The following is a 115,343-nucleotide window of genomic DNA, read 5'->3' on the forward strand; positions in this document are numbered from 1 at the left end:
GGGCCTGTCGATCATGGCGGTCGACCCGTCGTGGCAGATGGTCATCAAGGGCCTCGTGCTCCTGCTCGCGGTGGCGTTCGACCTGCTCAACAAGCGGCGCGCGGGCACGCAGTAGCGCGTCGGCCGAGCGGGGGGACGGGTAGGTTGCCCGCGTGAGCAGGCGAGCGGCGGCAGCGGGCTCGCAGTCGTCCCTGCGGGAGGCCAACAAGGCGCTCGTGGTCTCGACGGTCCAGCGTTACGGCGGCCTCACCCAGGTCGAGCTCGCCGCCGCGACCGGCCTGTCGGCGGCGACGGTGTCGACGATCGTCCGCGACCTCCTGGCCGCGGGGGTCGTCGACACCGCCGTCACGACCCGCAGCGGGCGACGGGCGCAGATGGTCACCCTGGCCCGCCGCGTGGGCCTGGCCGTCGGCATCCAGATCGGGCACCGCCACCTGCGCGTCGTCCTGGGCGACTTCGCGCACGAGGTGGTCGCCGAGCAGACGCTGCCCCTGCCGCACGAGCACCGCTCGGACACGAGCCTCGACCGTGCGGCGCTGCTCGTGGTGGACCTCCTCGAGCGCATCGGCAGCGAGCTCGACGAGGTGGTCGGCATCGGGATCGGCGTGCCCGCGCCCGTCGACGCCAGCACCGGCATGGTGTCCGTGCCGGGCGTCCTGCGCGGGTGGGAGGGCGAGCACCTCGCGCAGGTCGTCGGCAAGCGGCTCGGCCGGCCCGTGCACGTCGACAACGACGCCAACCTCGGCGCGCTCGCGGAGTACACGCTCGGCGCGGCGCGCGGGTACCGCGACGCGGTGTACGTCCGGGCCTCCTACGGCACGGGCGCCGGCCTGGTCATCAACGGCCGCGTGCACCGCGGCTTCGCCGGCACGGCCGGCGAGATCGGCCACGTGCAGGTGGACCCGCAGGGGCTCATCTGCCGGTGCGGGTCGCGCGGGTGCCTCGACACGGTGGTCGGCGCCGCCGCGCTCGTGGAGCCCCTGCGCGCGAGCCAGGGGCCGCTGACGCTGCGCGACGTCATCGCGCGCGCCCGCGCCGGCGACCCGGGCACCGCGCAGGTCGTCGCCGACGCGGGCGCCACCATCGGCGCCGTCGTCGCCGGCCTCGGCATGGCCGTGAACCCGCAGTGCGTCGTCGTCGGCGGGGAGCTCGCCGAGACGGGGGAGGTGCTCCTGCAGCCCATGCGGGAGGCGATCCGCCGCCGCGTGCTGCTCAACCAGATCGCCCCGCTCGAGGTCGTGCCGGCCGAGCTCGGGGCGCGCGCCGAGGTGGTCGGCGCGCTCGTGCTGGCGCTGCAGTCGGCCGACGTGCCGGCGCGCGTCGACGACACCGCGGACCTGTCGGTGGCGGCACCGCCGGGCGACGCCGGGGCCGGGGGGACGCCGGACGGCGAGCGCGACGAGGACCGGGACCAGGGCCAGGACGAGGACGAGAGACGGGCGGCCGTCGGTTGACGACGCCGGAGCGGGGGGATTCACTGCACGTGTCACGTGCCCGACGGGGAGCAGGTGGACCGGAGATGGTCGAGAGGACGCGCACGCCGCTGCTGTCGATGCGCGGCATCACCAAGCGGTACGGCGCCGTGGAGTCGCTGGTCGACGTGGACCTCGAGGTGCACGCCCACGAGGTCGTCGCGCTCGTCGGCGACAACGGCGCGGGCAAGTCGACGCTCGCCAAGGTCGTCGCGGGCGTGGTGGTGCCCGACTCCGGGCTCGTGGAGGTCGACGGGGCGCCGGTGACGATCCCGAACCCCAAGGCCGCGCAGCGCCTCGGCGTCGCGACCGTCTTCCAGGACCTCGCGCTGTGCGACAACCTGGACGTCACGGCCAACCTGTTCCTCGGGCGTGAGATGCGCAGCGCCGGCGTGATGCAGGACAGCCGCATGGAGGCGATGGCCCGGTCGGTGCTGCGGGACCTCACCAGCCGGGTGCCGTCGGTGCGCACGCCGCTGTCGCACCTGTCGGCGGGCCAGCGCCAGTCCGTCGCCATCGCGCGCACGCTGCTCGGCTCGCCCCGGATCGTGGTGCTCGACGAGCCCACGGCGGCACTGTCCGTCGCGCACACCGCGGAGGTGCTCACGTACATCGAGCGGCTGCGCGACCTCGGCCTCGGCGTCATCCTGATCAGCCACAACATGAACGACGTGCGCGCGGTCTCCGACCGCATCGAGGTGCTGCGGCACGGCCGCAACAACGGGTCGTTCGACGCCCAGACCGCGAGCTACGGGGAGATCATCGGAGCGATCACGGGTGCCTCGCGCGTCGGCCGCCCGCTGCGCCCCGTGACCGCCGCGAGCTGAGACCGGCCGCCGTCCCGGCCGCCCGTGCCGTGGACGCGCGACCGCCCGCCGCGGCACCGGGACGACCGGTGCCGCGACGGGCGGGCGCGCGAGCGGAGCGTCGTCAGGCGGCGCGCCCGGCGACCGAGCGGAGGCCCAGCCCGCCGAGCAGGAACCCGACGCCGATCCCGACGAGGGCGGTCGCGACGCCGAACGCCACGACCGACGTGAGCAGCGACGCGCGCAGGAACGTGCCGGTCGTCGCCATGTCGCGCAGCGGGTCCTCCCGGTCGATCTCGGCGTAGGTGCGCCCGTCGGTCGCGGCGAGGACGTCGCTGCGGATGGCCTCGGTCTGCGCCCACGCCTCCCAGGGCGTGTCGAGCGACGCACCGACGAACGCGGGAGCGCTCTCGGCGACGGTCACGCCCTCGCTCGACAGCCCCGCGGCCGTCACGGCCCAGGTGCCGGCGCCGCCGAGCACGAACAGCGTGCCGAGGACGAGGAGCAGGGTGGCGACGAGCCGGGCGCGGCCCGACGCGGGTGCTGCGGGACGGTCGGCGAACGGTGCGCCGCCGGTGCCGGCGGACGTGGACGTGCTGGCGGGTGTGGACATCGGTGTACCCCCTGCGGTCGGCGGCGGTGGGGCCCCTCGGCGTGCGCCGGGCGGACCCGCACCATCGCGAAGCGGATGGCGAATCGGACGGACGTGCACGGATCGGACGTCCATCCGTCAGACGAGAGAACAGGCCGATCCGTTCAACGCGAACCCGGTCGGTGCTGCGTTGGTCCCGCCGTGGGTCCCGTTGAAGCCGATCTGGACGGAGCCGCCGGCCGGGATCGTGCCGTTCCACGCGGCGTTGCGGGCGGTGACCTGCGCCCCGGACTGCGTGACGACCGAGCTCCACGCCTGCGTCACCTGCTGCCCGGACGGGAACGTCCACGTGAGCGTCCAGCCGCTCACGGGCGCGGTGGACGTGTTGCGGACCGTGACGTTGGCCGTGAAGCCGGTGTTCCACTGGTTGACGCTCCACCCGACGCTGCACGCTCCCGCCGGGGTCGTCGGGGTGGGGGACGTCGTCGGCGACACGGTCGGCGTGGGGGAGACCGTGGGTGTGGGCGACGCCGTGGGCGTGGGGGAGACGGTGGGCGTGGGCGACACGGTGGGCGTGGGGGAGGTGGTCGGCGCGGGTCCGTCGAGGCCGAAGAACCGGATCGCCGCGGCCGCGTCGACCGGGAGGTTGTGCGACGTGCCGGCCAGGCTGTTGGCCTCGAGCGGTGCCTGGTCGCCCGTCCCACCGAAGCGCTGGCGCGTCCGGTTGCCGAGGGTCTCGGTGGAGCTCGGCGTGCTCGGCAGGCCCAGCACGTTCGTCCACTGCTCGATCGCCTCGCCGTGGTTCACGTAGCTGAGGGTCTCGTCGTTCACGCCGTGCCACAGCTGCACGCGGGGCCGGGCTCCGGTGTAGCCCGGGTACGTCGCACGTGCGGCGTCGCCCCACTGCTCTGCGGACTGCACGCGCCGGCCCTGCGCGCACTCGCTGTTCCAGCCCGCCTGCGCCGTCGTCCCGGGCTTCGCGCCGTTGGTCGCGAAGCACGTCGCCGGCACGCCGGCGAACGCGGAGCCGGCCGCGAAGACGTCGGGGTACTCCGCGAGCAGCAGCTGGGTGGTCATGGCGCCGGACGACACCCCGGTCACGAACACGCGGCGCGTGTCCGTCGCGTACCGCTGCTGCACGTGCCGCACCATCTGCACGATGCTCTGCGGGTCGCTGCCGCCGTCGCGCACGAGCGCGTTCGCCGACGACACGTCGAAGCAGCTGCCCGGCCGGTTCGTGCTCGGGTAGATCGCGATGAACCCGTGCTGCGACGCCAGCTCGTCGAACTGCGCCCCGCTGTACATCGCCTGCGCGCTGCCGGTGCAGTAGTGCACGACGACGAGGACGCCGGGGTTGGCGGCGAGCCGGTCGGGCACGAACAGGTGCATCCGCAGCCCGCCCGGGTTGGTGCCGAAGCCGCTGACCTCGACCAGCGAGGCCGCCTGGGCCGGTGGCGCGGTCGCGGTGAGGGCGACGCCGCCGGCGGCGGCCACCGTGAGGGCGGCGACCACGGCCGTGATCCGGCGCCGCACGGTGCGCAGGGCGCGCAACGGGTGCATCGGTGTTCCTCCTCGACGCCGGGTGGCGTCGCGGCGGGCCGCGACGCGGGCCCCGATATCGATATCGGGGCCCGCGGTCAGCATGCCGACGCCGCGCCCGTGGCGCAGGAGGCCGAAACGCTTCGTCCGCCCGGGAGGCGGCCGGTCAGCGGAAGACGATGGTGCGGTGCCCGTCGAGCAGGACGCGGTGCTCCGTGTGCCAGCGCACCGCGCGGGCGAGGGCCCGCCGCTCGACGTCCTGGCCCAGGCGCACCATGTCGTCGGCGGTACGCGTGTGGTCGACGCGCTCGACGTCCTGCTCGATGATCGGGCCCTCGTCGAGGTCGCCGGTCACGTAGTGGGCGGTCGCGCCGATGAGCTTCACGCCGCGGTCGTGCGCCTGGGCGTAGGGCCGGGCGCCCTTGAACGACGGCAGGAACGAGTGGTGGATGTTGATGACCCGGCCGGCGAGCGCCCGGCACAGGTCGTCCGAGAGGATCTGCATGTACCGCGCGAGGACGACGAGCTCGACGTCGAGCTCCTCGACCAGCTCGAGCAGGCGCGCCTCGGCCTGCGCCTTCGTCGCCGCGGTGACGGGCACGTGGTGGAACGGGATGTCGTAGAACCCCGCCATCGGCGCGAGCACCTCGTGGTTGGACACGACGGCGACGAGGTCGACCGGCAGGTCCTCGGAGCGCTGGCGGAACGCGAGGTCGTTGAGGCAGTGCGCCGCCGTCGACACCATGACCAGCGTGCGGACCTTGCGGCCGGCGACGTCGAGGTGCCACTGCATCGCGAATCGGCCGGCCAGCTCGCTCAGCGCGGCGGTCAGCTCGTCGTGCGTGGCGGCCGACGTCACCTGCACGCGCATGAAGAACAGCCCGGACAGCGCGTCGCCGAACTGCTGGGACTCCGTGATGTTGCCGCCGTGCTCGGCGAGGACCCCCGCGACGGCGGCGACGATGCCGGGTCGGTCGGGGCAGGAGAGCGTCAGCACCCAGTGCGTGGTCGGGTCATCCGAGGTGTGGGACACGGGGTCCGAGAGTAGTGCGCCTCGCCGCGCGGCTGACACGATGAGCCGCATGACGCAGGACGACCTCGACATCCGCCCGGTCACCGCCGACGACGCGGGTGAGCTGCTCACGCTGCGCCGTGCGGCGTTCGTGACGGAGGCGCAGCAGTACGGCGACCCGCACATCCCGCCGCTGACGCAGACCCTCGACGAGCTGCTCGCCGACCTGCACGCGGACGGCGTCATGACGCTCGGCGCGTGGCACGGGCACCGCCTCATCGGGTCCATCCGGGTGCTGGTCGAGGGCACCCGGGCGACGCTCGGCCGGTTCGCCGTCGCGCCCGACCTGCAGGGGCGTGGCGTCGGCACCGAGCTGCTCACGGCGATCCTCCCGTACCTGCCCGACGGCATCGAGGAGGTCTGGGTGTTCACCGGCCGCGACTCGGTGCAGAACATCGCCCTCTACGCCAAGGCCGGCTACGAGCACCAGCACGACCAGACGGCGGGCGACCTGACGTACGCGTACCTGCGCAAGCTGCTCGGCGAGGGCGAGCCGGCGCAGGCCTGACGCCGGGCGCGGCGTCCACCGCCGTCGCGGTCAGGAGGTGCGCGTCGTCGACGGTCGGCCGGCTGGCGGCGCGGGGACTCCGGCCGCCGGGGCCGGGGGCGCGCCGGGTGTGCGCCGGCGCCCGCGGAACAGCCTCCCCGCAGCGGGCTGACCGAGGACGACCCCGACGAGCACCGCCACGACGCCGAGCCCTTGCAGCGGCGTCAGGTGCTCGCCGCCGATCGCGAGGCCCACGGCCACGCCGGTGAGCGGGTTCAGCAGGCCCACGAGGCCGACGGCCCCCGCGGGCAGCCGGCGCAGCGCGGAGAACCAGGCGACGTACGCGAGCGCCGTCGCGACGAGCGAGACGTACGCGATGCCGAGCCACCCGCGCGCGTCGAGCGCCGGGGGAGCGCCCTCGGCGACGGCGGCGACCGGGACGAGCAGCAGGCCGCCCGCGACGAGCTGCCACGCCGTCGACGCGAGCACGTCGACGTCGTCCTTCCACCGGGTCGCGAGCACGAACCCGACGGACGACATGACCATCGCCGTGCCGCCGGCGAGCACGCCGACGGGGTTCACGGCGACCGCGCCGGTGACGAGCATCGCGACGACGCCCGCGAGCCCGACCATCGCGCCCACCACGGCGGCGGCGCGGGGTCGCTGCCCGAGCAGCGGCCACGCGACGAGCATGAGGACGAACGGCGCGACGGCCATGACGGTCGACGCGACCGACGTCGGCAGCAGCTGCGCCGCGACGTAGACGAGCACGAAGAACCCGCTCATGTTGAGCGCGCCGAGCACGAGCGACCGCCACCACCAGCGACCGCGGGGCGCCTGCCGGGCGAGGGCGAGCAGGACGAGGCCCGCGGGCAGCGCCCGCAGCACCGAGCCCCACAGCGGGGCGTCGGCGGGGAGGGTGTGCCGGGTGACGTAGTACGCGGCTCCCCAGGAGACCGGGGCGAGCGCCGCGACCAGGGACCAGCGCACGGAGCCGGCCGCGGCCGCGTTGTCTTCCACGGAAGGGAATCTATCTGACGTGGAAGATATGATCCACCCGTGAGCGACACGGACCTCCCGCCGGACTTCGTCGACGACGTCCGCGCCGCGTGGACGCGCGAGCGGCCCGACCTCGACGTGACCACGCAGGGCGTCTTCGGCCGGCTGAGCCGCGTCGCGCTCCGGGTCACGGACGAGCTCGTCGCGGTGTACCGGCAGCACGGCCTCGCCGAGGGCGACTTCGACGTCCTCGCGACGCTGCGGCGCGCGGGGGAGCCGTACGCGTACTCCGCGGGCGAGCTCGCCGAGCACACGCTGGTCACCAGCGGCGGCATGACCAAGCGCGTCGACCGGCTCGAGGCGGCCGGGCTGGTGCGGCGGCGGGTCAGCGAGACGGACGGCCGCGGACGCGTCGTCGAGCTCACCGACCGGGGGCGCGAGGTGATCGACGCCGCGTTCACCGACCACATCGCCAACCAGCACCGGCTCCTGGCGCTGCTGGACCCGGGCGACGCGGACCTGCTCGAGGACGTCCTGCGGCGCTGGCTCGCCCGCCTGGAGGACCTGCCGTCCCCCCGCTGACCGCCGCGCACCCACCGCCGAGACCGTGCATCCCGGGAGCTGTGGGCCCCGGGGGGACGGTCTCGACGGCGGCCGCGGTGCCGTGGGACGCGCCCGGCGGCCGCGTGCGCGGTTGGTAGGCTGTGCGGGTCGTGACTGGCGCAACAGGTGGGTCACCACCGGGGAGCGACGCAGCAGCTGGACCAACGGGTCGGACGCCTGGGCCCCTCGGTCGCCCCACACCGGCACTCCGTGTGTGCGGGTGCCCGGTGCGCCCGCACGGTTGACTGCGACAGGAGCCCAGCATGAGCGACAGCCTGCTCGACCAGAACATCTCCGAGCTCGACCCCGAGATCGCCGCCGTCCTCGACGGGGAGCTCGCCCGCCAGCAGGACACGCTCGAGATGATCGCGAGCGAGAACTTCGTCCCCCGCGCCGTCCTGCAGGCGCAGGGATCCGTGCTCACCAACAAGTACGCCGAGGGCTACCCCGGCCGCCGGTACTACGGCGGCTGCGAGCAGGTCGACATCGCCGAGACCATCGCGATCGACCGTGCCAAGGCCCTCTTCGGCGCCGAGCACGCCAACGTCCAGCCGCACTCGGGCGCGACCGCCAACGCTGCCGTGCTGCACGCGCTCATCAACGCCGGCGACCGGATCCTCGGCCTCGACCTCGCGCACGGCGGCCACCTGACGCACGGCATGCGCATCAACTTCTCGGGCAAGCTCTACGACGTCGCCGCGTACGGCGTCGACCCGCAGACGTTCCGCGTCGAGCCGGAGGCCGTGCGCAAGGCCGCGCTCGAGCACCGCCCCGACGTCATCATCGGCGGCTGGTCGGCCTACCCGCGCCACCTCGACTTCGCCGCCTTCCGCGAGATCGCCGACGAGGTCGGCGCGAAGCTCTGGGTCGACATGGCGCACTTCGCCGGCCTCGTCGCCGCGGACCTGCACCCGTCGCCCGTCCCGCACGCCGACGTCGTCTCCTCGACCGTGCACAAGACCATCGGCGGCCCGCGCTCCGGCTTCATCCTCTCGCGCGGCGAGTACGCCAAGAAGATCGACTCCGCCGTGTTCCCGGGCCAGCAGGGCGGCCCGCTCATGCACGTGATCGCCGCGAAGGCCGTCGCGTTCAAGGTGGCCGGCACCGAGGAGTTCCGCGACCGCCAGCAGCGGACGATCGACGGCGCGCGCATCATCGCCGAGCGCCTGACCGCGCCGGACGTCGCCGCAGCGGGCGTCTCCGTCCTCACGGGCGGCACCGACGTGCACCTCGTGCTCGTCGACCTGCGCCACTCGACCCTCGACGGCCAGCAGGCCGAGGACCTCCTGCACTCGGTCGGCGTCACGGTCAACCGCAACGCCGTGCCGTTCGACCCGCGCCCGCCGCGCGTCACGTCCGGTCTGCGCATCGGCACGCCCGCGCTCGCGACCCGGGGCCTCGGCGACGCCGAGTTCACCGAGGTCGCCGACATCATCGCCACCGCGCTCGTCGAGGGCACCGGTGCGGACGTCGACGCGCTGCGGGCGCGCGTGCGCAAGCTGACCGAGGCGTTCCCGCTGTACGCCGACCTGCAGCAGTACTGAGCGGAGGAGCGACCATGACCGCCCAGAAGCTCGACGGCACCGCCGCCGCCGCGGAGATCAAGGGGGAGCTGACGCAGCGCGTGGCCGCGCTCGCCGAGCGGGGCGTCGTGCCCGGGCTCGGCACGCTCCTCGTCGGCGAGGACCCCGGCTCGCGCTGGTACGTCGCCGGCAAGCACAAGGACTGCGCCGAGGTCGGCATCGCGTCGATCCGCGAGGACCTGCCCGCCGACGCCTCGCAGGAGGAGATCGAGGCGGCGGTCCGGCGTCTCAACGACGACCCGGCGTGCACCGGGTTCATCGTGCAGCTGCCGCTCCCCGACGGCGTCGACACCCACCGGGTGCTCGAGCTGATCGACCCGGCCAAGGACGCCGACGGGCTGCACCCGACGAACCTCGGGCGGCTCGTGCTGCGGGTGAACGGGCCGGTCGAGTCGCCGCTGCCGTGCACGCCCGCGGGCATCGTGGAGCTGCTGCGGCGGCACGGCGTCGAGCTCAAGGGTGCGGACGTGGTGGTGGTCGGCCGCGGGGTCACCGTCGGCCGCTCGATCGGCCTGCTGCTGACGCGCAAGGAGATCAACGCGACCGTCACGCTCACGCACACGGGCACGGTCGACCTGGCCGAGCACACGCGGCACGCGGACGTCGTCATCGCCGCGGCCGGCGTGCCCGGCATCATCACCGCCGACATCGTGAAGCCCGGCGCGGTCGTCGTCGACGTCGGCGTCTCCCGCGCCGTCGACCAGACGACGGGCAAGAGCCGCGTGGTCGGCGACGTGGACCCCGGCGTGTGGGACGTGGCGTCGTGGGTGTCGCCGAACCCCGGCGGTGTCGGCCCGATGACGCGGGCGATGCTGCTGCAGAACGTGGTCGGCACGGCGGAGCGGCTCGCCGGCTGACGTCGTCGCGACACGCAGGGCCCGGGTGCGTCCGCGCCCGGGCCCTGCGTCGTCCCGTGCGGGTCGTGCCCGGGCGGGCCGCGGGCCGATGAGTCGGGCACCCGGTGCCGGTCTGCCCCCGTGTCCCCCTCCGCGCAGGTGAAGGAGCACGACGATGGGCGCCGTCCGCACGCACCTCTGGTTCCCCGAGCACGGGTACCAGGCCGCCGAGTTCTACGTCTCGGTCGTCCCGAGCTCGCGCATCACGGCGGTCGTGGCGGCACCGCCCGGGGTTCCCGACGTGCACGAGGGCGATCCGTTCGTGGTCGAGCTGGAGCTCGACGGGCACGCGGTGACGATCCTCACCGCCGGGCCGGCGTTCCGGCTGGACGAGGCGTTCTCGCTCTACCTCGTCGCGGAGACGCAGGAGGAGGTCGACCACTACTGGGAGACGCTCACCGCCGACGGCGGCGAGCCCGGCCGGTGCGGCTGGCTGAAGGACCGGTTCGGCGTCTCCTGGCAGGTGGTGCCGCGCATGCTGGACGAGCTGTGGGGTCGCCCCGACGCTGCCGGGGTCCAGCGCGCCATGCAGCTGATGCTCGGGATGACGAAGATCGAGATCGCCCCGCTCGAGGCGGCGTACGCCAACGCCTGAACCGGGCGCCGGGGGAGCTCGCACGGCGCCGGGGTGTCGGTGGCGTGGGGGAGAATGTCCCGGTGCTGACCGTCGCCTCCGTCAACGTCAACGGGATCCGGGCCGCCTTCCGCCGCGGCATGCAGGAGTGGCTCGACGTCCGCAAGCCCGACGTCCTGCTGCTGCAGGAGGTCCGCGGCTCGGACGAGATCCTCGCCGACCACCTGTCCTCGGGCGGGTGGGACCTCGCGCACGAGGCCGCCGAGGCCAAGGGCCGCGCCGGGGTCGCCATCGCCTCGCGCGTGCCCATGAGCGCGGTGCGGATCGGCCTGGGCACGGGCGTGACGGGCGACTCCGGGCGCTGGGTCGAGGCCGACCTGGAGCTGCCCGCCGAGGACGGCCGCCCCGCGCGGTCGCTCACGGTCGTCTCGGCGTACATCCACTCCGCCACGGTCGGCACGCCGTCGATCGACGAGAAGTACGCCTTCCTCGAGCGTGTCACGGCCCGCATGCGCGAGCTGCAGGCGGACGGGCGGCTCGCCGTCGTCGCCGGCGACGTCAACATCGCGCACCGCGAGGTCGACATCAAGAACTGGAAGGGCAACCGGGGGAAGGCCGGGTTCCTGCCGGAGGAGCGCGCCTACCTCGACCGCTGGTTCGGCGAGCTCGGGTGGCGCGACCTCGGCCGCGACCTGGGCGGCCCGGGCCCCGGCCCGTACACCTGGTGGTCGTGGCGCGGGAAGGCGTTCGACAACGACGCCGGCTGGCGGATCGACTACCAGATCGCCACGCCCGCCCTCGCCGAGCTCGCGCGGACCGCCACGGTGGACCGTGCCGCCACCTACGACACGCGCTTCTCCGACCACGCGCCGCTGGTGGTCGAGTACGACCTCTGACGACGGCGCGGGTGCGGCGGGCGCACCGCCCCCCGCGTCAGTATCGGATCGCGTCGATGACCTTGACGCGCACGGCCACCGTGGCGGGCAGGATGCCGGCCAGCGCGCCGACACCCGTCGCGCACGCCATGCCGACGAGCGCGGCGGAGACCGGGAAAGGCGGCCGGTCCTGCAGACCGCCGAACAGCACGTCGGCGGGGATGTTCTTCACGACGGCCACGGCGATCACGACGCCGACGAGCCCGGCCACCACCGTCGCGACGACCGACTCCAGCAGCACGCCGACGAAGATCCGCCCCGACGTGGCACCGAACGACCGGCGGATGCCGATCTCCCGGATCCGGTGGCGCACCGTCACCAGCGCGATGTTCACCAGGCCCAGCCCGCCCAGCAGCAGCGCGAACGCGCCGACGCCGAAGGCGACCCACCGCGCGGCGCCCTGCAGCACCGCCCCTCCCAGGTCTCGGTTGTCGCCCACCGCCACGTCCCAGCCGGGCACGGCCGCCGCCACGTCCCGCTCCAGGCGCGGCACGAGCTCGTCCGCGATCCCGGTCGGCACCCACAGCACCAGCGTCGGCGCGGGCTGCCAGTAGTCCGCGGTCGGCCCCGCCTCGGGTGCGTACCAGCGCATGAGCTGGTCGTACAGCACCACGGCCTCGGGCTCCGCGCCCTCCCAGGCGTTCGGCACGACCCCGACGACCGTGGTCCGCACCGGCGCGTCGTCCCCGAGCAGCACGGTCGGGTGGGACGACAGGTCGGTGACACCGAGCCGCGCGAGGAAGGCCTCGTTGACGACGGCGACCGGCGCGAAAGCGTCCCGGTCCGCCTCCGTGAACCACCTGCCGGTGTCGACCTGGATCCGCTGGATCGTCGCCATGGCGGGGTCCACCGCACGGGTGGAGACCTGCGCCGTCCCGTCGGGGAACCGGAACGGCACCGTGCTCGACCAGTCACGGCTGGCCCACGTGATGCCGTACCGGTCGAGGGTGCGTGCGTACTCCGCGTCGAGCGCCGTGGGGGCGGCGGCCTGCCCGTCCCGGGGCCAGGCGTCCACGCGCACGGTGACCTGCCGGCCGGACCCACGGTCGCCCTGCTCCTCGAAGGCCTGCGAGAGCATATGCACCGCGGCCGTCACGCCCGTGATCGCCGCGACGGCCGCCGCGACGCCGATCAGGGCGAGCAGCACGCGCAGCCGGTGGATCCGCAGCTCGTCCCAGGCCTCGACGAGCGCGCCGACGACCCCGGTCACGGCTGCACCTGCGCGGGCACCGACGGGCCGAGCTCGGGCAGGTGCGTGCGCCCGACCGGCAGGTGCGTCGGGACGTCGCCGACCCAGTCGGCGACGCGGCCGGCACCCCCGACGTCGACCGGCACGAGCACGCCGTCCACGAGGCGGTAGTGCCGCCGCGCGCGCGCCGCGACGGCCAGGTCGTGCGTGATCGTCACGAGCGCGGCGCCCGTCTCGGACGCGACGTCGTCCAGCAGGTCCATGATCTGCTGTCCCGTCTCGACGTCGAGCGCGCCGGTCGGCTCGTCCGCGAGGATCACGCGCGGGCCCCGTACCAGGGCGCGGGCCACCGCGACGCGCTGCTGCTCACCGCCCGAGAGCTTCTCGGGCATGGTGTCCAGCCGGTCGCCGAGGCCGACCCGGTCGAGCATCGACGCCGCGAGGTCGCGGCGGTGCCAGAACTGGCGCCCGGCGGCGTACAGCAGCGGCGCGGCGACGTTCTCCAGCGCCGTGCGGCCCGGCAGCAGGTGGAACTGCTGGAACACGAACCCGAAGTCCTGCCCCCGCCGGCGGGTGCGCCGGCGGTTCGACAACGCCGTCACGGGCGTGCCCTCGAGCAGGTACTCGCCGGCGGTCGGCGCGTCGAGCAGGCCCAGGATGTTGAGCAGCGTGGACTTGCCCGTGCCGGACCGGCCGACGACGGCCACGTGCTCGCCCGCGGCCACGCTGAGCGTCACGCCGCGCAGGATGTGCAGCACGCGGTCGTCCGGGAGCAGGACGTCGCGCGTGACGTCGCGCAGGTCGAGCATGCTCATCCGCCGCACACCGCCGGGTCGTACTGCGCCGGGTCGGTGCAGTCCACGTCGCCCGCGCCGCCCGGCACGGGGATGAACTCGAGAACGCGGTCGCCCACGGCCAGCCCCTCCGTCACCTGGACGACCTCGCCGTCGGTGAGGCCGAGGCCGATCGCGCGCTCCTCCGGCTCCGCGCCCTCGTCCGCGACGACCCACACGTTGCCGCGCTGGACGGTGCCCTGCACGGCGGTGACGGGCACCACGACGGCGTCCGCCGCCGTGCCGTTGACGATCTCCAGGTCGGCGCCCAGTCCCGGGAACGCCGTGACGTCCGCGGGCACGGCGCACGTGACCGTGCCGGACGGCGTCGCGGCGGGGTCGGCGGGCTCGGCGGCCGGGTCGGCGCCGGCGCCGGCGGGGGTCGCCGTGCCGATCCGCACGCCCGTGCACGTGAACGGTGCCGGGCCGCCCTTCAGCGTCACCTGCGCCTCCGCGGGCGCGCCGACGAGCCGGTACTGCTGGTCCGGCGTCAGCGTGCCGGTCACCGAGAGGGTGCCCGGCGCGACCTGGCCGACCGTGTCGCCGACCGCGACGACCTGGTCCTTGAGCGTCGGCAGGCTCAGCGTGCCGGCGACGGGCGCGGTGACCTGCTGGACGACGACCTTCGGCTTGCGCTCGGTGACGGTCGTCGCGCCCGTCGTCGGGTCGGTCCGCGTCAGCGGCTCCTGCGGCGTCTCCTGCCGCACCTCCAGCAACGGCGTCCCGGCGTCGACGCGCTGCCCGTCGGCGGCGAGCACCTTCGACACGGTGCCGGCGAGCGTCGCGCGTGCCGGCACGGACGGGTCCGCGACGACCGAGCCGCGCACGGTGACGGCGTTCGTCACGGTGCCCGTGGTCGCCTCCACAATCCGGTCGACGACGGCGCCCGTGGGACTGGCGCCGGTGGCCTGCGTGCTGACGTCGGCGCCCGTGAAGGCGATCTTCACCAGCGCCACGGCGATCACCGCCCAGACGAGCAGCCGGAGGGCGGGGAAGACGTGACGGCGGACCACGGAGGCCTCCTCGGGACGGTGCGGCCGCGCGGGACGGTCACGGCGGACGAGCCGGACGCTACCGCTGCCGCCATGCAGCCGGGGGCGATTCGGTGGCCCGACCCGGGCGGCGGGGCGCGGACGGTTCAGACGCCGCCGCGCAGCGCGGCGATCGGCTCCACGGTGGCCGCCTTGAGCGCCGGGTACAGGCCCGCGAGCAGCCCGATGACCCCGCCGGCCAGCACCGAGAGCCCGACCACGGGCAGGGCGAGGATGGGCGTCCAGGACTGCACGGCGGACACGACCACGACGGCCGCGACGCCGAGCGCCGCCCCGACGAGCCCGCCGAGCAGGCCGATGACCACCGACTCGACGACGAACTGGCCGGCGATCTGGCGGCGCGTCGCCCCGAGCGCCCGACGCAGGCCGATCTCGCCGACCCGCTCGAGCACCGACAGCAGCGTCACGTTCGCGATGCCGACCCCGCCGACGAGCAGGGCGACCCCGCCGAGCGCGAGGAAGATCGTGCTGACGTCCGCCTGCACGCTCTGCTGCACGCGGGAGGCAGACGGCGGCACCAGCACCTCCATCGACTCCGGCGCGTCGGGGTCGAGCGCCACGGGCAGCTGCTGCCCGACGACCGGCCCCGCCCCGACGGCGATGTGCAGGTGCAGCTCCTCCGCGGCGGTCAGCCCCAGGTCCGCGCGGGCCGTGCCCGTCGGCAGGACGACGGCGCCGACGACGTCCGTCCGCCGAGCGACGTCGTCGACCACGCCGATCACCTGGTAGGCGCGGTCGCCGATGAAGATGGACGGCTGCCGGTCGACGCGCTGCACGCCGAGCCGGCGGGCGGCGTCCGCGCCGAGGACCACGACGCGGTCGCCGCGCACGTCGTGCCCCGCGTCGAACCAGCGGCCCTGCACGAGCCGGCCCTGCAGCGCGTCGAGCGTGTGCGGACCGGCGGCGAGCACCGTCGGGCGCGTCGTGCGCGCCGCCGACGGGTCCTGCACGGGCACGGCCGTGACGTCCGCGTCGCCGACGTCGACCTCCGACACGAGCGCGGCCGCCTCCACCCCGGCGAGACGTTCGGCGCGCTCGGCGGCGTCCCACGGGAGCTGCCCGAGCGCGCGCTCCTGCCCGCCGAAGCCCTCGCTCGTCGCGGGGCCGGCGACGGCCTGGGTCGCCGCGACGGCGTCGAACTGCTGGTTGATCTGCACCGCCGCGGTCTGCGCGAGGCCGACCGTGACCACGACCGACGCGATGCCGAGGACGGTGCCGAGGATCGTCAGGACGAGCCGGCCGGGCCGCGCGCCGACGCCCTGCGCCGCCTCGGCGAGCAGGTCCCGCAGGCCGTACCGGTCGGGGCGCGCGACCTGGTCCGCGACGGCGGTCACGCGATCTCCCGCAGCCGGCCGTCGGAGATCCGCACCCGGCGCTGCGCACGCGCGGACACGTCGTCGTCGTGCGTGATGACCAGGAGCGTGAGGCCCTCGGCGTGCAGCTCGTCGAACAGCTCGAGCACGCTCGCCGAGCTGTCCGAGTCGAGGTTGCCGGTCGGCTCGTCCGCCAGCAGCACGCGCGGGCGCGACACGACGGCGCGCGCGACGGCGGTCCGCTGCCGCTCGCCGCCGGACAGCACGGTGGGCAGGAAGTCGAGCCGGTGCCCGAGGCCGACCCGCTCGAGCGCCGCGACGGCGCGGTCGCGACGCTCCGCCCGCGGGACGCCGCTGTAGACGGTCGCCAGCAGCACGTTCTCCAGCACGGTGCGGTGGGGGAGCAGGTGGAACGCCTGGAACACGAAGCCGATCCGCGTGGCGCGCAGCGAGGCGCGCTCCCGCTCGCCCGCGTCGGCCGTGGGCCGGCCGTCGAGCAGGTACTCGCCGCTCGTGGGGCTGTCGAGCAGCCCGAGCAGGTGCAGCAGCGTCGACTTGCCCGAGCCGGAGGGGCCGACGACGGAGAAGTACTCGCCGGCGTCGACCCGCAGGTCGGTCGGGTGCAGGGCGTGCACGGGCGGCTCGCCGGGGAACTCGCGGGCCACGCCCCGCAGCTCGACGACCGCGGCGCGCTCCTCGGCCCGCCCGTCCGTCCCGAGCAGGTCGAGGACGGTCACGCGTCCTCCGTCGCGTCGGCGCTGGGCTCGTCCTCGTCCTCGTCCTGGGTGCCGCTCGCGCCGACGACCACGAGGTCGCCCTCCTCGAGCGGCTCCTTCGCACCCGTGATCTCGACGTACCCCTCGGCGGCCAGGCCGGTCGTGACGACCACGAGACGCGTCCCGCCCGCCCCGTCGGAGACCTCGACGCGGCTCTCGCCGCCCGGTCCGGCGGTGAGCGCCGCGAGCGGGACGGCGAGGACCTCGCCGTCGGTCGAGCTCACCGGCACGCGCACGCGCACGTTGGTGCCCTGCAGCGCGGTCAGCTGCTCGGGGGTCAGGGCGCCCACGGTGAAGACGACCGTCCGCCGGTCGCCGGTCGGCGCGGACGACTCCCCGCCGCCGCCCTCCGCGCCCTCGTCGCCCTGCCCGTCGTCGGCCGCGTCCCCCGCCTTCGCCGCGGTCACCTCGGCCACGGTGACCGCGACCTCGGTGTCGTCGAGGGGGATGGTGCCGGCGGCACCGGGGGCGAGCAGCTCCGCGTCGGCCCGGCTGACCGACGCCGTGACCTGCACCGTCGCCCCCGACACGGTCATGAACGGGCCGGAGATCGTGCTGCCGCGGCGCACCTCCACCGCGTCGACCCGTCGGGGCAGCGACGGCAGGTAGACGACCTCCGCCGACGGCAGCGGCGTCAGCGTGTCGGCCTCTGCCTGCTGCAGCGCGGTCCGGGCGGCGTTGAGCTGGTCCTGCGCGGCACGGACGGCGGCGCGCTCGGCGCTCGTGTCCGGCGCCACGCCGGCCGCCGCCCGTCCGGCCCGCGCGGTCTGGAGGTCCGCGTCGGCCTGCACGAGGGCCGGCGGCGAGCAGTCCGCCGCGGACTGGTCGCGCTGCTCGGCGGGCAGGGCGCACTGCGCGCCGAGGAACTGCATGCGCGCCTCGGCGACGCGGACGGCGCCGTCGAGCTCCGTGACCGACGCGCCCGCGGCCGGCGAGGCCGCGCCCGCGAGGAGGGCCTGCGCGCTGCGCACGCCCTCCTGCGCGGCGGTCACCGCCTCGCGGGCGGCCTTCGCGGCCTCGGTCGCCTCCTCGCCCGCGGACGGCGGCTCGTACCCCACGCGCTGGTAGAGCGCCCGCACGCCGGCGGCGGCCGAGGCGTCGTACGTCGCGTCGGCGGGGTCGCCGCCGTCGATGCCGAGGACCTGCAGCGCCCAGCGCAGCTGCTGGACGTCGGGGCCGGACACACCGGCCCGCAGCGTGCGGTACGTCGGCAGCTCGCCCGGCAGCACGACGACCGGACGGCCCACCACCTCGAGCGCGACGGCGCCGGGGTCGAGGGTCGCGCCGACCTCCTTGACCTGCCCCGTGACGACGGCCGGAGCGCCGTCCGCGCCGGCCTCGACCCGCAGGTCGATCGGGTCGTCGTAGCCGACGTCGCCCCGCAGGACGACCTCGTTGCCGATGACCCGGCGCTCGACCGGCACGGTGATGGGACCGGCGGTCGGGGGTGCGGCGTCCGCCGCGGCGGCGCCGGGCGAGTCGATCAGGCGCGAGAGGAGCACGCCCGCGACCAGGCACAGGACGGCCACGACCGCCATGGCCACGATGGTGCGGCGACCGCCGCTCACGTGCGCGGTCATCGCCCGGCTCACTTGCCGTCGGCGCCGGCGGTGCGGTCGTCCGCGTAGGCCTGCAGCTGCTCGCCGTACTTGTCCCAGAGCCGCGTCTCCATGGCCAGCTGGGCGTCCTTCTGGGCCTTCGCGTAGCCGGTCTCCTCCTGGCAGCGGCGGTCCGCCGTCGCGAGCGCGATCTCCTTCTCACGGAGCTCGGCCAGCTTCGCCTCGTCGGGCTCCGGCGGCGCCGCGGTGGCCGGGTCGGCCTCGGGGTCGACCTCCTGGTCGTAGCCCATGAGCGCGCTGTGCTCGTCGTAGATGCTCTGCGACGCCTCGTCGGGCGTCGCGAAGTCGTAGCCCGCGTCGGCGACGCACTCGGCCCACGCCGACTGGGCCTCGCGCACGGCGTCGTCCTCGGCGAGGCGCTCGTACTCGGTGTTCATCTCGTCGAGGAGCTCCTGCATCGCCGGGTCGTCCCAGACCTGGCCCTCCTCGTACACCTCGTGCGACGCGGCGCCCTGGCAGCCGGCCGTCGTCCAGTCGTACTCGACCTCGGCCTGCGCCTCGGGGTCCTCCACCTCCTCCACGACGCCGTACAGGGCGGCGTAGTACGCCTCCTGCTCGGTCTGGGACATCGCCGAGACGTACTCCTGGTTGGGGTCGACGTACTCCTCCGACGTCCCGCCGAAGAGCTCCTCGCCCGTCGTGGCGCCGTACCCGTACTGCTCGGCGAACTCGAGGGTGTCCCACTCGGGGGCGTCGTCCGAGCCCATCGCGCCCGCGGACATCGGCTCCACGGGCGTGTACTCGAAGCCCTCCTCGGCCATGCACGCGGCCACGAGCTCCTCGACGCGGCGCTGCTGCGCCTCCCCGTCCTCGGAGTCCATGCTGCCGCCGACCTGCTCGAAGAACGCGCTGATCGGCCCGGTCTCGTCGTCCGACGGGGCCGCGCCGTCGCCGCCCCCGCCGGTGCAGCCGGTGAGGAGCAGGGCGACGGCGCCGGCGAGGGCTCCGACGGACGCGGGGAGGTGGGAGCGCATGGCGGAGCCCTTTCGGCGGCACGGCGGCGGGACGAATCGTCACGAAGCCGGACGACTCGGGTCAAGTCGACCCTAGTGCCGCGCCCGGCACGCATGGGTCCGCCTGCGGGATGAGTTGCCGGGACGCAGATGGTCCCCGCGACGCACAACGCCCGGCTCCCGCATTCCTCCCGGGCTCCCCCCGTGTTCCTGCGGGGTCGCGTCAGCCGGCCGGCGGGGCCGCGACCGCGACCGCGAAGGCGGGTGCCCGCAGGTCCGCCGCGGCGAAGGCCGCCGCCACGGCGCTCGCGACGTCCTCGACGGCGCCGGCCGGGACGAGCGCGATCGCGGACCCGCCGAAGCCGCCGCCCGTCATCCGGGCGCCCAGCGCACCGGCCGCCCGAGCCGCGTCGACCGCGACGTCGAGCTCGCGGCACGACACCTCGTAGTCGTCCCGCAGGGAGGCGTGGGACGCGTCCATGACGGGGCCGACGCCCGTGACGTCGCCGGCGTCCAGGCGCTCCACGAACGCGGAGACGCGGGCGATCTCGTCGACGACGTGGCGCACGCGGCGCACGAGCACCGCGCCGTCGTCCGCCGCGGCGAGCCGCTCGAGCGCGTCCGCGCTGCCCCGCGGGTCGTCCGCGACCTCGCGCAGCGTGCCGACCCCGAGCAGCCCGGCCGCACGCTCGCAGGCCGCACGGCGCTGCGCGTACTCGCCGTCGACGTGCGAGTGCGGGGCGCGCGTGTCGACGACGAGCAGGGCGAGGCCGTGCGCCGCGAGGTCGAACGGCACGTGCCGCACGCGGCCGTCGCGGCAGTCGAGGAGCAGCGCGTGGTCCGCGCGGGCACGCAACGAGGCGGCCTGGTCCATGCCGCCCGTGGGGGCGCCGGCCATCTCGTTCTCGGCCCGCACGCACAGCCCGGCGAGGGTGCTGCGTCCCGCGTCGTCGGTGGCCGCGCCGTCGACGACGTCCCCCGCGAGGCCCGCGGCGAACAGGGCGTCGAGCGCGACGGCGACCGACGCCTCGAGCGCGGCGGACGACGACAGCCCCGCGCCGAAGGGCACGCACGAGTCGATCGCGACGTCGAAGCCGCCGACGTCGTGCCCCGCCTCGCGCAGGGCCCACGCGACGCCGACCACGTACGCCGCCCAGCCCTCGACGGCGCCGGGCACCGCGTCGGCCAGGCGGACCTCGCGCACGCCCGACGGCTCCTGGGCCGAGACGAGCCGCACGACGTCGTCGCCGCGCCGGCGCACGGCCGCGTACGTGCGGTGCGGCAGCGCGATCGGCAGCGCCAGCCCGCCGTTGTAGTCCGTGTGCTCACCGATGAGGTTGACGCGGCCGGGCGCCGACCACACGCCGTCCGGCGCGTCGCCGAACGTCGCGGCGAACAGCGTCCGGGCGCGCTCGTCGCCGTCGGCGCGGTCCCACGCCGGGGTCCACGCGAGCTCGGCGGTCGGCTGGTCGTGCGTCATGGGGCGCTCCGGTGCGGGGGTCGGGTCGGTGCTCACGCGAGCTCCTGGAGGCGGCGCGCGATGCGCTCGGGGGTGGTGTCGGAGATCCAGGCGCCCATGCCGGACTCGACGCCGGCGAGGTACTTGAGCTTGCCGGGCGCGCGCAGGACCGAGAACAGCTGCAGGTGCAGGCGCGAGACCGCACGGCCCTCGCGCACGGGTGCCTGGTGCCACCCCGCGATGTACGGCAGCGGGATCGCGGCGCCGTCGCCGTCGACGAAGAACTGGTCGAGGCGCCGCAGCAGCGCCAGGTAGGTGACGGCGAGGTCCGCGCGCTCGGCGTCCGTGAGCGCCGGGAGGTCCGGCACGTCGCGGCGCGGCGCGAGGTGCACCTCGACGGGCCAGCGCGCCGCGAACGGCACGTACGCGACCCAGTGCTCCGACTCCAGGACGACGCGCGTGCCGTGGCGCAGCTCCGCGTCGAGGACGTCCCGCCCGAGCAGGCGGCCGGTCGCGTCGGCGTGCTCCTGCGCCTGCGTCAGAATGGCCCGGGTCCGCGGGGTCACGTACGGGAACGCGTAGATCTGGCCGTGCGGGTGGTGCAGGGTGACCCCGATCTCCTTGCCGCGGTTCTCGAAGCAGAAGACCTGCTCGATGCCCGGCAGCGCGGACAGTGCGCGCGTGCGGTCGACCCACGCCTCGACGATCGTGCGCATGCGGCGCGGCGTGACGGACGCCAGCGATGCCGTCGGGTCGGACGAGAAGCAGATGACCTCGCAGCGGCCCGCCGCGGGGCGGCGGCGCCACAGCGGCTCGCCGTCGACGTCCTCCGTGGCGTCGTCGAGGCCGGGCACGGCCATGAGCGAGGGGAAGCGGTTCTCGAACACCACGACGTCGTAGTCGGTGTCGGGGATCTCGCCGTCCTGGTACGCGGCGCCCGGCTTCGCCGGCGCGAGGGGGTTCGCGTCTGCCGGCGGCAGGAACGTGCGGTTCATGCGGTGCGCGGCCATCGGGATCCACTCGCCCGTCAGGGGGTCGAGGCGCAGCTCGGGCGCCGTGACCGGCAGCGGCGTGCCGTCCGGGCCGGGCACGGGGGCGTAGCGGTCGGGGAGCGGGCGCGGGTCGTCGAGGCGCCGGGTCGCGGCACCGGAGACGTACGGCTCGGAGTCGTCGAAGTAGATGAGCTCGCGCCCGTCGGCGAGACGGGTGGACGTGCGGCGCACGTGCGCCGCGACGTCGGCGTCGGGGGTCGGCTGGGCCGGGGTGGTGCTGGTCACGGGGTGCTCCGGTGGTCGGTGCCGGCGGGGGAGGGTGCGGCGGGCGGTGCCGTGGGCGACGCGGGGGACGCCGTCGGGTCGGTGGGCGCGGGGGCCGGCTCGCCCGCGGGCGCGAGCACCAGGCGGTCGACCGCGGCGGCCAGGTGCGCGCGGGCCTGCGGCGGCAGGCCCGCGTCGACGACGAGCGTGTCGACCTCGTCGTAGCCGCAGATGCGCGCGAGGCCGACGGTGCCCCACTTGGTGTGGTCGGCGACGACGGTGGTGGCGGCCGCGCAGCGCAGCAGCGCGCGGTCGGTGGCCGCCTCGGCCAGGTTCGGGGTGGTCGCGCCGTCGGCGTCCAGACCGTGCACGCCGAGGAACGTGCGGTCGACGCGCAGCCGGGCGAGCGTCGCGTCCGCGACCGGGCCGACGAGCGCGTCGGACGGCGTCCGGGTGCCGCCGGTGAGCACGACCTCGAGCGCGTCGTCGCCCGCGGCGTGCAGGACGTCGGCGACGCGCAGCCCGTTCGTGACGACCGTCAGCGGGCGCAGCGCCGGGTCGGCCGCGACGAGCTCGGCGAGCAGCCACGTCGTGCTGCCGGCGGACAGGGCGATGGCCTGGCCGGGCTCGACGTCCGCGAGCGCCGCCCGGGCGACGGCGGCCTTCTCGGCACCCGCCCACGTGCGCTTGGCCTCGAAGCCGGGCTCGTCGGTCGAGCGCGCGGGGGTGTCCGGGGCGACGGCACCGCCGTGGACGCGGCGGACGAGGCCCGCGCGTGCGAGCTCGGCGATGTCGCGGCGGACGGTCATGTCGGAGACGTCGAGGGCGACGACCAGGTCGGCGACGCGGACGGCGCCGTGCGCGCGGACCTGGGCGAGGATCCGTTCCTGACGCTGCGACGCGAGCATGCTCAACAGTATCCATCACGAACGAACAGAAACCAACAGGCCGGAGGGCCGGCCGGGCGCAGCCGCGCCCGGCCGTGCCCGGCGTCCTCAGGCGCCGCCGCGCCGACGCAGCCCCGGGAGCAGCCGCCCCAGCAGGCCCACGGGTGCGCCCGGCGGCACGTCCTCGCGGACGCCGGCGTGCGGCGCCCCGCCGGCGCCGGGGTCGGTCGCGATGTGCGCGATGCGCCCGAGCTCGTCGATCTGCACCTCCACCCGGTCCGTCGTCGTCCCGAGCAGGAGCCGGTGCGCCTCCTGCTCGAGCAGCTCGACGCCGTCGCGGCGCGCGGCGTAGCCCGCGACGGCCGTGACGCCGTCCTCGACCAGCCCCGTCGCGGCGGCCGCCGTGAGCGCCGTCGCCGTGCTCAGCGCCGTCGCCGGCGGCAGGGCGAACTCCTGCGGAGCGTCCAGCAGGAACCACACGTGGGTGCCGGCGCCGTACGGCGCGCGGTAGTGGGTGTAGATGCCGCTCACGGCCTCGGCGAGCAGGACGTGCCGCGTCGCGACGGGCGTGCCGTCCGCACCGTGGGTCGGGACCTCGGGCACGAGGAGCTCGGGGACGTCGTGCTGCTGCGCCCACCCGCGCACGGCACCCGCCGTCGCGACGAGGTCCGCGGGGAAGCCGTTGACGTTCTGCCAGGCCCACAGCCACGTGCCGAGCCGCTCGGAGGTCGAGCCCACGACGTGGGGGCGGAACTCCGCCGGGGGTTCGCGCTCGAACCAGAAGCACGGGTCGTCGCCGAGGTCGGCGCGCCAGTCGAAGTCCTCGTAAGTGGCGGCGAAGGCCTTCTGGGCCTCGGTGGCGATCGCGAGGACCGAGTCGACGAGGCCCTGCGGGGTGGTGGCCTGCGGGGTGGTGGGGAGTGCGGTCATGCCGCGCACCGTAACCGCGCGGGCGCACGGACCCGGGGGGCCGTCCGGCGCGTGGCCGCGCCGGACGGTCAGCGCCCGACGGGGGAGAGCCCCAGCGGACGCCCCGCGAGGTTCCGCGGCCGTGCCGAGAGGGCCCGGGCCACCGTGCGCAGCGCCTGCGCACCCGGCGACTCCGGGTCGGTCAGGACCACGGGCGTGCCCGTGTCGCCCGCCTCGCGCAGCCGCACGTCCAGCGGCACCTGCCCGAGCAGCGGGACGTCCGTGCCCGTGACACGGCTGAGGTTGGCCGCGACGCGCGCGCCGCCGCCCGACCCGAACAGCTCGAGCCGCGAGCCGTCCGGCTGCGTCAGCCACGCCATGTTCTCCACGACGCCGACCACCCGCTGGCGGGTCTGGACCGCGACCGACCCGGCGCGCTCGGCGACCTCCGCGGCGGCCACCTGCGGCGTGGTGACGACGACGATCTCCGACCCGGGCAGCAGCTGTGCGACCGAGATGGCGATGTCGCCCGTGCCGGGCGGCAGGTCGAGCAGCAGGACGTCCAGGTCGCCCCAGAACACGTCCGCGAGGAACTGCTGCAGCGCGCGGTGCAGCATCGGGCCCCGCCACACGACCGGCTGGCCGGCGGGCACGAACATGCCGATCGAGACGACCTTCACACCGTGCGCCACGGGCGGCAGCAGCATGTCGTCGACCTTGGTCGGCGCCCGGTCGACGCCCAGCATGCGGGGGATCGAGAACCCGTAGATGTCGGCGTCGACGACGCCCACGCGCAGGCCGTCCGCCGCCATCGCGACGGCGAGGTTCGCCGTCACCGACGACTTGCCGACGCCGCCCTTGCCCGACGCGACCGCGATGACCTTGGTCAGCGAGCCCGGCTGCGCGAACGGGATCTGCGGCTCGGCGTCCGTGCCGCGCAGCTGGACGCGGAGCGCCTGGCGCTGCTCGGCGCTCATGACGCCCAGGTCGACGCGCACGCCCGCGACGCCGTCGAGCGGCGCGACGGCCGCCGTGATGTCGCGCGTCAGCGTCTCCTTGAGCGGGCAGCCCGGCGTGGTCAGGTCCAGGCCCACCACGACGAGGACGCCGCCGCCCGCCGGCTCGGCGTGCACCGAGCGCACCATGCCGAGCTCGGTGATCGGGCGCCGGATCTCGGGGTCCTGCACGCCGGCCAGGGCGCCGCGGACCGCGTCGAGCAGCGGGTCGCCGGGCGTGCCGGGCGCGGGCGTGGAGGGTGTGGGCATGCGGCCATCGTAGGTCGCCGCCGGCGGCCGCCGGGTGCGTCCCCGGGGCCCGCGGTCAGCGGTCGGTCGAGCGGTGCCGCGCGTCCCCGCGCGGGCTGTCCGGCCCGGGCTCGTCGCCCGCGCCCGCCTGCTCCGTCGCCAGGTCCTCGAGCAGGTTGCGCAGCTCCGAGCGCACGAAGTCGCGCGTCGCCACCTCGGACAGCGCGATGCGCAGCGACGCCATCTCGCGCGCCAGGAACTCGGTGTCGGCGAGGTTGCGCTCGGCGCGCTGCCGGTCCTGCTCCGCCTGCACACGGTCGCGGTCCGTCTGCCGGTTCTGCGCGAGCAGGATCAGGGGCGCGGCGTACGACGCCTGCAGCGACAGCATGAGCGTGAGGGCGGTGAACCCGTTCGCCGGGTCGTCGAAGCGGAGCCGCTCGGGACCCCAGTCCGCGTTCCACGCGAGCCAGAGCGCGCAGAACAGCGTCAGGTAGAGGATGAAGCGCGGCGTGCCGAGGAAGCGCGCGACCGACTCCGACACCCGCCCGGACGCGTCCTCGCCGACCCGGACGCGCGGCAGGAGCGTGCGTCGGCTCTCGCGCGGCTGGTCCAGACGGTCAGCCACGGAGGCCACCTCGCCGGGCCGCCGGCCGCGTCGTCAGCGGGCCGGCGTTGACGTCGTCCGTCTCGCGCCAGTCGGCCGGCAGCAGGTGGTCCAGCACGTCGTCCACGGAGACCGCGCCGAGCAGGCGGCGCTGCTCGTCGACGACCGGCAGGGCGAGCAGGTTGTACGTCGCGAGCCGGCGCGTCACCGTCAGCAGCGGCGCGTCGGCGGACACCGGCTCGATGTCCGTGTCGACGATCTGCCCGATGGACTCGTGCGGCGCCTCGCGCAGCATCCGCTGCAGGTGCACCACCCCGATGAACCGGCCGGTGGGCGTCTCGAGCGGCGGGCGCGCGACGAAGACGAGCGACGCGAGCGCGGGGTTGAGGTCCTGGCGGCGGACGTGCGCGAGGGCGGCCGCGATCGACGTCTCGGGACCGAGGATGACCGGCTCGGTCGTCATGAGGCCGCCCGCGGTGTTGTCCTCGTACGCGAGCAGGCGGCGCACGTCCTTCGCCTCGTCGGGCTCCATGAGCTCGAGGAGCTGGGCGACCTGCTCCTGCGGGAGCTCACCGAGCAGGTCGGCGGCGTCGTCGGGCTGCATGGCCTCGAGGACGTCGGCGGCGCGCGGCAGCTCGAGGGCACGCAGGATCGCGACCTGGTCGTCCTCCGGGAGCTCCTCGAGGACGTCGGCGAGGCGCTCGTCGTCCAGCGCGCTCGCGACCTCGAGCCGGCGCGTGATGCCCAGCTCGTGCAGCACGTCGGCCAGGTCGGCGGCCTTCATGTCGTCGTACTGGGCGAGGAGCAGCTCGGCGCCCTGCGCGCCCGTCGGCCGGCCCAGGCCCTGCACCTGCTCGACGGGGACCAGCAGCGTCTCCCCGCGCCGGCGCAGCAGGCCGGGGCGGTGGTCCGCCCGGCGCACGAACACCTTGGTCACGTGCCAGTCACCGCTGCGCTGCTGCTCCATCGCGACGTCCTCGACGGTCGCGGACCCCGAGCCGTCGAGCAGCTCGACCGTGCGGTCGAGGAGCTCGCCCATCACCAGCGTCTCGGACGCGCGCTGCTCGAACCGGCGCATGTTCACCAGGCCGGTCGAGATGACCTGCCCGGCGTCGATGCTGGTGACGCGCGTGAGCGGCAGGAAGACGCGGCGGCGGCCGGGCACCTCGACCACGAGGCCGACGGCGCGCGGCCCGCCCGTGAGGCGCGCGAGCACGACGACGTCGCGCACCCGCCCGACCTCGTCCCCGAGCGGGTCGAAGACTCTCGTACCGGCGAGGCGCGCGACGAACACCCTGGTCCCGACGCTGCTCACACCGGTCAGCCTAGTCGGCGCGGCGGGCCCCGACCCGGCGCGGCGGGGCGGGCCCGGGTCACCCGCGTGCGCGCGCCCCCGCGGGTGACCCGCGGCGTCTCACCGGGCCGGTCGGCCGCCGTGCTTCCAGTAGCCGCAGAACGCGATGTCCGGCTTGGCGACGCCCGCGGCGACGAGGTGGCGGCGCACACCCTGGGGCAGCGCCTGCTCGCCGACGACGAAGACGTACGGGCGCCCGGGCGGCAGGGCCGCGGCGGCCACCGTGCGCAGCGCGAGGGCGCCCGGCACCGCCCGGGCGTCGGCACGCACCAGCCAGCGCACCTCCACCCGCTCCGGCGCGTCGACGGGCTGGACGTCCTCGACCGTCGGCACCTCGAGGAACGCCAGGCCACGTGCGTCGCGCGGCAGCGACGCGAGCACGCCCAGCGCGGCGGGCAGCCCCGACTCCTCGGCGACGACGAGCGTCCAGTCCTGCGTGCCGTCCGCCGCGAACGTCACGCCCTCGTCCAGCAGCGCCATCGGGCTCCCGACCTCGCAGCGTGCCGCCCACCCGGCCGCGCTCACGGTCGCGGCGTCGAGCGCGCCGTGCGCCACGAGGTCGATGTCGATCTCGCCCGGCCGGGTCCCGCGCACCGTGTAGTTGCGCAGCAGCGGGCGCCGCGACTCCGGCATCGTCACGTAGCGCGCGTAGCCCCTGAGGTCCACACCGGGCGGCAGGTGCAGCTCGTCCTGGCCGGGCCGGGGCACGAACAGGCGGAACCACTGGTCGAACCCGCGGGCCGCGAAGCCGTCGGCGAGGTCCCCGCCGCCGACGGTCACCCGCAGCATGTGCGGGCTGACCCGCCACCGGGCGAGCACCTCGCCGCGCAGGAGGCGGTGGGTCTCGGGCGTGAGCATCGTGCTGGAGCGGGTCACGGAGGTCCTCGTCGTCGGCCGACGCCGGCGGGGTCGGGTGCACGGGCGTCCTGGTGCGCGGGCGTCCTGGTGCGGGTCCTGCGGTCGGTCCCGACGCGGTGCCGGCCCGGCAAGTGTGAGGTGAGCCTCACCTGAGCGTCAACGGCCGGCCCGTGCCCCACCCCCTGGCGGGGGCTGCGCACCTGCGGGAGTATCGGCCCATGGCCTTCTCGCAGTCCGGTCGCATCCCGAGCACGCCGACGCTGCCCACGGGTGAGCCGGTGGCGTCGTACCAGACGTACCTCGAGGCCCAGAAGGCCGTCGACGTCCTCGCCGACAAGGCGTTCCCGGTGCAGCACGTGACGATCGTCGGCACCGACCTGCGCATGGTCGAGCGCGTGATCCGGCGTCTGTCGTACCCGAGCGCCGCGCTCGGCGGGTTCGCGTCCGGCGCGTGGTTCGGCCTGTTCGTCGGCCTGCTGCTCACGCTGTTCTCGCCGCCGAACAGCGCGAGCGTCCTGCTGCCCGCGATCCTCTTCGGCGGGGCGTTCGGGCTGCTGTTCTCCGTCATCACGTACGCGATGACGCGCAACCGGCGCGACTTCGCCTCGGCCAGCCAGATCGTCGCGACGTCGTACTCGGTGCTGTGCCACGCCGAGCACGCGCACCAGGCCCGCGCGATCCTGCAGGAGGTCGGCGGCGTCGTCTCCGGCTGGCCCGCCGCGCCGCCCCAGCCCGTCGGCCCGCGGCCGTCGGACCCCGCGGCGTCGTACCCCACGCAGCCCCCGGCGCCCCCGCATCCCGGCACGGCGCCGCCGACGGGCCCGCAGCCGCCGCCCCAGGCCTGACGCGTGCCGGGCTGCGGCGTCAGCCCCGCCGCACGGAGGCCATCCACGCCTCCACGGCGTCGGGGTCCCGCGGCAGCGCGGCGCTGAGGTTCTCGTTGCCGTCCGCGGTGATCAGGACGTCGTCCTCGATGCGCACGCCGATGCCCCGCAGCTCCTGCGGGACGAGCAGGTCGTCGGACTTGAAGTACAGGCCCGGCTCGATCGTGAACACCATGCCCGGCTCGAGCACGCCGTCGAGGTAGAGCTCCGCGCGCGCCTGCGCGCAGTCGTGCACGTCCAGACCCAGGTGGTGGCTCGTGCCGTGCACCATCCACCGGCGGTGGTGCTGGTTCTCCGGCAGCAGCGACTCCTCGGCGGTGACGGGCAGCAGGCCCCAGTCGGCGAGGCGGGCCGCGAGCACGCGCATGGCGGCGTCGTGCACGTCCCGGAAGCGGGCACCCGGCACGGCCGCCGCGAAACCGGCGTCGGCGGCGTCGAGGACCGCCTGGTACACACGCCGCTGCACGTCCGTGAACGTGCCGTCGACGGGCAGCGTGCGCGTGACGTCCGCCGTGTACAGGGAGTCCGCCTCCACGCCGGCGTCGATGAGGACGAGCTGTCCGGGCTCGACGCGGCCGTCGTTGTCGGTCCAGTGCAGGGTCGTCGCGTGCTCGCCCGCGGCGGCGATCGTCGTGTAGCCGACGTCGTTGCCCTCCTGGCGGGCGTGCCCGATGAAGACGCCCTCCAGCACCCGCTCGCCGCGGCGGTGCGCGACGGCCGCCGGCAGTGCGCGGACCATGTGGGCGAAGCCGTCGATCGTCGCGTCGACCGCCGTGCGCATCTGCTCGACCTCGTGGGCGTCCTTGACCAGGCGCAGCTCCGAGAGCGCCTCGGCCAGGCGCGCGTCCCGCTCGCCCGACTCCTCCTGGGCGCGGATCTCGGCCACCACGGCCTCCACGGTGGCGTCGGCCTCCGGCACCACGAGCAGCTCGACGCCGCCCGCGCCGACGTCCTTGGCCAGGGCGTCGCGCAGGTCGTCCAGGTGCGCGGTGGCGATGCCCGTCGTCGTCGCGACCTCGTCGAGCGTCGGGCGCGCGCCCACCCAGAACTCGCCGTACCGGGAGTCGGAGAAGAACTCGGGGGTGTCGCGGCCCGCGAGCGGGTTCATGTACAGGACCGCGCGGTGCGCCGACCCGTCGTCGCCCGTGCCGTCGTCCACGGGGTGCAGCACGAGGACCGCGTCCGGCTCCTGCTCCTGGCCCAGACCCGTCAGGTGCGTGAACGCCGCGTGCGGGCGGAACCGGAAGTCGGTGTCGTTGGAGCGGACGCGGAACGTGCCGGCCGGCACGACGAGCCGGGCGCCGGGGAACAGCGCCGACAGCCGCGAGCGGCGCGCGGCCGTGAAGTCCGCAGCCGGCGCGCGCCCGGCGGTGCTGGGTGCACGGTCGCCCCACCCCGAGCTGATGAACTCGAGGAACCGCTCCGACTGGGGGCGGTGGGACCGGTTCGCGTTGCGCTCGGCCAGGTCCTGGTCCTCCTCGGGCGCGGGGACGTCCGACGCGGGCACGGCCGTCTCGGGGGTCAGGGTCTCGGGGATCACGTCGTCGGCACTCACCCGACCAGTCTGCACCGTGGGCGGTGCCGACCGGGAGCGTCCGGCAGTGCCCGTCCGCAGCGCTACGGTGCCCGGGTGCGCATCGACCTCCACACGCACTCGTCCGCGTCCGACGGGACCGAGCGCCCCGCCGACCTCGTCGCGTCCGCCCGTGCCGCGGGCCTCGACGTCGTCGCCCTGACCGACCACGACACGACGGCCGGCTGGGACGAGGCGGCCGCCGCGGCCCGCGAGCTCGGGATCGGCCTCGTGCGGGGCACGGAGGTGTCCGCCCGGTCCCGGGGCATCTCCGTGCACCTGCTCAGCTACCTGCAGGACCCCGCCCACCCCGCGCTGGCCGACGAGCTCGCGCGCGCCCGGGACTCGCGCGTGCACCGGGCCGAGCGGATGGTCGAGCTGCTCGCGCGGGACGTCCCGATCACGTGGGCCGACGTGCTCGACCAGGCGCGCGACGCGGTCGCCGTCGGCCGCCCGCACATCGCCGACGCCCTCGTCGCACGGGGTGTGGTGCCCGACCGCGACGCCGCCTTCGCGCACCTGCTCGCGTCGGGCGGGCCCTACCACGTCGACCACTACGCCCCGGAGGCGCCCGACGCCGTCGCGGCGATCCGGGCCGCGGGCGGCGTGCCGGTGTTCGCGCACCCGGGCGCGGACGCACGCGGACGCGTCGTGCCCGACCGGGTCTTCGACGAGCTCGCCGAGGCCGGCCTGGCGGGTGTCGAGGTGGGGCACCGCGACCACACGCCGGCGCAGCGGGAGCGGCTGGCGGGGATCGCCGCCCGCCTCGACCTGCTGGTCACCGGCTCGAGCGACTACCACGGCGCGGGGAAGGCCAACCGCCTGGGGGAGAACCTGACCGAGCCGCAGGTGCTGGCCGCGATCACGGCGCAGGGCACGACCCCGGTGGTGGGCGCGTGAGCGGCGTGGTCGACGTGCAGCTGTTCATCTCGGCCTTCGTGACGCTGTTCGTGATCATGGACCCGCCCGGGACCGTGCCGATCTTCCTCGGGCTCACCGGGTCCATGACGCGCCAGCAGCGGACCCGCGCCGCCCGGCAGGCGATCCTCGTGGCGTTCGGCGTCATCGTCGGGTTCGCCCTCGTCGGGCAGTCGCTGCTCGACTACCTGCACGTGTCGCTGCCCGCCCTGCAGGCGGCGGGCGGGCTGCTCCTGCTGCTGGTCGCGATGGAGCTGCTCACCGGCAAGATGGACGGCTCGGACACCCAGGTCGCCACGCAGGGGAACGTCGCGCTCGTGCCGCTGGGCACGCCGCTGCTCGCCGGGCCCGGCGCCATCGTCGCGACCATGGTCCTGGTGCAGCAGGCCGAGGACCCGCCGCAGTGGGGCGCCATCGCGCTCGCGGTCGTGCTCGTGCACCTGTGCCTGTACCTGTCGATGCGGTTCGCGAACGCGATCCACCGGGTCCTGAAGGACTCCGGGACGATGCTGGTCAGCCGGATCGCCGGCCTGCTGCTCGCCGCCATCGCGGTGCAGCTGCTCGCCGACGCCGTGCTCGCGTTCGCCCGCGAGCTCTGACCGGACCCCGCCCGGCGCCCGGACGCGAGCACGGCCCCGCCCTCGTGGGCGGGGCCGTGCTGCGTGCGTGTCCTGCGGGGCCGTCAGGCCTCGGCGGGGGCCGTCGCGGGCGCCGAGCCCTCGCCCGAGCCGCCGCGCGAGCGACGACGACGGCGCCGGCGCTGACCGGCCTCGCCCGCCTCGCCCGTGGCCGCCTCGCCCGACGTGCCGGCCGCCGGGGCGTCCTGGGTCGGGGTGCCCTGGGTCACGTCGCCCTGGGTCACGCCCTCGCTCGGTGCGCCCTCGGTCGCTGCGCCCTCGGCGCCGCCCGCGCGGCCGCGACCGCCGCGGCGCCGGCGCGACCGGCCCTCGCCGCCGTCGCCGGCCTCGCCGTCGCGCGGTGCGTCCGGAGCGTCCTCGCGGCGCTCGCCGCCCCGCCCGCGGCCACCGTCCCGACCGGCACCGTCCCGACCGGCACCGTCCCGACCAGCACCGTCCCGACCGGCACCGTCCCGACCGGCACCGCCACGACCGGCACCGTCACGAGCGGGCCGGTCGTCGCGCGCCGGGCGCGCACCGCCGCCACGCTTGCCGGTCTCGCCGAGGTCCTCGAGCGTCTCCGCCTCGAGGCCGGCGCGCGTGCGCTGGCCCCGCGGCAGGCGCCCGGTGACACCGGTGGGGATGTCCAGGTCGGTGTAGACGTGGTCGGAGGAGGAGTAGGTCTCCACCGGCGCGGGGATGCCGAGCCCCAGCGCCTTGTCGATCAGGCCCCAGCGCGGCAGGTCGTCCCAGTCGACGAACGTCACGGCCGTGCCGGTGTTCCCCGCGCGGCCGGTGCGGCCCGTGCGGTGCAGGTACGTCTTCTCGTCCTCGGGGCACTGGTAGTTGACGACGTGCGTGACGTCCTCGACGTCGATGCCGCGCGCGGCGACGTCGGTGGCGACCAGGACGTCGACCTTGCCGTTGCGGAACGCGCGCAGCGCCTGCTCGCGCGCGCCCTGCCCGAGGTCGCCGTGCAGCGCGCCCGCGGCGAAGCCGCGCTCGACGAGCTCGTCGGCGACCTTGGCGGCCGTGCGCTTCGTGCGGGCGAAGACGATCGTCAGACCGCGGTCGCGCGCCTGCAGGATGCGGGCCAGCAGCTCGACCTTGTCCATGGCGTGCGCCCGGTAGGCGACCTGCTTGATGTTCTTGACGGTCTGGCGGCCGTCGTCGTCGGGGTCCTGCGCGCGGATGTGCGTGGGCTGCGACATGTACCGGCGCGCCATCGCGACGACCGCACCCGGCATCGTGGCCGAGAACAGCATCGTGTGGCGGTTCGGGGGCGTCGCGCCGAGCAGCTTCTCCACGTCGGGCAGGAAGCCGAGGTCGAGCATCTCGTCGGCCTCGTCGAGCACCACCTCGGTGGCGTGGTTGAGGCGCAGGTGCCGCTGGTTCAGCAGGTCGATCATGCGGCCCGGGGTGCCGACGACGACGTCGGCGCCGCGCTGCAGCGCCTCGATCTGCGGCTCGTACGCGCGGCCGCCGTACACCTGCACGATCCGGACCTTGCGCCGGCTCGACGCCATCGCGAGGTCGCCCGCGACCTGCACGGCGAGCTCGCGCGTCGGCACGACGACGAGCGCCTGCGGGTCGCCCGGGGCGGGCAGACGGTCGTAGCCCTCCTCGTTCGGGGCGATCACGCGGTGCAGGAGCGGGACGCCGAAGCCGAGGGTCTTGCCGGTGCCGGTCTTCGCCTGGCCGATGATGTCGTGGCCCGACAGGGCCACGGGCAGCGTCATCGCCTGGATCGGGAACGGCTGGCTGATGCCCGCGGCGGCGAGCGCCTCCACGATCTCGGGCCGGACGTCGAACTCGGCGAAGGAGGCGTCCACGGCCTGGACGGAGGCGGCCCGCCGGGTGCCGGTCGGGACGGGCGTGGGGACGGCGTCGGCGACGGTGCGGTGCTCGTCGAGCGTCTCGTCGACGGCGTGGTCGGTGCTGGCGGCCGGGGTCTGCTCGGCCGCGTCGTCGTTCACGGGGGTGTCGGTGGTCACGCGGTGCTCTTCACTGGGCGGGGTGACGGCTCACGTACCGGACGGGGCCGGCCGGGCGCGGGGCGCCCGACGGCCCGGCGGCGGGCACGCCACGCGGGTTGGCCGGCAGCCGATCGCAGAATTCGCCTCGCGCGCGCCGGATGCGGCAGGAGCCGCTGCGGGCGCGTCGTGCGAGGTGGTCCGTCAGGACCGGGTAACAGGACGACCGGGCAACCGATGTACGGGTTGTACCCCGCCACTCTATCCGACGGGCGTGCGGCCGCCGCCGGTGGTGCCGCCGCGGGCGGCACTAGGATCCCCGGATGACCTCCGACGCCGGCAACGCCGCCCCCGAGCCGTCCGACACGCCGTCCGCCGAGCGGGCGTCGAACGGCGCCGCCGGCAAGGGCGCCGACCGGCCCGGGGACGCCGGGGTCGACGCGGCGGAGGCGGTCGGCACGGCCGACGCCGTGGAGGTGCTCGGGCTCGTCGCGGCCCTCGAGCACCAGGCCTTCGCCCGCCTGGCGGGGGACAGCGCGCAGGCGCCCGGCCTCGAGCAGGCCCTCGCGCTCAGCCGGTTCGCCGCACGGTGCACCGAGCGGCGGGACCGGGTGCTCGCGCGCATCGCCGAGCTCGGTGGCGACCCCGTGGCGGCGCTCGCGCGGTTCGGCACGGTGCTCGACGACTTCGACGCCCGCACGACGCCGAGCTCGTGGTCGGAGCGGCTCCTGAAGGCGTACGTCGGCTACGGCGTCGCCGACGACTTCTGCCGGCTCGTCGCGCGCGGGCTCGACGCGCAGTCGCGCGTGCTCGTCGCGGAGCTGCTCGACGACGCCTCGCACGCCGAGCTCGCGGTGCGCGAGCTCGACGCGGTGTGCGCGCAGGACTCGGTGGTCTCCGCGCGGCTCGCCCTCTGGGGCCGCCGGCTGGTGGGGGAGGCCCTGGGCGTCGTGCTGCGGCTCGCGCAGCGCCCCGGGGTCGCGCGCGTCCTGGACCGCGCGGACGTCGGGAGCGCCCCCGCGCAGGAGACCCCGGCCACGGTGTTCAACGAGCTGACGGCGCAGCACACGCGCCGCATGTCGCGCCTGCGGCTGACGGCCTGAGGCGCCGCGCCCGCGGCTCCGGACGCACGGACGCCCCGGCGGACGTGCCGCCGGGGCGTCGGGCGTGCCGGTCGTCAGATGGTGCCGAAGCCCACGCGACCCTTCGTCTCCGCGCCGATGTCCACGAAGCCGAGCGAGGCCGCCGGCACGATGACGCGGCGGCCGCGCGTGTCGGTCAGCTCGAGCGTCGACGTCGTGCCGGAGAGCGCGTCCTTCACGAGCGCCGCGATCTCGTCCGCGCTCTGGTCCGACTCGAGCGTGATCTCGCGCGGCAGGTTCTGCACGCCGATCGTGATCTCCACGGGTACTCCTCCGAACGCCGGGGTCCCGCCGCAGGTGGCGGCGGGGTGTCGCGGTCGATCCTAGGCGCCCTCGTACGTGAAGTCCGGCCGGACGAGCCCGGCCACCCCGCGCCACGAGAGGTCGGACACCAGGTCGACCACGCGGTCCGTGCCCTGCCCGTCGCCGTGGCGCAGCCAGTACGTCGCCGCGCCCTGCGCCGTCGCGACGAGCGCCGCCGCCAGCACGTCGCCGTCCGCGCGGCTGCGGCCGGTGACCTGCACGAGGACCTCGGCGATGCGCCGGGTCGCCTCCGCGGTCGCGTGCTCGACGCGGCCGCGGACCTGCGCGTCGTGCGTGACGTCCGACTCGAAGAGCAACGTCGACGACTCGCCGGCCACCTGCACGAACGCGAGGTACGCCTGGACGATCGCGGCGACGACGTCGCGGCCCGCGCCGCGCTCGACCGGTCCGGCCTCGACGGGGGCGACGGCCCGCTCGACGGCGGCCAGCAGGTCGGCGCCCTGCGCGTCCACGACGGCGAGGTAGAGGTCGAGCTTGGACGGGAAGTGCCGGTAGAGGACCGGCTTGCTGACCTCCGCGCGCTCCGCGATGTCGTCCATCGACACGTGGTGGAACCCCTCGGTCGCGAACAGGTCGAGCGCGATCGCGAGCAGCTGCTCGCGGCGCTCGACCCGCGTCATCCGGGGGCCGCGCGGTGCGCGCGCCGCGGCGGCTCCGGGGGCACCGGAGGGTGCGCCGACGCCGTCCGAGGGGTCCCGCGGGTCCGTCATGCCGCGATCGTACTGAGGCGTACGTCCCGGTTTCAGGGCCGTCCACGCCCGCGTGCGCCCCGCGGACGGTGCCGGCCGCGCTGCGCCGGGGGCGCGCGGCGGTGCGGTGCCGGTCGTGTCGGTGGTCCGTGGTGGGATCGGGCCGTGACGACCGCAGCGACCACGCGCCTCGTGCCGCCGCCGACCGTCCGCGCGCACGCGGCGGGGCCTGCCGCGCCCCTCCTGGACCCGGTGCAGCGGGACGTCGTCGCGCGCGTCGCGGCCGGGACCGACCCGGTGCTCCTGGTCACGGGCGCACCCGGGACGGGTCGCACGACGGTGGCGCTCGAGGCCGCCGCGGCTGCCGTCGAGGCCGGGCTCGCCCCCGACGACGTCCTGGTGCTGGCGGCCTCCCGGCGTGCCGCAGGCGACCTGCGCGACCGGCTGGCGGTGCGCCTCGGCCGCACGTCGGGACGCCCCCTGGTGCAGACCGCGGCCGCCGTGGCCTTCGCGGTGCTGCGCGCCCGCGCCGGTGCGCTCGGCGAGCCGCCGCCCGTGCTGGTCTCCGGGCCCGAGCAGGACCGGGCCCTGGCCGAGCTGCTCGCCGGGCACGCCGCGGGAGAGGTGCCGGGACCGGTCTGGCCGGCCGGCGTGCCGGCGGAGGCGCGGACGGCGCGCGCCTTCCGCGACGAGCTGCGGGACCTGCTGATGCGCGCCGCCGAGCGCGGCCTCGCACCGCCCGACCTGGCCGCGCTGGGCCGGCGGCACGGACGGCCCGCGTGGGTCGCCGCCGCGGCGCTGTACGCGGAGTACCTCGACGTCATGGCGCTCGCCGCCGGGACGCCCGACGCGGGCGAGCGCCTGGACCCGGCGGTCGTCGTCGACGCGGCCGTCGCGGCGCTGCGCGGGTGGGACGACGAGGTGCCGGGCGTGCCGTGCCCGCAGCGCCGGCTCGTCGTGGTCGACGACCACCAGGAGAGCACCGCGGCGACCGCCCGGCTGCTGCGCGCGTTCCTCGACCGGGGCGCCCGCCTGCTGCTGCTCGGCGACCCGGACGTCGCCGTGCAGACGTTCCGCGGTGCGGACCCGTCGCTCGTGGCGCGGGCGACGGCCGACGGCACGGGCACGGGTGAGCTCGGCGCCCGGCAGGTCGTGCTGCCGACGGTGTGGCGGCAGACGCCCGCGCTGCGCGCGGTGACGGCGCGGCTCACCGAGCGCATCGGCGCGGTGGGCACGGCGGCGCACCGCCGCGCGACGACCCCCGCGGGCCGGCCCGACGGGCCCGCTCCGCGCGTCGCCGTGCTGCCGAGCGGTGCGCAGGAGGCGGCGTGGGTGGCGCACGAGCTGCGCACGGCGCACCTGCGTCGCGGCGTGCCCTGGGACGAGATGGCCGTCGTCGCGCGGTCGGGCGCTCGGGTGACCGTGCTGCGCCGTGCGCTCGCGCAGGCCGGTGTGCCGGTGCGGGTCGTCGGGTCCGACGTGCCGTTGCGCGAGGAGCCCGCGGTCCGCCCGCTGCTCGACGCCGTGCGGGTCGCCGTGGGCGAGCCGCTCGACGCCGAGACCGCCGCGCGCCTCGCGTGCTCGCCGCTCGGCGGGCTCGACAGCGTCGGCCTGCGCCGCGTGCGGCGGGCGCTGCGCGCCGAGGAGCTCGCGGGCGGCGGCGGCCGGTCGAGCGACGCCCTGCTCGTCGAGGTGCTCGAGGCCCCGGGGCGGGCCGCGACCCTGCCGCCGCACGTCGCGCGGCCCGTGGAGCGCCTGGCCGCCGTGCTCGACGCGGGCCGGCAGGCCGTCGCCGCGCCCGGCGCGGACGTCGAGGCGGTGCTGTGGGCCGTCTGGCACCGGGCCGGGCTGGCCGACCCGTGGCGGCGCGTGGCGCTCGCGGGAGGGGCGGCGGGGGAGCGCGTCGACCGGGACCTCGACGCGGTCCTCGCGCTGTTCAAGGCCGCCGAGGTGTTCGTCGACCGCAACCCGCAGGCGACGCCCGGGACGTTCGTCGAGTGGGTCCTCGCGCAGGACCTCCCGGCCGACTCGCTCGCGGCCAGCTCCCGCGCGGCGGGCGTCAGCGTGCTCACGCCCGCCGGCGCGGCGGGTCGCTCGTGGGACGTCGTCGCGGTCGTCGGCGTGCAGGACGGCGCGTGGCCCGACCTGCGGCTGCGCGACTCGCTGCTCGGTGCGCAGGCGCTCGTCGACGTCGTCACGGGCCGGGCCAGCGCGGTGCCCGCCGGCGCGGGACCGGCGACGGCGGCGGGCGGCGACACGGGAGCGGCGCGGGCCGCGGTGCTCGCCGACGAGCTGCGCTCGTTCACCGTCGCGGTGTCGCGCGCCCGCACGCACCTGCTGGTCACCGCGGTCGACGATCAGGACGCGAGCCCCTCGCCGTTCCTCGACCTGGTGCAGCCGCCCACGGGCGACGGCCCCGACCCGCGTCGCGCGTCCGCACCCGCGCCCCTCGACCTGCGCGGCCTGGTGGCCCGGCTCCGCGCGACGCTCGAGCGCACGGCCCGGGAGACCGGCACGCCCGATGCCGCCGCCGCGCGGACGCTGGCCCGGCTCGCGCGCGCCGGTGTACCGGGCGCGCACCCGGACGCGTGGTTCGGCCTCGCCGCCCCGTCCAGCACGGCACCGCTGTGGGCGCCGGAGGACCGCGTACCCGTGTCGCCGTCGCGGTTGGAGACGGCGCAGCGCTGCACCCTGCGGTGGGCGCTCGAGTCGGCGGGCGGCACGCCGGCGTCCTCCGCGCTGCAGTCGCTCGGCACGCTGGTGCACGCGATCGCCCAGGAGCACCCGACGGCGGACCGTGCGACCCTCGCGGCCGAGCTCGACCGGCGCTGGCCCGAGCTGGGCCTCGGCGAGGGGTGGCCCTCCGTGGCCGCCCGGCGGCGGGCCGACGCGATGGTCGACCGGCTCGCGACCTACCTGGGCACGTCCGGCGAGCCGCTGCTCGTCGAGGCGCCGTTCACGCTCGAGACGGACCGGGCCGTCGTGCGCGGGTCGGTCGACCGGGTGGAGCTCGTCGGCCGGCTCGCGCCGGACGGTGCAGTGCCGGACGGAACGGTCGCGGACGGGGCGGTCGCGGACGGTGCCGTGTCGGACGCGGCGGGCGGGGGCGCGGCGGGCGGGGACGCGGCGGCGCGTGAGCGCCCGGTGGTGCGGGTCGTCGACCTCAAGACGGGGTCGCGCGTGCCGACGACCGCGCAGGCCGCCGACCACCCGCAGCTCGGCGCCTACCAGCTCGCGGTGGACGCCGGTGCGGTGCCGGGGCTGCCGGCGGGCACGGTCAGCACCGGCGCGCACCTGGTCTACCTCTCCCAGGGCTCGCAGAAGCCGACGGAGCGCCGCCAGGCGTCGCTCGGTCCCGAGACGGACGGCCCGAGCTGGGCGCGCGCGCTCGTCGACGAGGTCGCCGACCGCATGGCCGCCTCGGCGTTCGAGGCGCGCACCAACGAGCTGTGCGACCGCTGCCCCGTCCGGCGGGCGTGCCCGCTGCGCGGCGAGGGTGGGCAGGTGGTCGCGTGAGTGCCGTCCCGACCGAGGCCCCGGCGGCGCCCGGCGCCGCCCCGCCCGCGCTCTCGGCGGAGCGGATCGCGCTGCTCGTGGGCCAGCACCCGCCGACCGAGGAGCAGAGGCGCGTCATCGAGGCGCCGCTGCGCCCGTCGCTCGTCGTCGCCGGCGCGGGCTCCGGCAAGACCGAGACGATGGCCGGCCGCGTGGTGTGGCTGGTCGCGAACGGGCTCGTGGCGCCCGAGCAGGTGCTCGGGCTGACGTTCACGCGCAAGGCCGCCGGCGAGCTCGCCGAGCGGGTGCGCCGTCGGCTGCGGGCCCTCGCACGCGCCGCCGCCCGCGAGGGGGTCGCCCTGCCGACCGGGGCGGACGTGCTCGACGAGCTCGCGCGCCCGCACGTGTCGACCTACCACGCGTACGCGGCGAGCCTCGTCTCGGACCACGCCCTGCGGCTCGGCGTCGAGCCGGGCGCCCGGCTGCTGGGGGAGGCCGCGCAGTGGCAGCTCGCGGCGCAGGTCGTCGAGTCGTGGACCGGGGACCTCGAGACGGCGGCGGCGACGTCGACGGTCGTCGACGCGGTGCTCTCGCTCGCGGGGGCGCTGGACGAGCACCTCCTCGAGCCGGCCGAGGCGCGCGCTCGCATCGAGGCACTCGCCGCCGACCTCGCCGCCACGCCCGTGGGCGAGGACCGCCGGGCTCCGCAGGCGCGGGCCCGCGCACTCGTCGCCTCCCTCGGCGAGCGCGCCCGCGTGCTCGACCTCGTCGCCGACTACCGGGCCCGCAAGCGCGCCTCCGACGCCCTCGACTTCGGGGACCAGGTCGCGCTCGCGGCACGGATCGCGCGCGACGCGCCCGAGGTGGGCGCCGCCGAGCGCGCCCGGTACCGCGTCGTGCTGCTCGACGAGTACCAGGACACGTCGTACGCGCAGCTCGTGCTGCTGTCGGCGCTCTTCGCCGGCGGCCACCCCGTCACGGCCGTCGGCGACCCGAACCAGTCGATCTACGGCTGGCGCGGCGCCAGCCCGGCCGGTCTGGCCCGCTTCCCGGAGATGTTCCCCGTCGTCGAGCGCGAGCCGGGACGCCGTGGTGGTGCGGCGCGCGAGCGCCGGCGTCCGGCCGACGTCGTGCAGCTGTCGACGTCCTGGCGCAACGACGTCGCGGTGCTCGCCGCGGCGAACCACGTCGCCGCGCCCCTGCGCGCCGCCGGCGCACGCGTCGACGTGCCGGAGCTGCGCGCGCGCCCCGGCGCGGGCGCGGGCACGGTGCTCGCGGCGGTGACGGCCACGGTGGAGGAGGAGGCGGCCGCCGTGGCGGCCTTCGTGGCCGGGCAGTGGCGCCCCGCCGGCCACCCCGGGGGGCGTCGCACGGCCGCGGTGCTCTGCCGCAAGCGCTCGCAGTTCGAGCCGTTGCGCCGAGCGCTGCGCGCCGAGGGGCTGCCGGTCGAGGTCGTCGGACTGGGCGGACTGCTCGCCGCACCGGAGGTGGTCGACCTCGTCGCGGTGCTGCAGGCGGCCCACGACCCGACGCGCGGTGACGCGCTCGTGCGGCTGCTCACCGGTGCACGCACGCGCCTGGGTGCCGCCGACCTGCACGCGCTCGGCGACTGGGCGCGGCAGGGTGCCCGCACGCACGGCGTCCGCGACCCCCGCGGCGGGGGCGTCCAGGCGGACGTCGTCGACGAGCGCAGCCTCGTCGACGCGCTCGACGACCTGCCGCGGGAGGGCTGGCGGAGCCCCGCGGGCCGGTCCCTCACCCCGGTGGGGCGGCGCCGCCTGCGCGACCTGGCCGGCGTGCTGCGGGCGGTGCGCACGCACCAGGGCCTGTCGCTGCCCGAGCTCGTGAACGAGGCGGAGCGGCTGATCGGCCTCGACATCGAGGTGCAGGCGCGTCCGGATGCGGACGCCGGCCGGGCCCGCGCGAACCTCGACGCCTTCGCGGACGTCGTCGCGGACTTCGCCCGCGGCGCGGACCGGCCGAGCCTGGGCGCGCTGCTCGCGTGGCTCGAGGCCGCCGACGCCCGCGAGGACGGGCTGGAGCTGCCCGTGACGGAGCCCGACCCGGACGCCGTGCAGCTCATGACGGTGCACGCCTCGAAGGGCCTGGAGTGGGACGTCGTCGCGGTCGCGGGGATGGTCGACGGCGGGCTGCCGGCCACGCCGATGCTCGGCGCCGACGGGCCCAAGGACTCGGGCTGGCTCACCGGGCTGGGCGTCCTGCCGTACCCGCTGCGCGGCGACGCCGAGGACCTGCCGCGCCTCGAGTGCGCCGGCGCGGCCGACGCCAAGGACCTGCACGAGCGGATCGTGCGGTTCACCCACGACGCGGGCGAGCACGAGGTCGCGGAGGAGCGGCGGCTCGCGTACGTCGCGGTCACGCGGGCGCGCGACCGCCTGCTGCTCACCGCCGCGCGGTGGGCCGACGCCAAGTCGCCGCGCCGCGTCTCCCCGTTCCTGTCCGACCTCGTCGACGCGGGTCTCGCGCTCGTGCAGGAGTGGGCCGACGAGCCCGCGCCCGACGAGACGAACCCGCGGGCCGCGCTCGTCGAGACGGCCGTGTGGCCGGCGGACCCGTTCGCGCGGGACGGCGCCGCACCGCGCCGGCCGGCGGTCGAGGCCGCGGCCGCCTCGGTGCTCGCCGCCCTGCAGCAGCAGCCGCCGCACGACGCGGGGGACGGGCCGGGCACGCGGGCCGCACCGTCCGGGGCCGCCGCACCGTCCCCGGCGGTGGCGCACGACGGGGACCCCGGCGCGGACCGGCCGGCCGACGACGACTGGGACGCGCTCGCGGACCGCCTCCTCGCCGAGCAGGCGGAACGGCGCGGAGGGGAGGCCCGCGTCCCGCTCCCGGCGCACCTCTCGGCCTCCTCGCTCGTCCGCCTCGACGCGGACCCCGCGGACTTCGCGCTCGGCCTGCGTCGTCCGGTCCCGCGCGAGCCGTCCCGCCAGGCGCGGCGCGGCACCGCGTTCCACGCCTGGGTCGAGGCCTGGTACGGCAGCGCCACCCTGGTCGACCTCGACGACCTGCCGGGCGCCGACGACGACTCCGCCCCCGTGGACGCCGACCAGGCCGAGCTGCGGGCGGCCTTCCTGCGCACGCCCTGGGCGCACCGGACGCCGGTCGCGGTCGAGGTGGACGTCGAGACGACGGTGGGCGGCTACGTGCTGCGGTCGCGCATCGACGCCGTGTTCGCCGACCCCGACCGCCCGGACGAGCCGGGCGCCGTCGTCGTCGTCGACTGGAAGACCGGCGCGCCGCCGCCGGACCGTGCGGAACGCGAGTCGCGTGCGCTGCAGCTCGCCGTGTACCGGCTCGCGTGGGCCCGCTGGACGCGCACCGACCCGGCTCTCGTGCGTGCCGCCTTCTGCTACGTCGGCGCGGGCGTGACGGTGGCGCCCGACCGGCTGCCCGACGAGGACGAGATCGCCGCCCTGCTGGCGGCGGCCGCGCCGGTGCCGGGCGCGTGAGCGCCGGGTGGTGCGGTGCGCGTCAGAGGGCCGCGGTCGCCTCGTCGTCGACGCGCGTGTGCTCGTCGAGGTCGCGGAGCATCTCCACGGCGTCGTCGACGACGTCGCGGCGACCGCTGCGCACGCCGTGCAGCAGCCAGCGGGCGAGCGCCAGCTCGCCCGCGAGCATCGCCCGGTCCGCCAGGTGCGGGTCCGTCAGCTCGGTGCGCCGCAGCAGGTACGACTCGAGGATCGCGTCGACGGCATCCTCCGGCGCCGCCACCAGCAGCGCCGACAGGTCGTCCGCCGGGTCGGCGACCATCGCACCGCCCCAGTCCAGGATGCCCGCGACGGCGCCGTCCGCGACCAGCACACGCGCGCTCGTGAGGTCGCCGTGCACGACGGTGGGCCGGAAGCGCCACAGCGCGACGTCCTCGAGCATCTCCTCCCACCGGCGCAGGAGCGTGGGCGGCACCAGCCCGGTGCGTGCCGCATCGTCGACCTCCGCCTGCCGCCGGTCGCGGTACCCCGCGGCGTCGTAGACGGGCAGGCCCGCGTCCTCGACCACGGCCGTGGGCAGCTCGTGCACGGCCGCCACGGCGCGGCCGACCGACGCGGCCAGGCCGGGACCCGAGCGCAACGTCTCGAGCCGCAGCGGCCGGCCGACGACCTCGCGGTGGACGCAGGCGCGACCACCCTCGGGCAGGTGCGCGAAGCCGACCGGCCGGGGCACGACGAACGGCAGGCGACCCTCGTCGACGTGCGGTGCGAGCGCCTCGAGCAGCGCGACCTCGGCCTCGAGCGCCGCCCCGGCCCCCGCGTGCTGCGGCGCACGCACGACCCACCGCCGACGGACGGAGTCCACGACGACCGCGACGTCGAAGTCGCTGCCCGTGGTGGCGGGGCGGCGGACGTCGTACGCGTCGAGGCCGGGGATCGCGACGGTCGCGAGGGCGGCGAGGGCGAGGGGCGAACGGCTCACGTCTGCCAGCGTAGGTCGGCGGGGCCCGTCGGCCGTGGCGGTGCCCGGGCGTGTTGGGCGTCCGATTCGTCCGACGCGGGCCTCGCCGTGGACGCCGGGTGGACGCCGGGTGCGCGGCGGCCGGCGCCGCTCGGGCACCGCGAGGGTCGTGGGAGCCGCCCCGGGGCGGCCGGGCGGCCGTCGGGGCCGCCGCGTAGCGTGACCGCGTGAACCCCGAGCTCCTCGTCGACCTCCCGCTCGCGCGCAGCCGCACCGACCGTGCGGCACTCCTGCGTGCGGAGCCCGAGGCGGTGCCGGCCGCGCTCGCCGACCCGCGCACGCGCGTGCTCGTGGTGCGGGACGGCGGCATCCGCACCGACGGGCCCGCGGGCGTGCGCTGGTACACGGTCGCCGACGTGCGCGCCGAGGCCGAGGCGGTGCTGGGGGTCGACGCCGTGCCCCTCGACGCCTGGCTGCTGCTGGGGGCGGAGGACGACGGCGCACGCGTCCTCGCGCTGCGCCTGCCGGACCACGCTCCGGTGCCGGCGGGTACGGGGCCGGCGGACGCAGCGGTGCACGCCCCGGCGGGCGCGACACGCGCCGGCGGCGCGGCGGGCACCGGCGACGGGTGGGCCTCGTTGCGCGTCGTCGGCGCCGCGCTCGACGCCCGGGACGCGGGCCTGGCCACGACCGCGGTGGCTCTCGACGCGTGGCACGACCGCCACCCGCGGTGCCCGCGCTGCGGGGCGCCGACCCGCGTCGCGCAGGCCGGCTGGTCCCGGGTCTGCGACGTCGACGGCTCCGAGCACTACCCGCGCACCGACCCCGCCGTGATCATGGCGGTCGTGGACGACGCGGACCGGCTCCTGCTCGGGCACGCCGCCACGTGGCCGGAGGGCCGCTACTCGACCCTCGCGGGGTTCGTGGAGGCGGGCGAGTCCGCCGAGCAGGCGGTGCGTCGCGAGGTGCGCGAGGAGACCGACGTCGTCGTGGACCGGGTCGAGTACCGGGGCAGCCAGCCGTGGCCGTTCCCGGGTTCGCTGATGCTCGGGTACCGCGCGCACGCGGTCCGCACGAACGTCACCGTCGACGGGCAGGAGGTGACCGCGGCGCGCTGGTACACCCGCGCCGAGCTCACCGCGGCGGTCCGCGCGGGGACGCTCCTGCTGCCGGGGCGTGCGTCCATCGCGCGTGCGCTCGTCGAGGAGTGGTTCGGCGGGCGCATCGAGGCCTGAGGCCGGCGCGGCTCGCCGCAGCGCGTGCTCCGGCCGCGTCCGGGAGACGTCAGGCGGCGAGCCGCGCCTTGACCTCCGCGAGCGACGGGTTCGTGGCGGCGGAGCCGTCGGGGAACACGACGGTCGGCACGGTCTGGTTGCCGCCGTTCACGGACTCGACGAACGCGGCCGCGTCCGGCTGCTGCTCGATGTCGACGACGTCGTAGGCGATGCCCGCGGCGTCCATCTGCTTCTTGAGCCGGTGGCAGTAGCCGCACCACGTCGTGGAGTACATCGTCACGGTGCCCGGGGCCGGCGTCGTCTCGCTCATGACGGCAGCGTGCCACGTGCCGCCGACGTGCGCCGGGCCGGCCGCCGCGCTCGTCCTCGCGCGCGGCGGCCGGCCCGGGCGGCGCCGACGTTCGGCGGTTCTCGTCACCCTGGGGGCGTCCGTCGCTGTCGGTGGGGGCTGCGAGACTGGGGCCGATGTCCGCCGACTCCCTCCTCGACGCGCTGGACCCCGAGCAGCGGGCGGTCGCCACCGCCCTCACGGGGCCCGTCTGCGTGCTCGCCGGCGCGGGCACCGGCAAGACGCGGGCCATCACGCACCGCATCGCCTACGGCGTGCGCACCGGCGTGTACCGGCCCGCCTCCGTGCTCGCCGTGACGTTCACGGCGCGCGCGGCGGGGGAGATGCGGGTGCGTCTGCGCGATCTGGGAGCCGATGGCGTGCAGGCCCGCACGTTCCACGCGGCCGCGCTGCGGCAGCTGGGGCACTTCTGGCCGCGGGTCGTCGGCGGTGCGCCGCCACGGCTGCTGGAGCAGAAGGCGCCGATCGTCGCCGAGGCGGGGCGCCGGGTCGGCGTCGCGGTGGACCGCGTGTCGGTGCGCGACCTGTCGAGCGAGATCGAGTGGGCCAAAGTCTCGCTCGTCACCGCGGACGACTACCAGCGTGCCGCCGAGGCCGTGCGCCGGCCGACTCCGGCCGGTCAGGAGCCGCAGGCGGTCGCGCGCCTGCTGACGGCCTACGAGGACGTCAAGGCGGAGCGCGGTGTCATCGACTTCGAGGACGTGCTGCTGCTGCTCGCGGCGATGCTCGCCCAGCGCGGCGAGGTCGCCGACGAGGTCCGCACGCAGTACCGCCACCTCGTCGTCGACGAGTACCAGGACGTCAGCCCGCTGCAGCAGCACCTGCTCGACCAGTGGCTCGGCGGTCGGCACGACCTGTGCGTCGTGGGCGACCCCAGCCAGACCATCTACTCGTTCGCGGGCGCCTCGCCGCACCACCTGCTGACGTTCACGCGGCAGCACCCGCGCGCGACCGTGGTGCGGCTGGTGCGGGACTACCGCTCGACGCCGCAGGTGGTGGGCCTCGCGAACCGCGTGCTGACGGCGACCCGCCGTCCCGGCGACCCGCAGCCGCTGCACCTGGTCGCGCAGCAGCCCGACGGCCCGCCCGTCCGCTTCACGGCGTACGACGACGACGACGCGGAGGCCGCGGGCGTCGCGGCGCGCGCGGCGCGGCTGGTGGCGTCGGGCGTGCCCGCCAGCGAGATCGCCGTGCTGTACCGCACCAACGTTCAGGCCGAGGCGTTCGAGCAGGCGCTGGCCGCGGCGGGGGTCGGGTACCAGGTGCGCGGCGGCCAGCGCTTCTTCTCCCGCCGGGACGTGCGGGACGCGCTCGTCCTGCTCCGCGGCGGTGCGCGCTCCGCCGACCCCGGGGTCCCGCTCGGCGAGACGACGCGGGACGTGCTGACGTCGGCCGGCTGGGCCCCGACGCCGCCGGCGGCTCGTGGTGCGGCGCGCGAGCGGTGGGACGCGATGCAGGCGCTCGTCGGCCTCGCCGACGACCTGGCCACCACGCACCCCGGGGCGAGGCTGGTGGACCTCGTCGCGGAGCTCGACGAGCGCGCGGCGGCGCAGCACGCCCCGACGGTCGACGGCGTCACGCTGGCGTCGCTGCACGCCGCGAAGGGCCTGGAGTGGGACGCCGTGTTCCTCGTGGGCCTCAGCGAGGGCCTCATGCCCATCTCGCTCGCCCAGTCGGACGCCGCCGTCGCGGAGGAGCGCCGCCTGCTGTACGTCGGCGTGACGCGTGCGCGCCGGCACCTGGAGCTGTCGTACGCCGGGGCGCGCACGCCGGGGTCGCGCGCGAACCGCCGGCGCTCGCGGTTCCTCGACGGCCTGTGGTCGGGCGAGGGCGGACGCGGTGCCCGCGCCACGGTCGCCGGCGTGCGCTCGTGGGCCGCGGGGGCGACGGGTCGTCCCGCCACGGGGACCGGCGCCGACGCCGGGGCGCCCGGTGCCCCGGACCCCGCCGTGCTCGACCGGCTGCGCGCCTGGCGCGCGGGGGTGGCCGCCGACCGCGGCGTGCCGGCGTTCCGGGTGCTGCCCGACGTGGCCCTCGAGGCCGTGGCGTCCGCCATGCCGACGGGCCCCGCGGAGCTGCAGCACGTGCACGGCCTCGGTCAGACGCGCCTGCGCGAGTACGGCCCCGAGCTGCTGCGCGTGGTCGCGGGCGCGGACGTCCTCGCCGGGCGCGGTCGTCCGCCGCGTCGCTGAGCGCCCGACGGGGTGCCGCCCGGCGGCTGCGACACCGCGCCCGGGGGGGACGACACGGCCGAGGACGGGCATTCCCGGCGCGCGACGCAGGGTCCTCGGAACTTCTTCCGGCGAACTGCGGTAATTCCTTGTGACGTCCGTCGCGGCGCCCCTAGGGTGGTCACGTCCTTGTTCGCGAGGTGCCGCCGAGGAGGCGGGACCCGAGCCCTGAAGGAGGTGGGTGCAGAGATGAAGAGCATGACGATGATCGGCGTCGCCGATGTGCAGCACGCGTACGTGCGGACTCTCGCGCCCACCGCTGACACCTTCAGCGGCGGCAGCCTGCCCACCGCCGGGACGCCTGCCCGCCGTCGGCGCATCGTGACGTCCGGCATCGATCTGCGACACAGGACTCTGTAAGCCCACGCGCACGGCGCGATGGCCGCGGAGTCCGAACTCGGATCCCGCGGCCTTCTCCTTTCTCCGGCTCCTGCCGGGTTGAGCGGCCCGTCGATCCGACCTCGACGCACCACAGCTCAACCATGAGGACACCAGGAGGACATCGTGCGGCTCACGACGCTGCTCGACACCGTGGACCACGGCGGATCCGGCCCGTGGCCCGCCGGCAGCACCGCGACCACGGACGACACCCGACAGTTCGACCGCATGGTCGCCGATCTCATCCCGTGCCGGTCGAACGACCCCGAGCTGTGGTTCGCGGAGCGGCAGGCCGACGTGGAGCGCGCCAAGGCGCTCTGCGGCACGTGCCCCCTGATCGACGGCTGCCTCGCCGGCGCCGTCGAGCGGGCGGAGCCGTGGGGCGTGTGGGGCGGGCAGGTCTTCGTCGGTGGTGTGGTCGTGCCCACCAAGCGTGGTCGCGGCCGGCCCCGCAAGGACGCCGCCGCCTGATCGGCCCCGGGGCGTCACGCCTCGACGCCGGGTCCCGCGTGCCGTGTGCCCGCGGGTCCCGGCGTCGTCGGACGTCCCGGGACGTCGGGCGGCTGCGTGCACCCGCAGTCGGGGTGCGGCGCCCACGGGCGCAGCCGCGGCACGACGTCGGGGACGGTGAGCTCGGCGGTCGCGCCGCACAGCAGGGGCACCGTGCCGGCGAGGAGCGCCAGGACCTGGGCGGCGGCGAGGGCGGCGCACGCGGCGGCGAGCACGCCGACCTCCCCGGGCGGTGCGGCCGGACCGCCCGCCGTGGAGTCCGGGCGCGCGGTGGCCGCCGCGAGCAGGCGCGGCCAGGCCGGGTCCGCGTCGGTGCGGTGCAGGTCGAGGCACCGCAGGCACGGGTCGGCGCCGGGGCGCACGCACGGACCGACGAGCGCGTCGGTCGCGCGCACGACCACGGACAGGTGCGGCACGCCGCTCGACGTCAGGAGCGCCGCCCGGGCGGGGTCGGCCGCGTCGCGCTCCACGACGACCACGACGTCCGGGTCGGCGTCGCCGTCCACCCGCACGCCGGGCGCCGCGTCCCGCAGCGCCCTGCGCAGGGCCGTCGCGCGCGGCGTGCCGACGTCGCTCCACCGGTGCGCTCCCGCCGCGACGTCGACCGACCGGACGGGTGCGTCGTCGTCGAGGAGCAGGGTGCCGACGCCCGCCGCGGCCAGCAACCGCGACAGGCCGGCGCCGGTGGGGCCGAGGCCGACGACCCCGACGACGGCCCGCGCCCGTGCCGCCACGACGTCCTCGCCCTCCCCGTCGCCGCGCAGCACGGACCACGCGGCCGCGTCGGCGGCGGTGGGGCCGCGGACGAGCCGGGACCGGGGCGGGTCGGCGCGCACGAGCCCGGCCGCGTGCAGCGCGGCCACGGCCGCGCGGGTACGCACGGCGTCGACCCCCGCCCGCGGGGCGGCGGCGGCCAGGGCGGCCAGGTCGGTCGTGTCGTCGACCCGCGACCAGAGGGCCACCTCGGCCTGGTCGAGCCCGTCGAGGACCACGGCCCAGCGCGGGTCGAGCCCCACCTGGAGGGCGTCCCCGCCCCGGGGCAGCACGCGCAGGCCGGGGCGCAGGCGGAGGGGGGTGCCGGTCACGGCGCCACCCTGGCAGGGGGCTCGCACGAGCGCCGGGCGTCGTCCACAGCCTGCGCAGCGGTGTGCCGGCCGGCCGGTGACCCCGGCGCCACGGGCCCGGACGCGCCGAGGGCACCGTCGCGGCCGACGGTGCCCTCGTGAGCGTGTGACGCGGGCAGGTGCCCGCGATGCGTCAGGCCTTGCCGAGGATGCGGTTCAGCTTCGTACCGCAGACGGGGCACGTGCCCTTCGCCATGCGGCGGCCGGACTCCGAGACGACGACCTCGCCCTCGGTCTCCCGCTTCTCCTTGCACTTGACGCAGTAGAACTCGCCTGCCCAGGTCTCGGCCATGTGGTCCCTCCTCGTGCTCCCGACACGGGACGGCGGGAGGCCGCCCGGGCACCGCACCGTCGCCGGCCACCGTGCGTTCTCACAGTAGTGCGCACTCCGCACCCGGATCGTGGCGAACGCGGGTGCCACGCCGTGCCGGACGGGTGAACGGCCCCGGCCAGTCGCGCCCGCGTGTGCGCACCGGGGCGCTAGCGTGCGTGCATGCCGACGCCGCGCGAGCCGGACCCGCGCGTGGTCGCCGCGCCCGCGGTCGAGGTACGCCGGTCGCGCCGGCGCGTGCGCACGGTCAGCGCGTGGCGCGAGGGGGAGCGGACGGTCGTCGCGATCCCCGCGCGGTTCACGCGTGCGCAGGAGCGCGAGTGGGTCGGCCGGATGGTCGAGCGCCTGGTCGCGCAGGAGCGGCGCCGGCGGCCGTCGGACGCGCAGCTGCTGGCGCGGGCGCAGGACCTCTCCCGGCGCTACCTCGGTGGCCGCGCCGTGCCGTCGACGGTCCGGTGGTCGTCCAACCAGGGGCGCCGCTGGGGGTCGTGCACGCCGTCCGACGGGACGATCCGCATCAGCGACCGCGTGCGGGGCATGCCGCGGTGGGTGCTGGACTACGTCCTGCTGCACGAGCTGGCGCACCTCCTGCAGCCGGGCCACGGGCCGACCTTCTGGGCCGAGCTGACCCCCTACCCGCACACCCAGCGCGCCCGGGGCTTCCTCGAGGGCTACGCCTTCCTGCGCGACGGCACCCCGGGCGACGGCCCCCCGGCCGACGAGCCTGCCGACGACGGGGTGGGGGACGACGCGGTCGGGGACGACGCGGCGGGCGACGACGCCGACGACGCGGTGGGCGACGAGGGCGTGGAGGACGTCGCCGTCGACCTCGACCTGGGGGACGACGCGGTCGCCGCCGACGCGCTCGACGTGCCGGTGCACGCCGCAGCCGGCGCCGCGGTCCCCGGGACGGACGCGGCGGACGACGCCGCCCCGGACGACGTGGCCGCGCCGCGACCCGACGTCCCCGCGGCCCGGCCCGGCACGCGGCGCGCCCTGCGCTGACCCGCCGTGCACGGGGCGCCCTGCGCGGACCGGACGGCACCAGTCGCGCCATGACTGCCGGAGCGCAGGCGGCACGGCGCCGCGCGACGCGTCCGCCGGCCGCCCCGCGCGTCAGATGGTGACCGGGCCCCCCGGCCGCTCGTCGTCGGACGGGCCGTCCGACCCGTCGCGCGCCTCGTCGTCGGACGCGTCCGCGGCGCCCGGGCCGCTGCCCGTCCCGGCGCGAGCGCCGCCGTCCACGGTCCCGTCCGCGTCGCCGAGGATCTCCGCGAGCGCGCGGTCGAGGTCGGCGCTGCCCTCCACCTCGGCCTGCCGCCGGGCGTCGTAGCCGGCCGGGTCGTCCAGGTCCTGCGACGTCGGCACGAGGTCGGGGTGCGCCCAGACGGCGTCGCGGCCGTCGATGCCGCGCGTCGTGGCGAGGTGCGCCCACACGGCCGCCGCGTCGCGCAGCCGGCGGGGTCGCAGCTCGAGGCCCACGAGGCTCGCGAACGTCTGCTCGGCCGGGCCGCCGGCCGCACGGCGCCGGCGGACCATCTCCCGCAGGGCCACCGCGTGCGGCAGGTGGGGCGCGGCGGCGGCGGTCGCGACCTCGTCGACCCACCCCTCGACGAGCGCGAGCGCGAGCTCGAGGCGTGCGAGCGCGGCCTGCTGCGTGGGTGTCGTGCGCGGCGCGAAGACGCCGCCCGACAGCGCCTCCTGCAGGGCGGTCTGGTCGGTCGGGTCGATGGACCGCACGGCCTCCTCGAGCTGGTCGACGTCGATCTCGATGCCGCGCGCGTACGCCGCGACCGCGTCGAGCAGGTGCGCGCGCAGCCACGGGACGTGCGCGAACAGGCGGTTGGCCGCCGCCTCGCGCAGCGCGAGGTAGAGGCGCACCTCCTCGAGCGGCGCGTCCAGGCCCTCGGCGAACGCGTCGACGTTGGTCGGGACGAGCGCCGGGGCGGGCCGGTCGAGCAGCGGCAGGCCGATGTCGGTGGTGCCGAAGACCTCGCGGGCGAGCGTGCCGGCGGCCTGGCCGACCTGGAGGCCGAAGACGGCTGACCCGAGCCCGCGCAGCAGCTGCACCGGGTCGCCGAACGGCATGCCGGCGGGCAGGCCGGGCAGGTCGAGCACGCCGTCGGGACCGTCCCCGAGCGCGGGCCGCAGCGCGTCCGCGAGCGCTGCGGACAACGAGACGGCGACCGGCTCCGTGAGGGTGCGCCAGGTGGGGAGCGTCGCCTCGACCCACTCGGCCCGGCTCCACGCGCGGGGCCGGCCGGACGACGGCGGGAGGTCGGTCGCGGCGTCGAGCCAGAGCTCGGCGACGGCGAGGGCGTCGATCACCTCGCGGGCACGACCGGGGGACAGGGACGGGTCACCGCCCTGGGCGGCCTGCTGCCGCGCCAGGTCGTGGGCCATGCCCCAGTTGACGGGCTCGTCGCCCGAGGTGGCGAGCATGCGCTGCACCTGCGCGATCGCGGCCTGGAGCGCGGCGGGGTCGGCGGGCAGGCCGGAGGCGGCCGCCATGGCGGACGGGTCGACGCCCATGGCGCGCATCTGCGCGATGGCGTCGTCGGCGGCGGGGCCGAGCATCGCGCGCAGCACCTGCTCCCACTGCTCGGGGTCCGGCTGCTGCGGGCCACCCGGGGTGACGTCGGGGCTCATGCGGGCCTCCTGGCTCGGGGGGACCACCGTAACCACGCCGCGCCCCCGGCCGGCAGGCCGCGCCCGCCGGTTCGCTGAGGGCGGACCGGCCCGCACGCGGCCGCACCCCGCGGCGTGCGGGATGATCGGTTCGTGCTCGACGACCAGCCGGACCCGTACGGACCCGCCGACCCCGACGCGGATGCGCCGCCCGCCCCGGACGAGCGGCCGCGGGCGACGCCGCGGTCGCTCGTGCTCGCCCTCGGCATGCTCCTGACGTCCGCGCTCGCGGGGGTCCTCGTCGTGCTGCCCGCGCCGTACGCGGTGACGAGCCCCGGCCCGACGCGCGACGTGCTCGGCGAGGCGGACGGCACCCCGCTCATCCAGGTCGACGGGGCCGAGACCCACCCGTCGAGCGGTGAGCTGCGGCTGACGACCATCTCCGGCACGGGCGGCCCGGGCTACCCGTCGTACGTGTCGACGGTGCTGGGCGGGTGGGCCTCGCCGACGTCCGTCGTCCGTCCCGTCGAGGAGGTCTTCCCGCAGGACGTGTCGCAGGAGCAGATCGACGAGTCGAACACCGAGCTCATGGTGACCTCCCAGGAGACGGCGACCGTCGCGGCACTGACGGAGCTGGGCTACGACGTGCCGGCGACGCTCGTGGTGGCCGGCACGGTCGAGGGCACGGACGCCGAGGGCAAGCTGGAGGAGGGCGACATCCTCACGGCGATGGACGGTGAGGAGCTCCCCGACTACCAGACGCTCATCGCCCGGCTCGCGGAGATCGAGCCGGGCGACGTCGTCACGCTCACGGTGACGCGGCACTCGCAGCCGGTCGAGGTCGACGTCACGACGGGGGAGCGGGAGGACGGCGGCGCGCAGATCGGCGTCTTCGTCAACCCGTCGTTCGACCTGCCCGTCGAGGTGGAGATCAGCATCGACGGCATCGGCGGGCCGAGCGCCGGGACGATGTTCGCGCTCGGCATCGTGGACCTGCTGACGCCCGAGGACGAGGCGGACGGCGAGGTCATCGCGGGCACCGGCACGATCGACGTGACGGGCGCGGTGGGGCCGATCGGCGGGATCCGGCAGAAGATGGCCGGCGCCGAGCGGGACGGTGCCTCGTGGTTCCTCGCGCCGGCCGGCAACTGCGACGAGGTCGTCGGGCACGTGCCCGACGGGCTGCGCGTGGTGCGCGTCGAGACGCTGCACGAGGCGCGGGAGGCGATGACGGCGATCGGCGCGGGCACCGGCGACGACCTGCCGACCTGCACCGCCGGCTGACGTCGCCGCCGCCGGGTCCCGTGCTCGGCGCCCGGTGGCGCCTCACTCGAGCGTCGCGCGGACCGCCTCCACGAGTCCGGGCACGAGGTCGGGGCCCTGCCCGACCGCGTCGTCGCTGTCGTTGGCCCGCGTGCGCAGCGCGCACCACGCCGGCCCGCCGCGCAGCACGCCGACGGCGAGCCGGACGTCCTCGCGCGCCGGGTGGGCGAGGAGCGCCGCGACGGCGGCCTCGGGGTCCTCGGGCAGGTCCGCCTCCGCGCCCGGGGGCAGGACGACGCGCTCGACCGTGACGGCCGCGCCGTCGACCGCGGGAGGCCACGACAGGCCGGCGAGCAGCCCCTCGAGGTCGCCGGCGGCGGGCAGGCCCTCCTGCTCGACCGACGTCAGGTGCCAGTCGTCGGCCTGCGCCGCGGCCAGGACGGCCGGGTCGAGCTGGGCGGCCAGGCCGGGCTCCGACGCGAGCGCCGCCTGCGTGCGGACGAGCGCGAAGACGCGGACGGGCGCGTCCCAGCCGGCGGCGGCCACGTGGTGCTCGATCTCGCGGACCGCGTCGGCGAGGGCGCGTGCCGCGCGGGCGTCGGGACCGGTGTCGGGGGCCGGCTCCGACGACGGGTCGGGGGTCGGCTCCGGGGCGGGGACGGTGCTCACGCGGGCCATCGTCGCACCCGCGACGCCCGGGACGCCCCGCGGGCCGAACCGTGTGGGAACCTGTGGTCGCCGCGGCACGTTCGCCAGGCGACGGGACCTACCGACCCGTCCCCGCACGACGGGCCGCGCGCCGGCCCGAGGAACTCCCGAGAATCGACGAGGAACGCCACGCCGTGACTTTCGCCTCCCCGCCCCGCCCACGACCGGACGCGCCGCGCCGCCGCGGCCCCCTGGTCCCCACGCTCATCGTCCTGGCCGCCCTGGTCGTGCTCGTGCTCGTGCTCGCCCAGGTGTGGACCGAGGTGCTGTGGTTCCGCCAGCTCGGCTTCACGGAGGTCATCCGCACCGAGTGGGTGACGCGCGCCCTGCTGTTCGTGCTCGGCTTCGCGGTGATGGCCGCGGCCGTCGGCTTCTCCCTCAGGTACGCCTACCGCTCGCGGCCCGTGTACGCGCCGTCGACGCCGGAGCAGGCGAGCCTCGACCAGTACCGCGAGGCCATCGAGCCGCTGCGCCGGCTCGTCCTGATCGTGGGGCCCGTCGTGCTGGGCCTCTTCGCCGGCGGCGCCGCGTCCCAGCAGTGGACGACGGTGCAGCTGTGGCTGAACGGCCGCACGGTCGGGGAGACCGACCCGCAGTGGGGCATGGACATCGGGTTCTACCTGTTCACGCTGCCCGGCCTGCGGTTCGTCGTGTCGTTCCTCATGGCCGTGGTCGTGCTCTCGATCATCGCGGCCCTCGCGACGCACTACCTCTACGGCGGCCTGCGCATCGGCGGGCAGGGCGGCTCGCGCACCACGCGCGCGGCGCGCGTGCACCTGTCCGTGCTCGGTGCGCTCGTCCTGCTGCTGATCGCGGCCAACTACTGGCTCGACCGGTACTCGATCCTCACCAAGCAGCAGACCGGCAGCCAGCGCTGGCAGGGCGCCGGGTTCACCGACGTCAACGCGGTCATCCCCTCCAAGGCGATCCTGGCGGTCGCCGCCGTGGTGGTGGCAGGCGCGTTCATCGCGACCGCGTTCTCCGGCAACTGGCGTCTGCCCGCGATCGGCGTGGGGCTCATGGTCGTCGCGGCCGTCGTGGTCGGCGGCGTGTACCCCGCGGTCGTGCAGCGCTTCCAGGTGCAGCCGAACCAGCAGGACGCGGAGAGCGAGTACATCCAGCGCAACATCGACGCGACGCTGTCGGCGTACGGGCTGCAGGACGTGCAGACGAGCGAGTACGACGCGAAGGTCACGGCCGAGCCGGGCGCCCTGCGCGAGAACGCCGAGACGACGGCGTCCATCCGCCTGCTCGACCCGAACATCGTCTCCCCGTCGTTCAAGCAGCTGCAGCAGATCCGCGGCTTCTACGACTTCCCGGAGTCGCTGGCCGTCGACCGGTACACCGTCGAGGGCGAGAGCCGCGACACCGTGATCGCGGTCCGGGAGCTCAACCAGGCCGGCCTGAGCGACCAGCAGCGCAACTGGACCAACGACACCACCGTGTACACGCACGGCTACGGCGTCGTGGCGGCCTACGGCAACACGCGCGGCGCGCGTGGCGCGCCGGAGTTCTGGGAGAGCGGCATCCCGTCGTCGGGACCGGTCGGGCAGCTCGGCGAGTACGAGCCGCGCATCTACTTCGGCCAGCTCTCGCCCGAGTACTCGATCGTCGGCGGCCCCGAGGGCACCGACGGCTGGGAGTTCGACTACCCGGACGACACCACGGGCACCGGCTCCGTGCCGTTCCGCTTCCCGACGCAGGAGGAGTCCGCCGGCCCGTCCGTCGGCGGCATGTGGCAGAAGCTGCTCTACGCGCTGAAGTTCGGCGACGAGCAGATCCTGTTCTCGGAGCGCGTGAACGAGGACTCGCAGATCATCTACGACCGCAGCCCGCGTGACCGCGTGGCCAAGGTCGCGCCGTACCTGGACCTCGACGGGCGCGTGTACCCGGCCGTGGTCGACGGGCGCGTGAAGTGGATCGTCGACGGGTACACCACGTCGGACCAGTACCCGTACGCGGCGACCCGCTCCCTCGAGGAGGCCACGACGGACTCCCTGACGGAGCGCAGCACGACGGTCGAGGCCCTCCTGCCCAAGCAGGTCAACTACATCCGCAACTCCGTGAAGGCGACGGTCGACGCGTACGACGGCTCGGTCGAGCTGTACGCGTGGGACACCGAGGACCCGGTGCTGCAGGCGTGGTCGGACGTCTTCCCGACGTCGCTCAAGCCGCTGGAGGAGATCAGCGGCGACCTGATGAGCCACCTGCGCTACCCGGAGGACCTGTTCAAGGTCCAGCGGGCGCTGCTGAACCAGTACCACGTGACCGACGCCGGCCAGTTCTTCTCCGGCAACGACTTCTGGCAGAACCCGGCCGACCCGACGACGTCCAACGCCGCGGAGGTCGCGCAGCCGCCGTACTACCTCACCCTGCAGATGCCGGGCGAGGACGAGGCGACGTTCTCCCTGATGTCGACGTTCATCCCCGGCGGTGGCAACGCCCGCAACGTGCTGACCGGGTACCTCGCGGTCGACGCGGACGCCGGGTCGACGCCCGGCGAGGTGGCGGAGGGCTACGGCACGCTGCGGCTGCTGGAGCTGCCACGCGACTCGACGGTGCCCGGACCGGGCCAGGCGAGCGCGAACTTCACCGCCGACCCGACGGTGTCGAACGAGCTCAACATCCTGGCGCGCGGCGACTCGACCGTGCGGCGCGGCAACCTGCTGACGCTCCCCGTCGGCGGCGGGCTGCTCTACGTCCAGCCCGTCTACGTGCAGGCGTCCAGCGGCACGACGTTCCCGCTGCTGCAGCGCGTGCTCGTGTCGTTCGGCGACCAGATCGGGTTCGCGCAGACGCTCGACGGCGCGCTCGACCAGGTGTTCGGCGGCGACTCCGGTGCCGACGCCGGTGATGCGGGTGCGTCGCCGGTCGAACCGCCCGACGCCGGTGAGGAACCGGCGACGGAGGATCCCGGCACGGGCGCCACGCCGGAGCCGACCCCGACGCCGACCGACGGCGCGCAGGCGCCGGCCGGCGACGCCCGCACCGCCCTCGACACCGCGCTGCGCGACGCGCAGCAGGCGATCGAGGAGGGCGAGGCGGCGCTCGCGGAGGGCAACTTCGCGGCGTACGGCGAGGCACAGCAGCGGCTCGACGAGGCCCTGCAGCGCGCGATCGATGCCGAGGGGCAGCTGGGCGGCTGACACCCGGCGAGATCCCGCACGACGAGGCCGGCACCCGCACGGGTGCCGGCCTCGTCGCGTCCGGCGGGCCGGGGAGGGGCGCTCCCGGATCCCGTTCGTCACGTGTCGGTGCTCGGGTGCACCCTGGGCGCATGACCTCGCCCGCGGACCGTCGCACGGTGCTGCTCTACCTCTGCGCCGCCCTCGTGTGGGGGTCGAGCTTCCTGTTCATGAAGGTCGCGCTCGAGGGGCTCGCCCCCGCGCAGGTCGCCCTCGGGCGGCTGCTGCTGGGCGCCCTCACGCTGGCCGCGGTGATGACGGTGCTGCGCCGCCGGTGGCCACGGGACCGGCGGACGTGGGGTCACCTCGCCGTCCTCGGGGTGCTCCTGTGCGTCGTGCCGTTCCAGCTGTTCGCGTGGGCGGGGCAGTACCTGGCGTCCGGGCTGTCGAGCATCCTCAACGCGACGACGCCGCTCATGACGTCGCTCGCGGTGGTGCTGGTGCTGCCGGCCGAGCGGCTGACGCGCCGGCAGGGGCTGGGGCTCGCCGTCGGCGCGCTGGGCGTGGTCGCCATCGTCGGGCCGTGGACGTACCTCGGCCAGGGCAGCATCGCGGCGCCCCTGCCCGCGGTGCTCGCCTGCCTCGGCGCGACCGCCTGCTACGGCCTGGGCATGACGTACATGCGCCGGTTCGTCACGCCGCTGCGGCTGCCGCCCGAGACGGTGGCCGCCGGGCAGATCGCCGTCGCGGCGCTCATCGTGCTCGCGCTCGCGCCGGCCGTGGCGCGGGGACCCGTGACGCTCACGTGGCCCGTGGTGCTCTCGATGGTGGGCCTGGGCGCGCTCGGCACGGGCATGGCGTACGTGTGGAACACGCGCGTCGTCGACGCGTGGGGCGCGCAGCGTGCGTCGACGGTCACGTACCTGACGCCCGTCGTCGGCGTGCTGCTCGGCATCCTCGTGCTCGACGAGCGGCTGCACTGGTACGAGCCGGTGGGCGGGGTGCTCGTGGTGCTGGGCATCCTCGTGGCGCAGCGGGCACGCGCGCGCACGTCCGCAGCGGTGGGGGAGCAGGCCGGTGCGGCGGTGCCCCCGGCCGCCGGCGTCGGCGTGCAGGCGCCGGGTGCGCCGCGTCCGTGACGTCGTCGCCGGTGCGGCCCGCCGCCGCCCGCCCCGCCCGCCGGCAGGGGTGTGACGGGGGGCACGCGGCACCGATTTGGACGTCCCGGCGCACCTGACGTAGAGTAAAGACACCGACGCGGGGTGGAGCAGCTCGGTAGCTCGCTGGGCTCATAACCCAGAGGTCGCAGGTTCAAATCCTGCCCCCGCTACAAGATGACGAAGGCCCGGACCTGACGGTCCGGGCCTTCGTCATTGGCTTAAGGAGCTGCACGTGTGCGGCATCCCCGGGTGATTCCCCGGGTTCCAGCGCGTCGACGTCGTCGTACCCGGGTGCCCGTCCGCCTCCCCGCGGCGGCTCCGCGAGTGCGACGAACCACGGCCGCGGATGGCCGAGCTTGCCTCATCCAGGGTCGCCATTCGGCGACGGCGCGGGGCCCTGCACGCGATCGACCTCGCTCTGATCGTCGACGCAGATGCCTGACACCACGGCAGCGGCCCGCGTGTACTGAGAGCTGGCACCGCTGCGTGTCCGGGTTCGCTCGCCCGTAGCGTTGTACACCCCGGATGTCCGGGGGCCGGTTCAGGTAACCCTGGGCCGCTACCCGTTGCTCGTCATGGACGAGATCGGCTACATCCCGTTCTAATCGGGGCCGTCGTCCTGGTTTCACGGCCGCACGAACCCGGCTGTGAATGACCTCACATGACACGCGAATTCAGGCACGCGTTGTTTCCGTCGACACACATGGCTGACCTACGTTCCCGCATCGACGCCCCCGGAGGGCACGTGCTTCCCTCGCCGTCTGTCCATGGGACACCACACCGCGCGCCGTTCGACGTCACTGCCGTCGAGCTCGACGGGGTGCTGACGACCCTGGTTCTCCCGCTGCTGCTGGAGGTGCCATCCGACCCGCCTTCGACGCGCAGGGCCGCGACGAGCGTGCACGACGAGATCTTTGCGCGTGGTCAGCGCCCAGCTCGGCGTCGAGTGCGTCCGCGGTGGATCAGCCGGGTCTCGGCACCGTTGCCCTGGAACGACCGCGCGGGCGCGCCGTGGAACGACCTCGAAGGGGAGGACGACCTCGGGCTGGGCCTCCCGTACGAGGTCGCCCACCGCGTGTTCTCGCTCGGCGGGGCCGCCGTCCGGTTCGGCGCCTCCGACCTGACGCTCGGCGAGTGCAGTACCCAGGCCCAGGTCGAGGCGCGCACTTGGCTCGTCGCGCCGGCGGTCGCGGTGACCTTGTGGTGGACTCGCGACGCGTTGACGCTCACGATCGAGCGTCTCGGGAAATGCACGCCGGAGGAGCAGCGGGCTCTCCTGACGAGCCCGGAGGTTGCAAGGGACGTCGCCAACGCCGTCCCGCTCCTGCTCGCGGGCACGGGCCTTCCCCGGAACGCGAGCCTGGCGGACCTGCTCGGGGAGTCACCACTTCGGGTCCGGAGCGGCATGTGGGGTCGTCGGTTTAGGCGAAGCTTATGGCGCGCCCCCGTCGAGCAGCTGTGCATCCGAGGCATCGAGACGATCCGCGGGACGTCCCTTAGCGAGGCGTTCCTCGCCATCACTGCCCCGGACGCCAGCAGCACGGCCGCCGCGCTGTGGTCCGAGCCGCCCCCGGAGCGGTCGGGCCGGTTCGCCGACCATCAGATCGACCAGGAATCCGGTGCCCCGCGAGGCTGGACCCGGTGGAACGTGACATCCGGCGTCGGGACGTCGGACGATCCGTCCTCGTCAATGCGCGACGATCGCCGGGCCGCGCTCGTCAACCTCGAGTCGCTGTCGGTCAACCACTGCTACAAGGGTGAGCTCGCCGGTGGTGGGTGGATCGCGGCGGCAATCCCTGTGATCGCCCATCGAGCGGCCGCCGCACGCGACCACCGGAACCTCGTTCTGGCGTTCCGTGCGCGCCGCCCGGTCGACGAGAAGGTCGACGCAGTCGAGGCCGTTCGCGCCGGGATGCTCGCCCGGCGCCTCACGTCCGGGCTCGTCGGTGGCGAGCGGTTCGCCGCTTGGACAACCCCGACGCAGCTCGCCACCGCGCTGTGGGACGCAACGACGGCCACCACAGAGGCCCGGGAGCGTGACGAGGCCGGCGAGCGCATCGCAGAAGCAGTGCGAGACAGTCTCGACCGTCACCAGCTCCGACGACGTCGCTCGGTCGACCGTTGGATCCGGCGACTCTCACCAGGCGCCGCCGTCACAGCGGTTGTCGGCCTATACGCCACCCTCGCCTCGCTGCCCGACCCGGCAGCCGATCAGGGGCTCTTCGCTGCGGTTCCCGACGCGGTCCGCGTCACAGTCGGCCTCGTCGTCGTGGGGTGCCTCGCGGGCCTGATCGTCGACTGGGTGCTCGACCGAGACTCATCCCGGAACCGACGGTAGACGTGCCGCCGCACGAACGGCCCCTCACCTTCCTGGAGCACGATGTGACGAACGAATCCGACCTCGAAGCAGTCAACTCGCCGGAGTACCGCGCCGCGCTCATGGCGCAGATCGACTACGACTCCACGAGGGAGGGGCAGGCAAAGCTCCACGAGGCGCTGTCGGCCGCTGCTGACCCGGATGCGCGCCGCGACTTGCGAGCTCGCCAGATCGCGGGTGCCTCCTCCGCCAGATTCCGCAGGGAGCAGGTCGCTCTCATGCCGGCGGGCCGGGCTCCCGGCCGCCGTGACCCCGCGTTCACGACGCACGGGCGCCTTGCGCAGGCGCGCGAGGACCTCGCACGGCGTCTGGGCATCGCGGCCGCCGAGGCCGACGCCTTCGGATCCGTCATGCCCGGCACCTTGCAGGAGCTCGTGCGCATCGGCGCCGAGATCATCGAGGCGGACCGCGAACGGCGTGGTGCCGACTTTGTTCCCTCTATCCACCCAGGCACGATCTCCGAAGACGTCGAGGCATGCGCGCCGTGGGCACTGTCTGACTACGAGATGCCGGTCGAGCCCGGCGATGTCGGCGTCCTGGGAACACTCGGAGTCGCCGCCCGATGGGATCGGGAGCGACAGCGTGCGATCGTCGATGGGGATGCCGCCGCGGCTGAACGCTGGGGCTATGGCCTCGCATCGGATCGCACCGGGTCCTGCGTCATCGCCACCGGACCTGACGTCGTCAAGTTCATCGCTCGGCACCACCCAACCGGATAGAACCGTCGGTCATCGCGGTCGGATTGAACGCGAAACGCATCGCGCCGGGATCGGCTGCTCGATGAGCCACACCTGAACGCTCAGCATGCCGTCAGGCGCCTCATTCAGCGCGGTCAACTTTGTTCGCCGGCGCCCGCGTGGTGCCGTCGCCGGCGGCGCGGCCGAGCGATCTCGACCTCCTCGGACGAGAACGTGCCGATCTTGTAGTGGGGCCCGTCCCCTCGTCCCCCGACCTCGCGCGCCCGCCGCCGCTCCTCGCCGATCAGCGAGGAGTACGACCCGTTGCGCCGCAGGCGGTCACCCTCGCACCTGCTTCAGGCCGCGTCGTAGGCGCCTAGGTACTCGAGCTTGCCGTGCGCGGTCAACGAGCGCGGGAGCCGTCCCCGCGCCGTCCTGGGTCATCAAACGACCATCGTCGCGCACCGCCATCAAGACGACCATCGTCGCGCACCGCCATCAAGACGAGCTCATGATCATGTACTCCCGGGTTTACGCCCTACCCCTGACGCGGACTTGCTATCAACCACCGGCGACGGTCGTAGTCGTCGACTATCCCCCCGTTACGGCGCAGTTCTTGCCGAAAGGCCCCAGCAATCGCCCCGGGGCCTTCAGCGTTCTCGGGGTCGCGGCGTTCTCGGGGTCGGCGCGATCGCGGCCCGTGCCACGACGAGGTCAGTGCGGCGGGCGGAGGCCCGCGAGGGCGGTGCCCGACGTGCACCCCGCCTCGCCCGGTTGGAGCTGGACGGGTGTGACGTGCACGTCCTGGACCGTCCCGTCGATGCGGGCGACCAGGACGCAGTCGTCCTCGTCACCGCTGGCGACGCCGACGTCCGTGCCGTCGACGTGGACGAGCACGTCGGCGAGCGGGGGTCCGTCGGCCGCGGGCGGCGCGAGCAGCGCGGTGATGCGGTCGTCGACGTCGGCGGGATCCGGCTCGCCCGCGACGGGCAGCTCGCCGAGCACCCGCCATGCCGCCTCCCGGACGTCGGGGGCCGCGACCGGGTCGTCCGACGGCGGAGGCACGACGGGGTCGAGGTCGGCGGGGCAGTCGACGAGGCTGACGCCCTCGGTGCTGCCCCACTCGCCGACCTTGCCGTGCCGGTCGACGAGCACCTCGAAGCAGTGCGGGCCCGGGTCGGGGTCCGGCGGTCGCGGCACGACCGGGAACCCCCCGACGTCCTCGGGCGGCGGCGGGAGCGTGACGGCGAAGGTCAGCGTGCCGAGCACGTCGCCCCCGGCGGCGGCGGGGTCGATGCCGACGAGCACGGGCAGCGCGCCGCCGGCGGCGCGGGCGAAGGTCTCGATGTCGGGGGAGTACGACGCCATGCGGGTGGTGCTCAGCAGCTCGAGGAGGTGCTCCCGCGCCTGCTCCTGGCCGGGGCTCAGAGCGGGCGCGGCGCAGCCGGCGAGCAGGAGCGCGGCGGCCGCCGGCAGCGCGGCGGTCGCCCGGCCCGGCCGTCGCGTCCCCACCCGGCCACGCTAGCGGAGGCCTCGGTGCGCGTGCGGGTGCTCGCCACCCCGACCGTCTCGGTCGCGCCGCGCCCCGGTGCCTAGGCTGCGGGGATGGCCACCCTCCTCCTCGTCCGGCACGGGCGCACGACCGCCAACACGGCCGGCGTCCTGGCGGGCCGCGCCGCCGGTGTGCGGCTCGACGCCGTCGGGCGCACCCAGGCCGAGCGTGCCGGCGAGCGGCTCGCCGGGGTCCCCCTGGTCGCGGTGGTGACCAGCCCGCTGGAGCGCTGCCGGCAGACCGCGCGCGCCCTCCTCGACCGCCAGGCCGCCGCACCCGTCCTCGCGGTCGACACCGGCCTCACCGAGTGCGACTACGGGCAGTGGCAGGGGCGCACCCTCGCGGACCTGGCCGGAGAGCCGCTGTGGTCCGTCGTGCAGACGCAGCCCTCGGCGGCCGTCTTCCCGGGCGGGGAGTCGCTGGCGGCGGTGCAAGCTCGCGCGGTCGCCGCCGTCCGGCGCCACGACGCGGCTGTCGAGGCCGAGCACGGCCCCGGCGCGGTGTGGGCCGCGGTGAGCCACGGCGACGTCATCAAGGCCGTGCTCGCCGACGCCCTCGGCATGCACCTCGACCTCTTCCAGCGCCTGCACGTCGGCCCCGCGTCGGTGTCCGTCGTGCGGTACGGGCCGCGCCGGCCGGACGTGATCACGACGAACACGGACAGCGGGGACCTGTCGTGGCTCGCGTCCGCCGCGCCCGCCGCGGACGCCGCGGTCGGGGGCGGCGCCGGCCACGAGGGCACCACGGGGGCGCACGAGCCGGCCCGCTCGTAGACTGGGGGCATGCCGCAGGTCGTGCACGAGTTCGACTGGCCGGACCGTGTCGTCGTCGGCACCGTCGGCCGGCCCGGGGCCCGCACCTTCTACCTCCAGGTGCGCGCCGGGGCCCGCTCGACCAGCGTCGCGCTGGAGAAGGAGCAGTCCGCGGTGCTCGCGGAGATGATCGACGAGCTCCTGGGCGAGCTGGTGGCCGACCCGAGCACGGGCGTGACCGTCCCCGCCGAGACCCCCGCCGAGCTGATCGACGACGACCCGCTGGACCAGCCCGTCGAGGAGCAGTTCCGGGCCGGGGCCGTGCGGCTGGGCTGGGACCCCCGCACCGCGCAGGTCGTCATCGAGGCCTACCCGCTCCGGCCCGACGACGACGACCTGGCGGGGGCGCCGGACGACGACGAGCCCGACGAGATGCTCCTGCTCCGGATCCCCGTGGGCACCGCGCGCGCCTTCGTGCAGCGCACCCGCCAGGTGGTGCGCGCCGGGCGACCCGCCTGCCCGCTCTGCGGCCGGCCGGTCGACGAGGACGGCCACGTCTGCGCGCTGCCCGACGGCGTGTGACGGCGTCCGAGGTCGACCTCGACGGCGGGGAGCTCGCGCTCGTCGGGCGGGTCACGGTCGCGTCGAACGCGACCTTCGTCGGCCGGATCGGGGACGTGCCGGTCGTGTACAAGCCCGTCGCCGGGGAGCGGCCGCTGTGGGACTTCCCCGACGGGACCCTCGCGCGCCGGGAGGTCGCGGCCTACCTGGTCTCCGAGACGCTCGGGTGGCGGGTGGTCCCGCGGACGTGGCTGCGCGACGGACCGCTCGGGCCCGGCATGGTGCAGCTCTGGCAGGAGCCCGACCCCGGGCAGGACCCCGTCGACCTGGTGCCGGCGTCGCGGGTGCCGACGCCCGGCTGGTGCGCCGTCCTGGAGGGCAGCGACGAGAACGGCCGCGCCGTGGCGCTCGTCCACGAGGACTCCGCCGCCCTGCGCCGCATGGCCGTGCTCGACGTGGTCGTGAACAACGCCGACCGCAAGGGCGGTCACGTCCTCCCGCAGGCCGACGGCCACCGGTACGGCGTGGACCACGGCGTGACGTTCCACGTCGAGCCGAGGCTGCGGACGGTGCTCTGGGGCTGGGTGGGGGACCCGCTGCGGCCGGACGAGCGGGAGGGCGTCGAGCGGGTGCGCGCGGGCCTCGACGGCGAGCTGGGAGACCGCCTGGCGGAGCTGCTGACCGACGCCGAGGTCGCGGCGGTCGCCGCGCGGTGCGACCGGCTGCTGGCCGACGGCCGGTTCCCCGGGCCGGACGGCGACATGCCGTCGGTCCCGTGGCCGCTGTTCTGACGGCTCACGGGTAGTCGGCCTAGGGTCGCGGCCCGCCGGGGCCCGTCCTATGGTCGAAATGTCAGAGCTTGCACCGAACGGCGGGGGCATCACCATGATCGGCACCAGCGACATCCAGGGCATCCTGGCAGGCGGCGGCACGGTCGTCGGGACCGACGGCGAGAAGATCGGCAAGGTGGGCCAGATCTTCCTGGACGACCGGACCGGTGACGCCGAGTGGGTCACGGTCAGCACGGGGCTGTTCGGGAAGGCGGAGTCCTTCGTGCCGCTCGACCGCGCGACGGTGCGCGGCGACGAGATCGTGGTGCCCTACGACAAGGCGAAGATCAAGGACGCACCGCGCGTCGACGACTCCGACGGGCACCTGTCGGCGTCGGAGGAGGCCGAGCTCTACCGCTACTACGGCCTCGACTACGGGTCCGACGACGACGCGACGGGGGACGTCGACACCGCCGGCAGCCGCGACGACGACGTGCAGGGCACCGTCGGCCACGACACGTCCGGCCCGTCCACGGACGACGCCATGACGCGCTCCGAGGAGCGGCTGCACGTCGGCACCGAGCGCGTCACGACGGGACGTGCGCGCCTGCGCAAGTACATCGTCACCGAGGAGGAGACCGTCACCGTGCCGGTCACCCGCGAGGAGGTGCGGCTCGAGCGCGAGCCGATCACCGACGGCAACGTGGACGACGCGCTGTCCGGCCCGGACCTGACCGAGGAGGAGCACGAGGTGGTCCTCACCGAGGAGCGCGCCGTGGTCGAGAAGGAGACCGTCCCGGTCGAGCGCGTCCGGCTGGACACCGAGGTCGTCTCCGACACCGAGACGGTGGACGAGACGGTGCGCAAGGAGGAGATCGAGCTCGACGGTGACACCGGCACGACGCGGGGCACCGGCGGGCTCTGAACCCACGCCCCGGGGCCCGGACCGTACGGACGGTCCGGCGCCCCGGGACCACCACGGCCGTCGCGGCGGCCGTCCCCGGACCCCGGCGTGACCGGGGGACCCGTCGACCGGCGCCCGGCCCGGCGCCGAGACTGGAGCACATCGCCATGAGCACAGCCAGCACCCCTGAGGGCGCGAGCGCCGCCGACCCGGACGAGCCGTCCGGCGGTGCGGTCTCCGCCAAGGCGTTCGGACGCGACCGCGAGAGCGTGGTCGCGCGCGAGAAGGACGAGTACGGCGGCATCAAGTTCGGTTCCGCGTTCTTCGGCTGGCTCACCGCCACCGGGACCGGGGTCCTGCTCACCGCGCTCGTCGCCGCGGCGGGCGCCGCCATCGGCATCGCGAACGACACCGACGTCGCGGAGGTGGCCGACGAGGCCGCGTCCGACCCCGGGTCGGTCGGCCTGATCGGCGGCATCGCGCTCGCGGTCGTCCTCTTCGTCGCCTACTACTGCGGCGGCTACGTCGCGGGCCGGATGGCGCGCTTCAACGGCGCCAAGCAGGGCCTCGCGGTGTGGCTGTGGGCCGTGATCATCGCGATCGTCGTCGCGATCCTCGCCGCCGTCGCCGGCGACCAGTTCAACGTGCTCGGCCAGCTGAACGCCTTCCCGCGCATCCCGATCGACGAGGGCGACCTCACCACCGCGGGCATCATCACGCTCGTGGCCGTCGCGCTCGTGACCCTCGCGGGCGCGATCCTCGGCGGCATCGCCGGCATGCGGTTCCACCGCAAGGTCGACCGCGCCGGCCTGGGTCGCTGACCGCAGGTACGGCAGGCCGCGCCTCGACGGCCCGGACCACGAGGTCCGGGCCGTCGTCGCGCCCGTGCGGGCGACACGGGCCCTGACAGGACGTCGGGTGTCGGCGGCGTCCGGCAGGATGGCGCCACCATGGAGCGCTGGACCGTCGAGGACGTGCAGGCCGCTGCGCCGGACGCGTCGTCGCTGGCGGCGGCCCGGCGGCTGGCGCAGCCGGGTCCGTGGTCGCAGACCGGCGCGAGCGACGCGCTGCTGTGGGGCCGCTGCCAGGGCTCGGGTCGGACGCCGTACCAGGTGAGCGTCGACCTGCAGGCCCGGGCGTACCGCTGCTCGTGCCCGAGCCGCAAGTTCCCGTGCAAGCACGCCCTCGCGCTCCTGCTGCTGTGGTCGTCCGGCGCGGTGGGTGACGGAGCCGACGCCGCGCCGTTCGCCCAGGAGTGGGCCGACGAGCGCGCGTCCCGGGCGGCCGGGCGCGCCGAGCGGGCCGCGCGCCCCGAGGCGCCGGTCGACCCCGAGGCGGCGGAGCGACGGCGCGCGCAGCGGGTGGCGACCATGTCGGCCGGGCTCGACGACCTCGCCCTGTGGCTCGCCGACCTCGTGCGCGCCGGGCTCGCGGCGGCGCGCCGGCAGCCGCTGTCGTGGTGGGACGCCACCGCGGCGCGGCTCGTCGACGCGCAGGTGCCCGGCCTGGCGGAGGAGGTGCGCTCCGTCGGCGGGCGTGTGCAGCACGACGACGACTGGGCGTCGGTCCTGCTCGCGGCGCTCGGGCGGTGGTGGACGGTGGTGCAGGCCTGGCGCCGGCGCGACGAGCTCGACGAGGCGGTGCTCGGCGACCTGCGGACGCTGCTCGGCTGGGCGCAGCCCGCCGACGAGGTGCGCGCGCGCGACCGGCTGAGCGACACGTGGCTCGTGCTGGGCGCGTTCCGCACGCAGGACGGGCGCGTCCAGCAGCAGCGGACGTGGCTGCGCGGCGAGGCGAGCGGTGAGGTCGTGCAGGTCCTCGACTTCGCGGTCGGCGGCGACCCGCTCCCGGTGGCGCAGTCGGTCGGCGCGCTGCTGCGCGGGGACGTCGCCCGCTACCCCGGCGCGTCCGCGCGGCGTGCGACGTTCGTGACGCCGCCCGAGGTCGCGGGCACGGCCGGTCGCCTGCCCGCAGGCGGTGACGTCGCGGCGGCGCACGCCACCCTCGCGCGTGCGCTCGCGGCGAACCCGTGGACGCGGCGCGTCCCGGTCGTCCTCGCCGGTGCACGCCTCGACGTGGTGCGCACGGCGGCGGACCACGGGGCGGTGGTCGTCCCGGGAGCGGGCCCCGGAGCGGGCGGTGCGGGGCACGGAGCGGGCGGCGCCGACGTGGTGGTCGTCGACCGCGACGGACGCGGCGTGCCGGTGCGCGGCGACGTGGAACCCTGGGGCCTGGTCGCGCGGTCCGGCGGTGCACCCGTCGACCTGTTCGGGGAGCTCGAGGACGGCACGTTCCGGGTGCTGGCGGCGTCCGGTCTGGCCGACGCGCCCGGGGTGGTGGGCGCATGAGGGGGGAGCCCGACGTCGACCGGTGGTGGGGCGCGCTGACCGGGGCCGCGCTCGTCGGGACCGCCCGCGGACGCGTCCCCGCCGTGCCGGCGGCGCTCGGCGTGCCGGCGCGCACCGACGCCGACGCGCCCACCGCGCTGCTCGACGCCGCCGCCCTCGGTGCGGCGCTGCGCGCTGCCGGTGCGGAGCCCGCGGCCGGCCGCGCGGTGCCCGAGCCGTGCCCGCCGGACGGCGTACCCGAGGCGCCACCGCGCGCCGCGCAGGTGCTCGCTCTCGTGCTCACGCAGCCACCGGTGGGACGTGAGCTGCGCGATGCGCTGCTGGAGCGGTGCTGCGCGGCCGTGGCCGCGGGCGGGCGGCGCGTCCCGCACGAGCTGCTGCCCGCGCTGCTCGCGGAGGGCACACGACGGCCCGCGGTGCGTGCCCGCGTCCTGCCCGTCGTCCACGCCCGCGGCCGCTGGCTGGCCGCTCGCCGGCCGGAGTGGGCGTGGGCCGTCGGGGGCGGGGAGGAGCCGCAGCCCGACGACGACCCCGCGGTCCTGCGGCTCCCGTCGGGCGCCCTCGTCACCCGGCTCGCGGAGCTGCGCGGCACGGACCCCGACCGTGCGCGACGCCTGGTCGCGGCGGCCCTGGCGACGACCGGCGCGGAGACCCGCGCGGCGCTGCTGCGCACGCTGGCCACCGGCCTGGGTCCGGCGGACGAGCCGCTGCTCGAGGCCGCCCTCGACGATCGCGCCGCGGCCGTGCGCGCCGCCGCGGCGGCCGCCCTCGACGGCCTGCCGACGTCGGCGCGGGCGGCCCGCCTCGCCGCCCGCCTCACGCCGTTGGTGTCGGTGCACGGTCTGCTGCGCAGACGCCTCGAGGTGGCCGCGCCGGGCCCGCTCGACGACGCGGCCCGCCGGGACGGGATCGGGGTCGGGCCGGGCGCCGCGCGCGACGCCGCGGTGCTCTCGGCGCTCGTGACCGGCGCGCCGCTGGACGTCCTGCGCCGCGCCACGGGCACGACCCCCGCGGCTCTGCTGCGGCTCGACGGCGAGCGCGTGCTGCGCGCCGCGATCCGGCGCGCGACCGTCGCGCAGCGGGACGTGGGCTGGGCGCGGGCGCTGCTCGCCGACGAGTGGGACGCCGCCGCGGCGGCGGTCCTCCCGCCCGACGAGGCGCAGGCGGCGGCGCGGCGCTGGCTCGCGTCGACCCCCGCCGACGCGCTCGGTTCGGTGGCGCACGCCCTGCCCGGGCCGTGGGACGAGCCGCTGAGCGTGGCGGTCGCCGAGGCGCTCGTGCGCACCGTCGCGGACCCCGCGACCACGCGCGCGCCCGTCCTGCCGGCTGAGCCGTTCGCGCGGTCGCTGCACCCGGCCGCCCGCGAGCCGCTCGCGCGCGCCCGTGCGGCGGCCGACCGTGCCGCCGCGGACGCGGAGCGCGCCGTCGAGCGCGCGCGTGACCCCCAGGAGTCCGGGCGCCTCGCGCTCGCCGGCTCCGTGTTCCGGGGCCGGGCCCACGCCCTCCAGGACCTGACCCAGCACCTGTCCCTGCTCGCCACGATCGACGAGGCCCTCGCATGACGTCGCAGCACCCCGAGCCGGGCAGCACCGGCACCCACACCGCCGGCACCGGCCCTGCCGGGACGGGCGCGGCCGGCGCCGGTGCGGCCCCCGACGGGCCCGTCCTGCGCCCGCACGCCGAGGACGCCTACGCCGGCGAGCTGGCCGCGCTGGCGGCCGCCGACGACCGGCCTCGTCCGCCGGGGTGGCGGCTGTCCCCGTGGGCCGTCACGACGTACCTCGTCGGCGGCACGCTCGCCGACGGCACCGAGGTGAGCGTGAAGTACCTCGGCTCGCGCCGGCTCATGGAGATCGCCGTCGCGTCGCTCGCCACCGACCGGGCGCTGCTGCTGCTCGGCGTGCCGGGCACGGCCAAGACCTGGGTGGGGGAGCACCTCGCCGCCGCGGTGAGCGGCGACTCGACGCTCGTCGTGCAGGGCACGGCGGGGACGCCGGAGGAGCAGCTGCGCTACGGGTGGAACTACGCACGTCTGCTCGCGGACGGCCCGACGGCCGAGGCGGTCGTGCCGAGCCCCGTGATGCGCGCGATGCGGGACGGCACGCTCGTGCGGATCGAGGAGCTGACGCGCATCCCGGCGGACGTCCAGGACGCCCTCATCTCGATCCTGTCGGAGAAGACCCTGCCCGTGCCCGAGCTGCGCACCGAGGTGCAGGCGCGGCCCGGGTTCAACGTCATCGCCACGGCGAACGACCGCGACAAGGGCGTCAACGACCTGTCGTCGGCGCTGCGACGGCGGTTCAACACGGTCGTCCTGCCGCTGCCCGACACGCTCGAGCAGGAGGTCGAGATCGTGCGCACGCGCGTGGCGGCCGTCGGGCGCTCGCTCGAGCTGCCGCCGGAGCTGGCGGGGCTCGCCCAGATCGAGCGGGTCGTGACGGTGTTCCGCGAGCTGCGGGGCGGCGTCACGCTCGACCGCCGCACGACGGTCAAGTCGCCGTCCGCGACGCTGTCCACGGCCGAGGCCATCTCCGTCGTCACGAACGGCACCGCGCTGGCGGCGCACTTCGGCGACGGTGTGCTGCGCGCCGAGGACGTCGCGGCCTCGCTCACCGGTGCGGTCGTGCAGGACCCCGTGCAGGACCGGCTGGTGTGGCAGGAGTACCTGGAGACCGTGCTGCGCGACCGTGCCGGCTGGGAGGACCTGTACCGGGCGTGCCGGGAGCTGGTGTGACGGGCACTGGCGGGGGTGCGCCGGCCGGCGCGGTGCACGTGCTGGGCGTGCGGCACCATGGCCCGGGCAGCGCGCGGTCCGTCCTCGAGGCGCTCGAGGAGCTCGACCCGGACGTGGTGCTCGTCGAGGGGGCGCCGGAGCTCGCGCCGCTGGTGCCGTTCGTCGCCGACCCCGGCCTCGTGCCGCCCGTCGCGGGGCTCGTGTACGCCGTCGACGAGCCCGGGCGGGCGTCGTTCTACCCGATGGCCGAGTTCTCGCCGGAGTGGGTCGCGTTGCGGTGGGCGGTCGCGCGCGGGCGGCGCGTGGAGCTCGCCGACCTGCCGGCGGCGCACCTGCTGGCCACGCGGGCCGCGGAGGACGCGGAGGCGGGGGTGCCGGTGCTGCGCGACCCGGTGGGCGACCTCGCGCGCGCCGCCGGGTACGACGACCCGGAGCGGTGGTGGGAGGACGCCGTCGAGCACCGCTCGGGCACCGCCGTCGCCCGGTTCGACGCGCTGCGCGAGGCCATGGCGGCCGTGCGCGCGGCCGGACCCGGCGACGACCTCGAGACGCGTCGGCGCGAGGCGGCGATGCGCCGGTCGGTGCGCGCGGCGCTGCGCGCCGGCGCCGCGCGGGTCGCGTTCGTCTGCGGCGCGTACCACGCGCCCGCCGTGCACCCGGACGCCCGGGTGCCGGTCAAGGAGGACACCGCGCTGCTGGCGGGCCTGCCCAAGGTCAAGGTCACCGCGACGTGGGCGCCCTGGACGGCGGGCCGGCTGGCCGTCGCGAGCGGGTACGGCGCGGGCGTCACGGCCCCGGGGTGGTACCAGCACCTGTTCGTGGAGGGTGCGCGTGCCGGTGCCACGCCCGAGGACGTGACGGCGTCGTGGCTCGTGCGCGTCGGCCGTGCCCTGCGCGACGAGCAGCTGGATGCGCCGCCGGCGTCGATCGTGGAGGCGACGCGGCTCGCGCAGACGCTCGCCGTGGTGCGCGGGCGGCCGTCGGTCGGTCTGACCGAGGTCACGGACGCCGCGCAGACCGTGCTGTGCGGCGGGTCGACCGTCCCGCTCGAGCTCGTGCACCGCACGCTCGTGGTCGGCGAGGCGATGGGTGCCGTCCCCGAGAGCGTGCCGATGGTGCCGCTCGCGGCCGACCTCGCGCGGCGGCAGCGCGCGCTGCGCATGGCGCCGTCGGCGTCCGTGACCGTGCTGCAGCTCGACCTGCGCAAGGAGCAGCACCGCGAGCGCTCGTTGCTGCTGCACCGGCTGCTGCTGCTGGACGTGCCGTGGGGCCGGCCGGCGGCGGTCACGGCGCGCACGACGGGGACGTTCCGCGAGGCGTGGCAGCTCGAGTGGGTGCCGGAGCTGTCGGTGCGCCTCGTCGAGGCGGGGCTGCGGGGCACGACCGTGCCGGCGGCCACGGAGGGCGTGGTGCGCGAGCGTGCCGCCGCCGCGGCGGACCTGTCCGCGCTCGCGGACCTCGTCGAGCAGTGCCTGCTCTGCGACCTTCCCGACGCGCTGACCGTAGTCCTCGCCGCCCTCGAGCGGCAGACGGCGCAGCAGCACGACCCGCTGACGCTGCTGCGGACCGTCGAGCCGCTCGCGCGCACGTGCCGGTACGGCGACGTGCGCGCGGCCGACACCGCGGGGGTGGCGCGGGTCCTGCGGACGGTCGTGACGCGCGTCGCGGTGGGGCTGCGGGCGGCGTGCACGGCGCTGGACGACGACGCCGGCGCGCTGGTGCGCGAGGCGGTCGAGTCGGCCCACCGTGGCGTCCGGCTGCTGGACGAGCCCGCGCTCGACGGGCCGTGGCGACGCGGCCTCACCGATCTGGCCCGGGACGAGCGCGTGCACGCCGCCGTGTCGGGCCGGGTGCACCGGCTGCTGCTCGACGACGGCACGCTGGAGGTCGTCACCGTGGCGGAGCGCATGTCGCGGCGGCTGTCCGTGGGGGCGCCCGCGCCGGCCGGTGCGGCCTGGCTCGACGGGTTCCTCGAGGGCGACGCGCTCCTGCTGGTGCACGACCCGACGCTGCTGTCGCTCGTCGACGAGTGGGTCGCGGGCGTGGACGACGCCACGTTCGAGGACCTCCTGCCGCTGCTGCGCCGCGCGTTCGCGCGGTTCTCCGACGCCGAGCGGCGCGAGGTCGGGCACCGCCTGCGGGCCCCCGGCGTGCTCCGCGCGCAGGTGACCCGCCTCGACGTGGACCGCGCGCTGCCCGCGGTGCACGCGACCGCGCGCCTGCTCGGGCTGGAGCCGGTCGCGTGAGCGGCGACGAGGCCGTGCGCGCGGCGCCGGCCGACGACGTGGCGCCCGAGCTGGCTCCCATGGGCGACGTCCGGGGTGGTGGCCCGTCGCGCGACCGCGCGACCCGGTGGCGGCTCGTGCTCGGCGACCCCGCGGACGACGCGCTCGGCGGGGTGGCGCTGAGCGGCGACGACGTGCGCCGGGACGAGGTCCTGCGCGAGCTCTACGGCGACGGTGCCGGCGCGGGCCGCCGCGGTGGGCTCGGCGGCTCGTCGCCGCGCGTGGCGCGCTGGCTCGGTGACATCCGGTCGTACTTCCCGTCGTCCGTCGTCCAGGTCATGCAGGAGGACGCGATGTCGCGGCTCGGGCTGCGCGAGCTGCTGCTCGAGCCCGAGATGATGGCCGCCGTCCAGCCGGACCTCGCGCTGGTCACGACGCTGGTCGGGCTCGGGCGTGTCGTGCCGGAGCACTCGCGGGAGACCGCGCGCCGGGTCGTCCGCACGGTCACCGACGAGCTGGAGGAGCGGCTGCGGCGCCGCACCGTGCAGGCGGTCACCGGGGCGCTCGACCGCTCGGCGCGCACGCACCGGCCGCGACCCGCGGACATCGACTGGGGCGCGACCATCGCCGCCAACCTCCGGCACTACCTGCCCGAGCACCGCACGGTCGTGCCCGAGCGGCTCGTGGGGCACGCGCGCCGCACGTCGCAGGTCCAGCGCGACATCGTGCTGTGCATCGACCAGTCGGGGTCCATGGCGGAGTCCGTCGTGTACGCGAGCGTGTTCGGCGCGGTCCTCGCCTCGCTCCGGTCGGTCGCGACGCGGCTCGTCGTCTTCGACACCGAGGTCGTCGACCTCACGGACGCCATGGACGACCCGGTGGACGTGCTGTTCGGCGTGCAGCTGGGCGGTGGCACCGACATCCGGCGGGCGCTCGCGTACGCGCAGGGCCTCGTGGAGCGGCCCACCGAGACGGTCCTCGTGCTGATCAGCGACCTGTACGAGGGCGGCATCGCGGAGGAGATGGTCGCGCGCGCGGCCGCGCTCGTGCGCTCGGGGGTGACGGTCGTCGCGCTGCTCGCGCTCAGCGACTCCGGCGCGCCGTCGTACGACCGCCGGCACGCGGCCGCGCTCGCGGAGGTCGGCGTGCCGGCGTTCGCGTGCACGCCGGACCTGTTCCCGGACCTCATGGCCGCGGCCATCGAGCGTCGCGACCTCGGGCAGTGGGCGTCCGCGCACGGCATCGTCACGGCGCACGCCGACGGCTGACGCGCGTCAGCGCCGCGGGCGCACCACCCCCGCGCTGCCGCCGCCGCGGCGCTCGGGTTCCGCGACCGACAGCAGCGTGCGGTGGTCGAGGAACTCGATCGCGGTCGCGGCGCCGATCTCCGGCGTGTCGGCGAACGTGTGCCCGAGCGCCTCGAGCTCGGGGCGCGGGAAGCCGGGCTCCGCCTGGACGGCCGCCGTGTTCCGCGGCGTCGCCCGGGGCGCGGCGACGGCCTCGTCCAGCCGCATGCCGAGATCGAGGCGGTTGACGAGCACCTGCAGGACCGTGGTGATGATCGTCGAGCCGCCGGGGGAGCCGAGCGCGAGCAGCGGGCGACCGTCCTGCAGCACGACGGTCGGCGCCATGGAGCTGCGCGGCCGCTTGCCCGGGCCGGGCAGGTTCGGGTCCGCGCCTCCCTGCGTGTCGGTGAAGCTGAAGTCCGTCAGCTCGTTGTTCAGCAGGAAGCCGCGGTCGGGAACGACGACGCCGTTGCCGCCGGTGGACTCGATGGTGAGCGTGTACGCGACGACGTTGCCCCAGCGGTCGGCGGTCGTCAGGTGCGTCGTCGACGTGCCCTCGGTGCCCTCCGGGCCCGCCGAGCCGGTGCCCGCGCAGTCCCCGTACCGGCCGTCCGGCGACCCGGGCGCGACCGGCTTGGGCAGGGCGGCGTCCGGGTCGATCAGGCACGCACGCTCGGCGGCGAAGCCGTCGGACAGCAGCTCGGCCAGCGGGACGTCGACGAACCCGGGGTCGCCGACGTACCGGTTGCGGTCCGCGAACGCGAGCGCGCTCGCCTCCAGGTAGTGGTGCAGGGTCTGCGTGCTGCCCAGCGTCGCCACGTCGACCGTCTCGAGGATGTTCAGCGCCTCGCCCACCGTGGAGCCGCCGGACGACGGCGGCGCCATGCCGTACACGTCGAGCCCGCGGTAGGTCACGCGCGTCGGGTCGCGGCGGAGCGCCTCGTAGGCGGCGAGGTCGCCGAGCTCGAGCAGGCCGGGCCGCACGACGCGGTCGCTGCCGGGCACGACCGGCGGCCGCTGCGCGGTGTCGACGATCTCCTGCGCGAGGCGTCCGGTGTACAGGGCGTCGACGCCGCGCAGGGCCAGCAGCGTGTAGGTCCGCGCGAGGTCGCGGTTCCGGAAGACCGAGCCGACCCGCGGCGGCGCGCCGCCCGGGAGGAACAGCTCGGCGGTGGACGAGAAGTCGTCGAACCGGTCGGCGTTCGCCGCCGTCTGGTCCGCGAACGTCCGGTCCACCACGAAGCCGTGCTGCGCGACCCGGGTCGCGCCGGCGAGCGCGCGGCGCAGGCCGATCGTGCCCCACGCGTCGAGCGCGGCCTCCCACGTCGCCGGGGTGCCGGGCACGCCCACCGACAGGCCGGACGTGACGGCCTCGGCGAACGGGATGGGGGCGCCGCCCTCGACGAACGCGTCGGGACCCATCGCCGCGGGCGCGGTCTCGCGCCCGTCGATCGTGTGCACCCGGCCCGTGCGCGCCTCGTAGAACACGAAGAAGCCGCCGCCGCCGATGCCGGCGGAGTACGGCTCGGTGACGCCGAGCGTCGCGGCCGCGGCGACCGCCGCGTCGACGGCGTTGCCTCCGCCGCGCAGCACGTCGAGGCCGACCCGCGTGGCGTCGGGGTCGACGGTCGCGACGGCCCCGCCCGTGCCGACCGCGACGGGCACCTTCGCGGGGGGCCGCCACCCGTGGCCGCCGCCGTGCCACCCGCCGCGGCCGCCGTCGAGGGTCTCGCCCTCTGGCACCGCACCCTCCGGCACCGCACCCTCCGGCACCGCGCCCTCCGGCCCGGCGCCCTCCGGCCCGGCGCCCTCGGGTGCCGCGCCCCCGGGCGCCTGGGCGATGAGCGCCTCGACGTCCGACGGCGTCACGTCGCCGGCCCCCACGTCGGCGGTGCCGGCGGCGGGCCCGGGCCCGCCGGGCGGCGCCGCGGCGACGGGCGTGACGCCGGCGGCGAGGGCGAGGACGGCGGCCGCGAGGACGCCGAGCGGACGGGCGGACGACGGTGTGCGCATGGCAGCCCCCTGAGCCGAGAAGTGCGCCGGGAGTCCGGTCTACCACCCCTCTGCGGGCGTGCCCAGCCCCGGCCTGCGACCGGCCCCGCCGCTACGGCAGCCGCGCGGGCAGCCGCCGTACGGCATCCCCGGCGCGCGCCGGGTCGAGCGGGACGGGGCTCACGAGCACGGCGGGCCCCCGGTGCAGCAGGCCGTCGGTGAGCGGCATGCAGCGGACGCCGCCGCGTCCTTGCATCGCCGCGTGCGCACCGGGCGCGAGCACGCGGTCCATCCACGCGCAGGGGTGTGCGGGCCGGCCGACGCGCAGCCGCACGGCGTCGCCGCCCGACTCCAGGACGACCTCCGTGCCCAGCAGGGGCGCGAGCTCGGCGCCGCGGAGCACGACGTTGCGCCGCGTCAGCAGGGGGTCGAGCGGGTCCGTGCCGAGCTCGGCGGCGATCGCCTCGAGCGCCTCGACGGCGAACAGGGTGACCGCGGCGTCCATGTGGGCGGCCTTGCCGTAGAAGCGGTCGCCGACGAGGCCCTTGCCGGCGACCACCTCGACGCGGTCCGCGTCGGTCGTCGGGACGTCGGCGGCACCGTCGCGCGGCCGGCCGAAGTACGCGTGCTCGGGGGAGACGAGCAGGTGCAGGACCTCCACGTCGTACCGGTAGGGGGCGCTCACGCCGACCAGTCTCCGCCGCTCGGGCAGGGGGCCGTCACGTGGGCGTGCCCGCCCCGACCCACCGGCGGGGTGGGGTGCTCAGCGCGTGAACCGGCCCGTGCGGGGCGGTCCGCCGCTGACGGTGGTCACCACGTCCCGGGCGATGTCGGCGAGCCGCCGGTTGCGACCCTGGCTCGCCCGCCGCAGGATCGCGAACGCCTCGTCGGCCGTGCAGCGCTGCTGCGCCATGACGATGCCCAGCGCCTGGTCGATGACGCTGCGCGACTCCATCGCCGCGTGCAGGTCGTCCACGAGCGACACCTGCTCGGCCTGACGCAGCGCGATCCCGACCACGTTGCCGGCACGGCGGCCGAAGTCCACGACCGCGTCGCGCAGGGCGCCGACGAAGACGTCGGGCTCGGTGCCGTAGGCGCTCAGGGCCCCGACGGTCGAGCCGGCCGCGCGCAGCGGGACGGTGAGGCTGCTGCGCACGCCCCGCGCCACCGCGCGCGGGGTGTAGGTGGGCCACCGGTCCTCGGCGCGGTAGTCGCGCACCACGAGGAGCTCGCCCGTGGTGAGGCTGTCCAGGCTGGGACCTTCGCGCGCGTCGTACTGGAGCTGGTCACCGGCGGCGCCCAGCGGGTCGCTCGTCGCGACGCTGAACAGCTCGCCGCCGCGCAGGACCGTGACCCCGGTCGCGCCGATGTCCGGGCTGACGTCGGCAGCCATGCGCGCGACCTCGGCGAGGTGCTCCTCGACGGAGTCGACGCGCAGGACGAGGTCCAGCATGGCGGCCGTCGCGTCCGCGGCGTCGGAGACCGCCCTGTCGGCGTCTGCGCGGCGGCTGACGGCGCCGCCGTGCGGCGTGCGGTGGAGGGCCGGCGCGCGTGCACGGGAGGTCGTGGAGGTGTTGTCGATCGCCATGAGAGCTGCTTTCGGGGGCGGCGCCGCAGACACGCGTCGTCGCGTGCAGATGGTCTCGTCACAGATGGACGTGCGACCGCAGACGGCGACGGCATGACCCGCGCTCGGGGGATCCCCGGTTGCCTCCAGTCTACGCCGGGGGCCGCCGGAGGGCGCGGTGGGCCGTGCGTCCGCGGTGCCCGGGCGGCCGCCCGGCGGTCCGGGACGGCGCGTTGCCAGGACCCGCCGCCCCCGCGCTACGCTGGGCCGCGGTTGGGATCGCAGCCTTCTCGCCGGCGTCCGCCGGCGGCCTCCTCGCGCGGACCTGCACCGGTCCGGCCCCTGGTCCAGGAGCTTGTCGTGACGATCTCCCCGTCCCGCGGCACCGGGCGTCAGCACGCCCTCCCCCCGTCGTGCACGGTCGTGGCCGTGCCCGGACCCGTCGCCACCCTCCGGCTGGCGGGCGAGCTCGACCGCGACGGTTCCCCCGCGGTGGAGGCGGCCCTGCGCTCGGCGCTCCCCGCCGAGGCCCCGGCCGTGCTGCGCGTCGACCTCGGGGACCTGTGGTTCGTCGACATCGAGGGCGTGCGCATGCTGGCGCGGGTCCACCGCGCCGCCACGGACCTCGGCGGGCAGCTCGAGCTGCTGCGCGCGCGTCCGTTCCTGCGGGAGATCGCCGCCGACGTCGCGCCCGGCCTGCGCGACGTCATGCGGGAGGCCGACGCGGACGACGGGCGCACCCGGGCCGCGACGCGCGCGTCCGACGGCGCGTCGCAGGGCTAGCCGGCCGGCGCCGGCCGCCGGCCTCGCACCAGGTCGGCGACGCCGATGGCGAGCGCCACCGCCAGCAGGGCCACCGTGGCGAGCAGGCCGTGCGTGACGCCCACCGTCCCGGCCCCCCGGCCGGAACCGGCGAAGTACAGCGCCCCGACGACGGCGATCCCCACCGCGGACCCGAGCCGCTGCCCGGTCTGCAGCACCCCGCCCGCGGCGCCGGCCTGGTGCACCGGCACGTGCTCGAGGGCGAGCGTCTGGTTGGGGGAGATGACGAGCCCGCTCCCGAGCCCTGCGAGCAGCAGGGGTGCGGCGATCCACCAGCCCGTCGTCGAGCGGGCGCCCGCGGCGCCGAGCAGGAGCTGGGCGAGCAGCATCCCGGCGATCACGAGCACGAGACCGAGCACGACGACCGCCCGCCCGCGCGTGCTGACGGCGCGGCCGCCGATCGTCGCGGTCACGGTCGACCCGAGCGCGAACGGCGTGAGCGCGAGGCCCGCCTGCAGCGGCGAGTACCCGACGCCGTCCTGCAGGTAGAGCGTCAGGACGAAGAAGATGCCGGTGAACCCGCAGAAGTAGGCGAGCCCGAGCAGCACCGCGGTCGCGTACCCGGGCACCCGGAACAGCGACAGCGGCACCATCGGCGTCCCACCGCGCGCGTCCAGCCGCCGCTCCCACAGCACGAACACCGCCAGCAGCAGGAGGCCCGCCAGGCCCAGCACGGCGTGGACGGGATCGCGCCGCTCGCTGACCAGCGGCCACAGCACGCCGACCACGCCGGCCCCCAGCAGCACCGCGCCGACCGGGTCGAGGTCGCGGGCCGGCTCCTTGTCGTGGCGCGGGGCGATGTACCGCAGCGACAGCAGGATCGCGAGCACGCCCACGGGCAGGTTGACGAGGAACACCCACCGCCAGCCGTGGTCCGCCCCGGCGACCGCGAGGATCACGCCGCCCAGCACCGGCCCGATCGCGGTCGAGACCCCGATGGTCGTGCCGAGCCGGCCGAACGCCCGCCCCCGCTCGGCGCCCCGGAACAGCTGCTGGATCAGGCCCGAGACCTGCGGGTTGATGATGCCGCCGCCGATGCCCTGCACGAGCCGCGCCACGACCAGCCACGCGGCGGACGGCGCGAGTCCGGCGGCGAGCGAGGCCAGCGTGAACACGACGACGCCCGCCACGAAGAGCGTCCGGCGGCCCCGCGCGTCGCCCAGCCGGCCCGCGCCGACCAGCACGAGCCCGAACGTCAGCGCGTACCCGGACACGACCCACTGCAGCGCGGACGCGGACGCGTCGAGCTCCTCGGCGATCGACGGCAGCGCGACGTTGACGATGCTGACGTCGAGCAGCGTCATGAAGCCTGCCGTGAGGCAGACGCTCAGCGCCTTCCAGCGGTTCGGGTCCGGCTCGGCGGCCGCGCCGGCCGGGGTGCTGGTCCGCGCGTCCGTCACCCGGCGGACACTACGTCGCCGCCCCTGCGGGCGCGCGGCGGCGCCGGCCGTCCGCCGCTCGGCGAGGGGGGCTAGGTCGACGGGCCGAACCGCTCGGCGCGGATCGCCGCGGCGTCGTGGCCCAGGACGAGCAGCATGCGCGAGACCGCCTCGACGAAGCCCGTGGGCCCGCACACGTACACCAGCGGCCGCAGGTCGGGCGGCCAGCCGTGCCGCGCGAGATCGCGCAGCTGCAGGCGGCCCGGCGGCCGGCCGTCGGACGCCCCGGGAGGCGCGCCGCGCGTCCAGACGACGTGGGCGTCGACGCCGTCGTCGCGGCGCCCGGCGCCCGTCAGCTCGTCGAGGAACAGCGCGTCGCCCGGCATGCGCACCGAGTAGACGAGCCGGAACGGCGTCCGGTCCCCGGCACGCCGGCGCTCGCGGACCATCGCGACGAGCGGCACCACGCCCGAGCCGCCCCCGAGGAGCAGCACCGGGGCGCCGCCGCCGGCACCGGGCTCCCACACGAACCACCCGCCGACCGGCCCGCGCACCTCGATGCGCTGCCCGACGGCGAAGTCGTCCACGAGGTACGGCGAGACCTCCCCGCCGGCGACCCGCTGCACGCTCACCTCCACGTGCGTCGGACGGCCCGGGTCCCACGCGCCACCGATCGAGTACGCGCGCACCGCGGTGTACCCGTCGGCCGCCGTGAGGCGCAGGTCGACGTGCTGACCGGCCCGGTGCCCGCCCCACCCGGGCACGTCGAGGACGAGCGTGCGCGCCGACGCGCTCGCGTCCCGGGCGTCGACGGCCGTCGCGACGCGCCACCCGGAGGCGACCGCGAACCGGTCGCCCAAGCGCGCGGCGCCGGGCGGGGCCGCGCCGACCTCCGTCACGCGCGCCTCCTCAGTCGCCCTGGTAGCGCTGCTCGCGCCACGGGTCGCCGTAGTCGTGGTACCCGTACCGCTCCCAGAACCCGCGCTGGTCGTCGCGCACGAGGTGGATCTCCTTCACCCACTTCGCGGACTTCCACAGGTACAGGTGCGGGACGAGCAGGCGCGCCGGGCCGCCGTGCTCGGGGTGCAGCGGACGGCCGTCGTAGGTGTGCGCCACCCACGCCCGGCCGCCCAGCAGGTCGGCGACCGGCAGGTTCGTCGTGTACCCGCCGTAGCAGGCGACGAGGGCGTACTGCGCGGACGACCGCACGTCCGCGAGCAGCACGTCGAGGCTGACGCCGCGCCACCGCGTGCCGAACTTCGACCACCGGGTCACGCAGTGCAGGTCGACGGTCGGCTCGTCCTGCGGCAGCGCCATGAGGTCGGGCCAGGACCAGCGCCACGTGTCCAGGTCCTCGTTGCGGACCGTGAGCTCCCAGCGGTCCGTGGGGACGTGCGGGGTGGTCCCGGCGGTCAGGACCGGGAAGCCGCGCTCCACGTACTGCCCGGGCGGCAGCGCGACGCCGGCGGGGCGGGGGCGGCCGCGGAAGCCGGGCGTGAGGCCCGCGGCGCGTCCGTCGGGGGAGTCGGGCGCCATGAGGACATCGAACACGCCGGGGGCGCCGCGCGACAGACCCTGCGCGCGGCGGGCCGTTCGGGCGGGGCGTCAGCCGGTCTCGACCTCGAGGGTGACGGGCACGTTGCCGCGGGTCGCGTTGGAGTACGGGCACGTGCGGTGCGCGGCCTCGACGAGCGCGTGCGCGGTGGCGTCGTCCACGCCGCCGACCTCGATGCGCAGCGTCACCTCGAGCCCGTACCCCCCGGCGTCGCCCGGGCCGATGCCGACCTCGGCGGTGACGGCCGTGTCCCGGACCGTCACCTTCTGCCGGCGCGCGGCGCCCGTGAGGGCGCTGTGGAAGCACGCCGCGTAGCCGGCGGCGAAGAGCTGCTCGGGGTTGGTCGCCCCGCCGGCGCCGCCCATCTCGCGCGGGACGGCGAGGTCGACGTCGAGGAGGCCGTCGGACGTCCGGGCGTGACCGTCGCGGCCCCCTCCGGTGGCGGTGGCGACGGCGGTGTAGAGCGCGGGCACGGGGACCTCCGGGTGCGGGTGGGGAACGCCACGACGCTACGTCCGGGCAGGCGGCAGCGCATCGCGGTCGAGGCGCTGTCGCCCGGGAGTGGCCGCGTACCGCGACCGCAGCGGTGGGACCGGTCGGTGCGACGCCGGCTCCGGGCGCGCCGTGCGCCGTGCTCCGCCACGCTGGGACCCGGCCGGCCGGTCTGCCGAGCGGGGCGGGACGGCAGGACGACGATGCCAGGACCACGACGGCAGGACGACGACGGGCGGTGAGGTGCGTGGCGCGAGGTGGCGGGGAGCGTCCCGGTGAGCTGGAGACGTACCGGTCGATGCGGCGGTTCGACCGCACGCCCGAGCCGTCGGGCGCGTCCCCCGAGCCGGCCCCGGAGGGCGTGCGCCGGTTCGTGGTGCAGCGGCACCGCGCGCGCCGCCTGCACTACGACGTGCGGTTCGAGATCGACGGCGTCCTCGTCAGCTGGGCCGTGCCACGCGGGCCGACGCTCGACCCCGACGTGAAGCGCATGGCGGTGCACGTCGAGGACCACCCGCTCGAGTACGAGGACTTCGAGGGCGTCATCCCGGCGGGCGAGTACGGCGGCGGCGACGTCATCGTGTGGGACCGCGGCACGTGGGAGCCGTACAAGGGCGACGACCCGGCGGCCGACGTGGCGCGCGGTGAGCTGCACGCGGAGCTGCACGGCACGCGGCTGAAGGGCAGGTTCGTGCTGGTCCGGCGCGGGGCGGCGGACGCCGGCGGCAAGGAGCAGTGGCTGCTGCTGCACAAGCACGACGAGCACGCGGTGGCCGGCTGGGACGCCGAGGACCACCCGACGTCCGTCGTCTCGGGCCGGACCAACGACGAGGTGAAGGCCGACCCGGACCGGCTGTGGCGCTCGGACCTGCCGGCCGCCCAGGCGTCGGTCGAGCTGCACCCTCCCGTGCCGCCCGGTCCGACCGACGACGAGCTCGCCGCCCTCGACGACCTGGGCCGCGCCGGCACGTGGGACGTCTTCGGCCGCAGCGTGCGCCTGACGAACCTCGACAAGGTGCTGTTCCCGAGCCGGGACGGCGAGGAGCCGGTGACCAAGCGCGAGCTGGTCCGGTACGCGGCGCGCATCGCCCCCGTCGCCCTGCCGTACCTGCGCGGCCGCCCGCTCAACATGCACCGCTACCCGGAGGGTGCGGCCACGAAGGGGTTCTGGCACAAGCAGCTGCCCGGCCACGCCCCGGACTGGGTGCCGCGCTGGGACAACCCCGAGGCCGACGCGGGGGAGACGACGACGTACCTCGTGGTGGACGAGCCCGCGGCGCTCGTGTGGGCAGCGAACTTCGGCGCGCTCGAGTGGCACGCGTGGACGTCGCTCGCGGCGGAGCCCCGCCGCCCGACGTACGCGCTCGTGGACCTGGACCCCGGCACGTCGACGCCCTGGGAGGACGTGCTGCTGCTCGCGCGCCTGCACCGGGACGCGTTCGCGCACCTGGGCGTGACGGCGCAGCCCAAGCTCACGGGCCGGCGCGGCATCCAGATCTGGGTGCCGATCGCCGTCGGCCCCGACTTCGACGAGACGCGGGCCTGGGTGGAGACCCTGTCACGCACCGTCGGCGCAGTGGTGCCCGAGCTCGTGAGCTGGCGCTGGGAGGTGCGCGAGCGCGGCGGCCAGGCGCGCCTGGACTACACGCAGAACGCGATCAACAAGACGCTCGTCGCCCCGTACAGCCCGCGGGCCGCGGCCGGGGCGCCGGTGTCCGCGCCGATCACGTGGGAGGAGCTCGACGAGCCGTGGCTGCGCCCCGACGCGTTCACGGTCCGCACCGTGCTGGACCGCATCGCCGAGCGGGGCGACCCGTTCCGCACGGTGCTGACGCACGACCAGACCCTCCCGCGCCTGCGCTGAGCACGGCGCGGGCCCTCACTCGACGACGCCGCAGGCGAGCCGGTCGCCGGCGTCGCCCGTGTCGAGCGTCTGCTGGTCCGGGCCCGTGGCGGAGTACCGCTCGGGGATGTTCGCGAAGTTGTCGCGGCCCGCGTGCACCATCACCGCGCTGCCGTCGTCGTCGAGCAGGTCGGCGGCGGTGAGCCCGTCGGTGACGGTCTCGAGGTGCCCGGTGCCGTCCGCCAGCACGTACAGGCTGGGCAGGTCGCCGGCGTGCGCGGCGTGCGTGCTCTCGTCCGCGCCCAGGTGCCCGCCGGCCGAGAGGAACGCGCCCGTCCGGGTCGGGTCGCCCGGCGGTGAGCTCTCGGGCTCGCACAGCCCCACCGTGTGCACGTGCATCGCGTAGAAGCCCGGGTCCATGCCCTCGACGTCGACGACGACGCGCAGCGCCTCGTCCGCCGGGACGATCTGCACGTCACCGAGCTCCTGCCCGTCGACGTCCGCCAGGACGGCCGTCGCGACCGCCGACTCCGTCGTGGCCGCCGACTCCGTCGCGAGCGGCGTGGACGCGGTGGCACCGGCGTCCCCCGTGCCCTGCGGATCCGCGCCGCCGGCCGTGCAGCCCGCGAGTGCCAGTGCCGCCAGCGCGGTCACCGTCATGCGTCGTGCCGGTCCCCTCATGGTCGCCCCCTGCGTGTGTACGTGCCGGCGTGCGCCGGCCGGTCCGGCGCCGACCCGCTCGGCGGGCGGCGCCATGGGCCCAGCGTGTCCCGGTCCGCCCCGGTGCGCACGCGCACGGGCCGGGCGCCCGACCCCGGGTGCGCCACCGTGACGCCCGGCCCATGCTGGGAGGACCACCGAGACCGGAGGAGAGCGATGACCGACGACGTCCCGCGTGACGCGCTGCCCGTCCCGGACCACGTCGACCTGCCCGTGGGGAGTCTCGGGCACCGGATCCGCTCGCTGGAGGCGGACGACCTCGACCAGCTGCGCCGCTACGAGCAGGCGCACGGCAACCGGCTGCCGGTGCTGCAGGTGCTCGAGCAGCGGCTGGGCGAGCTCGCCGACGGCGCCGAGCCGTCGACGGCAGACCCCGCCGGGGACGCGCTCGCGCCGCCGCCGCGGGGCGGCAGCGCGGTGTCCCCGGTGACGACCGGCCCGCCGCAGAGCCCGCCGTCGCACGGCGACCCGACGAACCCGTCCCAGCCGCGCGGCTGACGGACGGGCACGTCGGGCCGGGCGGTCCCGGTGGCGCGGAGGGCGCGAGCAGGCGGCCGTCCCCGTCGCTGCGGTCAGCGGTCGCCCGGCTCGAGCGCGCTCCCGTCGCCGAGCTGCTGCTGCGTGATGACGCTGAGCGTGCCGTCCGTCTCGAGGACGACGCGGGCGACCTGGTCGAGGCCACCGGTCCCGGAGGCGCGGACGGCCTGCCGCAGCTCCGTCTCCGTCAGGCGCTGCCCGCGCAGGGCGACGTGGTCGACGACACCGTCCCGCACCAACGTCGTCGGGTGTGCGGTGACGACCGACCGGCCCCGCCCGGTGTGCGTGGTCACCCACGACACGACGAGCTGCAGCACGGCCAGCAGCACGAGCGCGGTGACCCCTTCGGCCCACGACACGTCGGAGCTCAGCAGGATGGTCGCGAGCGTCGAGCCGAGGGCGACGGTGACGACCAGGTCGAACGCGTTGAGCTTGACGAGCGTCCGCTTGCCGGTCGTACGCAGCACGACGACCAGCGCCGCGTACGCGGCGGACCCGACGAGCACCACGCGCCCGAGGTCGCCCCACGCGTCGAACCACACGGCGGAGCCCGGTCAGCCGGTGGGCGGCGGGGCGTCGTCGGCCGCAGGGCGCCGGACGTCGTCGGGGTGCGGCGTACGGAACGGCGGGTCGTCCTGCTCGCGCAGGCGCGCCGGCGCGGTGTCGGCCGCCCGGGTCGTGGGGCCGTCGTGGTCGTCGGTGCGCGCGTCGGGGTCCTCGCCGCCGACCCCCGTGCCGGGGGCGGTCGCGGGGGAGCCGGTGCCGGGGTCGGCGGCGGCGACCTCCGGCTCGGTCCGGGTCGGGTGCGGCAGCAGGGGCTCGGCCTGGGACATGGGACATGGCTACCCCCGCGGGGGCGACGCCGCGACCCGTGGGGCGTCGCGTCGCCGAGCGTTCACCCCGCCGTCGTGCGGCGCGGCGGGACGGGGACGCGGTCGCCGTCGTGCGCGGCCACGACGGTCGTCGTCGCTCCCGCGGCGCGCACGGCCGCCTCGGCCTCGGCGCGCAGCGGCCCGACGTCCGGGTAGCGCGACGAGAAGTGGCTGAGCACGAGCGTGCGCGCACCGCCGGCCGCCGCGAGCGCACCCGCCTGGCCGGCGGTCAGGTGCAGGTACGTCTCGGCCAGCCCGGCGTCCGCGTCCGCGAACGTCGACTCGGCGAGGAGCAGGTCGGCGCCGTCGGCGAGCTCGGCGGCGCCGTCGCACACCGCGGTGTCCATGACCACCGCGACGCGCTGCCCGGGCCGGGGCACGCTCACGTCCGCGACGCGCACGGCGCCCAGCCGGCCGTCGCGCGCGAGCCGGCCCACGTCGGGCCCCGCGACGCCCGCCGCGGCGAGCCGCTCGGGCAGGAACGTGCGGCCGTCGGGCTCGGTCAGCCGGTAGCCGTACGCCTCGACGCGGTGCCGCAGCGGGACGACGTCGAGCCCGTCGGCGACCGGGCCGGCCGCGCCGTGCGGGTGCAGGCGCAGGTCGAGGCCGGGCGTGGCGAGGCCGACGAGCGCGCGCACCACCGCCTCGCCCGACGCGGGGTAGTGCACGTGCACGGGGTGCTGCACGCCGTCGAGCACCATGCGCGACAGGACGCCCGGCAGTCCGTAGCAGTGGTCGCCGTGCACGTGGGTCAGGCACACGCGCGTGACGGCCGAGGCGGGCACCCCGGCGTGGATCATCTGCCGCTGGGTGCCCTCGCCCGGGTCCACGAGCAGCCCCTGGCCGTCCCAGCGGAGCAGGTAGCCGTTGTGGTTGCGCGTGCGCGTGGGCACCTGCGAGGACGTGCCGAGCACGACGAGCTCCCGCACCGACCCTCCTCGAGCCCCGCCCGGCGCGGCTGCCGGGCGCCTCACGCTAGCCGGGCACCCGTCCCCGGCGCCCGGAGGCGGGCCCCCGGGGCCCGTGCAAGTCTGGACGCGGCGTCCAGGAACGGGCGCGTCCCGCCGGCTCGAGGGGTGGTGCCGCACGTGCGCGCGATGGTCTACCGAGGTCCGTACAAGATCCGCGTCGAGGAGAAGGACGTCCCGCGGATCGAGCACCCGAACGACGCGATCGTCCGAGTGACGAGGGCCGCGATCTGCGGATCGGACCTGCACCTCTACCACGGCCTCATGCCGGACACCCGGATCGGGCACACGTTCGGCCACGAGTTCGTCGGCGTGGTCGACCAGGTCGGGCCGTCCGTGCAGAACCTGCAGGTCGGCGACCGCGTCATGGTGCCGTTCAACATCTTCTGCGGCTCGTGCTTCTTCTGCGCGCGGGGCCTGTACTCCAACTGCCACAACGTGAACCCGAACGCGACGGCGGTCGGCGGCATCTACGGCTACTCGCACACCACCGGCGGCTACGACGGCGGGCAGGCCGAGTACGTGCGCGTGCCGTTCGCCGACGTGGGACCCGCGAAGATCCCGGACTGGATGGACGACGACGACGCGGTGCTCCTCACGGACGCGCTGTCGACCGGCTACTTCGGCGCCCAGCTCGGGGACATCTCGGAGGGCGACGTCGTCGTCGTGCTCGGGGCCGGCCCCGTCGGCCTGTACGCGGCCCGGTCGGCCTGGCTCATGGGTGCCGGCCGCGTCATCGTCGTCGACCACCTGGACTACCGCCTCGAGAAGGCCCGCACGTTCGCGTACGCGGAGACCATCAACTTCGCGGAGCACGACGACGTCGTCGTGACGCTCAAGAAGGCGACGGACCACCTCGGGGCCGACGTCGTCATCGACGCGGTCGGTGCGGAGGCGGACGGCAACCTCACGCAGCACATGACGTCCGCGACGTTCAAGCTGCAGGGCGGCTCACCGGTCGCGCTCAACTGGGCGATCGACGCGGTGCGCAAGGGCGGCGTCGTCTCGGTCCTGGGTGCGTACGGGCCGATCTTCAGCGCCGTGAAGTTCGGCGACGCGGTCAACAAGGGCCTCACGCTGCGCATGAACCAGGCACCGGTGAAGCGGCAGTGGCCGCGCCTGTTCGAGCACATCCGCGCCGGCTACCTCAAGCCGAGCGACATCGTCACGCACCGCATCCCGCTCGAGCACATCGCGGAGGGCTACCACATGTTCTCCGCCAAGCTCGACGGCTGCATCAAGACCCTCGTCGTCCCCGGCGACGCCTGAGAGGAGCGGACAGTGCCCTACACGCCCGAGAAGCCCCCGCTGCCCGAGACCCCCGAGCAGCTCCGCGCGCGCATCCCCGGCTGGGGTGCCGACCTCGACCCGGCCGACCGGCCCTCGGTGCCGCGCGAACGGCGCGACCTCGACAGCGGCGCGCACTGGCACGAGCCCGAGCAGCAGCCCGGCGGCGAGGGCCGCGAGCGCTCGATCGAGCACGCGCGCCTGACGCCGGCGTTCGGCACCGCCCAGCCGCTGCACGGCGCGTCCGGTGCGATCCGCCGGTTCGCCTACGCGCGGTACAGCGAGGCGCGCGCCGCGCACTGGCTCCTGCTCATCGCCGCCGACCGCGTCGACGCGGTGGAGAGCCACCTCGCGTCGTTCGCCACCGCCCGGCCCGACAACCCGGTCACCGAGACCGGGGTGCTGTCGGAGGCGCGCCGGCACGGGCTGGCCTCGCGCCGTGACGGCAAGCGCGTCGACCTCGTGCACCAGGCGTTCGACCCCGTGGTCGTCGCCGGGCCGTGGCTGCTCGCCGGTGCCGCCGCCGTGCTCGGGGTGCGCGCGCTGGTGCGGCGGGTCCGCTGAGCAGCCGTCCGCGGCGGCGGTCCGGGAGGACGCCGCCGCGGACGGACGTCCCTACAGGTGCGCCGGCCCCGCCTCCGGCGGACGCGGCGCGTCCTGCGGGTACAGGTGCACGGCGACCACCGCGACGTCGTCGTCGGCGCGCCCGTCGAGCATCCGGCGCACGACCTCGTCGACGAGCGCCTCGAGGTCCAGGCCGTCGGGGGAGCGTGCCGCGGCGACGGCATCCGGCGCGAGCTCGGTGAGCACGGCGTGCAGGCGGTCGAGGCCGTCGCGCACGTGCTCGCCGCGGCGCTCGACGAGGCCGTCCGTGAACATCAGCACGGTCGAGCCGCTGTCCAGCACCACGTCCGAGTCCGTGCGCCGGCGCCCGGGCGCGACGCCCAGCAGCATCTCCGGGCCGGCCCCGTGCAGGGGGTGGACGGTGGCGTCCGGGCGCACCAGCAGGGGTGCGAGGTGCCCCGCGTTGGACCAGCGCAGGCGCCGCTGGCCCCGCGCCCGCTGCTCGTCGGTCTGCTCCAGGCGCGCGACGACGGCGGTGGCCATGGTGTCGACCTTGAGCGCCCGCATGGCGTCGTCCAGGCTCTCGAGCACCTCGGCGGGCGAGCCGCCCGACGTGTACGCGATGCCGCGCAGCAGCGTGCGCACCTGGCTCATCGCCGCGGCGGCCTGCGTGTCGTGGCCCATGACGTCGCCGATGGCCAGCACCGTCGCGCCGTCGCGCTGCAGGAACGCGTCGTACCAGTCGCCACCGACCTCGGCGGCCTGGTCGGCCGGCAGGTACCGCACCACGACGTGCACGTGGTCCGGCTCGACCGGCGCGGACAGCAGCGCCCGCTGCAGCGTCTCGGAGATGTGCCGCTGCTCCTCGTACAGGCGGGCGTTGTCGAGCGCGAGGCCCGCGCGGTCGGCGAGCTGCACGAGCATCGTCAGGTCCTCCGGCGGGAGCGTGCCGCGCTCCGCGTCGAGGAAGAGCGTGATCGCGCCGACCGTCCGCCCGCGGGCGCGCATCGGGATCGCGTACGCCATGTGCGGGGCGAGGCCCCGCAGCACCTCGCGCGCCTCACCGGACAGCGCGGCCGCGATCGTCTCGGTCGCGTCGGGCACCGCGACGAGCTGACCCGTCCGCAGCGCCTGGAACAGGTAGGAGCGCGGCGAGAGGGCGGTCAGCCGCAGGTCGGCGTAGTGCTCCACGGTCCGGCGCAGACCCGGCTCGGCGTGCCAGCTCGCGATGTCGCGGAGGTGGCGGTGCTCGTCGGCCATCGTGATGAGGCACCACGTCGCCAGGCCGGGCACGAGGTGCCGGGCCAGCCGGCGGACGGCGTCCTCGGTGTCGAGGGTCGAGCTGAGGTCGTCGCTCACCGCCGCCAGCAGGTGCAGCCGCGCCGACGCCGCACGCAGGCGCTCCTGCGCCCGGCCGGCCTCCTGCTGCGACGTGCGGCGCGTGGTGATGTCGAGGAAGTACACGGAGAGGCCGTCCTGCCCCGGCCAGGCCCGGACCTCGTACCAGGCGTCGAGGGGCGGCGGGTAGTACGCCTCGAAGGCGCGGGGCTGCCCCGACTGCACGGCGCCCCGGTAGTTCACCTCGAAGTCGGAGCCGACCGCCGCGGGGTACAGCTCCCAGATGTCGCCGCCGACGAGCTGCTCGCGGGTGCGCCCCAGCAGGCGCTCGGCCTCCGCGTTGACGTAGGTGAACCGCCACGCGTCGTCGAGCAGGAAGAAGGCGGCCGACATGGTCTCCAGGACGCGGGCGATGCGGCCCTCCGCGTCGCGCTTGGCCGTCGTGTCGTACGCCGCGCCCAGCAGCCGCACCGCGGTCCCGTCCTCGCCCGCGAGGACCGTGCCCCGTGCCTGCACCCACCGGGTCGAGCCGCCGGGCAGCAGGACGCGGTACTCGGCGTCGTACTCCGAGCACGTCGCCACCGCGCGGTCGATCGCCTGCGCGACGCGGGGCACGTCGTCGGGGTGCAGGACGGCGTTGAACTCCTCGATGGTGCCGCCGAACTGCCCGGGCTCCATGCCGAACAGCAGGTGCAGCTGGTCGTCCCAGTCGATGCGCCCGGTGACGAGGTCCCAGTCGAAGGAGCCGACCCCGCCCGCGCCCACCGCGAGCTGCCAGCGGACGCGGTCCGCCTCGTAGTCCGCCGACAGCGCGGCCAGCTCGAGCTCGGTGACGGCGGCGGCGGCGAGGTCGGTGAGCAGGGCGACCTCCGTGCCGGACCAGTCGCGCGGCGCGGGGTGGGTGACGCACAGCGCACCGAGCACCCGTCCCTCGCGCCCGAGGAGCGGGACCCCGAGGTACGCGCCGACCGCGCCCTCGACCACGGCCGCGACCGTCGCGACGCGGCTGTCGGCGGCGGCGTCCGGCACGACGAGCGGGCCGGTGGCGTCGGCCGTCGCCACGCAGAGGTCGTCCGCCGTGAGCGGCGTCGCGAGGCCGGCCAGCGCCGTCGCGCCCTCGACCAGCGAGAGGTGCGCCGCGGGCGCGTCGAGCAGCCGGGCCGCGAGGTCGGTGATCCGACCGAGCGCCGCGTCCGCGACGGACGCAGGGGTCAGGGCCGCCGCATCGGGCACACCACGACCGGACACAGGACCGCCCTCCACCCTCCACCGGGATCCGCGGGGACGGCCGCTGCTGGGCCGTGACACGCTGCGGCTGCCAAGGATAGGGCTCAGTTCTCGCGGATCACGCCATCCGGGTCCTTGTCGGGTCGCAGGCCTCGCCAGGACGGGTGACGCAGCCGGCCGTCGGACGTCCAGCCCGCGTGCACGACCTCACCGACGAGCCGCGGCTCGACCCAGTGCACGTCGCGCACGTCGGCGGGCGGCAGCTGCCCCGCCAGGGGCGGGGTCGGCCGCTCCAGGGGGCGCAGCACCGCGCCGAGCTGGTCGAGCGCGCGCCCGGTGAAGCCCGTGCCGACGCCGCCCGCGGGACGCAGCACGCCGTCCTCGTCGTGCACGCCGAGGACGACCGAGCCCACCGTGCCGGCGCGGCGCCCCTGGCCCGGGCGCCAGCCGACGAGCACGACCTCCTGCGTGTGGACGTGCTTCACCTTGCGCCAGTCGGGGGAGCGCGCACCCGGCCGGTAGGTCGCGCTGCGCCGCTTGGCGAGGACGCCCTCGAGGCCGAGCTCGAGGCTGGCCGCGAGCACGTCCGCGCCCGGGCCGGGGAACGACGGCGGCACCTGCCACGACGGCCCGCCGAGCCCGAGGCCCTCGAGGAGCTCGCGGCGTGCGTCGTACGGGAGGGTGAGCGTCGGGCGGTCGTCCACCTGCAGCACGTCGAACACGAGGTAGACGACCGGCACGGTGCGTGCGAGCCGGCGCGCGAGCGCGGGGTCGGCGACGTGCATCCGCTGCTGCAGGCGGCCGAAGTCCGGTGCGCCGCGCCCGTCGAACGTCACGAGCTCGCCGTCGAGGATCGCCGGCGTCGACCCGAGCGCGTCGCCGAGGCCGGCGATCTCCGGGTAGGAGCGCGAGACGTCCCGGTCGTTGCGCGACAGCAGGCGCACGCCGCCCCCCTGCACGTACGCGACGGCCCGCACGCCGTCCCACTTCATCTCGTACGCCCACCCCGCGTCGTCGCCGGCGGGCAGCTCGCCGGGGACGGCGAGCATCGGTCGGACCAGGTCGGGCAGCGGTGGCACACCTCGAGTCTCACGCCGTCCGCGCGCGGCGGCGACGTGGGCGCGCGCGTGTCACCCGAGCGGCCCGGTCGCCGCGCGCCTGCCAGGATCTGACCCGTGCACCCCGAGGAGGCCCCGCCGGAGCCCGTCCGCGCCCGCCACGCCGACCCCGCCGCGCCCGCCCCGCGGCGCCCCGCGCGCACCGGCGTGCCCCGGCGCCCCGGCGGTGCCGGGCGGCCCGGGGCGCCGCCGCGCGCGGTGGCCTGGCTCGTGCTGGTCGTGCTCACGGCGGCGGTCGCGGCCGCCGCCGGCATCGCGCTGACCTGGCCCAGCGGCCCGCGCTCCGCGCAGGACCCGACCGAGGCCGGCGCCGTCGAGTTCGTGACCGCGCGCGTCGTCACGTCCGGGTGGCAGACGTGCGAGGGCACCGTCGAGGACGTCGCCCCGGACGGGACCGTGCCGACCGAGGTGCGCTGCCTGCGCGTCACGGCCGAGGTGGGGCAGGACGGCGACGAGGCGCGGACCGTCGACGTGTACGCGACCGCGGGCCTGGGTCCCGGGGACGTCCCCGCGGGCACGCGCGTCGTGCTCGAGCGCTACCCCGCCGCGGACGGGCAGGCCGAGGTCTGGGCGTGGGGCGACTTCGCCCGGGGGGTGCCGCTCGCCGCGTTCGCCGCCGTGTTCGCGCTGCTCACCGTGGCGGTCGCCGGCGTCCGCGGGCTGCGGGCCCTGCTCGGGCTGGTGCTCGCGTTCGGCGTGCTCGGGGGATACCTGCTGCCCGCGGTGGTCGCGGGGGAGGACGCGCTCGTCGTGGCGCTGTGCGCGTCCACCGCGATCGTCGTCACCGTGCTCTACCTCGCGCACGGGGTCTCCTCGCGGACGACCACCGCGCTCGTCGGCACGCTCGCCGGGCTGGTGCTCGTCACGGGCCTCGGGGTCGCGGGCGCCGCCCTCGCGCACCTGCAGCCGGTGACGAGCGAGGACACGTTCCAGCTGTCGCGCCTGCTCGGGGACGACGGCGTCGACGTGCTGCGCGCGGTGTACCTGTGCGGCGTCGTGCTGGCCGGGCTCGGCGTCCTCAACGACGTGACGATCACGCAGGCGTCGGCGGTCTGGGAGCTGCGCGCGGCCGACCCGCGGGCGGGCGTGCGCCAGCTGTTCACGCGCGGCATGCGCATCGGCCGCGACCACATCGCGTCGACCGTCTACACGATCGCGTTCGCGTACGCGGGGGCGTCGCTGCCCGTGCTGCTGCTGCTCGAGGTCTACAGCCAGCCGCTGGCGCGCACCCTCACGAGCGGCGCGTTCGCCGAGGAGATCGTCCGCACGCTCGCCGGTGCGATCGGCCTCGTGCTCGCGATCCCGCTGACGACGGCGATCGCCGCCGTCGTCGCGAGCGGGACCGCGCACGCGGACGTCGCGGCCGGCCGCGGGCACGCGCACTGACGCCCGCCCGCTGCCCGGACCGGCGTCGTGCCGATGCCGTCAGCGCGCCCGGGCGTCCGTCCGGGCGCACGCGGTGCACACGCCGACGAAGTCGACGGAGTGCTCGAGCTCGGTGAACCCGTGCTCGGTGGCCAGAGCGCTCACGAGCTCCTCGAGCTGCGGCGCGTCGACGTCGACCGTCCGGCCGCAGTGCCGGCACACGAGGTGGTGGTGGTGGCTCGCGGTCGGTGCGCACCGCAGGTACGTGTGCTCGCCCGACGGGTTGAGGAGCACCTCGACGTCGCCGGACTCGGCCATGGCGTTGAGCGTGCGGTAGACGGTGGCGAGCGCGATGTCGTCCCCGCGCTCGTGCAGCGCCCGGTGGATCTGCCGCGCGCTGCGGAACTCGCCCAGGTCGTCCAGCAGCGCGGCGACGGCCGTCCGCTGCCGGGTGACGCGCTGACCGATCATGTCCCTGCCCTCCGCCGCCGCCGGGCCGGTCCCGGTGCCCTGTTCTCAACGGACCACCGTAGATGAGAATTCCGACCCGGCCGACGGCGGCGTCCGACGAGCCCACCGGACGAGCCCACCGGGCGGGCGCGCCGCGCTCGGGCCCGCCCGGGGCGCCGTGCGACCACCCCCGTACCGGCATAAAGTGCCAGCAACGGCACGGAACGTGTCGTGTCCCGTCCTCGCCCGTGCGGCAGCCGACCCCGTCGTGGCCCTCCCCGCCGGGCGGCCTCCGCCCGTCGCGCGGGCCCGCGAGGAGGCGCATGCCCATGAACGCCATCGTCGTCGGCGTCGGCCGCACCACGGACGACGCCGTGCTCGACTGGGCGGCGGCGGAGGCCGGCGCCTGCGGGGCGCCCCTGACCGTGGTCCACGTCCCGCCCGCGTCCGCGCCGCAGGGGCCGGACGGCCCCGTCGCGGCCCTGCGCGAGCGGGTGGCCGCCGCGGTCGCCCGGGCGGGTGCCGAGGTGCCCACGACGGTCGAGGTCCTGCCCGGGCGGTCCGTCGCCGACGTCCTCGTCGGCGTCGCCGCCGACGCGAGCGCCGTGGTGATCGGCCGGCGGACCGTCCGCGGCCCGCGCACGCTCGGGCGGGTCACCACCGCCGTGGTCGAGGGGGCGGCCGCGCCCGTGACCGTCGTGCCGCACGACCGGCCGGCGCCGGCGGACGGTCCGCGGCCCGTGGTGGTCGGCGTCGACGGCTCCGCGCCGGCCGTCGCGGCCCTGCGCTACGCCGCCGGGGTGGCCGCGCGCGCGGACCTCCCGCTCGAGGTCGTGCTCGCGTGGCAGATGCGGACGCTCGCACCCCTGCCCGGCAAGGAGTGGGGCTACACGCCCCCGCTGGACGACTACGCCCGGCACGCGCGCACGCTGCTCGACGGCGCCCTCGAGGCCGCCGACGTGCACCTGCCGGACGCGCGGCTCGTCCGCTCGGTCGTGCACGGGACCGCGACCAACGCCCTGCTGGAGGCGGCCCCGCGGGCCGACCGGCTCGTCGTGGGACGGCGGGGGCTGTCGGGCGTCGACCGGATCCTCCTCGGCTCGGTCAGCCGTCAGGTCGTCGCCCGGGCGCGGTGCCCGGTGACCGTGGTGCACTGAGCGGCGCGCCCCTGCCGGCGACGCGCGCCCGCGCCGCCGACGGTGTCGGCCGGGCCGCGCGCGCGGCGGTACGCTCGCACGCGGTGCCCGCCGGCCGGACCGCGGGCCGTCGAGCGCGCGCCCCACGCGCGCGAGCCCCCGGGAGGACGCACGCATGACGGTCGCCGACGAGGCCCCGCAGGAGCAGCCGACGTACCGCAGCGACGTCACCGTCGAGCTCGTCCGGCACGCGGCGCGCGACGCCGACGTGCTGTTCGCCGCGCGGGTGTCCACCGCGGGGGAGGCGTCCCTGGACGAGCTCGAGAAGGACGCGACGCGCTCGAAGGGCCTCATCAACTACCTCATGCGCGACCGGCACGGCACGCCGTTCGAGCACAACTCCATGACGTTCTTCGTCAGCGCGCCGATCTTCGTCTTCCGCGAGTTCCACCGGCACCGCGTGGGGTTCTCCTACAACGAGGAGAGCGGGCGCTACCGCGAGCTGCTGCCGGTGTTCTACGTGCCGGGCGAGGACCGCAAGCTCGTGCAGCGCGGCAAGCCGGGACGGTACGAGTTCTTCGACGGCACGCCCGAGCAGCACGCCGTGGTCGACACCGCGATGCGCGGCGCGTACGAGCAGGCGTACGCCGCCTACCAGGAGATGCTCGCCGCCGGCGTCGCGCGCGAGGTCGCCCGCGCGGTCCTGCCCGTGGGCCTGTTCTCGTCGATGTACGCGACGTGCAACGCGCGCTCGCTCATGCACTTCCTGTCGCTGCGCACCAAGCACGAGGCCGCGGCCGTCCCGTCGTTCCCGCAGCGCGAGATCGAGATGGTCGCCGAGCGGATGGAGGCGGCGTGGGCGCAGCTCATGCCGCTGACGCACGCGGCGTTCGTCGAGCACGGGCGCGTCGCGCCCTGACGCCCCCCGCCGCCGTCAGCCGGCGTCGGAGCGCTCCGCCTTCTCCCCCGTCGGCTTCGTCATGCCCGCGTGCATCGCCGCCTTGGCGGTGTCGGGGAGCACGGCGGCCATGGCCGACTGCATCCGGGCCTTGACCGTGTTCGCCTCGACCTTGTCCTTGCCGTCGAGCAGCGCCTCGACACCCCGCCGCGCGACGTCGGCCGGGTCGTCCTTGCTGCCCTGCCCGACGACGGTGTCGACCATGTCGGCCTGCTCGAAGAAGTCGGTGTCGGTCGGCCCCGGCAGGAGCGCCGTGACGGTGACGCCGGTGTCCTTGAGCTCGTGCCGGAGCGCCTCCGCGAACGACGTGAGGAACGCCTTGGACGCGGCGTACGTCGCGTAGCCGGGCCCCGGCATGAGGCCGCCGGTGGACGACGTGATGAGCACGCGGCCCGCGCCGCGCTGCACCATCGCGGGCAGGATCCCCTTGGCGAGCCGCACGTTCGCCACGATGTTGAGCTGCACGGTCGCGAGGTCGTTCTCCAGCGGGATCTCGAGGAATGCGCCCCCGTCGCCCCGGCCGGCGTTGAGTGCGGCGACGTCGATCGGACGTGCCACCGCGGCCACCTCGTCGAGCAGCGTCTGCACGCCGTCGGCCGTGGTCAGGTCGGCCTGCACGGCCCGGACCGCGGTGCCGAGCTGCGCGAGCCCGTCCGCGGCGAGCGTCAGCTCCGGGTTCTCGGCCGTCACGAGCAGGTCGAAGCCGCGCTCGGCGAGCTCGCGCGCCAGCTCCAGGCCGATCCCGCTCGACGCGCCGGTGACGAGCGCGAGGGGACGGACGGTCAGGTCGGTCAGGTCGTTCTCCATGCTGGGGATCCTCCGCAGGTCGACTGCCCACGACGCTACGGGCGGTCCCCGTCCCCGGCATCCCGGGCCGGGGTCAGGGGCGCCGGCGCCGGGCGGGCTCGGCCGTGGAGGCGCGCACCACGAGGTGGGTCGGCAGGGTCAGCTCGGTGTCGCACGGCGGCTCGGCGGCCGACGCGCGCGCCGCCGCGACGAGCCGCAGCAGCAGGTCGACGGCGGTCGCGCCGGCGCGGCGCTGCGGCACGGCCACCGTGGTCAGGGCGGGGTGCCCCATCGTCGCGACGGTGTCGTCGTGGCCGACCACGCTCAGGTCGTCCGGCACGCGCACGCCGCGGGCGGCCGCGCGGGTGAGCAGGCCGACCGCGACGAGGTCGTTGTACGCGAGGACCGCCGTGGCGCCGTCGGCGAGGACGAGGTCCGCCGCCTGCACGCCCCCCGCGAACGTCGGTGCGACCGCGGGGCAGCGCACCACCTCGACCCCGCCGTCGGCGGTGGCGGCGGCGAGCCCCAGGTCGCGCTGCGCACCGGCCCACGACGACGGGCGCCCGGGCACGTAGACGATCCGCCGGTGCCCGAGGGCGCGCAGGTGCTCGACCGCCTGCCGGGTGCCGTCGGCGAGGTCCGCCACGACCGACGGCAGCCCGTCGACCCGGCGGTGCAGCAGGACGGTCGTGGCGCGGTCGGCCACGTCGAGCAGCGCGGCGTCCGACGCGCGGGGCGAGCACAGGAGGAGGCCGTCGGTGCCGCGCCGCAGCGACGCGACGGCCTCGACCTCGAGCCCGGCCTCCTCGTCGGTGTCGGTGACGAACACGGGCAGGTCCGCGGCGCGGGCGCGCGCCGCGACGCCCTTGGCGACGTCCGCGAAGAACGGGTTGGTCAGGTCGGGGACGACCAGCCCGAGCGCGCCGGCCCGGCCGGTGATGAGGCCGCGCGCGGCGCGGTTCGGCCGGTAGCCGAGCCGCTCGGCGACGGCCCGGACGGCGTCCCGCGTCGAGGGGCTGACCGTGCCGCCCGTCAGCGCGCGCGAGGCCGTCGCGGCGGAGACGCCGGCCTCGCGGGCGACGTCCTGCAGGGTCGTGGGCACCGGGCTCCCCGTCAGGTCACGGCGCCGAGCTGCCACGGCACGAACTCGTCGCGTCCGAGGTCGAGCTCCTCGCTGACGGTCGGGCGGCCGGACGCCACCGCGAGCACGAGGTCCAGGATCTCCTCGCCGACGCCCTCGATCGTCGCCGTGCCCGTGACGATGCGGCCCGCGTCGAGGTCCATGTCCTCGCGCATGCGCTCGTACATCTCGCTGTTCGTGGCGACCTTGATGCACGGCGCCGGCTTCGTGCCGAGGACCGAGCCGCGGCCGGTGGTGAACACGACCACCGTCGCGCCGCCGGCGACCAGGCCGGTCACGGAGACGGGGTCGTAGCCCGGGGTGTCCATGAAGGTGAGGCCCGCGTCGGTGACCGGCTCGGCGTACTCGTAGACCGCGCTCAGCTCGGCGCTGCCTGCCTTGGCCACGGCGCCGAGCGACTTCTCCAGGATCGTCGTCAGCCCGCCCGCCTTGTTGCCGGGCGAGGGGTTGTTGTCGAGCGTGCCGCCGCCGCGCGTCATGTACTCCTGCCACCAGTCGATGCGGTCGAGGAGCCGGCGGCCGACCGCCTCGCTCACCGCGCGCCGGGTGAGCAGGTGCTCCGCGCCGAAGACCTCGGGCGTCTCGGCCAGCACGCTCGTGCCGCCCTGCGCGACGAGCAGGTCCGACGCACGGCCGAGCGCGGGGTTGGCCGTGATGCCGGAGTACCCGTCGGACCCGCCGCAGTTCAGGCCGAGCACCAGCGCGGACGCGGGGACGGTCTCGCGGCGCCTGCCCTCGAGCTCGTCGAGCATGCGGCGCACGACCGCGACGCCGGCGCGGACGGTGGCCCGGACGCCGCCCTCGTCCTGGATCGTCAGGTGCTCGACGAGCGTGTCGGGGGACGCGGGCAGGTCCGCGAGCAGCCCCTGCACCGCGAGCATCTCGCAGCCCAGCCCCAGGACGAGCAGCCCCGTGACGTTGGGGTGCGCGGCGTACCCGCGCAGCGTGCGTCGCAGCACCTGCCCACCCTCGGACGCCGGGACGAGCCCGCAGCCCGAGTCGTGCGTGAGGGCGACGACGCCGTCGACGTGCGGCCACGCGTCCAGCACCGGGCCGCGGAACTGGTCGGCGATCATGCGGGCGGTGGACGCCGAGCAGTTCACCGACGTGACGATGCCGACGTAGCTGCGCGTGCCGACCCGGCCGTCCGCGCGGCGGAACCCCTCGAACGTGCGGGTGGTGGTCGCGGGCGCCACCCGGACGCGCGCCGTGCCGAACTCGTACGCGTGCGCGATGGCGCCCATGCCGAGGTTCTGCGTGTGCACGTGCTCGCCGGGTGCCACCGGCGCCGTCGTGCGGCCGATGACCTGGCCGTACTTGTGCACCCGCGCCGCCGCGGGCAGGGCCCGTACCGCGAGCTTGTGGCCGCGCGGCACGCCGGCGGTGAGCGTCACGACGGCCGTGCTGCCGCCCGGCCCGCCCGGCAGCGCGAGCGACGTCCCCGCCGGCACGTCGCGCGTGGTCACGGCGACGTCGTCGTCGGGCGCGAGCAGGAGGGCGACGGCGGCGAGCGGGACGGGTGCGGTCGGCTGCGCCGGGTGGCCCGGGCCGGGGGCGGTGGGGCGGTCGGCGGGGGTGGTGCTCACGGGGCTCCGTCGGGTCGGGGACGGGTGTCCTGCACGGGAGAGGGCGGGGAGAGGCGGGGAGAGTCCGGTGGAACGGAGTGGAACGACTGCAAACGCTTCCAGCATCGTCCCACCGGGCCGGCGGGCTGTCGAGGGCGGCGGACCCGCGGCCCGGTCGCCCTGTCCGTGCCGGCGACTGTCGGAGGCGCCCGGCACACTGGCGCGGTGCCGAGTGACGTGAACAACCCGACCGCCGACGACCGCCCCGCCGACGACCGCCCCGCCGACGACCGCCCCGCCGACGACCTCCCCGCCCACGACCTCCCCGCCCACGACCGCCCCGCCGAGGCCGGGACCCCGACCGCCCGCGCCGCCGCTCGCGCGCGCGGCCGCCGCCGCGACGACCGCCGGCCGCGCGCCCTCGTCCTGGTGGGACGCGGGCGGTACGAGGACCCGTGGCACGACGACGCCGCGACGGCCGGTGCCCTGCAGCCGCTCCTGGCGGCCGAGGGCTGGGACGTGCACGTGCACGGCACGTCCCCGGCCCTGCTCGCCGACGACGGGCTCGTCGCGGCGACCGTGGGCCGCCCCGACCTCGTGGTCGTGGCGGCCGGGACGGGGCGCTCGGACCCCGACTTCGACGGGGACGACGCCGCCTGGGCCGCGTTCCACACGGCGCTCGCGGGGTTCGTGACGGGCGGCGTCCCGCTGCTCGCGCTGCACGCCGCGGCGAACACGTTCCACGACGCGCCGGCCTGGTCGGGCCTCGTCGGCGGGCGCTGGACCGACGGCACGTCGTGGCACCCGCCCATCGGCACGGCGACGTTCGACGTCGCCGACCCCGCGCACCCCGTGACCGCCGGTCTCGGCCCCGTCGAGGCGTTCGACGAGCAGTACTGCGACCTCGCGGTCGACCCCGGCAGCCACGTGCTGCTGACGACGCGGCACGAGGGCCGCGACCACCCCGTCGTGTGGGTTGCGCCGGGCCCCGCGCGCGTCGTCTACGACGGGCTCGGGCACGACGTGCGGTCGTGGGCGAGCCCGTCCCGGCGCGACCTCGTGCGGCGCACCGTGGCCTGGCTCGCCGCTCGCTGACCGGACCGCCCGGCGGCTCGGTGGGCCGCCCCGCCCCGCTCCGGGCTCATACGTGTGTGCCGACCGCGCCCCGGCGGCGCCGCCTCCCGACGCCCGAAACCTGCACGAAACAGCGCACACGGGTGCAGACTGGCGGGCAGCACACGTCGAGCAGGGGAGAGCGATGCCGGGACGACGAGTGACGTCCAAGGACGTCGCGCAGCACGCCGGCGTGTCGCAGAGCACGGTCAGCTACGTGCTCAACGACACGCCGAACCAGTCGATCAGCCCGGCGACGCGCGACCGCGTCCGCGCGGCCGCGGCCACCCTCGGCTACACCCCGTCCGCGGCGGCCCGTGCGCTGCGGCGCGGCTCCAGCGAGGCCGTGCTGGTCGTCCTGCCCGACGCGCCGATCGGAGCGGCCATCGCGGCGATGATCGAGGGCGTCAGCGCGGTCCTCGAACCGCACGGGCACCCGGTCGTGCACCGTCGCCAGCGGGACACGGTGGGGCTGCGCGCCCTGTGGCACGAGCTCGCGCCCGCGGCGATCGCCAACCTCGCCGCCTTCCCCGCGTCGGAGGAGGCCGCCATCGAGGCGGCGGGCATCCCGGTCGTCGGGGTCGCGCTCGGCGGCGAGCCCGGCCGGGCCATGCGCGTGCCGCAGACCGCGATCGGGCGCCTGCAGGCCGAGCACCTCGTGCAGCGCGGCCACACGCACCTCGGGTTCGCGGCCTCGACGGACCCGCACCTGGCCGAGATCGCCCGTGGCCGCCTCGCCGGCGTCGAGGAGGTCTGCGCCGAGCGCGGTCTGCCCGCGCCCGTCGTCGTGGACGTGCCGCTCTACGCGGACGCGGCCGCGCGTGCCGTGCAGCGGTTGCGCGACCGCGCGGGCCCGGTGACGGCCGTGTGCGCGTGCAACGACGACGTCGCGCTCGCGGTCCTCGCCGGCCTGCGCACCGCGGGTCTCGCCGCGCCCGGCGACCTGGCGGTCGTCGGTGTGGACAACCTGACGGCGGGCCGCCTCGCGGCACCGCCGCTCACCACGGTCGACATCCGGCCCGACGACATCGGCACGACCCTGGGCAAGCACGTCCTGCGGCGGCTCAAGCCCGAGCTGGAGCTCCCGGTGCCCGACGACGAGCCACCGATCGACCTGGTGGTGCGCGCGACCACCTGACCGACCGGCCGGCGGGCGCCACCGGCCCGCCGGCGACGCGGGCGCGCCGGCGCGCACCACGCAGAGGAGGACGAGGATGTCCGAACGACGCGTCACGTCCCGGGACGTCGCCACGCGTGCCGGCGTCTCGCAGAGCACCGTCAGCTACGTCATCAACGACGCGCCCGGGCAGACGATCAGCGCGGCGACGCGCGAGCGGGTCCTGGCGGCCGCGGGGGAGCTCGGGTACGCGCCCCCGGCCGGGGCGCGGCCGCCGCGCCGCAGCCGGCTCCAGGTGGTCCTCGTCGTGATCCCCGACGGGCCGCTCGGCACGGTGGCGGTCCTCGTCCTCGAGTCGTTCGCGGCGACGCTCGAGCAGCACGGCTACACCGTGGTCTCGCAGCGGCGACGGCAGCGGACGCTCGCGCAGCTCATGCAGGGCTTCTCGCCGGTGGCGGTCGCCGACCTGGCCGCCCTCACCCCGGGGGACGCGGCGGCCGTCGCCGACCGCGGGATCCCGCTCGTGGGACTGTCCCTCGACGGTGCCGCCGGGTCCGCGATGCGGATCCCGCAGCGGCGCGTCGGTCGTGTGCAGGCGGCCCACCTCGTCGAGCGCGGCCACACCCGGCTCGCCTTCGCGGCGTCACCGGAGCCGATCGCGGAGTTCTTCCTTCCGGGGCGGCTCGCGGGCCTGCGGGACGAGTGCGCCGAGCACGGCCTGCCGGCGCCCGTGGTCGTCGACGTGCCGCTCTACCCCGACGCGGCGGCCCGCGCGGTGCGACGGCTCCGAGACCGGGACGAGCCCGTGACCGCGGTCTGCGCGTTCGACGACGAGGTGGCGCTGGCCGTGCTGTCCGGCGTGGCGTCGCTGGGACTGCGTGTGCCCGACGACCTCGCGGTGGTCGGCGTGGACGATCTGCCCCTGGCGCGCCTCGCACTGCCCCCGATCACGACCGTCGCGATCCGCACCGAGGACGTCGGCACGGACCTCGCGCGGCACGTGCTGCGACTCCTGCAGCCGGAGCTCGGTCTCTCGGAGCCGGACGACGAGCCCCCGATCGACCTGGTGGTGCGCGCGACGACCTGAGGGTGCCGGTCCGCCGGACGCGCAGGGGCGCCGGGTCCCGGCGTCCGGTCGGCGCGGACGCTCAGCGCGGGAAGAGCAGCCCGCTCGCCCGTCGCACCGGGCGCTGCACCGCGGCCTGCACGGCCTCCGCCGTGCCGACGACCCGCACGACGTCCCGCGCGCGGGTGACCGCCGTGTAGAGCAGCTCGCGCGTGAGCAGGGGGGACGTGGCGGGCGGCAGCAGGACCGACACCCGCGCGAACTGGCTGCCCTGCGCCCGGTGCACCGTCATGGCGTGCACGAGCTCGACGGCCGGCAGCCGGTGGGGGCGCACCAGGCGGGGTGCGCCGGCCGTCCCGAACGCGACCACGACGCCTCCGCTCCCGTCGTCGACGACCACGCCCGTGTCGCCGTTGGCGAGGCCCGTCGTGCGGTCGTTGGTCGTCACGAGCAGCGGCGCGCCCACCGCCCAGGGTCCGCCGCCGTCGTCGGCCCCCGCCGCCTCGGTCACCCACCGCTGCGCCACGGCCGACCACAGCGCCACGCCCGCGGGGCCCCGGCGGTGGGCGAGCAGGAGCCGGTGCCGGCCCAGTGCGTCCAGCGCGCCCGCGGCGTCCCCGGCGCGCGCGGCCGCGACGACCGCCGCACCGGCGGCGGCCACGTCGGCCCGGACGCCGCCGACCTCCGCGGCCGTCGGCGCCGCGTCCGCGGTCTCGACCAGCTGCACGTGCGGGCCGCCCGCACGCAGCAGCCCCAGCGCCTCGTCCGCGCGGCCGCGCCGGACCGCCTCGGCGAGCGCACCGAGGTCGGCGCCGAAGCGGTGCGGCACGGTGAGCCGGACGACGCCCCCACGCAGCGCGCGGCGGTCCCGGGCGTCGTCGGAGCGGTCGGCGTCGGTGACCACGGGGGGCCCGGTGCCGGTGCCGGTGGTGGTGGGGCCGGTGCCGGTGCCGCCGGCGGCCGTGAGCGGCGGCGGGGCGTCGTCCGGGACGAGCGCGGCGAGGCGGGCGGGCAGGGACCCCGCCGGTGGGACCCGTGCGACGAGGTCGCCGAGCACGGCTCCCACCTCCACCGACGCCAGCTGGTCGGGGTCCCCGACGAGCACGAGCCGGGCGTCGGGGCGCAGCGCCTCGAGCAGGCGCGCGAGCAGGGGCAGCGACACCATCGACGCCTCGTCGACCACGACGACGTCGTGCGGGAGCCGGTGCGCGCGGTCGTGCCGGAACCGGGTGCCACCGCCCGGACGCGCGCCGAGCAGGCGGTGCAGGGTCGACGCGTGCAGGACGGCCGGGCGCGGGGCGCCGGAGGCCGCGGCGAGCTCCGCGAGCTCCGCGTCGACGGCCTCCTGCAGGCGGGCGGCGGCCTTGCCGGTCGGTGCGGCGAGCGCGACCCGCAGGTCCGTGCCGTGCACGTCGCGCAGCACCGCGACGAGTCGCGCGACCGTGGTGGTCTTGCCGGTGCCCGGACCCCCCGTGAGCACCGTGAGCCGCGAGACCGCGGCGGTCGCCGCGGCCAGGCGCTGGCGCGTGTCCGCGGGCCGGGGGAAGCGGGCGGCGACCGCCCGCCGGACCGCCGCGTCGTCGGCGGGGAGCGCGGCGGCGAGTCGGGCGTCGACCTCGTGCCGGACCAGCTGCTCGTCCCGCCAGTAGCGGTCGAGGTACACGCGCCCGTCGACCCAGCGGACCGGCCGGTCCGCCGGACCCGCCGGGCCGTCCGCGACCATGGCGCTGGCACGGACGGCCGCGGCCCAGGCGTCCGGTTCCGGCCACGGCAGGACGGCGGGCCCGGCGTCCGGCGTACCGGGTCCGGGACCTGCGGCCTCGCGCCCGCCCGCCTCGATCCGGCCGGGTCCGGGGTCACCGACGTCCACGAGGGCGACCGCGTCGGCGAGCGACACGCACACCGACCCGCCGCGGACCGCGCGCACCGCGAGCGCGGCCGCGAGCCGGACGCGCTCGTCCGCCTCGCCCGTCAGCGCGCCCAGCCGCTCGGCCACGCGCACGTCCGCGGCCGTCAGCACGCCGGCGGCCGCGAACGCGCCGAGCAGCGGCCCGGCGCGCCAGGGCGTGCGCGCCGCGCCGTCGCCGAGCACGCCGTCGCCGAGCTCGCCGCCGCCGAGCACGCCGCCGCCGAGCACGCCGCCGCCCACGTCGCGGCCCACGTCGGACGTCGTCCCACCGGGCTCGCTCATGCGCCGCCCCCGTCCGGCGCGCCGTCGAGCAGTGCAGAGAGCGCCACCACGAGCGCGGTCGGGGGACGCCACGACAGCACTCCGCAGGGGTCGTCCCCGACGACGGGCGTGCCCGGGCCGCACATGCCCCGGACGAACAGGTACGCGCCGCCGCCCAGGTGCCGGTCGGGGTCGTAGCCGGGCAACCGCCAGCGGAGGTAGCGGTGCAGCGCGACCGTGTACAGCAGCAGCTGCAGCGGGTAGTGGGCGTCCGTCATCGCCGCCACGAGCGCCTCGGGGCGGTAGTGCCAGGCGGTGAGCGGCTCGTCGGGCGGTGCAAGGCGGTTGGTCTTGTAGTCCACGACGACGAACCGTGGGCCGTCGGGGCCGGGCACCCGCAGGACCGCGTCGATGCTGCCGGTCAGGTAGCCGCGCAGGGCCCCGGGACCGTGCGGACCGGGCCGTGCGGTGCCTGTCGTACCCGTGCCTGTGCCCGTACCCGTACCCGGCCCGCCCGTGCCCGGCGCGGCAGGTCCACGCCCGGTGGGTCGGCGGTCGAGGTCGGCGAGCCGCCCGGCCCACGGGTGGAAGGGGTCGCCCGCGGGCAGGTGCGCGTCGACGAGCGCGGCGACGTCCCGCAGCCGCGCCGGCCGGCCGGTCCGGCGGCCACCCCGCGGCGCGGCCTGCGACGGCCCACCCGTGCCGGTGTGCCCGCCCGCACGCACGCCGGCGTCGTCCCCGCCGGCGAGCGGGAGCTCGAAGTCGAGCTCCGCCAGCCGGTCCCGCGGGTCGATCTCGGCGAGCGTGCGCCCGCCGAGCAGCGGGCCGCCGGGGGTGTGCAGCACGGGGAGGAGCGCCGCGGCGAGGCGGTCGGGGTCCACGCCCGACCCCGGTGCCGCGCGGCGGCAGCGGCCCGCGACCTCGGCCGCCAGGTCGGCGGCGGCCGTGTCGACCTGCTCGAGCACGCCGTGCACCAGCGTGCCGAACGCGGTGCCACCGGGCAGGTCCGCCAGCGGGGAGGCCACGGAGCGCAGGAGGGCCTCCGCGTCGTCCCGCGGCGCGGCGGGTGCCAGGGCGAGGGCGGGCGCCGGGGCCTCCACGGGCTCGTCCCGGATGCCGGGTGCCTCCGGCTCGTCGGCGACGCCGGGCGCGTCCTCGGGCAGCGGCGCCGCGGCGGTGCCGGGAGGGCCCGCGTGGGCGCCCGCGGTGAGCCCGGAGTAGGACGTGCGACGCCACGACGTGTCGACGTCCCGCCGCAGGCGGGCGACGTCGAGGACGGTCCGTCCGCCCGCCGGCGGGTGCCAGTGCGCCGACGGCGGCGGACCGTCGACGACCTCGTGGACGACCGTGCCGCCGCTGCGGGCGGCGAGCGCGTCGAACCCGGCGGCCGCCTCGTCGTCCCGCGGCACCGGCACGGTGGCCGGCGGGCTGCCGTCGGGGTCGCGCGCGCCGAGCACGAGCCGGCCGACCGCACCCGCCGCGGACACCGTGCTCGGCGCCCACCACACGACGACCTGGCTGCTGGCACGGGTGAGGGCGACGTACGCGAGCCGCAGGTCCTCGCCCGCCTCCTCGGCCTGGTGCAGCGCGCGGGCCTCGTCGTAGCCCGGGCTGCCGCGGCCGCCCACGTGGAGCCGGCGGGTGCCGTCGGCGTCGTGGTACCGCAGCACCGCGGGGTCGCGGGGCACGAACCGGTCCCACGCGAACGGCACGAGCACGACCGGGAACTCGAGCCCCTTCGCCGCGTGCACCGTGACGACCTGCACCGCCGCCGCGTCGGTCTCGAGGCGCCGGCTGCGCTCCTCGGCGTAGTCGACCGCGGCCTCGTCGATGCGGGCGCGCAGCCACTCGGTCAGGGCCGCGGGGCCGAGGCCCCGCTCGCGGGCGGCGGCGTGCAGGACCTCGCCGACGTGCCGGACGTCCGTCAGCGCGCGCTCGCCGTCGGCGCGACGCAGCAGGCGCTCGTGCAGGCCGGCTGCGGCCGTCGCCTCCACGAGTGCGGCGACCCCCTGGCCGGTGAGCACGTGCGACCAGGCGCGCAGCCGGTCGGCCAGGTCCTCGCGCTCGGCGTCGCCGGCGCCCGCGAGGCGTCGTGCGTCCCACCCGACGAACGGCGTGAGCGCCGCCGCTGCGACCCGCCCGGCGTCACCCGTCCCCGCCAGGGCGCTGAGCAGGACCAGCCAGTCGCGTGCCGCCGGCGTCGCGAACACGCTGGACAGCCCGGACACGACCGCGGGGACGCCGGCGGCGACGAGGGCGTCCCGGACCGCGAGCGCGTCGGCGTTGCGGCGGGCCAGCACCGCGACGTCCCCCGGACGCAGCGGACGCCACCTCTCGCCGTCGCGCAGCCGTGTGCCGTCGAGCGCGCGGACGACCTGCGCGGCGACGTCGCGCTGGACGACCGCGCGCACCGCGTCCACGCGCGGCGCCGCGCTGCCGGACCCGACGGCGCGCCGGGTGACGCGGCGCACCACGACCGGCGGGCCGCCGTCGAGCCGGCGTCCGGACCGGCCGGGCTCGACGGGGTGCACCACGATCCGCGGGTCGCCGAGCGCCGCACCGCCGAGCAGGTGCCCGAGACCGGTGAGCACCGCCGGGTCGGCGCGCCAGCTGCGGCCCAGGGTGGCGGTCGTCGCGACCGCGCGGGCCGCGAGGTAGGTGTGCACGTCGGCGCCGCGGAACGCGTAGATCGCCTGCTTGGGGTCACCGATGAGGACGAGCGTGCGGTGCCCGTGGAACGCGGTCCGCAGCACGTCCCACTGCACGGGGTCGGTGTCCTGGAACTCGTCGACCAGCACGACCCGGTACGGCGCGCGGACGCGTGCCGCCGCGTCGTCGCCCGTCTCCGGGTCGGTCAGGGCGTCGCGGAGCAGGACGAGGAGGTCGTCGTAGTCGACGAGGCGGCCCGCGCGCTTGCGGCGCCCGAGCTCGCGGCGGACGGCGTGCGCGAGCCGGAACCGGTGGTCCGGCGGGCTGCCGGGGTCCGCGTCCGCGGGGGCGAGGGTCGCCGAGTGGTCGCTGACCGCGGCGCGGGCCACCTGGCGTGCCTCCTCGACCGACAGCGGGGGCGCCGGCCTGCCCGCGTAGGCCGCGAGGTACAGGTCGTCGACCACCTCCGCCTCGAGGTCGGCGACGTCCGGCAGCAGGGTGGCGTCGGCGTCCACGTCCCCGGTCGTGGTGGCGGTGCCGAGCGAGCGCAGCACCTGGCGGCAGAAGCCGTGCGTCGTCGTGATCGTCGCCGCGTCGACCTGGGACAGCGCCACGGTCAGGCGCCCGCGGCGGCGCGCCAGCTCGGCGTCGTCGACGTCGGCGAGGTGGCGCACGAGCGCGTCGTCGCTCGTGCGGGCGGTGGTGTCGCGCAGCGCGCGCTCGGTGCGCACGAGCCGCTCGCGGACGCGGTCGCGCAGCTCGCTGGTCGCGGCCCGCCCGAACGTCACGACGAGCAGCTCGGGCAGCTCGGCGTGGCCCTCGGCCACCCACCGCGTGGCGAGGGCGGCGATGGTGAACGTCTTGCCCGTGCCGGCGCTCGCCTCCAGCACCGTGGTGCCGGTGGGCAGCGGCCCGCACACGTCGAAGACCGGCGTCGTGGCCGGTGCGGCGGTGGTCACGGCGGGCCCCCCGTCTCGTGCCGCAGCAGGTCCTCCCACAGCGTCCGCGCGAGGGCGCCCAGCAGCGTCGGGTCGTCCGGCCACGCGGCGCGGTCGGCGGGCTCCGGGTCGCCGGCGACCGACGCCAGCCGGAAGCCGTCGCCCCACGCGAGCCGCAGGTGGTCGTCCTCGTCCTCGTGCCGGGCGCGCAGCGTCTGCTCGGCGTCGGCGAGGGCACCCGCCGGGTCGTCGTGCCCGTGCCGGCGCTGGGCGTACGTGGCGGCCGCGGCCGTCGGCAGGGGCAGCGGTGCGCACAGCGCGCGGTCGCGCAGGGCGACCAGCCGGCCGAGGACCTCGCGCGCGCTCGCGGGCTCCGGCGCCCGCAGCCACGACGTCGCCGCCGTGGGACGCGTGCCCGGCCCGCGCCCCACGGTGGCGGCGGCGCGCACCGGCGTGCCCACCGGCGTGCCACCGGGCTCGCCCGCGGCGGCGAGCGCGAGGAGCTGCACCCATGCCCGCAGCCGGTGCCGTGGCCCCAGCCGGGCGTAGACAGCTCGCACCAGCACGTCGCCCCGCACGCCGGCGACGGTCCCCGTCAGGACGCGCCCGTCCGGCAGCGGCACGGTGACGTCGACCGTCGTCGGTGCGGCGGCGAGCAGCGGGCGGGCGGCCGCGGCGACGGCCTCGACGCGCGTGCCGACGTCGCCGAGCTCCGCCGAGCCCAGCGCCCCGGGCGGCACGTCGCCGCGGCGCCGCTCGGCCGCCGCGGCGCGCGCGAGGTCCACGCCGTCGAGCACCGCCGTGAGCAGCCGGTCGCCGGCGGCGTACGCGTCGAGCGGGTCGAGCCGCAGCGGCAGCCGGTCGTCGAGGTCGTCGACGTCGTGCGGGAGGACCGCGCGCAGACGCTGGCGCACGAACGCGCGGACCGGGTGCTCCAGCACGCGGACCAGGTCGTCGAGCTCGACGACGCCCGCCGTCCCCGCCAGGTCGCCCTGCCCGCCGCCGACCACGTCCGGCGCCGGCGGCGGGAGCGCGCCGACGAGCAGCGGGGGGCGCGGCGAGCGGGGCCCCCGCGCGGCCGTCGCCGCCCGCCGGTCCACGTCGTCGAAGCTGAACGGGCCGGGCCGCCCCAGGGCGCCGGCCACGAAGTTGCGCTCGTCGACCGTCTGCAGCGGGTGGTGCACGACCAGCGCATCGCGCACCGGCCGCCCGTCCGCGCGCTCGACCGTCTCCTCCAGGGCGTCGAGGAGCTCGCCGACGGGCACCGCGGGCGGGCGCGGCGCACCCGTGCGCTCGTCCGCCCCCGTGTGCACGACGACGAGGTGGTCGCCCGCGGCGAGCACCGCGTCGAGGAAGAGCTGCCGGTCCTCCGACCGGCGGTCCCGCTCGCCGACGAGCGGGTCGCGCGCGAGCACGTCGTCCCCGGCGCCGTGCGAGGGGCGCGGGAAGACGCCGTCGTCCATGCCGAGGAGCGCGACGACGCGGTGCGGCACCGCCCGCATGGGCTCGAGCGAGCACACCGTGAGGGCACCCGTGCGGAACCCCGCGCGGGTGGGACGCCCCGCGAGGCGCGGCTCGAGCAGGGCGACGACGTCCGCCAGGCGCAGCGGCACGTCACCGTGGCCGTCCGCCGACGCGCGGGCGTCGGCGAGGACGGTGCGCGCCTCGACCAGCTGCCAGGCGTCGGCGGGCGCCGCGTCGGTGAGCAGCACGAGCGCACGCTCGAGGGTGGCGAACCACGCGTCGGCGGGCCGTGCGCCGTCCAGGTCGGCGAGCAGGCCGGTGAGCCGGTCGACGAGCTCGGCGAACCGGCCGGCCAGGTCGACCTCGGTGCTGTCGACGTCGTCGAGCGGCAGCGCGGACCCGACGAACCGGTGGTCCTCCTCGGCCATGGCGACGCCGAGCAGGAGCCGGTCGGTACCGGTGCGCCAGGTGCCCTGCGCGACGGCGCCCAGCCCGTAGCGTGCGCGCCGGCCGACGTCCTCGCCCCAGCGCACGCCCGATGCGAGGGTCCAGGCGCGCATGCGCTCGAGTGCGGCGTCGTCGAACCCGAACCGGCGCCGCACCGCCGCGACGTCCGCGAGGTCCAGCACCGCCGAGGCCGTGACGCGGGACCCCGCGAGGACGAGCAGGTCGGCGACCACGCGCAGCACGGGGTTGGTGCGCGCGGGCGCGCGGTCGGCCACGCGGACGCGCAACGTGCGGCCGGGGTGGGGTGGTGCGTCGTCCGGCGCGCCCGTCCGGCCGTCCTCCGCGGCCGCGCCGAACGCGGCCACCACCAGGGGGGCGAACGCCTCGACGTCGGGGCAGAGGACGACGACGTCGCGGGGCTGCAGCGTGGCGTCGTCGGCGAGCAGCCCGAGGAGCGCCTCGCGCAGCACCTCGACCTGCCGGGCCCGCCCGTGGCACGCGTGCACCTGGACCGTGCGGTCCTCGGCGGCGACGCGCACCCGTCGCTCGGGCCGGGCGTCGGCGCGCAGGGCCGCCTGGAGCGCGCCGAGGACGGTGGAGGGCGGTGCGGCGACGGGGTGGTGCGTCACGGCGGCGTCGCGGGAGGCGAGGCGCACGCCGAGCTCCGTGGCGTCGCGCGCGGTGGACGCGAGCAGCGGGTGCCGCGCGACGGCCACGGCGTCCCGGCGGCGGGGCGCCGGACCGGGCCGCGTCACCGCGGCGGCGCGATCCCACAGCACGGGCGACGGGTGGGGGAGCCACAGGTGGACGTCGCGGTGGGCGGCGAGCGCGTCGAGCACGTCGAGGTGCGCCTCGGGCAGCCGGGTGGCGCCGAGCACGGACAGCCGGGCGGGCAGGTCCACGACCCCGGGGTCGGCGCGCAGGGACCGCACGGCCGCGTCCAGCCGCTCGGCGGGGCTGGGCGTGCCGACGGCCGCGCGGACCGCCCGCCACAGCGGTGGCTGCCAGGCCAGGTCGCGGGGCAGCACGTCGCCGCGCCCGTCGTCGTCGCGGCCCGCCGCCCACGCGGTGACGAGCCCGGGGCGCTGTGCGGCGTAGGCGGTGAACGTGGCGGCGAGCCGCTGCGCGAGGCGCAGCCGCCGCCCGTTCCGCGCGTCGCTGCTGCCGGGGCCGGAGCCGGAGCCGGGGCCGGGGCCCTGCGCGACGTCGGCCGGTGCGCCGACGTGCCGCGCGAGCGGCCCGGCCCAGGGCTCCGCGCCGGCCGTGGCGTCGTCGAGCACGCGCAGCACCGCCCACGCGAGCCGCTCCGGCTCCCAGGGGTCGGCATCGGGGTCGACGCCGCCGGCGACCGCCACGACGCGGCGCACGAGCCGGGCGGGCGGGTCGAAGTCGATGCGCGCGCACACGCCTCCCTCGCCGTCGGGGCCCGCCCCGAGCCGGTGCGAGAGGCGCTGCGCGACCCACCGCTCGACGCCGCGGGTCGGCACCGCGACGACCTCGGGCGCGAAGGGGTCGGCGTCCGGCGGCTGCTGCGCGAGCAGGTCCGCGAGCGCGTCGACGAGCACGTCCGCCCGCGCGGCGGTGTGCACGCGCAGGCGTCCGCCGTCACCTCCGGGACCCGTCACGCGACGCACGCTAGCCGACCGCCACGACACCTCCGGGGCGCCTCCACGACCGGGGGACGAGGGGTGGGCCACCGAGGGCTGGGGTCGGGTCAGAGCCAGGCGCCGCGCGCCCGCAGCACGTCGCGCAGCAGGTCGGCGCGGTCGGTGACGATCCCGTCCACGCCCAGGTCGAGCAGGTGGTGCATGGTCGCGGGCTCGTTCACGGTCCACACGTGCACCGCGCGCCCGGCCGCGTGCGCGGCGGCCACCGTGCCGGCGTCCACGACGCGCAGGCGCCCGTGCGCGGCCGGCACCTGCAGGCAGTCGACGTCGCGCAGCGCGCGTGCGGCGGCGCGCGACGCGTGGGCGCGGTGCGCCGCGAGGAAGAGCGCGACCTCGCGCGTCCCCGCCGACGTCGCGACGGGCCGGGTCAGCCGCGCGAGGGTCGCCAGCCGGCGCGCCCGCGAGAACGAGGTGACGCACACGCGGTCGTGCGCTCGGGTGCGCTCGACGGCCGCCGCGACCGGGCCGACCGCGCGCGCGTCCTTGACGTCGACGTTCACGCGCAGGTCCGGCCACGTGCCGAGGAGCTCGTCGAGCCGCGGGACGGGCTCGGTGCCCCCGATCCGCGCCCGCGCCACCGCGGACCACGGCAGGTCGGCCACGCGCCCCCGGCCGTCCGTGGTGCGGTCGAGCGTGGCGTCGTGCAGCGCGACGGCCACGCCGTCGCCGGTCGCGTGCGCGTCCGTCTCGACGTAGCGGAACCCGAGGTCGACGGCGGCGGCGAACGCGGCGAGCGAGTTCTCCCGGCCGTCGAGGGAGAAGCCGCGGTGCGCGAGGGCGACGACGCCGGACGGGTCGTCGAGGTAGGGGTGGACCACGCGTCCACCCTCACCCGTGACCGCCCCCCTCCGCACGGCCGACCCGCCGGGCGACCGTCGCGAGTTCACCCGGCCGTCACCGCGCACCCGCCGGTCGGACGGCGTTCCGCCGGGTTCGTCCGTTTCACTGGAGGAATGAGACGCAGCGTCGTGCCTCCCCTCGCCCTCGCCCTCGCCCTCGCCCTCGCCCTCGCGCTCGGCGCGGGCACCGCGACGTCCGCCGCGGCGTCATCCCCCGTGGCCGCGTCCGTGGCGGCCGTCCGGGCCCCCGCACCAGCGGACGTCGGCACGGACGTCGGCACGGACGCGGGCCCGGGGGCGCGCACCCCGGGTCACGGCCCCGGCCGTGACCGGCGCACGGCGGTCGTCCCGACGCTGGTCGCCCGCGCCACCCTGCCGGCCGACTTCCTCGCCGACGGCCCGCCCTCCGGTGCCCTCGCCACCCCGGCGAACGGCCGCCAGGGCCCGTTCGCCGGGCAGGTGGTCCCGGGCTTCTCGGGCGTCGTCGACGCCGGCGACGGCACCTTCTGGGCGCTGCCGGACAACGGCTTCGGCACCAAGGCCAACTCCGCCGACTTCCTCCTGCGCCTCTACCGCGTGACGGCGGACTGGCAGACGGCCGCCGGCGGCAGCGGCGAGCTCCGCGTGGGCGAGCACCTGGCGCTGCGGGACCCCGACGGGCACGTGGGCTTCCCGATCACCCACGAGGGCACCCCCGAGCGGCTCCTGACCGGCGCGGACTTCGACGTCGAGTCGGTCGTGCGCGCCCCCGACGGCTCCTTCTGGATCGGTGAGGAGTTCGGGCCGTTCCTCCTGCACGTCGACGCGACGGGCAGGCTGCTGGCGCCCCCGGTCCCGCTGCCCGGTGCCACGTCGCCGCAGAACCCCTACCTCGCGCCGGGGGAGCAGCCGACGGTCCGCCCGTCCGCGGGCTTCGAGGCGCTCGGCGGCCTGCGCGACGGCCGCTACCTCTACCCGGTCCTCGAGAACGCCTACACGGCCGACCCGGACCAGCGCCGCCGCGTCGTGCACGAGTTCGACACCCGCCGGAACGCCTACACGGGCCGCACGTGGGACTACCGCGCCGACCGCGAC

At 76.7% G+C, this 115,343-nt stretch carries 98 protein-coding genes, 1 tRNA gene and 1 riboswitch (2 of these 100 running past the window's edge); of the genes, 48 read left to right on the plus strand and 51 right to left on the minus strand.

Annotated elements, in window-relative coordinates; all coding sequences use genetic code 11:
• From mmsB to E5225_RS05000, 3 genes are all read left to right on the plus strand, one after another.
• Nucleotides 1-115 carry the 3' end of a multiple monosaccharide ABC transporter permease gene (gene mmsB / locus E5225_RS04990; protein ID WP_135972875.1) on the plus strand. It extends 1,121 nt beyond the left edge of the window, so the window shows 115 of its 1,236 coding nt (coding positions 1,122-1,236); the start codon falls outside the window, past its left edge; its stop codon occupies nt 113-115.
• 37 nt (nt 116-152) lie between these two features.
• Nucleotides 153-1,454, plus strand: coding sequence for an ROK family transcriptional regulator (locus E5225_RS04995; protein WP_135972874.1), 1,302 nt, complete (start codon nt 153-155; stop codon nt 1,452-1,454).
• A 65-nt stretch (nt 1,455-1,519) separates the two neighbouring features.
• The gene (locus E5225_RS05000; RefSeq protein ID WP_135972873.1) at nt 1,520-2,299 is read left to right on the plus strand and encodes an ATP-binding cassette domain-containing protein; all 780 of its coding nucleotides are present in this window, start codon (nt 1,520-1,522) and stop codon (nt 2,297-2,299) included.
• A 103-nt stretch (nt 2,300-2,402) separates the two neighbouring features.
• On the opposite strand, the gene E5225_RS05005 is transcribed toward E5225_RS05000, so the two are convergent.
• The 3 genes from E5225_RS05005 to purU form a co-directional block, all read right to left on the minus strand.
• A complete protein-coding gene (locus tag E5225_RS05005; RefSeq protein ID WP_135972872.1) occupies nt 2,403-2,891 on the minus strand; it encodes an aromatic ring-opening dioxygenase LigA in 489 nt (162 codons plus the stop codon).
• A gap of 117 nt (nt 2,892-3,008) precedes the next feature.
• On the minus strand, nt 3,009-4,430 hold the full coding sequence (locus tag E5225_RS05010; RefSeq protein WP_135972871.1) for an extracellular catalytic domain type 1 short-chain-length polyhydroxyalkanoate depolymerase: 1,422 nt from the start codon (nt 4,428-4,430) through the stop codon (nt 3,009-3,011).
• 145 nt (nt 4,431-4,575) lie between these two features.
• Nucleotides 4,576-5,442, minus strand: a complete 867-nt coding sequence (gene purU, locus E5225_RS05015) for a formyltetrahydrofolate deformylase (protein ID WP_243738151.1) — start codon at nt 5,440-5,442, stop codon at nt 4,576-4,578.
• 49 nt (nt 5,443-5,491) lie between these two features.
• Here purU and E5225_RS05020 point away from each other — a divergent pair, with 49 nt between their 5' ends.
• Nucleotides 5,492-5,989, plus strand: coding sequence for a GNAT family N-acetyltransferase (locus E5225_RS05020; RefSeq protein ID WP_135972869.1), 498 nt, complete (start codon nt 5,492-5,494; stop codon nt 5,987-5,989).
• 30 nt (nt 5,990-6,019) lie between these two features.
• On the opposite strand, the gene E5225_RS05025 is transcribed toward E5225_RS05020, so the two are convergent.
• Nucleotides 6,020-6,988: a DMT family transporter gene (locus E5225_RS05025; RefSeq protein WP_208012495.1), complete on the minus strand. Its 969-nt coding sequence runs from the start codon at nt 6,986-6,988 to the stop codon at nt 6,020-6,022.
• A gap of 39 nt (nt 6,989-7,027) precedes the next feature.
• Here E5225_RS05025 and E5225_RS05030 point away from each other — a divergent pair, with 39 nt between their 5' ends.
• The 5 genes from E5225_RS05030 (at nt 7,028) to E5225_RS05050 (ending at nt 11,519) form a co-directional block, all read left to right on the plus strand.
• Nucleotides 7,028-7,549, plus strand: coding sequence for a MarR family winged helix-turn-helix transcriptional regulator (locus E5225_RS05030; RefSeq protein ID WP_135972868.1), 522 nt, complete (start codon nt 7,028-7,030; stop codon nt 7,547-7,549).
• 121 nt (nt 7,550-7,670) lie between these two features.
• Nucleotides 7,671-7,760, plus strand: a riboswitch (ZMP/ZTP riboswitch).
• 73 nt (nt 7,761-7,833) lie between these two features.
• Nucleotides 7,834-9,114 (plus strand): serine hydroxymethyltransferase, encoded by a 1,281-nt coding sequence (gene glyA, locus E5225_RS05035; protein ID WP_135972867.1) that lies wholly within the window; start codon nt 7,834-7,836, stop codon nt 9,112-9,114.
• Nucleotides 9,115-9,128: 14 nt separating this feature from the next.
• A complete protein-coding gene (locus tag E5225_RS05040) occupies nt 9,129-10,010 on the plus strand; it encodes a bifunctional methylenetetrahydrofolate dehydrogenase/methenyltetrahydrofolate cyclohydrolase (protein WP_135972866.1) in 882 nt (293 codons plus the stop codon).
• Between the two features lie 154 nt (nt 10,011-10,164).
• Nucleotides 10,165-10,644 (plus strand): VOC family protein, encoded by a 480-nt coding sequence (locus tag E5225_RS05045; RefSeq protein WP_135972865.1) that lies wholly within the window; start codon nt 10,165-10,167, stop codon nt 10,642-10,644.
• Nucleotides 10,645-10,706: 62 nt separating this feature from the next.
• Nucleotides 10,707-11,519, plus strand: coding sequence for an exodeoxyribonuclease III (locus tag E5225_RS05050; protein ID WP_135972864.1), 813 nt, complete (start codon nt 10,707-10,709; stop codon nt 11,517-11,519).
• A gap of 37 nt (nt 11,520-11,556) precedes the next feature.
• On the opposite strand, the gene E5225_RS05055 is transcribed toward E5225_RS05050, so the two are convergent.
• From E5225_RS05055 to E5225_RS05125, 15 genes are all read right to left on the minus strand, one after another.
• On the minus strand, nt 11,557-12,768 hold the full coding sequence (locus tag E5225_RS05055) for an ABC transporter permease (protein WP_135972863.1): 1,212 nt from the start codon (nt 12,766-12,768) through the stop codon (nt 11,557-11,559).
• The gene (locus E5225_RS05060) at nt 12,765-13,562 is read right to left on the minus strand and encodes an ABC transporter ATP-binding protein (protein ID WP_135972862.1); all 798 of its coding nucleotides are present in this window, start codon (nt 13,560-13,562) and stop codon (nt 12,765-12,767) included. The genes E5225_RS05055 and E5225_RS05060 overlap by 4 nt, the downstream gene beginning before the upstream one ends.
• Nucleotides 13,559-14,593, minus strand: coding sequence for a permuted SH3 domain-containing protein (locus tag E5225_RS05065; protein ID WP_135972861.1), 1,035 nt, complete (start codon nt 14,591-14,593; stop codon nt 13,559-13,561). Before E5225_RS05065 ends, E5225_RS05060 begins: the two co-directional genes overlap by 4 nt.
• A gap of 125 nt (nt 14,594-14,718) precedes the next feature.
• A complete protein-coding gene (locus tag E5225_RS05070) occupies nt 14,719-15,966 on the minus strand; it encodes an ABC transporter permease (protein ID WP_135972860.1) in 1,248 nt (415 codons plus the stop codon).
• Nucleotides 15,963-16,682, minus strand: coding sequence for an ABC transporter ATP-binding protein (locus tag E5225_RS05075; RefSeq protein ID WP_135972859.1), 720 nt, complete (start codon nt 16,680-16,682; stop codon nt 15,963-15,965). The genes E5225_RS05070 and E5225_RS05075 overlap by 4 nt, the downstream gene beginning before the upstream one ends.
• Complete coding sequence (locus E5225_RS05080) at nt 16,679-18,301, minus strand: efflux RND transporter periplasmic adaptor subunit (RefSeq protein ID WP_135972858.1); 1,623 nt, start codon at nt 18,299-18,301, stop codon at nt 16,679-16,681. Before E5225_RS05080 ends, E5225_RS05075 begins: the two co-directional genes overlap by 4 nt.
• Before the next feature lie 8 nt (nt 18,302-18,309).
• Nucleotides 18,310-19,314 (minus strand): hypothetical protein, encoded by a 1,005-nt coding sequence (locus tag E5225_RS05085; RefSeq protein ID WP_135972857.1) that lies wholly within the window; start codon nt 19,312-19,314, stop codon nt 18,310-18,312.
• A gap of 202 nt (nt 19,315-19,516) precedes the next feature.
• Nucleotides 19,517-20,773 carry a galactokinase gene (galK, locus tag E5225_RS05090; RefSeq protein ID WP_135972895.1) on the minus strand — a complete coding sequence of 419 codons (1,257 nt, stop codon included), beginning with the start codon at nt 20,771-20,773 and terminating at the stop codon, nt 19,517-19,519.
• A gap of 32 nt (nt 20,774-20,805) precedes the next feature.
• Nucleotides 20,806-22,029, minus strand: coding sequence for a galactose-1-phosphate uridylyltransferase (gene galT / locus E5225_RS05095; protein ID WP_243738150.1), 1,224 nt, complete (start codon nt 22,027-22,029; stop codon nt 20,806-20,808).
• The gene (locus E5225_RS05100; protein WP_135972856.1) at nt 22,026-22,916 is read right to left on the minus strand and encodes a DeoR/GlpR family DNA-binding transcription regulator; all 891 of its coding nucleotides are present in this window, start codon (nt 22,914-22,916) and stop codon (nt 22,026-22,028) included. The genes galT and E5225_RS05100 overlap by 4 nt, the downstream gene beginning before the upstream one ends.
• 87 nt (nt 22,917-23,003) lie before the next feature.
• Nucleotides 23,004-23,825 carry a DUF6882 domain-containing protein gene (locus tag E5225_RS05105; protein ID WP_135972855.1) on the minus strand — a complete coding sequence of 274 codons (822 nt, stop codon included), beginning with the start codon at nt 23,823-23,825 and terminating at the stop codon, nt 23,004-23,006.
• A 68-nt stretch (nt 23,826-23,893) separates the two neighbouring features.
• A complete protein-coding gene (locus tag E5225_RS05110; protein WP_135972854.1) occupies nt 23,894-25,069 on the minus strand; it encodes an Mrp/NBP35 family ATP-binding protein in 1,176 nt (391 codons plus the stop codon).
• 55 nt (nt 25,070-25,124) lie between these two features.
• Nucleotides 25,125-25,673 (minus strand): DUF1003 domain-containing protein, encoded by a 549-nt coding sequence (locus E5225_RS05115; RefSeq protein ID WP_135972853.1) that lies wholly within the window; start codon nt 25,671-25,673, stop codon nt 25,125-25,127.
• Nucleotides 25,666-26,967, minus strand: coding sequence for a magnesium transporter MgtE N-terminal domain-containing protein (locus tag E5225_RS05120; protein ID WP_135972852.1), 1,302 nt, complete (start codon nt 26,965-26,967; stop codon nt 25,666-25,668). Before E5225_RS05120 ends, E5225_RS05115 begins: the two co-directional genes overlap by 8 nt.
• A 99-nt stretch (nt 26,968-27,066) precedes the next feature.
• Entirely contained in the window at nt 27,067-27,882 is an 816-nt protein-coding gene (locus E5225_RS05125) for a siderophore-interacting protein (protein WP_243738149.1), read from the minus strand.
• 200 nt (nt 27,883-28,082) lie between these two features.
• Here E5225_RS05125 and E5225_RS05130 point away from each other — a divergent pair, with 200 nt between their 5' ends.
• Nucleotides 28,083-28,709 carry a YflT domain-containing protein gene (locus E5225_RS05130; RefSeq protein ID WP_243738148.1) on the plus strand — a complete coding sequence of 209 codons (627 nt, stop codon included), beginning with the start codon at nt 28,083-28,085 and terminating at the stop codon, nt 28,707-28,709.
• 19 nt (nt 28,710-28,728) lie between these two features.
• Here the strand turns inward: E5225_RS05130 and E5225_RS05135 are convergent, their stop codons facing one another.
• Nucleotides 28,729-30,255, minus strand: coding sequence for an aminopeptidase P family protein (locus E5225_RS05135; protein WP_208012496.1), 1,527 nt, complete (start codon nt 30,253-30,255; stop codon nt 28,729-28,731).
• A 123-nt stretch (nt 30,256-30,378) separates the two neighbouring features.
• Here E5225_RS05135 and E5225_RS05140 point away from each other — a divergent pair, with 123 nt between their 5' ends.
• Complete coding sequence (locus E5225_RS05140) at nt 30,379-31,221, plus strand: PHP domain-containing protein (RefSeq protein WP_135972850.1); 843 nt, start codon at nt 30,379-30,381, stop codon at nt 31,219-31,221.
• Nucleotides 31,218-31,838 (plus strand): MarC family protein, encoded by a 621-nt coding sequence (locus E5225_RS05145; protein ID WP_135972849.1) that lies wholly within the window; start codon nt 31,218-31,220, stop codon nt 31,836-31,838. Before E5225_RS05140 ends, E5225_RS05145 begins: the two co-directional genes overlap by 4 nt.
• A gap of 83 nt (nt 31,839-31,921) precedes the next feature.
• Here the strand turns inward: E5225_RS05145 and E5225_RS05150 are convergent, their stop codons facing one another.
• Complete coding sequence (locus E5225_RS05150; protein WP_425267384.1) at nt 31,922-33,850, minus strand: DEAD/DEAH box helicase; 1,929 nt, start codon at nt 33,848-33,850, stop codon at nt 31,922-31,924.
• A gap of 302 nt (nt 33,851-34,152) precedes the next feature.
• Here E5225_RS05150 and E5225_RS05155 point away from each other — a divergent pair, with 302 nt between their 5' ends.
• The gene (locus E5225_RS05155) at nt 34,153-34,932 is read left to right on the plus strand and encodes a ferritin-like fold-containing protein (RefSeq protein WP_135973675.1); all 780 of its coding nucleotides are present in this window, start codon (nt 34,153-34,155) and stop codon (nt 34,930-34,932) included.
• Nucleotides 34,933-35,006: 74 nt separating this feature from the next.
• Here E5225_RS05155 and E5225_RS05160 read toward each other — a convergent pair whose 3' ends face one another.
• Together E5225_RS05160 and E5225_RS05165 are read right to left on the minus strand one after the other, a co-directional pair.
• Nucleotides 35,007-35,234 carry a DUF3107 domain-containing protein gene (locus E5225_RS05160; RefSeq protein ID WP_135973674.1) on the minus strand — a complete coding sequence of 76 codons (228 nt, stop codon included), beginning with the start codon at nt 35,232-35,234 and terminating at the stop codon, nt 35,007-35,009.
• Nucleotides 35,235-35,294: 60 nt separating this feature from the next.
• Nucleotides 35,295-36,005 carry a TetR/AcrR family transcriptional regulator gene (locus E5225_RS05165; protein WP_135973673.1) on the minus strand — a complete coding sequence of 237 codons (711 nt, stop codon included), beginning with the start codon at nt 36,003-36,005 and terminating at the stop codon, nt 35,295-35,297.
• A 144-nt stretch (nt 36,006-36,149) separates the two neighbouring features.
• Here E5225_RS05165 and E5225_RS05170 point away from each other — a divergent pair, with 144 nt between their 5' ends.
• Together E5225_RS05170 and E5225_RS05175 are read left to right on the plus strand one after the other, a co-directional pair.
• Nucleotides 36,150-39,500 carry an ATP-dependent helicase gene (locus E5225_RS05170; RefSeq protein WP_135973672.1) on the plus strand — a complete coding sequence of 1,117 codons (3,351 nt, stop codon included), beginning with the start codon at nt 36,150-36,152 and terminating at the stop codon, nt 39,498-39,500.
• Entirely contained in the window at nt 39,497-42,949 is a 3,453-nt protein-coding gene (locus E5225_RS05175; RefSeq protein WP_135973671.1) for an ATP-dependent helicase, read from the plus strand. Before E5225_RS05170 ends, E5225_RS05175 begins: the two co-directional genes overlap by 4 nt.
• 22 nt (nt 42,950-42,971) lie before the next feature.
• Here E5225_RS05175 and E5225_RS05180 read toward each other — a convergent pair whose 3' ends face one another.
• Nucleotides 42,972-43,910, minus strand: a complete 939-nt coding sequence (locus E5225_RS05180; protein WP_135973670.1) for a phosphotransferase — start codon at nt 43,908-43,910, stop codon at nt 42,972-42,974.
• 206 nt (nt 43,911-44,116) lie between these two features.
• On the opposite strand from E5225_RS05180, the gene nudC reads away from it, so the two are divergent.
• Entirely contained in the window at nt 44,117-45,124 is a 1,008-nt protein-coding gene (nudC, locus tag E5225_RS05185) for an NAD(+) diphosphatase (protein WP_135973669.1), read from the plus strand.
• A 49-nt stretch (nt 45,125-45,173) separates the two neighbouring features.
• Here nudC and E5225_RS05190 read toward each other — a convergent pair whose 3' ends face one another.
• Nucleotides 45,174-45,434, minus strand: a complete 261-nt coding sequence (locus E5225_RS05190; protein WP_135973668.1) for a mycoredoxin — start codon at nt 45,432-45,434, stop codon at nt 45,174-45,176.
• 155 nt (nt 45,435-45,589) lie between these two features.
• Between E5225_RS05190 and E5225_RS05195 the strand changes: the two genes are divergently transcribed.
• The 3 genes from E5225_RS05195 to E5225_RS05200 all read left to right on the plus strand — a co-directional run bounded on the left by E5225_RS05195 (nt 45,590) and on the right by E5225_RS05200 (nt 48,553).
• Complete coding sequence (locus tag E5225_RS05195) at nt 45,590-47,665, plus strand: ATP-dependent DNA helicase UvrD2 (RefSeq protein WP_135973667.1); 2,076 nt, start codon at nt 45,590-45,592, stop codon at nt 47,663-47,665.
• A 237-nt stretch (nt 47,666-47,902) separates the two neighbouring features.
• Nucleotides 47,903-48,064 (plus strand): hypothetical protein, encoded by a 162-nt coding sequence (locus E5225_RS17430; protein ID WP_166435966.1) that lies wholly within the window; start codon nt 47,903-47,905, stop codon nt 48,062-48,064.
• Between the two features lie 144 nt (nt 48,065-48,208).
• A complete protein-coding gene (locus tag E5225_RS05200; protein ID WP_279536547.1) occupies nt 48,209-48,553 on the plus strand; it encodes a WhiB family transcriptional regulator in 345 nt (114 codons plus the stop codon).
• A gap of 14 nt (nt 48,554-48,567) precedes the next feature.
• On the opposite strand, the gene E5225_RS05205 is transcribed toward E5225_RS05200, so the two are convergent.
• The gene (locus E5225_RS05205) at nt 48,568-49,677 is read right to left on the minus strand and encodes a ThiF family adenylyltransferase (protein ID WP_135973666.1); all 1,110 of its coding nucleotides are present in this window, start codon (nt 49,675-49,677) and stop codon (nt 48,568-48,570) included.
• A 172-nt stretch (nt 49,678-49,849) separates the two neighbouring features.
• On the minus strand, nt 49,850-50,008 hold the full coding sequence (locus tag E5225_RS05210) for a DUF5679 domain-containing protein (protein WP_135973665.1): 159 nt from the start codon (nt 50,006-50,008) through the stop codon (nt 49,850-49,852).
• Nucleotides 50,009-50,209: 201 nt separating this feature from the next.
• Between E5225_RS05210 and E5225_RS18195 the strand changes: the two genes are divergently transcribed.
• On the plus strand, nt 50,210-51,052 hold the full coding sequence (locus tag E5225_RS18195; protein ID WP_135973664.1) for a M48 metallopeptidase family protein: 843 nt from the start codon (nt 50,210-50,212) through the stop codon (nt 51,050-51,052).
• A gap of 111 nt (nt 51,053-51,163) precedes the next feature.
• Here E5225_RS18195 and E5225_RS05220 read toward each other — a convergent pair whose 3' ends face one another.
• Nucleotides 51,164-52,696: a zinc-dependent metalloprotease gene (locus E5225_RS05220; protein ID WP_135973663.1), complete on the minus strand. Its 1,533-nt coding sequence runs from the start codon at nt 52,694-52,696 to the stop codon at nt 51,164-51,166.
• 132 nt (nt 52,697-52,828) lie between these two features.
• Between E5225_RS05220 and E5225_RS05225 the strand changes: the two genes are divergently transcribed.
• The gene (locus tag E5225_RS05225) at nt 52,829-53,959 is read left to right on the plus strand and encodes a YlbL family protein (protein WP_243738243.1); all 1,131 of its coding nucleotides are present in this window, start codon (nt 52,829-52,831) and stop codon (nt 53,957-53,959) included.
• A 42-nt stretch (nt 53,960-54,001) separates the two neighbouring features.
• On the opposite strand, the gene E5225_RS05230 is transcribed toward E5225_RS05225, so the two are convergent.
• Entirely contained in the window at nt 54,002-54,607 is a 606-nt protein-coding gene (locus E5225_RS05230; protein WP_279536545.1) for a PPA1309 family protein, read from the minus strand.
• Nucleotides 54,608-54,780: 173 nt separating this feature from the next.
• On the opposite strand from E5225_RS05230, the gene E5225_RS05235 reads away from it, so the two are divergent.
• The 5 genes from E5225_RS05235 (at nt 54,781) to E5225_RS05255 (ending at nt 62,027) form a co-directional block, all read left to right on the plus strand.
• Nucleotides 54,781-57,792, plus strand: a complete 3,012-nt coding sequence (locus E5225_RS05235) for a UPF0182 family membrane protein (RefSeq protein WP_135973661.1) — start codon at nt 54,781-54,783, stop codon at nt 57,790-57,792.
• Nucleotides 57,793-57,923: 131 nt separating this feature from the next.
• Entirely contained in the window at nt 57,924-58,910 is a 987-nt protein-coding gene (locus E5225_RS05240; RefSeq protein WP_135973660.1) for a DMT family transporter, read from the plus strand.
• Between the two features lie 117 nt (nt 58,911-59,027).
• Nucleotides 59,028-59,101: transfer RNA gene (locus E5225_RS05245), tRNA-Met, on the plus strand.
• A 491-nt stretch (nt 59,102-59,592) separates the two neighbouring features.
• Nucleotides 59,593-61,269 (plus strand): hypothetical protein, encoded by a 1,677-nt coding sequence (locus E5225_RS05250; RefSeq protein ID WP_135973659.1) that lies wholly within the window; start codon nt 59,593-59,595, stop codon nt 61,267-61,269.
• Between the two features lie 44 nt (nt 61,270-61,313).
• Entirely contained in the window at nt 61,314-62,027 is a 714-nt protein-coding gene (locus E5225_RS05255; protein ID WP_135973658.1) for a hypothetical protein, read from the plus strand.
• Nucleotides 62,028-62,699: 672 nt separating this feature from the next.
• On the opposite strand, the gene E5225_RS05260 is transcribed toward E5225_RS05255, so the two are convergent.
• Nucleotides 62,700-63,497: a hypothetical protein gene (locus E5225_RS05260; RefSeq protein ID WP_135973657.1), complete on the minus strand. Its 798-nt coding sequence runs from the start codon at nt 63,495-63,497 to the stop codon at nt 62,700-62,702.
• A gap of 93 nt (nt 63,498-63,590) precedes the next feature.
• Here E5225_RS05260 and E5225_RS05265 point away from each other — a divergent pair, with 93 nt between their 5' ends.
• The 10 genes from E5225_RS05265 to E5225_RS05310 all read left to right on the plus strand — a co-directional run bounded on the left by E5225_RS05265 (nt 63,591) and on the right by E5225_RS05310 (nt 75,099).
• The gene (locus E5225_RS05265) at nt 63,591-64,310 is read left to right on the plus strand and encodes an MSMEG_4193 family putative phosphomutase (RefSeq protein WP_135973656.1); all 720 of its coding nucleotides are present in this window, start codon (nt 63,591-63,593) and stop codon (nt 64,308-64,310) included.
• A 9-nt stretch (nt 64,311-64,319) separates the two neighbouring features.
• Entirely contained in the window at nt 64,320-64,871 is a 552-nt protein-coding gene (locus tag E5225_RS05270; RefSeq protein WP_135973655.1) for a DUF3090 domain-containing protein, read from the plus strand.
• The gene (locus E5225_RS05275) at nt 64,868-65,641 is read left to right on the plus strand and encodes an SCO1664 family protein (protein WP_135973654.1); all 774 of its coding nucleotides are present in this window, start codon (nt 64,868-64,870) and stop codon (nt 65,639-65,641) included. The genes E5225_RS05270 and E5225_RS05275 overlap by 4 nt, the downstream gene beginning before the upstream one ends.
• A 94-nt stretch (nt 65,642-65,735) precedes the next feature.
• Nucleotides 65,736-66,545 carry a PRC and DUF2382 domain-containing protein gene (locus E5225_RS05280; protein WP_135973676.1) on the plus strand — a complete coding sequence of 270 codons (810 nt, stop codon included), beginning with the start codon at nt 65,736-65,738 and terminating at the stop codon, nt 66,543-66,545.
• 146 nt (nt 66,546-66,691) lie between these two features.
• Nucleotides 66,692-67,345 (plus strand): hypothetical protein, encoded by a 654-nt coding sequence (locus E5225_RS05285; RefSeq protein WP_208012549.1) that lies wholly within the window; start codon nt 66,692-66,694, stop codon nt 67,343-67,345.
• Between the two features lie 129 nt (nt 67,346-67,474).
• Nucleotides 67,475-68,872 carry an SWIM zinc finger family protein gene (locus E5225_RS05290; protein ID WP_135973653.1) on the plus strand — a complete coding sequence of 466 codons (1,398 nt, stop codon included), beginning with the start codon at nt 67,475-67,477 and terminating at the stop codon, nt 68,870-68,872.
• Nucleotides 68,869-70,434, plus strand: a complete 1,566-nt coding sequence (locus E5225_RS05295) for a DUF5691 domain-containing protein (RefSeq protein ID WP_136225328.1) — start codon at nt 68,869-68,871, stop codon at nt 70,432-70,434. Before E5225_RS05290 ends, E5225_RS05295 begins: the two co-directional genes overlap by 4 nt.
• Nucleotides 70,431-71,606, plus strand: a complete 1,176-nt coding sequence (locus E5225_RS05300; protein ID WP_135974138.1) for an ATP-binding protein — start codon at nt 70,431-70,433, stop codon at nt 71,604-71,606. Before E5225_RS05295 ends, E5225_RS05300 begins: the two co-directional genes overlap by 4 nt.
• The gene (locus E5225_RS05305) at nt 71,603-73,852 is read left to right on the plus strand and encodes a DUF5682 family protein (protein ID WP_243738314.1); all 2,250 of its coding nucleotides are present in this window, start codon (nt 71,603-71,605) and stop codon (nt 73,850-73,852) included. The genes E5225_RS05300 and E5225_RS05305 overlap by 4 nt, the downstream gene beginning before the upstream one ends.
• Entirely contained in the window at nt 73,849-75,099 is a 1,251-nt protein-coding gene (locus E5225_RS05310) for a VWA domain-containing protein (RefSeq protein WP_243738315.1), read from the plus strand. The genes E5225_RS05305 and E5225_RS05310 overlap by 4 nt, the downstream gene beginning before the upstream one ends.
• 6 nt (nt 75,100-75,105) lie before the next feature.
• On the opposite strand, the gene ggt is transcribed toward E5225_RS05310, so the two are convergent.
• From ggt to E5225_RS05325, 3 genes are all read right to left on the minus strand, one after another.
• Nucleotides 75,106-77,130, minus strand: a complete 2,025-nt coding sequence (gene ggt / locus E5225_RS05315) for a gamma-glutamyltransferase (RefSeq protein ID WP_135974139.1) — start codon at nt 77,128-77,130, stop codon at nt 75,106-75,108.
• Nucleotides 77,131-77,221: 91 nt separating this feature from the next.
• On the minus strand, nt 77,222-77,794 hold the full coding sequence (locus E5225_RS05320; protein ID WP_135974140.1) for an MOSC domain-containing protein: 573 nt from the start codon (nt 77,792-77,794) through the stop codon (nt 77,222-77,224).
• A 78-nt stretch (nt 77,795-77,872) separates the two neighbouring features.
• Complete coding sequence (locus tag E5225_RS05325; protein ID WP_135974141.1) at nt 77,873-78,697, minus strand: GAF and ANTAR domain-containing protein; 825 nt, start codon at nt 78,695-78,697, stop codon at nt 77,873-77,875.
• A 339-nt stretch (nt 78,698-79,036) separates the two neighbouring features.
• Here E5225_RS05325 and E5225_RS17435 point away from each other — a divergent pair, with 339 nt between their 5' ends.
• Nucleotides 79,037-79,459, plus strand: coding sequence for an STAS domain-containing protein (locus E5225_RS17435; RefSeq protein ID WP_166435993.1), 423 nt, complete (start codon nt 79,037-79,039; stop codon nt 79,457-79,459).
• On the opposite strand, the gene E5225_RS05335 is transcribed toward E5225_RS17435, so the two are convergent.
• The 4 genes from E5225_RS05335 to E5225_RS05350 form a co-directional block, all read right to left on the minus strand.
• A complete protein-coding gene (locus E5225_RS05335) occupies nt 79,456-80,898 on the minus strand; it encodes an MFS transporter (RefSeq protein WP_243738316.1) in 1,443 nt (480 codons plus the stop codon). The two genes, E5225_RS17435 and E5225_RS05335, sit on opposite strands and share 4 nt — an antisense overlap.
• Before the next feature lie 71 nt (nt 80,899-80,969).
• Nucleotides 80,970-81,776, minus strand: coding sequence for a ferredoxin reductase (locus E5225_RS05340; protein ID WP_208012571.1), 807 nt, complete (start codon nt 81,774-81,776; stop codon nt 80,970-80,972).
• Nucleotides 81,777-81,786: 10 nt separating this feature from the next.
• Nucleotides 81,787-82,413, minus strand: a complete 627-nt coding sequence (locus E5225_RS05345) for a molybdopterin-dependent oxidoreductase (protein WP_135974143.1) — start codon at nt 82,411-82,413, stop codon at nt 81,787-81,789.
• Between the two features lie 69 nt (nt 82,414-82,482).
• Nucleotides 82,483-82,905: an organic hydroperoxide resistance protein gene (locus tag E5225_RS05350; protein WP_135974144.1), complete on the minus strand. Its 423-nt coding sequence runs from the start codon at nt 82,903-82,905 to the stop codon at nt 82,483-82,485.
• A gap of 266 nt (nt 82,906-83,171) precedes the next feature.
• Here E5225_RS05350 and E5225_RS05355 point away from each other — a divergent pair, with 266 nt between their 5' ends.
• Nucleotides 83,172-84,788, plus strand: a complete 1,617-nt coding sequence (locus tag E5225_RS05355; RefSeq protein WP_243738317.1) for a non-homologous end-joining DNA ligase LigD — start codon at nt 83,172-83,174, stop codon at nt 84,786-84,788.
• A gap of 15 nt (nt 84,789-84,803) precedes the next feature.
• Here the strand turns inward: E5225_RS05355 and E5225_RS05360 are convergent, their stop codons facing one another.
• On the minus strand, nt 84,804-85,427 hold the full coding sequence (locus E5225_RS05360; protein WP_243738318.1) for a superoxide dismutase family protein: 624 nt from the start codon (nt 85,425-85,427) through the stop codon (nt 84,804-84,806).
• 216 nt (nt 85,428-85,643) lie between these two features.
• Here E5225_RS05360 and E5225_RS05365 point away from each other — a divergent pair, with 216 nt between their 5' ends.
• The gene (locus E5225_RS05365; RefSeq protein ID WP_135974146.1) at nt 85,644-85,985 is read left to right on the plus strand and encodes a DUF8129 domain-containing protein; all 342 of its coding nucleotides are present in this window, start codon (nt 85,644-85,646) and stop codon (nt 85,983-85,985) included.
• Between the two features lie 74 nt (nt 85,986-86,059).
• Here the strand turns inward: E5225_RS05365 and E5225_RS05370 are convergent, their stop codons facing one another.
• The 3 genes from E5225_RS05370 to E5225_RS05380 all read right to left on the minus strand — a co-directional run bounded on the left by E5225_RS05370 (nt 86,060) and on the right by E5225_RS05380 (nt 87,825).
• Complete coding sequence (locus tag E5225_RS05370) at nt 86,060-86,566, minus strand: DUF421 domain-containing protein (protein ID WP_135974147.1); 507 nt, start codon at nt 86,564-86,566, stop codon at nt 86,060-86,062.
• A 12-nt stretch (nt 86,567-86,578) separates the two neighbouring features.
• Entirely contained in the window at nt 86,579-86,857 is a 279-nt protein-coding gene (locus tag E5225_RS05375) for a hypothetical protein (RefSeq protein ID WP_135974148.1), read from the minus strand.
• Nucleotides 86,858-86,919: 62 nt separating this feature from the next.
• Nucleotides 86,920-87,825 carry a ribonuclease Z gene (locus tag E5225_RS05380; protein ID WP_135974149.1) on the minus strand — a complete coding sequence of 302 codons (906 nt, stop codon included), beginning with the start codon at nt 87,823-87,825 and terminating at the stop codon, nt 86,920-86,922.
• Nucleotides 87,826-87,984: 159 nt separating this feature from the next.
• Here E5225_RS05380 and E5225_RS05385 point away from each other — a divergent pair, with 159 nt between their 5' ends.
• Together E5225_RS05385 and E5225_RS05390 are read left to right on the plus strand one after the other, a co-directional pair.
• Complete coding sequence (locus E5225_RS05385) at nt 87,985-89,133, plus strand: zinc-dependent alcohol dehydrogenase (RefSeq protein ID WP_135974150.1); 1,149 nt, start codon at nt 87,985-87,987, stop codon at nt 89,131-89,133.
• A gap of 12 nt (nt 89,134-89,145) precedes the next feature.
• Nucleotides 89,146-89,715 (plus strand): hypothetical protein, encoded by a 570-nt coding sequence (locus tag E5225_RS05390; RefSeq protein WP_135974151.1) that lies wholly within the window; start codon nt 89,146-89,148, stop codon nt 89,713-89,715.
• Between the two features lie 51 nt (nt 89,716-89,766).
• Here the strand turns inward: E5225_RS05390 and E5225_RS05395 are convergent, their stop codons facing one another.
• Together E5225_RS05395 and ligD are read right to left on the minus strand one after the other, a co-directional pair.
• Complete coding sequence (locus E5225_RS05395; RefSeq protein WP_208012572.1) at nt 89,767-92,286, minus strand: SpoIIE family protein phosphatase; 2,520 nt, start codon at nt 92,284-92,286, stop codon at nt 89,767-89,769.
• Between the two features lie 98 nt (nt 92,287-92,384).
• The gene (gene ligD, locus E5225_RS05400; RefSeq protein ID WP_135974152.1) at nt 92,385-93,359 is read right to left on the minus strand and encodes a non-homologous end-joining DNA ligase; all 975 of its coding nucleotides are present in this window, start codon (nt 93,357-93,359) and stop codon (nt 92,385-92,387) included.
• Nucleotides 93,360-93,455: 96 nt separating this feature from the next.
• On the opposite strand from ligD, the gene E5225_RS05405 reads away from it, so the two are divergent.
• Nucleotides 93,456-94,784, plus strand: coding sequence for a YibE/F family protein (locus E5225_RS05405; RefSeq protein ID WP_244243682.1), 1,329 nt, complete (start codon nt 93,456-93,458; stop codon nt 94,782-94,784).
• 39 nt (nt 94,785-94,823) lie between these two features.
• Here the strand turns inward: E5225_RS05405 and E5225_RS05410 are convergent, their stop codons facing one another.
• Complete coding sequence (locus E5225_RS05410; protein WP_135975082.1) at nt 94,824-95,234, minus strand: Fur family transcriptional regulator; 411 nt, start codon at nt 95,232-95,234, stop codon at nt 94,824-94,826.
• Nucleotides 95,235-95,536: 302 nt separating this feature from the next.
• Between E5225_RS05410 and E5225_RS05415 the strand changes: the two genes are divergently transcribed.
• On the plus strand, nt 95,537-96,370 hold the full coding sequence (locus E5225_RS05415) for a universal stress protein (protein ID WP_243738386.1): 834 nt from the start codon (nt 95,537-95,539) through the stop codon (nt 96,368-96,370).
• 154 nt (nt 96,371-96,524) lie between these two features.
• On the plus strand, nt 96,525-97,268 hold the full coding sequence (thyX, locus tag E5225_RS05420) for an FAD-dependent thymidylate synthase (protein WP_135975084.1): 744 nt from the start codon (nt 96,525-96,527) through the stop codon (nt 97,266-97,268).
• A 15-nt stretch (nt 97,269-97,283) separates the two neighbouring features.
• On the opposite strand, the gene E5225_RS05425 is transcribed toward thyX, so the two are convergent.
• From E5225_RS05425 to E5225_RS05435, 3 genes are all read right to left on the minus strand, one after another.
• A complete protein-coding gene (locus tag E5225_RS05425; RefSeq protein WP_135975086.1) occupies nt 97,284-98,114 on the minus strand; it encodes an SDR family NAD(P)-dependent oxidoreductase in 831 nt (276 codons plus the stop codon).
• A gap of 73 nt (nt 98,115-98,187) precedes the next feature.
• Nucleotides 98,188-99,195 (minus strand): LacI family DNA-binding transcriptional regulator, encoded by a 1,008-nt coding sequence (locus tag E5225_RS05430; protein ID WP_135975088.1) that lies wholly within the window; start codon nt 99,193-99,195, stop codon nt 98,188-98,190.
• Nucleotides 99,196-99,206: 11 nt separating this feature from the next.
• Entirely contained in the window at nt 99,207-100,820 is a 1,614-nt protein-coding gene (locus E5225_RS05435; RefSeq protein ID WP_341765695.1) for a UxaA family hydrolase, read from the minus strand.
• Nucleotides 100,821-101,024: 204 nt separating this feature from the next.
• On the opposite strand from E5225_RS05435, the gene E5225_RS05440 reads away from it, so the two are divergent.
• The 3 genes from E5225_RS05440 to E5225_RS05450 all read left to right on the plus strand — a co-directional run bounded on the left by E5225_RS05440 (nt 101,025) and on the right by E5225_RS05450 (nt 104,116).
• On the plus strand, nt 101,025-101,894 hold the full coding sequence (locus E5225_RS05440) for a ThuA domain-containing protein (protein WP_243738387.1): 870 nt from the start codon (nt 101,025-101,027) through the stop codon (nt 101,892-101,894).
• Between the two features lie 178 nt (nt 101,895-102,072).
• Entirely contained in the window at nt 102,073-103,050 is a 978-nt protein-coding gene (locus E5225_RS05445) for a LacI family DNA-binding transcriptional regulator (RefSeq protein ID WP_208012619.1), read from the plus strand.
• A gap of 76 nt (nt 103,051-103,126) precedes the next feature.
• A complete protein-coding gene (locus E5225_RS05450; protein ID WP_135975094.1) occupies nt 103,127-104,116 on the plus strand; it encodes a LacI family DNA-binding transcriptional regulator in 990 nt (329 codons plus the stop codon).
• A 61-nt stretch (nt 104,117-104,177) separates the two neighbouring features.
• Here E5225_RS05450 and recD read toward each other — a convergent pair whose 3' ends face one another.
• The 4 genes from recD to E5225_RS05470 all read right to left on the minus strand — a co-directional run bounded on the left by recD (nt 104,178) and on the right by E5225_RS05470 (nt 114,248).
• Nucleotides 104,178-106,286: an exodeoxyribonuclease V subunit alpha gene (gene recD, locus E5225_RS05455; protein WP_136225330.1), complete on the minus strand. Its 2,109-nt coding sequence runs from the start codon at nt 106,284-106,286 to the stop codon at nt 104,178-104,180.
• On the minus strand, nt 106,283-109,873 hold the full coding sequence (locus E5225_RS05460; RefSeq protein WP_135973511.1) for a UvrD-helicase domain-containing protein: 3,591 nt from the start codon (nt 109,871-109,873) through the stop codon (nt 106,283-106,285). The genes recD and E5225_RS05460 overlap by 4 nt, the downstream gene beginning before the upstream one ends.
• Entirely contained in the window at nt 109,870-113,388 is a 3,519-nt protein-coding gene (gene recC, locus E5225_RS05465) for an exodeoxyribonuclease V subunit gamma (protein WP_243738222.1), read from the minus strand. The genes E5225_RS05460 and recC overlap by 4 nt, the downstream gene beginning before the upstream one ends.
• Before the next feature lie 89 nt (nt 113,389-113,477).
• Complete coding sequence (locus E5225_RS05470; RefSeq protein WP_135973510.1) at nt 113,478-114,248, minus strand: glycerophosphodiester phosphodiesterase family protein; 771 nt, start codon at nt 114,246-114,248, stop codon at nt 113,478-113,480.
• A 135-nt stretch (nt 114,249-114,383) separates the two neighbouring features.
• Here E5225_RS05470 and E5225_RS05475 point away from each other — a divergent pair, with 135 nt between their 5' ends.
• Nucleotides 114,384-115,343, plus strand: the start of a protein-coding gene (locus E5225_RS05475) for an esterase-like activity of phytase family protein (protein WP_135973509.1). 1,380 nt of this gene lie beyond the right edge of the window; only the first 960 of its 2,340 coding nucleotides appear in the window; the start codon lies at nt 114,384-114,386; the stop codon falls past the right edge of the window.

Source organism: Cellulomonas shaoxiangyii, assembly GCF_004798685.1.
GTDB lineage: Bacteria > Actinomycetota > Actinomycetes > Actinomycetales > Cellulomonadaceae > Cellulomonas > Cellulomonas shaoxiangyii.

What these genes read in the sequence shown, in the direction of transcription:
- E5225_RS05295 (WP_136225328.1), top strand. Translation starts at nt 68,869, where the DNA reads ATGAGGGGGGAGCCCGACGTCGACCGGTGGTGGGGCGCGCTGACCGGG.
- E5225_RS05040 (WP_135972866.1), top strand. Translation starts at nt 9,129, where the DNA reads ATGACCGCCCAGAAGCTCGACGGCACCGCCGCCGCCGCGGAGATCAAG.
- E5225_RS05020 (WP_135972869.1), top strand. Translation starts at nt 5,492, where the DNA reads ATGACGCAGGACGACCTCGACATCCGCCCGGTCACCGCCGACGACGCG.
- E5225_RS05000 (WP_135972873.1), top strand. Translation starts at nt 1,520, where the DNA reads ATGGTCGAGAGGACGCGCACGCCGCTGCTGTCGATGCGCGGCATCACC.
- E5225_RS05190 (WP_135973668.1), bottom strand. Translation starts at nt 45,434, where the DNA reads ATGAGCGAGACGACGCCGGCCCCGGGCACCGTGACGATGTACTCCACG.
- E5225_RS05085 (WP_135972857.1), bottom strand. Translation starts at nt 19,314, where the DNA reads ATGCGCTCCCACCTCCCCGCGTCCGTCGGAGCCCTCGCCGGCGCCGTC.
- E5225_RS05300 (WP_135974138.1), top strand. Translation starts at nt 70,431, where the DNA reads ATGACGTCGCAGCACCCCGAGCCGGGCAGCACCGGCACCCACACCGCC.
- E5225_RS18195 (WP_135973664.1), top strand. Translation starts at nt 50,210, where the DNA reads ATGCCGACGCCGCGCGAGCCGGACCCGCGCGTGGTCGCCGCGCCCGCG.
- E5225_RS05195 (WP_135973667.1), top strand. Translation starts at nt 45,590, where the DNA reads ATGTCCGCCGACTCCCTCCTCGACGCGCTGGACCCCGAGCAGCGGGCG.
- E5225_RS05425 (WP_135975086.1), bottom strand. Translation starts at nt 98,114, where the DNA reads ATGGAGAACGACCTGACCGACCTGACCGTCCGTCCCCTCGCGCTCGTC.
- E5225_RS05285 (WP_208012549.1), top strand. Translation starts at nt 66,692, where the DNA reads ATGAGCACAGCCAGCACCCCTGAGGGCGCGAGCGCCGCCGACCCGGAC.
- E5225_RS05265 (WP_135973656.1), top strand. Translation starts at nt 63,591, where the DNA reads ATGGCCACCCTCCTCCTCGTCCGGCACGGGCGCACGACCGCCAACACG.
- E5225_RS05290 (WP_135973653.1), top strand. Translation starts at nt 67,475, where the DNA reads ATGGAGCGCTGGACCGTCGAGGACGTGCAGGCCGCTGCGCCGGACGCG.
- E5225_RS05005 (WP_135972872.1), bottom strand. Translation starts at nt 2,891, where the DNA reads ATGTCCACACCCGCCAGCACGTCCACGTCCGCCGGCACCGGCGGCGCA.
- thyX (WP_135975084.1), top strand. Translation starts at nt 96,525, where the DNA reads ATGACGGTCGCCGACGAGGCCCCGCAGGAGCAGCCGACGTACCGCAGC.
- E5225_RS05450 (WP_135975094.1), top strand. Translation starts at nt 103,127, where the DNA reads ATGTCCGAACGACGCGTCACGTCCCGGGACGTCGCCACGCGTGCCGGC.
- E5225_RS05270 (WP_135973655.1), top strand. Translation starts at nt 64,320, where the DNA reads ATGCCGCAGGTCGTGCACGAGTTCGACTGGCCGGACCGTGTCGTCGTC.
- E5225_RS05155 (WP_135973675.1), top strand. Translation starts at nt 34,153, where the DNA reads ATGACCTCCGACGCCGGCAACGCCGCCCCCGAGCCGTCCGACACGCCG.
- E5225_RS05045 (WP_135972865.1), top strand. Translation starts at nt 10,165, where the DNA reads ATGGGCGCCGTCCGCACGCACCTCTGGTTCCCCGAGCACGGGTACCAG.
- E5225_RS05280 (WP_135973676.1), top strand. Translation starts at nt 65,736, where the DNA reads ATGATCGGCACCAGCGACATCCAGGGCATCCTGGCAGGCGGCGGCACG.
- E5225_RS05110 (WP_135972854.1), bottom strand. Translation starts at nt 25,069, where the DNA reads ATGCCCACACCCTCCACGCCCGCGCCCGGCACGCCCGGCGACCCGCTG.
- E5225_RS05365 (WP_135974146.1), top strand. Translation starts at nt 85,644, where the DNA reads ATGACCGACGACGTCCCGCGTGACGCGCTGCCCGTCCCGGACCACGTC.
- E5225_RS05415 (WP_243738386.1), top strand. Translation starts at nt 95,537, where the DNA reads ATGCCCATGAACGCCATCGTCGTCGGCGTCGGCCGCACCACGGACGAC.
- E5225_RS05105 (WP_135972855.1), bottom strand. Translation starts at nt 23,825, where the DNA reads ATGACCGCACTCCCCACCACCCCGCAGGCCACCACCCCGCAGGGCCTC.
- E5225_RS05220 (WP_135973663.1), bottom strand. Translation starts at nt 52,696, where the DNA reads ATGAGCCCCGACGTCACCCCGGGTGGCCCGCAGCAGCCGGACCCCGAG.
- E5225_RS05210 (WP_135973665.1), bottom strand. Translation starts at nt 50,008, where the DNA reads ATGGCCGAGACCTGGGCAGGCGAGTTCTACTGCGTCAAGTGCAAGGAG.
- glyA (WP_135972867.1), top strand. Translation starts at nt 7,834, where the DNA reads ATGAGCGACAGCCTGCTCGACCAGAACATCTCCGAGCTCGACCCCGAG.
- galK (WP_135972895.1), bottom strand. Translation starts at nt 20,773, where the DNA reads ATGACGCACGACCAGCCGACCGCCGAGCTCGCGTGGACCCCGGCGTGG.
- E5225_RS17430 (WP_166435966.1), top strand. Translation starts at nt 47,903, where the DNA reads ATGACGATGATCGGCGTCGCCGATGTGCAGCACGCGTACGTGCGGACT.
- E5225_RS05325 (WP_135974141.1), bottom strand. Translation starts at nt 78,697, where the DNA reads ATGGCGATCGACAACACCTCCACGACCTCCCGTGCACGCGCGCCGGCC.
- recD (WP_136225330.1), bottom strand. Translation starts at nt 106,286, where the DNA reads ATGAGCGAGCCCGGTGGGACGACGTCCGACGTGGGCCGCGACGTGGGC.
- E5225_RS05060 (WP_135972862.1), bottom strand. Translation starts at nt 13,562, where the DNA reads ATGAGCATGCTCGACCTGCGCGACGTCACGCGCGACGTCCTGCTCCCG.
- E5225_RS05360 (WP_243738318.1), bottom strand. Translation starts at nt 85,427, where the DNA reads ATGACGGTGACCGCGCTGGCGGCACTGGCACTCGCGGGCTGCACGGCC.
- ggt (WP_135974139.1), bottom strand. Translation starts at nt 77,130, where the DNA reads ATGCGCACACCGTCGTCCGCCCGTCCGCTCGGCGTCCTCGCGGCCGCC.
- E5225_RS05410 (WP_135975082.1), bottom strand. Translation starts at nt 95,234, where the DNA reads ATGATCGGTCAGCGCGTCACCCGGCAGCGGACGGCCGTCGCCGCGCTG.
- E5225_RS05165 (WP_135973673.1), bottom strand. Translation starts at nt 36,005, where the DNA reads ATGACGGACCCGCGGGACCCCTCGGACGGCGTCGGCGCACCCTCCGGT.
- E5225_RS05240 (WP_135973660.1), top strand. Translation starts at nt 57,924, where the DNA reads ATGACCTCGCCCGCGGACCGTCGCACGGTGCTGCTCTACCTCTGCGCC.
- E5225_RS05250 (WP_135973659.1), top strand. Translation starts at nt 59,593, where the DNA reads ATGACACGCGAATTCAGGCACGCGTTGTTTCCGTCGACACACATGGCT.
- E5225_RS05080 (WP_135972858.1), bottom strand. Translation starts at nt 18,301, where the DNA reads ATGACCGCGCACGTGAGCGGCGGTCGCCGCACCATCGTGGCCATGGCG.
- E5225_RS05130 (WP_243738148.1), top strand. Translation starts at nt 28,083, where the DNA reads ATGGCCTTCTCGCAGTCCGGTCGCATCCCGAGCACGCCGACGCTGCCC.
- E5225_RS05010 (WP_135972871.1), bottom strand. Translation starts at nt 4,430, where the DNA reads ATGCACCCGTTGCGCGCCCTGCGCACCGTGCGGCGCCGGATCACGGCC.
- E5225_RS05100 (WP_135972856.1), bottom strand. Translation starts at nt 22,916, where the DNA reads ATGCTCGCGTCGCAGCGTCAGGAACGGATCCTCGCCCAGGTCCGCGCG.
- E5225_RS05345 (WP_135974143.1), bottom strand. Translation starts at nt 82,413, where the DNA reads ATGGCGCCCGACTCCCCCGACGGACGCGCCGCGGGCCTCACGCCCGGC.
- E5225_RS05375 (WP_135974148.1), bottom strand. Translation starts at nt 86,857, where the DNA reads ATGTCCCAGGCCGAGCCCCTGCTGCCGCACCCGACCCGGACCGAGCCG.